At 70.8% G+C, this 102,480-nt stretch carries 93 protein-coding genes, 3 tRNA genes, 1 other RNA gene and 1 riboswitch (1 of these 98 running past the window's edge); of the genes, 36 read left to right on the top strand and 61 right to left on the bottom strand.

Annotation, left to right across the window (positions count from 1 at the left end; translation table 11 throughout):
- The 18 genes from H537_RS0108780 to glyA form a co-directional block, all read right to left on the bottom strand.
- A partial coding sequence (locus H537_RS0108780) for a methyl-accepting chemotaxis protein (RefSeq protein WP_028997623.1) occupies positions 1-1,254 on the bottom strand: 1,254 nt, incomplete at its 3' end.
- A 447-nt stretch (positions 1,255-1,701) separates the two neighbouring features.
- Positions 1,702-2,352, bottom strand: coding sequence for a response regulator (locus tag H537_RS41885; protein WP_051242187.1), 651 nt, complete (start codon positions 2,350-2,352; stop codon positions 1,702-1,704).
- Positions 2,353-2,480: 128 nt separating this feature from the next.
- A complete protein-coding gene (gene tolA, locus H537_RS0108770; protein WP_051242185.1) occupies positions 2,481-3,698 on the bottom strand; it encodes a cell envelope integrity protein TolA in 1,218 nt (405 codons plus the stop codon).
- Complete coding sequence (gene tolR / locus H537_RS0108765) at positions 3,698-4,129, bottom strand: protein TolR (RefSeq protein ID WP_028997621.1); 432 nt, start codon at positions 4,127-4,129, stop codon at positions 3,698-3,700. The genes tolA and tolR overlap by 1 nt, the downstream gene beginning before the upstream one ends.
- Position 4,130: 1 nt before the next feature.
- Positions 4,131-4,838, bottom strand: coding sequence for a protein TolQ (gene tolQ / locus H537_RS0108760; RefSeq protein WP_028997620.1), 708 nt, complete (start codon positions 4,836-4,838; stop codon positions 4,131-4,133).
- A complete protein-coding gene (locus H537_RS0108755; protein WP_375136316.1) occupies positions 4,835-5,182 on the bottom strand; it encodes a YbgC/FadM family acyl-CoA thioesterase in 348 nt (115 codons plus the stop codon). The genes tolQ and H537_RS0108755 overlap by 4 nt, the downstream gene beginning before the upstream one ends.
- Before the next feature lie 97 nt (positions 5,183-5,279).
- Positions 5,280-6,464, bottom strand: coding sequence for a pyridoxal phosphate-dependent aminotransferase (locus H537_RS0108750; protein ID WP_028997618.1), 1,185 nt, complete (start codon positions 6,462-6,464; stop codon positions 5,280-5,282).
- Positions 6,465-6,502: 38 nt separating this feature from the next.
- Positions 6,503-6,982: a transcription antitermination factor NusB gene (gene nusB, locus H537_RS0108745; protein WP_028997617.1), complete on the bottom strand. Its 480-nt coding sequence runs from the start codon at positions 6,980-6,982 to the stop codon at positions 6,503-6,505.
- A complete protein-coding gene (gene ribH, locus H537_RS0108740; protein WP_028997616.1) occupies positions 6,979-7,446 on the bottom strand; it encodes a 6,7-dimethyl-8-ribityllumazine synthase in 468 nt (155 codons plus the stop codon). The genes nusB and ribH overlap by 4 nt, the downstream gene beginning before the upstream one ends.
- A gap of 2 nt (positions 7,447-7,448) precedes the next feature.
- Positions 7,449-8,564: a bifunctional 3,4-dihydroxy-2-butanone-4-phosphate synthase/GTP cyclohydrolase II gene (gene ribBA / locus H537_RS0108735; protein WP_028997615.1), complete on the bottom strand. Its 1,116-nt coding sequence runs from the start codon at positions 8,562-8,564 to the stop codon at positions 7,449-7,451.
- Positions 8,565-8,693: 129 nt separating this feature from the next.
- Positions 8,694-9,314: a riboflavin synthase gene (locus H537_RS0108730; protein WP_028997614.1), complete on the bottom strand. Its 621-nt coding sequence runs from the start codon at positions 9,312-9,314 to the stop codon at positions 8,694-8,696.
- Between the two features lie 36 nt (positions 9,315-9,350).
- The gene (ribD, locus tag H537_RS0108725; RefSeq protein ID WP_238446634.1) at positions 9,351-10,475 is read right to left on the bottom strand and encodes a bifunctional diaminohydroxyphosphoribosylaminopyrimidine deaminase/5-amino-6-(5-phosphoribosylamino)uracil reductase RibD; all 1,125 of its coding nucleotides are present in this window, start codon (positions 10,473-10,475) and stop codon (positions 9,351-9,353) included.
- 57 nt (positions 10,476-10,532) lie between these two features.
- Positions 10,533-11,006, bottom strand: coding sequence for a type IV pilus modification PilV family protein (locus H537_RS0108720; protein ID WP_028997612.1), 474 nt, complete (start codon positions 11,004-11,006; stop codon positions 10,533-10,535).
- A gap of 257 nt (positions 11,007-11,263) precedes the next feature.
- A complete protein-coding gene (locus tag H537_RS0108715) occupies positions 11,264-12,568 on the bottom strand; it encodes a hypothetical protein (protein WP_156901548.1) in 1,305 nt (434 codons plus the stop codon).
- A complete protein-coding gene (locus H537_RS0108710; RefSeq protein ID WP_028997610.1) occupies positions 12,556-13,266 on the bottom strand; it encodes a prepilin-type N-terminal cleavage/methylation domain-containing protein in 711 nt (236 codons plus the stop codon). The genes H537_RS0108715 and H537_RS0108710 overlap by 13 nt, the downstream gene beginning before the upstream one ends.
- A 7-nt stretch (positions 13,267-13,273) precedes the next feature.
- Complete coding sequence (locus H537_RS41880) at positions 13,274-13,846, bottom strand: GspH/FimT family pseudopilin (RefSeq protein WP_051242183.1); 573 nt, start codon at positions 13,844-13,846, stop codon at positions 13,274-13,276.
- Between the two features lie 113 nt (positions 13,847-13,959).
- Positions 13,960-14,397 carry a transcriptional regulator NrdR gene (gene nrdR, locus H537_RS0108700; RefSeq protein WP_028997609.1) on the bottom strand — a complete coding sequence of 146 codons (438 nt, stop codon included), beginning with the start codon at positions 14,395-14,397 and terminating at the stop codon, positions 13,960-13,962.
- Between the two features lie 101 nt (positions 14,398-14,498).
- Entirely contained in the window at positions 14,499-15,749 is a 1,251-nt protein-coding gene (gene glyA / locus H537_RS0108695) for a serine hydroxymethyltransferase (protein WP_028997608.1), read from the bottom strand.
- A 76-nt stretch (positions 15,750-15,825) separates the two neighbouring features.
- Positions 15,826-15,964, bottom strand: a riboswitch (ZMP/ZTP riboswitch).
- 285 nt (positions 15,965-16,249) lie between these two features.
- Between glyA and H537_RS56490 the strand changes: the two genes are divergently transcribed.
- From H537_RS56490 to H537_RS0108650, 9 genes are all read left to right on the top strand, one after another.
- Entirely contained in the window at positions 16,250-18,208 is a 1,959-nt protein-coding gene (locus H537_RS56490) for a methyl-accepting chemotaxis protein (protein ID WP_028997607.1), read from the top strand.
- Positions 18,209-18,348: 140 nt separating this feature from the next.
- On the top strand, positions 18,349-19,644 hold the full coding sequence (gene tolB / locus H537_RS0108685; protein WP_028997606.1) for a Tol-Pal system beta propeller repeat protein TolB: 1,296 nt from the start codon (positions 18,349-18,351) through the stop codon (positions 19,642-19,644).
- 91 nt (positions 19,645-19,735) lie between these two features.
- On the top strand, positions 19,736-20,272 hold the full coding sequence (pal, locus tag H537_RS0108680; RefSeq protein ID WP_028997605.1) for a peptidoglycan-associated lipoprotein Pal: 537 nt from the start codon (positions 19,736-19,738) through the stop codon (positions 20,270-20,272).
- Position 20,273: 1 nt separating this feature from the next.
- The gene (gene ybgF, locus H537_RS0108675; RefSeq protein ID WP_028997604.1) at positions 20,274-21,038 is read left to right on the top strand and encodes a tol-pal system protein YbgF; all 765 of its coding nucleotides are present in this window, start codon (positions 20,274-20,276) and stop codon (positions 21,036-21,038) included.
- A gap of 5 nt (positions 21,039-21,043) precedes the next feature.
- On the top strand, positions 21,044-21,844 hold the full coding sequence (locus tag H537_RS0108670; protein ID WP_051242181.1) for a tRNA threonylcarbamoyladenosine dehydratase: 801 nt from the start codon (positions 21,044-21,046) through the stop codon (positions 21,842-21,844).
- A gap of 155 nt (positions 21,845-21,999) precedes the next feature.
- Positions 22,000-22,075: transfer RNA gene (locus H537_RS0108665), tRNA-Lys, on the top strand.
- Between the two features lie 20 nt (positions 22,076-22,095).
- Positions 22,096-22,171 (top strand) — tRNA-Lys (locus H537_RS0108660).
- 46 nt (positions 22,172-22,217) lie between these two features.
- Positions 22,218-22,293: transfer RNA gene (locus H537_RS0108655), tRNA-Lys, on the top strand.
- Positions 22,294-22,453: 160 nt separating this feature from the next.
- On the top strand, positions 22,454-22,840 hold the full coding sequence (locus H537_RS0108650; protein ID WP_028997602.1) for a VOC family protein: 387 nt from the start codon (positions 22,454-22,456) through the stop codon (positions 22,838-22,840).
- A gap of 335 nt (positions 22,841-23,175) precedes the next feature.
- Here H537_RS0108650 and H537_RS0108645 read toward each other — a convergent pair whose 3' ends face one another.
- Positions 23,176-23,985 carry a universal stress protein gene (locus H537_RS0108645; protein ID WP_028997601.1) on the bottom strand — a complete coding sequence of 270 codons (810 nt, stop codon included), beginning with the start codon at positions 23,983-23,985 and terminating at the stop codon, positions 23,176-23,178.
- Positions 23,986-24,274: 289 nt separating this feature from the next.
- Between H537_RS0108645 and H537_RS0108640 the strand changes: the two genes are divergently transcribed.
- The 10 genes from H537_RS0108640 (at position 24,275) to H537_RS0108595 (ending at position 35,101) form a co-directional block, all read left to right on the top strand.
- Complete coding sequence (locus tag H537_RS0108640) at positions 24,275-25,405, top strand: PQQ-dependent sugar dehydrogenase (RefSeq protein WP_084150526.1); 1,131 nt, start codon at positions 24,275-24,277, stop codon at positions 25,403-25,405.
- Between the two features lie 108 nt (positions 25,406-25,513).
- On the top strand, positions 25,514-27,907 hold the full coding sequence (locus tag H537_RS0108635; RefSeq protein WP_028997599.1) for a heavy metal translocating P-type ATPase: 2,394 nt from the start codon (positions 25,514-25,516) through the stop codon (positions 27,905-27,907).
- Positions 27,908-27,950: 43 nt separating this feature from the next.
- Positions 27,951-28,448, top strand: coding sequence for a hypothetical protein (locus tag H537_RS41875; RefSeq protein WP_043458426.1), 498 nt, complete (start codon positions 27,951-27,953; stop codon positions 28,446-28,448).
- Positions 28,445-28,798 carry a Spx/MgsR family RNA polymerase-binding regulatory protein gene (locus H537_RS0108625; RefSeq protein WP_043458425.1) on the top strand — a complete coding sequence of 118 codons (354 nt, stop codon included), beginning with the start codon at positions 28,445-28,447 and terminating at the stop codon, positions 28,796-28,798. Before H537_RS41875 ends, H537_RS0108625 begins: the two co-directional genes overlap by 4 nt.
- Positions 28,799-29,024: 226 nt before the next feature.
- The gene (locus tag H537_RS0108620) at positions 29,025-30,227 is read left to right on the top strand and encodes an ammonium transporter (protein ID WP_028997597.1); all 1,203 of its coding nucleotides are present in this window, start codon (positions 29,025-29,027) and stop codon (positions 30,225-30,227) included.
- Between the two features lie 395 nt (positions 30,228-30,622).
- Positions 30,623-32,395 (top strand): coiled-coil domain-containing protein, encoded by a 1,773-nt coding sequence (locus tag H537_RS0108615; protein ID WP_211234981.1) that lies wholly within the window; start codon positions 30,623-30,625, stop codon positions 32,393-32,395.
- A gap of 70 nt (positions 32,396-32,465) precedes the next feature.
- Positions 32,466-33,374, top strand: coding sequence for a coiled-coil domain-containing protein (locus tag H537_RS0108610; RefSeq protein WP_156901546.1), 909 nt, complete (start codon positions 32,466-32,468; stop codon positions 33,372-33,374).
- Positions 33,375-33,485: 111 nt separating this feature from the next.
- Positions 33,486-33,716: a hypothetical protein gene (locus tag H537_RS0108605; RefSeq protein ID WP_028997594.1), complete on the top strand. Its 231-nt coding sequence runs from the start codon at positions 33,486-33,488 to the stop codon at positions 33,714-33,716.
- Positions 33,717-33,896: 180 nt separating this feature from the next.
- Positions 33,897-34,547, top strand: coding sequence for a leucine efflux protein LeuE (gene leuE, locus H537_RS0108600; RefSeq protein WP_028997593.1), 651 nt, complete (start codon positions 33,897-33,899; stop codon positions 34,545-34,547).
- Positions 34,548-34,669: 122 nt separating this feature from the next.
- On the top strand, positions 34,670-35,101 hold the full coding sequence (locus H537_RS0108595) for a PaaI family thioesterase (RefSeq protein WP_028997592.1): 432 nt from the start codon (positions 34,670-34,672) through the stop codon (positions 35,099-35,101).
- A gap of 36 nt (positions 35,102-35,137) precedes the next feature.
- Here H537_RS0108595 and H537_RS41870 read toward each other — a convergent pair whose 3' ends face one another.
- Together H537_RS41870 and acnA are read right to left on the bottom strand one after the other, a co-directional pair.
- On the bottom strand, positions 35,138-37,060 hold the full coding sequence (locus H537_RS41870; RefSeq protein WP_051242179.1) for a bifunctional metallophosphatase/5'-nucleotidase: 1,923 nt from the start codon (positions 37,058-37,060) through the stop codon (positions 35,138-35,140).
- Between the two features lie 132 nt (positions 37,061-37,192).
- On the bottom strand, positions 37,193-39,916 hold the full coding sequence (gene acnA, locus H537_RS0108585; RefSeq protein WP_028997591.1) for an aconitate hydratase AcnA: 2,724 nt from the start codon (positions 39,914-39,916) through the stop codon (positions 37,193-37,195).
- A 652-nt stretch (positions 39,917-40,568) separates the two neighbouring features.
- Between acnA and H537_RS0108580 the strand changes: the two genes are divergently transcribed.
- The gene (locus H537_RS0108580) at positions 40,569-43,769 is read left to right on the top strand and encodes a hypothetical protein (protein WP_156901544.1); all 3,201 of its coding nucleotides are present in this window, start codon (positions 40,569-40,571) and stop codon (positions 43,767-43,769) included.
- A 42-nt stretch (positions 43,770-43,811) separates the two neighbouring features.
- On the opposite strand, the gene mutL is transcribed toward H537_RS0108580, so the two are convergent.
- Entirely contained in the window at positions 43,812-45,803 is a 1,992-nt protein-coding gene (gene mutL / locus H537_RS0108575; protein WP_028997589.1) for a DNA mismatch repair endonuclease MutL, read from the bottom strand.
- A 49-nt stretch (positions 45,804-45,852) separates the two neighbouring features.
- Between mutL and H537_RS0108570 the strand changes: the two genes are divergently transcribed.
- On the top strand, positions 45,853-46,497 hold the full coding sequence (locus tag H537_RS0108570) for a DedA family protein (protein WP_028997588.1): 645 nt from the start codon (positions 45,853-45,855) through the stop codon (positions 46,495-46,497).
- Between the two features lie 65 nt (positions 46,498-46,562).
- Here the strand turns inward: H537_RS0108570 and H537_RS0108565 are convergent, their stop codons facing one another.
- Both H537_RS0108565 and tsaE read right to left on the bottom strand, forming a co-directional pair.
- On the bottom strand, positions 46,563-47,951 hold the full coding sequence (locus tag H537_RS0108565; protein ID WP_043458424.1) for an N-acetylmuramoyl-L-alanine amidase: 1,389 nt from the start codon (positions 47,949-47,951) through the stop codon (positions 46,563-46,565).
- On the bottom strand, positions 47,948-48,439 hold the full coding sequence (tsaE, locus tag H537_RS0108560) for a tRNA (adenosine(37)-N6)-threonylcarbamoyltransferase complex ATPase subunit type 1 TsaE (protein ID WP_028997586.1): 492 nt from the start codon (positions 48,437-48,439) through the stop codon (positions 47,948-47,950). The genes H537_RS0108565 and tsaE overlap by 4 nt, the downstream gene beginning before the upstream one ends.
- Between tsaE and queG the strand changes: the two genes are divergently transcribed.
- A complete protein-coding gene (gene queG, locus H537_RS0108555) occupies positions 48,422-49,537 on the top strand; it encodes a tRNA epoxyqueuosine(34) reductase QueG (protein ID WP_043458423.1) in 1,116 nt (371 codons plus the stop codon). The two genes, tsaE and queG, sit on opposite strands and share 18 nt — an antisense overlap.
- Here queG and H537_RS0108550 read toward each other — a convergent pair.
- Complete coding sequence (locus tag H537_RS0108550; protein ID WP_028997584.1) at positions 49,534-50,439, bottom strand: AEC family transporter; 906 nt, start codon at positions 50,437-50,439, stop codon at positions 49,534-49,536. The genes queG and H537_RS0108550 overlap by 4 nt on opposite strands.
- A gap of 166 nt (positions 50,440-50,605) precedes the next feature.
- On the opposite strand from H537_RS0108550, the gene H537_RS0108545 reads away from it, so the two are divergent.
- Positions 50,606-51,580 (top strand): tripartite tricarboxylate transporter substrate binding protein BugE, encoded by a 975-nt coding sequence (locus tag H537_RS0108545; RefSeq protein ID WP_043458422.1) that lies wholly within the window; start codon positions 50,606-50,608, stop codon positions 51,578-51,580.
- Positions 51,581-51,674: 94 nt separating this feature from the next.
- On the top strand, positions 51,675-52,553 hold the full coding sequence (xerD, locus tag H537_RS0108540; protein ID WP_028997582.1) for a site-specific tyrosine recombinase XerD: 879 nt from the start codon (positions 51,675-51,677) through the stop codon (positions 52,551-52,553).
- A gap of 115 nt (positions 52,554-52,668) precedes the next feature.
- On the opposite strand, the gene H537_RS0108535 is transcribed toward xerD, so the two are convergent.
- The 4 genes from H537_RS0108535 to H537_RS0108520 all read right to left on the bottom strand — a co-directional run bounded on the left by H537_RS0108535 (position 52,669) and on the right by H537_RS0108520 (position 56,370).
- Positions 52,669-53,688, bottom strand: a complete 1,020-nt coding sequence (locus H537_RS0108535) for a porin (protein ID WP_028997581.1) — start codon at positions 53,686-53,688, stop codon at positions 52,669-52,671.
- A gap of 170 nt (positions 53,689-53,858) precedes the next feature.
- Complete coding sequence (locus H537_RS0108530) at positions 53,859-54,611, bottom strand: amino acid ABC transporter permease (protein WP_028997580.1); 753 nt, start codon at positions 54,609-54,611, stop codon at positions 53,859-53,861.
- A 12-nt stretch (positions 54,612-54,623) separates the two neighbouring features.
- The gene (locus tag H537_RS0108525) at positions 54,624-55,499 is read right to left on the bottom strand and encodes a basic amino acid ABC transporter substrate-binding protein (RefSeq protein ID WP_028997579.1); all 876 of its coding nucleotides are present in this window, start codon (positions 55,497-55,499) and stop codon (positions 54,624-54,626) included.
- A 67-nt stretch (positions 55,500-55,566) separates the two neighbouring features.
- Positions 55,567-56,370: a ferritin-like domain-containing protein gene (locus H537_RS0108520; protein WP_043458420.1), complete on the bottom strand. Its 804-nt coding sequence runs from the start codon at positions 56,368-56,370 to the stop codon at positions 55,567-55,569.
- 262 nt (positions 56,371-56,632) lie between these two features.
- On the opposite strand from H537_RS0108520, the gene hslO reads away from it, so the two are divergent.
- The gene (gene hslO / locus H537_RS0108515) at positions 56,633-57,598 is read left to right on the top strand and encodes an Hsp33 family molecular chaperone HslO (RefSeq protein WP_028997577.1); all 966 of its coding nucleotides are present in this window, start codon (positions 56,633-56,635) and stop codon (positions 57,596-57,598) included.
- A 9-nt stretch (positions 57,599-57,607) separates the two neighbouring features.
- On the opposite strand, the gene H537_RS0108510 is transcribed toward hslO, so the two are convergent.
- From H537_RS0108510 to H537_RS0108460, 11 genes are all read right to left on the bottom strand, one after another.
- Complete coding sequence (locus H537_RS0108510; protein ID WP_051242177.1) at positions 57,608-58,312, bottom strand: AAA family ATPase; 705 nt, start codon at positions 58,310-58,312, stop codon at positions 57,608-57,610.
- A gap of 40 nt (positions 58,313-58,352) precedes the next feature.
- Positions 58,353-58,976, bottom strand: a complete 624-nt coding sequence (gene pnuC / locus H537_RS0108505; RefSeq protein WP_028997575.1) for a nicotinamide riboside transporter PnuC — start codon at positions 58,974-58,976, stop codon at positions 58,353-58,355.
- 6 nt (positions 58,977-58,982) lie between these two features.
- A complete protein-coding gene (gene ftsB / locus H537_RS0108500) occupies positions 58,983-59,261 on the bottom strand; it encodes a cell division protein FtsB (protein WP_028997574.1) in 279 nt (92 codons plus the stop codon).
- A 141-nt stretch (positions 59,262-59,402) separates the two neighbouring features.
- The gene (gene eno / locus H537_RS0108495; RefSeq protein ID WP_028997573.1) at positions 59,403-60,689 is read right to left on the bottom strand and encodes a phosphopyruvate hydratase; all 1,287 of its coding nucleotides are present in this window, start codon (positions 60,687-60,689) and stop codon (positions 59,403-59,405) included.
- A gap of 103 nt (positions 60,690-60,792) precedes the next feature.
- Entirely contained in the window at positions 60,793-61,083 is a 291-nt protein-coding gene (locus tag H537_RS0108490; RefSeq protein WP_028997572.1) for a DUF1330 domain-containing protein, read from the bottom strand.
- Positions 61,084-61,097: 14 nt separating this feature from the next.
- A complete protein-coding gene (kdsA, locus tag H537_RS0108485; protein ID WP_028997571.1) occupies positions 61,098-61,955 on the bottom strand; it encodes a 3-deoxy-8-phosphooctulonate synthase in 858 nt (285 codons plus the stop codon).
- A gap of 11 nt (positions 61,956-61,966) precedes the next feature.
- The gene (gene pyrG / locus H537_RS0108480; RefSeq protein ID WP_028997570.1) at positions 61,967-63,625 is read right to left on the bottom strand and encodes a CTP synthase; all 1,659 of its coding nucleotides are present in this window, start codon (positions 63,623-63,625) and stop codon (positions 61,967-61,969) included.
- Between the two features lie 111 nt (positions 63,626-63,736).
- Positions 63,737-64,546 carry an alpha/beta fold hydrolase gene (locus tag H537_RS0108475; RefSeq protein ID WP_028997569.1) on the bottom strand — a complete coding sequence of 270 codons (810 nt, stop codon included), beginning with the start codon at positions 64,544-64,546 and terminating at the stop codon, positions 63,737-63,739.
- Positions 64,543-65,376, bottom strand: coding sequence for a proteasome-type protease (locus H537_RS0108470; RefSeq protein WP_028997568.1), 834 nt, complete (start codon positions 65,374-65,376; stop codon positions 64,543-64,545). Before H537_RS0108470 ends, H537_RS0108475 begins: the two co-directional genes overlap by 4 nt.
- Positions 65,373-67,976, bottom strand: coding sequence for a DNA mismatch repair protein MutS (mutS, locus tag H537_RS0108465; RefSeq protein ID WP_028997567.1), 2,604 nt, complete (start codon positions 67,974-67,976; stop codon positions 65,373-65,375). Before mutS ends, H537_RS0108470 begins: the two co-directional genes overlap by 4 nt.
- A gap of 27 nt (positions 67,977-68,003) precedes the next feature.
- Entirely contained in the window at positions 68,004-69,008 is a 1,005-nt protein-coding gene (locus H537_RS0108460; RefSeq protein WP_028997566.1) for an inositol monophosphatase family protein, read from the bottom strand.
- Between the two features lie 215 nt (positions 69,009-69,223).
- Here H537_RS0108460 and H537_RS0108455 point away from each other — a divergent pair, with 215 nt between their 5' ends.
- Positions 69,224-69,994, top strand: a complete 771-nt coding sequence (locus H537_RS0108455; RefSeq protein WP_051242194.1) for an RNA methyltransferase — start codon at positions 69,224-69,226, stop codon at positions 69,992-69,994.
- 83 nt (positions 69,995-70,077) lie between these two features.
- Complete coding sequence (gene cysE, locus H537_RS0108450) at positions 70,078-70,854, top strand: serine O-acetyltransferase (protein ID WP_028997564.1); 777 nt, start codon at positions 70,078-70,080, stop codon at positions 70,852-70,854.
- Between the two features lie 93 nt (positions 70,855-70,947).
- Here the strand turns inward: cysE and mog are convergent, their stop codons facing one another.
- Together mog and yjgA are read right to left on the bottom strand one after the other, a co-directional pair.
- A complete protein-coding gene (gene mog, locus H537_RS0108445) occupies positions 70,948-71,556 on the bottom strand; it encodes a molybdopterin adenylyltransferase (RefSeq protein ID WP_028997563.1) in 609 nt (202 codons plus the stop codon).
- Positions 71,549-72,076 carry a ribosome biogenesis factor YjgA gene (yjgA, locus tag H537_RS0108440; protein WP_028997562.1) on the bottom strand — a complete coding sequence of 176 codons (528 nt, stop codon included), beginning with the start codon at positions 72,074-72,076 and terminating at the stop codon, positions 71,549-71,551. The genes mog and yjgA overlap by 8 nt, the downstream gene beginning before the upstream one ends.
- 65 nt (positions 72,077-72,141) lie before the next feature.
- Between yjgA and pmbA the strand changes: the two genes are divergently transcribed.
- The 6 genes from pmbA to H537_RS0108410 all read left to right on the top strand — a co-directional run bounded on the left by pmbA (position 72,142) and on the right by H537_RS0108410 (position 78,184).
- Positions 72,142-73,512 carry a metalloprotease PmbA gene (pmbA, locus tag H537_RS0108435; RefSeq protein ID WP_028997561.1) on the top strand — a complete coding sequence of 457 codons (1,371 nt, stop codon included), beginning with the start codon at positions 72,142-72,144 and terminating at the stop codon, positions 73,510-73,512.
- Positions 73,513-73,673: 161 nt separating this feature from the next.
- Positions 73,674-74,813: an ABC transporter substrate-binding protein gene (locus H537_RS0108430; protein WP_028997560.1), complete on the top strand. Its 1,140-nt coding sequence runs from the start codon at positions 73,674-73,676 to the stop codon at positions 74,811-74,813.
- A gap of 83 nt (positions 74,814-74,896) precedes the next feature.
- Positions 74,897-75,778, top strand: coding sequence for a branched-chain amino acid ABC transporter permease (locus tag H537_RS0108425; RefSeq protein WP_028997559.1), 882 nt, complete (start codon positions 74,897-74,899; stop codon positions 75,776-75,778).
- Between the two features lie 6 nt (positions 75,779-75,784).
- Positions 75,785-76,639, top strand: a complete 855-nt coding sequence (locus H537_RS0108420; protein ID WP_028997558.1) for a branched-chain amino acid ABC transporter permease — start codon at positions 75,785-75,787, stop codon at positions 76,637-76,639.
- Between the two features lie 4 nt (positions 76,640-76,643).
- Positions 76,644-77,453, top strand: a complete 810-nt coding sequence (locus H537_RS0108415; RefSeq protein ID WP_028997557.1) for an ABC transporter ATP-binding protein — start codon at positions 76,644-76,646, stop codon at positions 77,451-77,453.
- The gene (locus tag H537_RS0108410; protein WP_028997556.1) at positions 77,450-78,184 is read left to right on the top strand and encodes an ABC transporter ATP-binding protein; all 735 of its coding nucleotides are present in this window, start codon (positions 77,450-77,452) and stop codon (positions 78,182-78,184) included. Before H537_RS0108415 ends, H537_RS0108410 begins: the two co-directional genes overlap by 4 nt.
- A gap of 110 nt (positions 78,185-78,294) precedes the next feature.
- Here H537_RS0108410 and H537_RS0108405 read toward each other — a convergent pair whose 3' ends face one another.
- From H537_RS0108405 to nirB, 11 genes are all read right to left on the bottom strand, one after another.
- A complete protein-coding gene (locus H537_RS0108405) occupies positions 78,295-81,582 on the bottom strand; it encodes a bifunctional diguanylate cyclase/phosphodiesterase (RefSeq protein WP_028997555.1) in 3,288 nt (1,095 codons plus the stop codon).
- A gap of 299 nt (positions 81,583-81,881) precedes the next feature.
- A complete protein-coding gene (locus H537_RS0108400) occupies positions 81,882-82,244 on the bottom strand; it encodes a protein tyrosine phosphatase family protein (protein WP_028997554.1) in 363 nt (120 codons plus the stop codon).
- A 9-nt stretch (positions 82,245-82,253) separates the two neighbouring features.
- Positions 82,254-82,700, bottom strand: coding sequence for a GatB/YqeY domain-containing protein (locus H537_RS0108395; RefSeq protein ID WP_028997553.1), 447 nt, complete (start codon positions 82,698-82,700; stop codon positions 82,254-82,256).
- A gap of 106 nt (positions 82,701-82,806) precedes the next feature.
- Complete coding sequence (gene rpsU, locus H537_RS0108390; protein WP_012346814.1) at positions 82,807-83,019, bottom strand: 30S ribosomal protein S21; 213 nt, start codon at positions 83,017-83,019, stop codon at positions 82,807-82,809.
- Positions 83,020-83,034: 15 nt separating this feature from the next.
- The gene (locus H537_RS56245; RefSeq protein WP_259375224.1) at positions 83,035-83,163 is read right to left on the bottom strand and encodes a hypothetical protein; all 129 of its coding nucleotides are present in this window, start codon (positions 83,161-83,163) and stop codon (positions 83,035-83,037) included.
- 98 nt (positions 83,164-83,261) lie between these two features.
- A complete protein-coding gene (locus tag H537_RS0108385; protein WP_028997552.1) occupies positions 83,262-84,476 on the bottom strand; it encodes a BaiN/RdsA family NAD(P)/FAD-dependent oxidoreductase in 1,215 nt (404 codons plus the stop codon).
- A 28-nt stretch (positions 84,477-84,504) separates the two neighbouring features.
- Complete coding sequence (gene cobA, locus H537_RS41865) at positions 84,505-85,410, bottom strand: uroporphyrinogen-III C-methyltransferase (protein WP_064735929.1); 906 nt, start codon at positions 85,408-85,410, stop codon at positions 84,505-84,507.
- Between the two features lie 13 nt (positions 85,411-85,423).
- Positions 85,424-86,374 (bottom strand): DNA-binding protein YbiB, encoded by a 951-nt coding sequence (ybiB, locus tag H537_RS0108375; protein WP_028997551.1) that lies wholly within the window; start codon positions 86,372-86,374, stop codon positions 85,424-85,426.
- A 140-nt stretch (positions 86,375-86,514) separates the two neighbouring features.
- Positions 86,515-89,325: a nitrate reductase gene (locus tag H537_RS0108370; protein WP_028997550.1), complete on the bottom strand. Its 2,811-nt coding sequence runs from the start codon at positions 89,323-89,325 to the stop codon at positions 86,515-86,517.
- A 34-nt stretch (positions 89,326-89,359) separates the two neighbouring features.
- Positions 89,360-89,767 carry a nitrite reductase small subunit NirD gene (gene nirD / locus H537_RS0108365; protein ID WP_028997549.1) on the bottom strand — a complete coding sequence of 136 codons (408 nt, stop codon included), beginning with the start codon at positions 89,765-89,767 and terminating at the stop codon, positions 89,360-89,362.
- 44 nt (positions 89,768-89,811) lie between these two features.
- Entirely contained in the window at positions 89,812-92,292 is a 2,481-nt protein-coding gene (gene nirB / locus H537_RS0108360) for a nitrite reductase large subunit NirB (protein WP_028997548.1), read from the bottom strand.
- A 57-nt stretch (positions 92,293-92,349) separates the two neighbouring features.
- Between nirB and H537_RS0108355 the strand changes: the two genes are divergently transcribed.
- Positions 92,350-94,074 (top strand): bifunctional protein-serine/threonine kinase/phosphatase, encoded by a 1,725-nt coding sequence (locus tag H537_RS0108355; RefSeq protein WP_028997547.1) that lies wholly within the window; start codon positions 92,350-92,352, stop codon positions 94,072-94,074.
- 151 nt (positions 94,075-94,225) lie between these two features.
- On the opposite strand, the gene H537_RS41860 is transcribed toward H537_RS0108355, so the two are convergent.
- Entirely contained in the window at positions 94,226-95,503 is a 1,278-nt protein-coding gene (locus tag H537_RS41860) for an MFS transporter (RefSeq protein WP_084150524.1), read from the bottom strand.
- Between the two features lie 341 nt (positions 95,504-95,844).
- Between H537_RS41860 and H537_RS0108345 the strand changes: the two genes are divergently transcribed.
- Positions 95,845-97,122: a type IV pili methyl-accepting chemotaxis transducer N-terminal domain-containing protein gene (locus H537_RS0108345; RefSeq protein ID WP_028997546.1), complete on the top strand. Its 1,278-nt coding sequence runs from the start codon at positions 95,845-95,847 to the stop codon at positions 97,120-97,122.
- 64 nt (positions 97,123-97,186) lie between these two features.
- Complete coding sequence (locus H537_RS0108340) at positions 97,187-98,209, top strand: GGDEF domain-containing protein (protein WP_051242175.1); 1,023 nt, start codon at positions 97,187-97,189, stop codon at positions 98,207-98,209.
- 138 nt (positions 98,210-98,347) lie between these two features.
- Here the strand turns inward: H537_RS0108340 and H537_RS0108335 are convergent, their stop codons facing one another.
- The 7 genes from H537_RS0108335 to H537_RS41855 form a co-directional block, all read right to left on the bottom strand.
- Positions 98,348-99,157: a sulfite exporter TauE/SafE family protein gene (locus tag H537_RS0108335; RefSeq protein ID WP_028997544.1), complete on the bottom strand. Its 810-nt coding sequence runs from the start codon at positions 99,155-99,157 to the stop codon at positions 98,348-98,350.
- 106 nt (positions 99,158-99,263) lie between these two features.
- Positions 99,264-99,448, bottom strand: a non-coding RNA gene (gene ssrS / locus H537_RS50310) — 6S RNA.
- Positions 99,449-99,501: 53 nt separating this feature from the next.
- On the bottom strand, positions 99,502-99,831 hold the full coding sequence (locus H537_RS0108330) for a cell division protein ZapA (protein ID WP_028997543.1): 330 nt from the start codon (positions 99,829-99,831) through the stop codon (positions 99,502-99,504).
- Positions 99,832-99,855: 24 nt separating this feature from the next.
- Entirely contained in the window at positions 99,856-100,062 is a 207-nt protein-coding gene (locus H537_RS0108325) for a cell division protein ZapB (protein WP_028997542.1), read from the bottom strand.
- A gap of 45 nt (positions 100,063-100,107) precedes the next feature.
- On the bottom strand, positions 100,108-100,743 hold the full coding sequence (nth, locus tag H537_RS0108320; protein WP_028997541.1) for an endonuclease III: 636 nt from the start codon (positions 100,741-100,743) through the stop codon (positions 100,108-100,110).
- Positions 100,744-100,748: 5 nt separating this feature from the next.
- Entirely contained in the window at positions 100,749-101,405 is a 657-nt protein-coding gene (gene rsxB, locus H537_RS0108315; protein WP_028997540.1) for an electron transport complex subunit RsxB, read from the bottom strand.
- Positions 101,406-101,454: 49 nt separating this feature from the next.
- On the bottom strand, positions 101,455-102,480 hold the 3' portion of the coding sequence (locus H537_RS41855; protein WP_051242173.1) for a polyhydroxyalkanoate depolymerase. Its footprint extends 321 nt past the window's final position; only the last 1,026 of its 1,347 coding nucleotides appear in the window; its start codon lies beyond the right edge, outside the window; its stop codon occupies positions 101,455-101,457.

Here is a 102,480-nt window from a genome sequence, read left to right as displayed (position 1 = left end):
GGTGGCGTCGCCGATGAGGTTCTTGATCTCGCGCGCCGCGTCGGTGGTCTTGCCCGCCAGGGCGCGCACCTCGCCGGCCACGACCGCGAAGCCGCGCCCGGCCTCGCCGGCGCGGGCCGCCTCCACCGCGGCGTTGAGCGCCAGGATGTTGGTCTGGAACGAGATGCTGTCGATGACCTGGATGATCTCGCCGATGCGCTGCGAGGCCTCGCGGATCTCGCCCATGCGCTGGACCATCTCCTGCATCGACTGCCCGCCCTGGCGTGCCGCGTCGGCGGCTTCCTGCGCCAGGCCGCGCGCGGCCTCGGCATGCTCGGCGCTGTTGCGCAGCGTCACGGCGATCTGCTCCACCGACGAGGCCGTGTGCTGCAGGCTGCCGGCCTGGGTCTCGGTGCGCGTGCCCAGGTCGCCGTTGCCGGTGGCGATCTCGCTGGCGGCGGTGCGGATGCCTTCCACCTCGCGCCGCACGTCGCCCACGATGGCCTGCAGGCTCACGTCGAGCTGCGCCAGCGCGCGCATGAGCTGGCTGACCTCGTCCGCGCCGGTCGAGGGCACGGCGCTGCCGAGCTGGCCGGCGGCCATGCGGTTGGCCGTGGCGATGGCGTCGCGCAGCGGCGTCACGGCCAGGTGGCGCAGCCACAGCGCCATGCCGATGCCCAGCCCCAGGCCCGCGCCCACGCTCAGCGACCAGTGCAGACCGCTGGCGGCCAGCGCCGCGTTGCCCACCGAGGTGCCGAGGCTCATCGCCACGATGCGCCCGCCCAAGCCCCAGCTCAGCGCCGTGCTCAGTCGCCCGCGCAGCGATCGCTCGTGCACCTCGCCGTGGTGCAGCCGGTAGTGCTGCGGGTTGCGGCGCATCTCGGCATACAGCGCCTCGGCCGCCGCGACCTGCTCGCGCGTGGGCTTCACGCGCACGGACATGTAGCCCACCGTGCGCCCGTGCTCCACCACCGGCGTCACGTTGGCGCGCACCCAGTAGTGGTCGCCGTTCTTGCGCCGGTTCTTCACCAGGCCCGTCCAGGGCAGGCCTTCCTGGAGCGTGGCCCAGAGGTCGCGGAACGCCTCGGCCGGCACGTCGGGGTGCCGGATCATGTTGTGAGGCTGGCCCAGCAGCTCGTCACGGGTGTAGCCGCTGACCTGGATGAAAGCCGGGTTGCAGTAGGTGATGTAGCTCTTGAGGTCGGTGGTGGAGACCAGCGTCACGCCGTCTTCGAGCACGTACTCGCAGCCGGTCACGGGGCCGGTATTGCGCATGGCAGGGACTTTCGCAATTCGGAAGGGGCGTCGCGGTCGTGATGGCGGCGCTTCGATCTGGTGCCCGGAAGCCGCGCGGCACGGGCTCCGCATGCAGCGAAGCCGTCGTTTTCCAGCGCAGAAGGGCAGCTGTCACGCGATGCCGCGCTGATCAGCGCAGCAGAAAATTGTGACACCGCAAAGTTTCGGCATTTGCCGCGCGATGTGTATGGGCGCGAGGTGAAAAATTCACGCAATTCACCACGCCAGTGCGCTGAAAGTGGTTTTACCTACTTTGGTGCAGCGGGGACTTGATGGGCAAATTGCTGGAATTGCGCATTCCGTTGCTTCCCAGCGGCGGAGGCGCGGTGTACGGAGTGCGGCAGGCCGTGTCGGCTTGGCCGTTGCGGCCGCATCGGGTCACACGCCGCGGCGTGTGACGAAGCCGATGCGGGGCCGGGCGTCGGCTCAGCGTGCCAGTGCCGGCGGCACGTTCGTCGCGCGGGCCAGGCGCTCGCTCAGCAGCGGCGGCAGCTCGGCCACGAGGCGGGGCTTGTGCACCACCGGCACGCCGGCCAGGGCGAAGGCGTAGGGCGCGCGCTGCACCTCGTCCAGCGAGGTCAGCACGATGAGCTGGCTGCGGGAGAACTGCGGGTGCGTGCGCAAGCTGGTCAGCAGCGTGGCGCCGTCGATGCCGGGCAGCAGGATGTCCACGATCAGCACCGCCGGCTGCAGCTCGCCGGCCATCGCCAGCCCGGCGATGCCGTCGTCGGCCACGTGCAGCTCGACGTCGGGAAACTGCTCGCGCACCAGCAGCGACACCAGGTGCTGGCAGTGCGCCGAGTCCTCGATCAGCAGCACCGTGCGCGTGGGCGTGGGCGTCGAAGGGGTTGGCACCGTCGTGCCGCTGTGGTGCGAGGCCAGCCAGCGCTCGACCGAGCTGCGCGAGATGCGGCGGTGGCCGCCGGGCGTCTTCCAGGCCTGCAGCTCGCCGCGGTCCACCATCAGCTGCACCGAGCGCACCGCCATGCCCAGCCATCGCGCCACCTCCAGCGTGGTGCAGTGGTCTGCCGCGTTTTCCACGGCGGGATGTTCGACGACATTGGGGCGCGCGGTCATAGCCCCATTTTTGCCGAATTGGCGATTTTTTGATGGCCCGTGTTTACAGGAATAGCAGTTTCACCGATTGCCGGCGGTGCCCGGCCAGGCGGCGCGCCAGGACGGCTTGACAGCCGCCCCGGCCCAGCTCAGTCGCGCGGACGGAAGCCGATGACGATGGCCGAGGGCACGCGCCCGTCGGTGTCGCGCGGCAGCACGCCGGTGCGGTCCACGGCGCGCAGCACGGCCTGGTCCCAGTCCGAATTGCCGCTGCTGCGCACGAGCTTGCGGCCGACGATGCTGCCGTCGGGCGCGGTGCGCACCTCGACCTCGGCCATCGGGTTGCCGTTGATGTCGTCGCCGAAGACGATGTTGGGCTTCACGCGGGCCACGATGCGCCCGGCGTAGCCGGCGGACGGACCGGCGTCGCGCGCGCCCTTGCCGCTGGAGCCCGGCGAGCCGCTGCCGCCGGGGCTGTCGGGCGAGCCGTTGACCTGGCCCATCATGCGGGCGAGCTGCTGCTGGCGCAGCTTGTCCGCCAGCTCCGCCTGGCGCTTGTCCTCAGCGGCCTTGGCGCGCTTGTCCTCGGCGTCGGCCTTGGCCTTCGCCTCGGCCTTGGCGCGCTTCTCGGCTTCCTCCGCCTTGGCCCGCTTTTCAGCCTCGGCCGCCTTGGCCCGTTTCTCCGCTTCGGCGGCCTTGGCGCGCTTCTCGGCCTCTTCCGCCTTGGCGCGCTTCTCCGCCTCGGCGGCCTTGGCGCGTTTCTCGGCCTTCTCGGCTTCCTCGGCCTTGGCGCGCTTCTCGCGCTCGGCCTGTTCCTTGAGCTTGGCCTGGCGCTCCTGCTCGGCCTTTTCGGCCTTGTCCGCCTTCTCCTTGGCCAGCTTCTCGGCGCGCGCCTTCTCGGCTGCGAGCTGCTCCTGGCGCTCGCGCTCCTTCTCGCGGCGCTCGCGCTCCAGCGCGATCTGGGCGTCGCGGGGCGAGGGCGCCGGCGCCGCCGTGGCCTTGGGCGGCGGAGGCGGCGGCGGCGGTGCGGGCACCGGGGCGGCGGCGCGCGGCGTCGGCGCAGGGGGAGGAGGAGGTGGCGGAGGCGGCGGCGGTGCCGGTGCGGGTTGGGGCGCCGGGGACGGTGCTGCCTCGGGCTCGCCCTGGGCCGGCGGGGCGGCCACCTCGGGCACCGCGGCCCACAGTTCCGCGCTCACCGGCGTGGGCTCCTGCGCATGCCAGCTCACGCCCACCGCCAGCGCGACGATCAGCCCCGCGTGCACGACCGCTGACACGGCCGCGCCCGTGCCCATGCGGTCGGCGTTGCGCGGGCGCAGCGCGTCGCGCTGGGGCGCCGGCGGGGTAGGGCGCTGGGACTGCTGCGCCATCAGCCGCCCTGCTTGACCGACAGGCCCACCCGCTGCACGCCCGCGCGCTGCAGCCGGTCCATGACCTGCACGACGTTCTCGTACTTCACCTGGCGGTCGGCGGAGATCACCACCGGCACGTTGGCGTCGCCGCCCTGCGCCTGCAGCACGCGCTCGCGCAGGTCACCCAGGGCCAGCGCGCGCTCCTCGGTGTCGCCGTTGACCTTGAGCTTGAGCTTCTCGTCCTTGCCCACGATGACCTCGATCACCTTGTCCGGCCGCTGGCTGGACTTGCCCACGCTGGGCAGGTCCACGGTGCCGGTGGTGATCAGCGGCGCGCTGACCATGAAGATGATCAGCAGCACCAGCATCACGTCGATGAACGGGACCATGTTGATCTCGTTCATCGTGCGGCGGCGACGGCCGCCGCCCCGAGCAGCAACCCCGGGCATCTCAGCGCCCCTGCGCCGCGCTCACCGGCGTGACGGTGGCCGGCGCGCCGACGTTGCGCTGCAGGATGTTGGAGAACTCCTCGATGAAGGTCTCCAGCTGGATCGCCAGGCGGTCGATGTCGCGCGCGAAGCGGTTGTAGGCCATCACCGCGGGAATGGCGGCGAAGAGGCCGATGGCCGTGGCCACCAGCGCCTCGGCGATGCCCGGGGCGACGGTCGCCAGCGTCACCTGCGTCAGGTTCGACAGGCCCACGAAGGCATGCATGATCCCCCACACCGTGCCGAACAGGCCCACGTACGGGCTGATCGAGCCCACGGTGGCCAGGAAGCTCAGGTGGCTCTCGATCACGTCGAGCTCGCGCTGGAAGCTCGCGCGCATGGCGCGGCGCGCGCCGTCGAGCTGCGCGCCGGCGTCCAGGCGGCGCTCGCGCAGCTTCAGGAACTCGCGCATGCCGCTGGCGAAGATGCGCTCCATCGGCGCGGCCTCGGCCTTGGTGCCGGCGTTCTCGTGCAGCTCCTGCAGGCTGCGGCCGGACCAGAACTCGCGCTCGAAGTCGTCGTTGCGCCCGCGCACGCGCTTGAGCCCGAAGAGCTTGGCGAAGATTACCGTCCAGCTCGACAGCGACATGAACATCAGGCACGCGATCACGATCTGGACGATGGGGCTGGCGTGCAGCACCAGGTTGACGATGGAAAGGTCCTGATTCATGCGGCGTGGGTCTGTAAGGTGTTGATGAGCTCGTCGGGCATGCGCCGCGGGCGGAAAGTGTCGGCATCGACGCAGCCGATGCGGATGGAGCCCTCGGTCAGCAGCACGTCGCCGCGCCAGGCCTGCTGGTGCACCACCAGGCTGGCGCGGCCGGCCGCCTGGGGCCGCACCGTGACGTGCAGCAGGTCGTCCAGCCGGGCCGGGGCGAGGTAGCGCAGCTCGGTGTGCGTGACCACGAACATCATCCGCTGCTCGTTCTTCAGCGCTTCCTGGCCGAAGCCCAGGTGGCGCAGCCACTCGGTGCGCGCCCGTTCGAAGAACTTCAGGTAGTTGGCGTAGAACACCACGCCGCCCGCGTCCGTGTCTTCCCAATAGATGCGCACCGGAAACCGGAACGCGCTCACGTCCAAAGCCGTTGACGTGGACATGGCGGCGGCCCCCTCAGCGCGCCAGCAGCTGGCGCAGGCGGGACACCGCCTCCTGCAGCTGCGGCATGGCGCTGGCGAAGCTGAAGCGCACGAAGCGCTCGGTGCCGGCGTGTCCGAAGTCGCGCCCGGGCGTCACGCACACCTGGGCCTTGTGCATCAGCTCGAAGGCGAAGTCCCAGCTGCTGGAGCAGAAGGCGCTGGCGTCGGCCCAGACGTAGAAGGCGCCGTCGGGCAGCACCGGCACCTTGAAGCCGATCTCCTCCAGCGCCGGCACCAGCCAGTCGCGCCGACGGCGGAACTCCGCGCGCCGCGCCTCGTACTCGGCGATGGAGTCCGGCTCGAAGCAGGCCAGCGCCGCGCGCTGCGCCACGGTGGAGGCGCAGATGAACAAGTGCTGCGCCAGCATCTCCACCGGCGCCACCAGGGCCTCGGGCAGCACCAGCCAGCCCAGGCGCCAGCCGGTCATGCTGAAGTACTTGGAGAAGCTGTTGACGCTGACGATGTCCTCGCCCCAGCGCAGCGCGCTGCCGCCGAAGCGCTCGTCGAAGCTCAGGCCCAGGTAGATCTCGTCCACGATCGTCACGCCGCCGCGCGCGCGCACGGCCTCGACGATGCGGCGCATCTCCTCGGGGTCGATGGAGGTGCCGGTCGGGTTGGAGGGCGAGGCCAGCAGCACGCCGCGCGTGGCCGGCGTCCAGGCCGCTTCCACGGCCGCGGCGTCGAGCTGGAAGCGGTGTTCCGGCCCGGCCGCCAGCAGCCGCGGCGTGGCGCCGGCGGCGCTCACGAAATGGCGGTTGCAGGGGTAGCCGGGGTCGGAGAGCAGCACCTCGTCGCCGGGCTCGAACAGCACCTGCGTCAGCAGCTGCAGCGCCGCCGAGGCGCCGGCCGTGACCAGGATGCGCGAGGCCGGCACGGCCAGGCCGAAGCGCTCGCCATACCAGCGCGAGATCGCCTCGCGCAGCTGCGGCAACCCGGCTGCAGGCGTGTACTGCGTGCGGCCGGCGTCCAGGCAGGCCTGGGCGGCGGCGAGCACGGGCGGCGGCGCGGTGAAGTCCGGCTCGCCGATGTTGAGGTAGAGCATGGGCCGCCCGCCCTGTGCCGGGTCGCACAGGGGGCCGCGCGCGATCTCCGCCGCGGCCTTGGCGCACTCCATGACGTAGAAGGGCTCGATGCGCTCGAGCCGGCGCGCGAGTTTCATGTCACCGGGGAAAAGAAGGTCGGGAGCGGGGCGCGCCTTCAGCGCCCGGCGCGGGCGCGCGCGGCGGCCACTTCCTGCGGGCGCAGCTCCGCCGCGGCCTTGTCGAGCACGCCGTTGACGTAGCGGTGCCCGTCGGTGCCGCCAAAGCTCTTGGCCAGCTCCACGGCCTCGTTGATCGCGACCTTGTAGGGCACGTCCAGGCAGTGGCGCAGCTCGTAGGCGCCGATCATCAGCACGGCATGCTCCACCGGCGAGAGCTCGGTGGTCTTGCGGTCCACGTGCTTGGCCAGCACGGCGTCCAGCGCCGCGGCCTCGTTGATGCCGCCGTGCAGCAGGGCGTCGAAGTGGGCGCGGTCGCACTTGTCGAACTCGCCCTCGTTCTGCTCGCGCACGTGCGCCTCGATGGCGCCGGCGTCGGCGCCGCCGATGAGCCATTCATAGAGGCCCTGCAGCGCGTACTCGCGGGAGCGGCGGCGCGCCGACTTGGGCGGCGCGGGTTTCTTCTGGGGGGGATTCACAACAACTCGTCCAGCAGGTTGGCCATCTCCACCGCCACGCGGGCGGCGTCGCGGCCCTTGGGTTCGGCGCGAACCCAGGCCTGATCCTCGTTCTCGACCGTGAGGATGGCGTTGGCAATGGGGATCTGGTGGTCCAGCCCGACGCGGGTCACGCCCGCGCCGCTCTCGTTGGACACCAGCTCGAAGTGGTAGGTCTCGCCGCGGATGATGCAGCCCAGCGCGACGAGGGCGTCGAAGTGGTCGTCGCCGGCGGCCATGGCCTTGAGCGCCAGCGGCACTTCCAGCGCGCCGGGGACGGTGACGAGGCGGATGTCCTCTTCCGCCACGCCCAGCGCGCGCAGCTCGTCCAGGCAGGCCTTTTCCAGGGTGCTCGTGATCGCGTCGTTGAAGCGCGCGCGCACGATGCCGATGGTGAGCCCTTTGCCGTCCAGCCCCAGGGGCTGGCCTTGATCCGCGTCCAGCATGTTTATTGCGCGTCCTTGTCGTTGGGAGCGGCGACGAAGCCCGTCACCTCCAGGCCGTAGCCGGTCATGCTGGGCATGCGGCGCGGGTTGCCCAGCAGCTTCATGCGCTGGATGCCCAGGTGGCGCAGGATCTGCGCGCCCACGCCGTAGGTGCGCAGGTCGATCTGGCCGGCGCGCGGCGCCGGGGTGGTGCCCGAGGGCGGCAGCACGCCGGGCAACAGCGCCGCGGCGTCCTCGCCGCAGTTGAGCAGCACCGCCGCGCCGGCTTGTGCCGCCTGCAGCCGCGCCAGCGCCGCGGGCAGCGGCCAGGAGTGGTGGCTGGGGCCCACGTCGAGCAGGTCCAGCACCGACAGCGGCTCGTGCACGCGCACCAGCACCTCGTCGCCGGGCTTCCACTGGCCCTTGGTCAGCGCCAGGTGCAGGCCGCCGGAGCGGTCGCGGAAGGCGTGGCAGTCGAAGCTGCCCTGCGCCGTCTGCAGCTCGCGCTTGCCCAGGCGCTCGATCAGCGTCTCGTTGTGGCTGCGGAACTGGATCAGGTCGGCGATGGTGCCGATCTTCAGGCCGTGTTCCTTGGCGAAGACTTCGAGGTCGGGCAGCCGGGCCATGGTGCCGTCGTCGTTCATCACCTCGCAGATGACGGCCGCGGGCGAGCAGCCGGCCATGGCGGCGAGGTCGCAGCCGGCCTCGGTGTGGCCGGCGCGCATGAGCACGCCGCCGTCCTGGGCCTGCAGCGGGAAGATGTGGCCGGGCTGCACCAGGTCCGCGGGCACCGCGTCGCGCGCGACGGCGGCCTGCACGGTGCGGGCGCGGTCGGCGGCGGAGATGCCGGTGGTCACGCCGGTGGCGGCCTCGATGGAGACGGTGAAGGCGGTGCCGTGGGGCGTGCCGTTGCGCGCGGCCATGGGCGGCAGCTGCAGCTCCTGGCAGCGCTCGCGCGTGAGCGTCAGGCAGATCAGGCCGCGCGCGTGCTTGGCCATGAAGTTGATGGCTTCCGGCGTGACGTGGTCGGCCGCGATGACGAGATCGCCTTCGTTTTCGCGGTCTTCCTCGTCCACGAGAATGACCATGCGGCCGGCCGCCAGTTCAGCGACCAGCTCGGGAACGGGTGAGATGGGCATCCCGCGATTGTAGGCGGCCCCCCGGGATGGGCTGGAGGCAAGCCCTACAAGTTCGCCCGTGCGCACGGCTCAGGCAGCGCGGTTCGCCCAGCGCGATTGCCGGAGCGCCACGCCCTGCGGCCCCTTCGTTCAGCCCTTGCTGGACAGCATCCTCTCCACGTACCGCGCGATGAGGTCGATCTCCAGGTTCACCCCGCTGCCCGGCTTCAAGTCGCCCAGGGTCGTTTCCTGGATCGTGTGCGGGATGAGGTTGATGCTGAACTCGCAGCCCGCGTCCGAATCCGCCACGCGGTTGACCGTCAGGCTCACGCCGTTGACGGTGATGGAGCCCTTGTAGGCCAGGAAGCGGCCCAGCTCCTTGGGCGCCTGGATGCGCAGCTCCCAGGATTCGCCCACCGGCGCGAAGTGCGTCACCGTGCCCAGCCCGTCCACGTGGCCGCTGACCAGGTGGCCGCCCAGGCGGTCGTTGGCGCGCAGCGCCTTCTCCAGGTTGACGCGCCCCGGCTGGTCCAGCCCGGCCGTCAGGCGCAGGCTCTCCGCGGAGATGTCGATGGTGAAGCAGGGCGTGGCGCGGTCGAAGCTCGTGACGGTCATGCACGCGCCATTGAGCGCGATGCTGTCGCCCAGCTCCACGTCGTCCAGGTAGCCCGCGGGCGGCTCGATGCGCAGCCGCTTGCCGTGGCTGCCGTCCGGGCCCAGGGACTGCACGTCGGTGATGCGGCCCAGGCCGCTGATGATGCCGGTGAACATGGATGAGTCGTTTCTGAGGGGAGGGAAGGGAATCGGTCAGAACTCGCCGCGCCCGGGCGGGCGGGCCAGGATGCGCAGGTCGCGGCCCACGGCCTCGACCTCGCGGAATTCAAGCTCCATCGCGTCGGCCAGCGTCTCCAGCGGGCCGAAAGCCGCCATCTCGCGGCCCAGGCCGATGAGCTTGGGCGCCAGGTACACCAGCAGCTCGTCGACCAGACCGGCCTTGAGCAGCGAGGCGTTCAGCTTGTGCCCCGCCTCGACGTGCAGCTCGTTGATGCCGCGCGCCGCCAGGTCCGCGAGCATCGCCGCCAGGTCGACCTTGCTGCGCTCGCACTCCGGGAAGAAGGCGACCTCGGCGCCGGCGGCGCGCAGCGCCGCCTCGCGCTCGGCGTTGGGCACGGCGCCGTAGACCAGCACCTCGCCGGGCGGGGCCAGCAGCTTCGCGGCGGGCGGGGTTTCCAGGCGCGAATCGACCACCACGCGCAGCGGCTGCTTCGCCGTCTGCACCAGGCGCACGTCCAGGCGCGGGTCGTCCTCCAGCAGCGTGCCGATGCCGGTGAGCACGGCGCCGGCGCGCTTGCGCCAGGCATGGCCGTCGGTGCGCGCGGCCTCGGCCGTGATCCACTGGCTCACGCCGTTGTCCAGCGCCGTGCGCCCGTCCAGCGAGGCGGCGATCTTCATGCGCACCCACGGCCGCCCGCGCACCTGGCGCGAGAAGAAGCCGATGTTCAGCTCGCGTGCCTCGGCAGCCATCAGCCCTTCGTCGACGCGGATGCCCGCCGCGCGCAGCCGCGCGATGCCTTGTCCGGCCACCAGCGGGTTCGGGTCGCCCACGGCCACCACCACGCGCGCCAGGCCCGCGGCCACCAGCGCGTCGCAGCAGGGCGGCGTGCGGCCGTGGTGCGCGCAGGGCTCCAGCGTGACGTAGGCGGTGGCGCCGCGCGGGTCGTGGCCGGCCTCCTGCGCCGCGCGCAGCGCCATCACCTCGGCATGGGCCTCGCCGGCCCGCTGCGTGAAACCCTGCACCTGCCAGCCCTCGCCGGCGATGACGCAACCCACGCGCGGGTTGGGGTCCGACAGCCCGATGGCCTCATGGGCCAGGCGCAGCGCCTGCGCCATGGCGAGCTCGTCGAAAGCGGAAAAGTCTGTGGAGCTGTGCATCCGCGGGATTGTGCCCAGCGCCGGCACGGCTCCCGCCGTTGGCAGGGTCGAACGAGGTCAAGGCGCGTCGGCATCGCCGCTGCGGCGCACAGGTGCGCGCAGCGTGACGGCCGGCGCAGCCAGCGCCAGCGCGCCGGAAAAGCCCCTGTCCGGCGCCGCCACCAGGGCGTGCAGGGCCAGCGCGTGGGCCTGGCCGACGCGGTCGCTCCAGGCCACATCCAGCCGCACCTCCTGCAGCCCGCCCTCCAGGTCGCGCACCCGGCGCTGCAGGGTGAAGACACCGTCGGTGGACTCGGCTTCCCGCGCCGGCTCGCCGGCTCCGCGCAGCGCTTCCAGCTCGCGCTGCGCCAGCTGCAGCGCCTGCGCGCGCTGGCGCGCCTCCTCGGGCGGGGCGTGGAAGCGCAGGTGCGCCTGCAACAGTGCCAGCAGCCCGGCGCCCATCACCACGCTGGCGATCAGCGCTTCGACGAGGGTGATGCCGCGCTGGCGGTGGCGGTTCGCTCCAGTGCTGTCCGGGGAAAGTCGAGGCATTTCTGCAGGACGAAGTACGGGTGACCGCTCCACTGTTTCGTCATTCCCGCGCAGGCGGGAATCCAGGCGGCTCCACGTCAGCGCGGAGCCTGGGTGCTGCGAACCACGACCCAAGCCCCGGTGTTCAAACCGATCGGCTTGCGGCAGCTGGGGGACCGCCTGGACTCCCGCCTGCGCGGGAGTGACGAGGCTGGGGGCGAAGCCGCTCGGCTCACGAGACGCCACGGCCTGGACATTTCCCCGGACAGCAGTGCGGATCACTCGTAATCCCTCCAGCTCCCCGGCACCGGCACGTAGCGCCCGGCCTGCCACGCCAGGCGGCGCAGCAGCGCGGCGTCGCGCTCGATGGCCGGCGCGCCGCTGCCCTCGCAGCAGTCGCCGTCCACCAGCACCGCGCCCCGGATGAAATCGCCGCCCGAGCGCGCCTGCCAGTGCAGCGAAGACGCCGCCAGCAGCCCGTGCAGCGCGACGCCCGCGCCCAGCCGCGCCTGGCCCTGCACGGCCAGGAGCACGGGCGTGTCCGGGCTGCCCAGCGCCAAGCCCGAGGGCAGGAGCAGGTCGCCTTCGACCCACAGCAGGCGCGCGCCGGCGGCCACGGCGGCGCGCAGGCCGGCGGCGCAGTCGCCGTCGCAACGCAGCGTGCGCACGGCAGGCGCGTGGGACAGGTCCGCGGGTTCCAGGCCCAGGTAGCGGTGCAGGAAACGGCCGGGCGGCAGCGCCAGCAGGATGGCGTCCTGGTCCGCCACTTGGCTGGCGGGCAGCGCCGTGTCCGGCGAAGCGTGCGATCCGGTCTGGCCGCCGTTGGCCGGGGCGGCGGGGTCGTCGCGCTGCGGCCCCTGCAGGGCCGGCGCATCCACCAGGCCGCCGGCATGCAGCAGCAGCCCTTGGGCGTCGCGCTCGCGGCTGGAAAGGCGGGGCGCCATCGGGTCCAGCCGCAGCGCGCCGCGCGCGGTCAGCGGCGCGGCGGGCAGGCCGGTGAGTGCCGGCACCAGCGCCAGCAGCTGCTGCACCTGCGCCTGCGCGTCCAGGTCGCCGTCGCCGCAGCCCAGGCAGCCGCGCGAGACCAGGCGCAGCAGACCGGTGGACGGGCCGGCTTCCACGCGCACGTCGAAGGCGATCCGCTCCCCGTCCGTGGCCGTGGCCGCGGCCGGCGCGCCTTCGCCGCTGCAGCGGCAACGCCAGCCGCCATCGGCCTCCAGCGCGCAGCCGGCCCGCAGCGGGGCGCCGCCGGCGTCCAGCCGTGGCGCGAGGCGGCCGGTGGGGGAGACGTCCACCAGGCGGTCGCGCAGCGCTTCGTCGGCCGCGGCGCTGCCGGGGCGGCAGGCCGCATCGGCGCGGCCGGCGTTGAGCTGCGCCAGCGCCCACGACAGCCCGGATTCCGCCGCCGCCAGCGCCTGCGCGCTGCGGCGCTGCACCTCCACGCCGCGCGTCTCGGCCAGCAGCGCGCGGTGGGCGTAGAGGCTGGCGAGCAGGGCCAGGCCGCTCAGCAGCAGGACGGTGAGCAGGGCGACGGCGCCGCGCTGGCGCCCGCGCGGTGCCGGTGCCGCGCTCACTGCGGGCACACCCCCTCCACCACGTCGTTGCGCAGCGCCGCCTCGCCTTGCAGCCCATGCCGGATCGTCGGCTCCCGCGCCGCCTGCGCCTCCAGCCGCAGCGCCACGCGGCGCTGCAGCAGCCGCGGCGGGCAGGTGCCGCTGCCCGGACACCGGCCCAGCGGGCGTGGCCGCGCGCAATGGCGCTCCAGGTCCAGCGCGCGCTGGCGCAGCGTCAGCTCGAAGGCGGTGACGGTCATCAGCGCCGGGTCCGTCAGCGGCTGCCAGCGGTTGCCCAGCCGCGCGTCCACGATGCCCTCGCGCAGCCTGAAACCCGCCTGCGCCGAGGGCTCCGCGCCGGGTGCGGTGTCCTCGGGGAGGGGACCGTCGGCGTAGCTGAAGCGCAGCGTGTCCACCGCGGCTTCCGGCGCCGCGCCCTGCAGCGCGGCATAGGGATTCATGGGCGCTGCGGCCCCGTCGCGGGCAATGCCGTCCTCGGCCTGCCGCCAGACGCCGGCGCGGCGCAGGTCGCTCAGCACCACGTCGGCCAGCGCCTGCGCCTGCTGCTCCAGCCGCATGCGCAGCAGCAGCTGGCGGTTCTCGCCCAGGAACTGGCTCAGCAGCGTGGTGGCGCCGGCGGCGACGAACAGGCCCAGGGACAGGCCGACCAGCAGCTCCAGCAGCGTCAGCCCGCGCGTGCTGGATCTCGGCGTGGCGTGGGGATGCATGCGGGCCTCAGCAGCTTCTGAAGCCCGACACCGCGCCGTCGGGCGAGCAGCCGCGCACGCGGCCCATGACGCTCACGATCTCCCGCACGCTGCGGCCGCTGCGCGTGCTCAGCGTGAGCGTGGCGGCCGGGGTGACGGTGTGGCGCGTGGCGCTGAAGCGCAGCGAGGCCGCGTTGCTCTGCAGGCGCAGCGGCAGCGTCGCGGGCAGCACGCTGGCGCGCAGCAGCTGCGCCGGGGCCTCGCAGGCGGCCGTGCCGGTGGCGGCCTCGCAGCGGCAGTCCTCGGGCTCGCCGGTGTGGATCAGCCAGCAGCGCGGCGCTTCGGGGCTGTCGTAGAAGCTCAGCCGCACCGAGCGCGAGCGCAGCGTGGCGCTGGCGTGGGCCAGCTGCACGTCGGCCTCGAACTGCGCCGCCGTGCCCTGCAGGTGCCGGCCCTCGGTCATGGCGGTGAAGGCGGGCAGCGCGGCGCCGGCGGCGATGGCCAGCACCGCCAGCACGGCCAGGCTCTCGACCAGGCTCAGGCCGCGATGGCGGCGGCCTGCCGGATTGGTGCGGGAACTACCTGCGGGGATGGTGCGCATGGGCCTCCCGGGAGGTGGATGCCGCGCAGGGTAGGCATCCGCGCCGCGGGGCGCCATGGGAGGAATGAACTGGTCGGCGGGAGGAGGCGCAGGCGCGCCCGGCCCGGCTCAGCTCAGATGTCCTTGATGATCTGCCGGAACTCGTCCACGTCCTCGAAGCTGCGGTAGACCGAGGCGAAGCGCACGTAGGCGACCTTGTCCAGGGCCTGCAGCTCGCGCATGACCAGCTCGCCCAGCCGCGCGGTGGAAACCTCGCGCTGGGCGTCCTGCAGCAGCCGCTCCTGGATGCGCTCCAGCGCGGCTTCCACCTGCTCGGTGCTCACCGGGCGCTTGCGCAGCGCCAGCGACATCGACGCGCGCAGCTTGGCGCGGTCGAACTCCACGCGCGCGCCGTCCTTCTTCACGACCGTGGGCAGCGTGATCTCGGCGCGCTCGTAGGTGGTGAAGCGGCGCTCGCACTTCTGGCAGCGCCGGCGCCGGCGCACGGCCTCGTCGGTCTCGCGGGTCTCGACCACCTGCGTCTCGCCGTGGCCGCAGTAGACGCAACGCATGGATTCACTTTCTCCGTTCGTTCCGAGCTTGCCGAAGGACCTGCGCCATGGTTGGGCGGCAGGGCTTCGACAGGCTCAGCCCGAACGGCAATCCCGAAGGATCAGCCGTAGACAGGGAAGCGGCTCGTCAGCGCCTTGACCTGCTCGCGCACGCGCTCGATGGTCGCCTCGTCGTGCGGGTTGTCCAGCACGTCGGCGATCAGGTTCGCGGTCAGGCGGGCTTCCTCTTCCTTGAAGCCGCGCGTGGTCATGGCCGGCGAGCCCAGGCGGATGCCGCTGGTGACCATCGGCTTCTGCGGGTCGTTGGGGATGCCGTTCTTGTTGCAGGTGATGTGGGCCGCGCCCAGGATCGCCTCGGCTTCCTTGCCCGTGAGGTTCTTCGGACGCAGGTCCACCAGCATCACGTGGCTTTCGGTGCGGCCGCTGACGATGCGCAGGCCGCGCTCGGTCAGCGTCTCGGCCAGCACGCGCGCGTTCTTGACCACCTGCTCCTGGTAGGCCTTGAACTCGGGCGACAGCGCCTCCTTGAAGGCCACGGCCTTGCCGGCGATCACGTGCATCAGCGGGCCGCCCTGGATGCCGGGGAAGATCGCGCTGTTGATCTTCTTGGCGATGGCCTCGTCATTGCACAGGATGATCCCGCCGCGCGGGCCGCGCAGGCTCTTGTGCGTGGTGGAGGTCACCACGTCGGCATGCGGCACGGGGTTCGGGTAGACGCCCGCGGCCACCAGGCCGGCGTAGTGGGCCATGTCCACCATGAAGTACGCGCCCACGGCCTTGGCCACCTTGGCGAAGCGCTCGAAGTCGATGCGCAGCGCGAAGGCCGAGGCGCCGGCGATGATCAGCTTGGGCTTGTGCTCGTGCGCCAGGCGCTCCATCGCGTCGTAGTCGATGTCTTCCTGGGCGTTGAGGCCGTAGCTCACCACCTTGAACCACTTGCCGCTCATGTTGAGCTGCATGCCGTGCGTCAGGTGCCCGCCCTCGGCCAGGCTCATGCCCATGATCGTGTCGCCGGGCTGCAGCAGCGCGAAGAAGGCGCCCTGGTTGGCCTGCGAGCCGGAGTTGGGCTGCACGTTGGCGTACTCGGCGCCGAAGAGCTGCTTGAGGCGGTCGATGGCCAGCTGCTCCACCACGTCCACGTGCTCGCAGCCGCCGTAGTAGCGCTTGCCGGGATAGCCCTCGGCGTACTTGTTGGTGAGCTGCGAGCCCTGGGCTTCCATCACCGCCGGCGAGGTGTAGTTCTCGCTGGCGATGAGCTCGATGTGCTCTTCCTGGCGGCGGTTCTCGGCCTGAACGGCGGCAAACAGCTCGGGATCGACGTTGGCAAGGGTGGATTGGGTGCGGTCGAACATGGCAGTCCTCGGCTAAGCGTGTGGAGGTCCCGGCGTCCGCCGCGTGCCGATGCTTTTTTCCGGCGGCGCGGACGAGAAGGGCTGCCCAGGCGAACGGCTTGATACGGCCGCGGACACATGAATGCATGCCCTTCAACCGCCCGCGCTCCACGGTGGTCCTCCACCTCGGGGCTTGCTTTTGGAGAAGCCCCTTATCGCCAGTCGCGCGGACCGCCAGTGTAGCGGAGGCGCCGTGGCTCTTGGCCCGACGCCCGGCGCGGGACTTTAGTCACGGCCCGGGTTTGAGCCGCATCAACCGCCGCTCAACCGGTGCGCCGAATGAATTGCCAGTCCGGACATTGGTAACTAGATTTTGCTCAATCCGTGATTTCCCGGCCCTGGCCGGTAGCGCGGAGCGCGACGCCCAAGGGGCCCGGCGCGCCTGAAGGCCGCCGGACGCCGCGGGCAGCGGCACCGCAAGCCGTACCGAACTCGAAGAACCCCCCAGCGGAGAGCGCCTCATGCGTCAGTTCCTCGCCAACCTGAAGTTGGCCCACAAGTTCATGCTCATCGGCGCCGTGGCGGCGCTGATGGCGCTGCTGCCGTGCGTGCTGGCGGTCAACACCTTCCTGGAGCAGCTGGGCCTGGCGAAGTCGGAGCTCGCGGGCATCGACCCCGCGCGCGACGTGCTGCGCCTGGTCCAGCTCACGCAGCAGCACCGCGGCCAGTCGGCGGCCGTGCTCGGCGGCGACGCCTCGGTGGCCCCGGCGCGACAGGAGAAGCAGGCGCTGGTGGAGGGCGTGCTGGGCCAGGCCAAGGCCTCGGTGGCGGCGCTGGGCGATGCTAGGCTCGCCGGCTCGGTGGGCGAGATCGAGCGCGACTGGCAGGCGCTGGCGGCCGACGTGGGCGGCCAGCGCGTGGACGGCCCGCAGAGCTTCGCGCGCCACACCGCGCTGGTGGGCCGCGAGCTGGCGCTGCTGGAGGACGTGGCCAACGCCAGCGGCATCGTGCTGCACCCGGATGCACCGGGCTACTTCCTGCAGCTCGGCGTGCTCACGCAGCTGCCGCGCCTGACGGAGGCGCTGGGCCAGGCCCGCGCCCAGGGCGTGCGGCTGCTGGTCAAGGGCGAGGCCACGCCGGAACAGAAGGCGCGCGTGGACATGCTGATGGTCACGGCGCGCCGCTACGCCGACGACGCCGCCAAGGCCCTGGCGCTGGCCGGGCAGCACGACGCCGCGCTGGGCCAGGCCATCGCCGCGCCGCTGGCCGCGGCGCGTGCCGCCGCCGAGGAAGGGGTCAAGCTGGTGGACGAGCGCATCGTGCGCGCCGAGGCGCTGACCCAGCCCGCGGCGGAGTTCAGCGCCGGCATCACGCGCGTGATCGACCAGCAGTTCACGCTTATCGACGCCTCGCTCAAGCAGCTCGAAGCGCAGCTGCAGCACAGCGTCTCGCACGCGCGCCAGGCGCTGGCGGTGCTGCTGGGCGCCACCGCCGGGCTGCTGCTGCTGGGGCTGTGGATCATGTGGGCCGTCACGCACAGCATCAGCGAGTCCATCGCCCACGCGCTGGGCCTGGCCGAGGCCGTGGCCGCGGGCGACCTCAACAACCGCATCGAGGGCGGTGGGCGCGACGAGGTCGGCCGGCTGCTGCAGGCGCTGGGCATCATGAACGGCAGCCTGGCGCGCGTGGTGTCCTCGGTGCGCAGCTGCACCGACCTCATCGCCACCGGCTCGCGCCAGATCGCCGGCGGCAACGCCGACCTGTCGCAGCGCACCGAGGCGCAGGCCAGCAGCCTGCAGGAGACGGCCGCCTCCATGGAGCAGATGTCGGCCACCGTGCACACCAGCGCCGACACGGCGCAGCAGGCCACGCAGCTCGCCGGCGACGCCAGCCGCGCCGCCTCCAAGGGCGGCGAGGTCGTGGGCCAGGTGGTGGGCACGATGCGCGAGATCAACGCCGCCTCGCACAAGATCGCCCAGATCACCGGGCTGATCGACGGCATCGCGTTCCAGACCAACATCCTGGCGCTCAACGCCGCGGTGGAAGCCGCGCGCGCCGGTGACGCCGGGCGCGGCTTCGCGGTGGTGGCGGGCGAGGTGCGCACGCTGGCGCAGCGCTCGGCCGGCGCCGCGCGGGAGATCAAGGGTCTGATCGAGGAGAGCCTGACCAAGGCCCAGGCCGGCAGCGCGCTGGCCGACCAGGCCGGCCAGGCCATGGGCGAGATCGTGGGCCAGGTGGAGCGCGTGCGGCAGCTCATCGCCGACATCAACAGCGCCACCAACCAGCAGGCCGACGGCATCGGCCAGATCAACGAGGCCGTGACGCAGCTCGACCGCGCCACGCAGCAGAACGCCGCGCTGGTGGAGGAGTCCGCCGCCGCGGCCAGCAGCCTGCAGCAGCAGGCCGAGCAGCTGGTGCAGGCGGTGGCGGCGTTCCGGCTGCCGGAAGGGGTGAGCAGCCGCGCGGCAGCACTGGCCTGAACACAGCGCGGCCCGGGCCCGCGAAAGCGGGAGGCTCCTGGCAGGACCGGATTGTCTTGTCTCGGAAGTCGATGACGCGCCGCCGGGCCCGGCGCTTCGCTTGCCTAGAATCGGCGGCTTTTGGCTGCCTGCCTCCCTACATGACCACTCCTGATGCTTTGAGCCGCCCCAGCTGGCGGCGGCGTGCCGTGCTGGCCGCGCTCGGCGCGGCGGCGGGTGCGCCGGCGCTGGCGCAGTTCCGTGTCGAGATCAGCGGCGTCGGCGCGACGCAGATCCCGATCGCCATCGGGCGCTTCCGCGACGAAAAACTCGGCGGCCAGCCCATCAGCGAGATCGTGCGCGCCGACCTGGAGCGCAGCGGCCTGTTCCGCGCCATCGAGGCGCCGGGCGTGCTCGACGAGGGCGCGCTGCCGGTGATGAGCGAGTGGAAGGGCCGCAACGTGGACGCGCTGGCGGTGGGCTCGGTGAGCCGCCTGGCCGACGGCCGCTTCGACGTGCGCCACAAGCTGTGGGACGTGGTCAAGGGCGAGGACCTGGGCGGCCAGGCCTACGCGGTGCCCAGCGCCGACCTGCGCCTGGCCGCGCACCGCGTGGCCGACGCCATCTACGAGAAGCTCACGGGCGAGAAGGGCGTGTTCTCCACCCGCATCGCCTACGTCACGCGCGCCGCCGGCCGCTACACGCTGCGCGTCACGGACGCCGACGGCGAGGGCGGGCAGGTCGCGCTGGCGAGCCCCGAGCCGATCATCTCGCCGGCCTGGTCGCCCAACGGGCGCGAGCTGGCCTACGTCAGCTTCGAGACGCAGAAGGCCGTGGTCTGGGTGCAGGACATCTCCAGCGGCGCGCGGCGCAAGGTGGCCGACTTCCGCGGCAGCAACAGCGCCCCGGCCTGGTCTCCCGACGGCGGCCAGATCGCGCTCACGCTCTCGCGCGAGGGCGGCTCGCAGCTGCACCTGATGGACCGCAGCGGCGGCAACGTGCGGCGCCTGACCAGCAGCTCCGCCATCGACACCGAGCCGGTGTTCAGCCCCGACGGGCGCCAGATCTACTTCGTGAGCGACCGCGGCGGCAGCCCGCAGGTCTACCGCATGGGCACGGGCGGCGGCAGCCCGGAGCGCGTGACCTTCAACGGCGGCTACAACATCAGCCCCGCCATCAGCCCCGACGGGCGCTCCATGGCCTACATCACGCGCCAGGGCGGTGCCTTCAAGCTGATGGTGATGGACCTCGGCAACGGCGACGTGCGCGCGCTCACCGACACCTCGGACGACGAGAGCCCCAGCTTCGCCCCCAACGGCCGGCTGATCATCTACGCCACCCGCAGCGGCGGGCGCGACGTGCTCATGACCACCACGCTGGACGGCCGCATCAAGACGCGGCTGCTGTCCTCGGGCCTGGACGTGCGCGAGCCCGTGTGGGGCCCCTTCGGTCGTTGAGACGGCAACCGCGGCAGCCCCGGTTCTTGGCGGGGCGCCACGGGCTTTGAGTCAGAATCCCTTTTTATTTTTTCGTCAAGGAGTGGAAACGATGAATGCAATGCGTGGCAGCCTGGGTGCGCTGGCAGTGGCGGCCCTGCTGGCCGGTTGCGCCTCGGGCGTGAAGCTCAACGAGACCCCGGTGGAGACGCGCACGCCCGTGGCGGCCGACGCCAACGCGGGTGCCGGCGCCGGTGCGGGCGGTGCGCCGCAGTCGCAGGTCACGACGGTGAGCGTGGACCCGAACGCCGCGGCAGCCAATGCGCCGCGCGTCGTGTACTTCGACTTCGACAGCTTCGTGGTCAAGGACGAGTACCGCTCGGTGGTGGAGACGCAGGCCAAGCGCCTGAACGCCGACAAGGGCAAGCGCGTGAGCATCGAGGGCCACACCGACGAGCGCGGTGGCCGCGAGTACAACCTGGCGCTGGGCCAGAAGCGCGCCGAGGCCGTGGCGCGCTCCATGACCCTGCTGGGCGTCAACGCCGCCCAGATGGAGCCGGTGAGCTTCGGCGAGGAGCGTCCGGCGGTGCAGGGCAGCGACGAAGGCGCCTGGGCCAAGAACCGTCGCGCCGAGATCAAGGACCGCTGACATGCACGCCCCGCGCTTCCTGGCCCTGGCGGCGGCGTTGGCGTTGGCGCTGCCCGCGGCCCGCGCCGAGATGTTTCCGGACAACGAAGCGCGGCGCGCCATCCTGGAGCTGCGCAAGCAGGTCGAGGACGCCGCCAAGGCGCAGAAGGCGCTGGACGCGCAGATGCAGGAGCAGCTCACGCAGCTGCGCCGCAGCCTGGTGGACCTCAACAACCAGCTCGAAACCCAGCGCGCCGAGATGGCCACGCTGCGCGGCACCAACGAGCAGCTCGCGCGCGACGTGGCCGAGCTGCAGCGCCGGCAGAAGGACATCGCGCAGGGCGTGGACGAGCGCATGCGCAAGTTCGAGCCGCAGAAGGTCACGCTCGACGGCAAGGAGTTCAGCGCCGATCCGGACGAGAAGCGCCAGTACGACGAGGCCGTGGCGCTGATGCGCAACGCCGACTTCGCCGGCGCCGCCAACGCCTTCGGTGCCTTCCTCAAGCGCTGGCCGCAGAGCGGCTATGCCGACGCCGCGCGCTTCTGGCTGGGCAACGCCCAGTACGGCAAGCGCGATTACAAGGAGGCGATCGCCACCTTCCGCGCCTTCGTCGCGGCGGCGCCGCAGCACCCGCGCGCTGCCGAGGCGCTGCTGGCCGCGGCCAACGCGCAGGCCGAGGCCAAGGACACCAAGGGCGCCCGCGCCACGCTCAACGAGCTGGTCACCAAGTACCCGCAGTCCGAGGCGGCGGTGGCCGGCCGTGAGCGGCTGGCTGCGCTGAAGTGACGCCCATGGCGGCGGCCCAAGGCGACGTGCAGCACTTGCCGCCCGGGGCCGGTCCGCTGGACGAGGCCGACGACGAGCGCCGCTTCGGCGGCCTGCGCCGCCTGCACGGCGAGCAGGCCTACGCGCGGCTGCGCGGCGCGCGGCTGGCGGTGGTGGGCGTGGGCGGCGTGGGCTCCTGGGCGGTGGAGGCGCTGGCACGCTGCGGCGTGGCCTCGCTCACGCTCATCGACCTGGACCACGTGGCCGAGTCCAACATCAACCGCCAGGTGCAGGCGCTGGGCGCCACGGTGGGCATGGCCAAGGTGGAAGCGCTGCGTGCGCGCATCGCCGACATCCACCCGGGCTGCGTGGTGCACGGCGTGGAGGATTTCGTCGAGCCCGGCAACTGGCCGGCGTTGCTGCCGCATCCGGTGGACGGGCTCATCGACGCCTGCGACCAGTCGCGCGCCAAGCTGGCGCTGGCGGACTGGGCGCTGCGCGAGCGCGTGCCCTTCGTCAGCGTGGGCGCGGCCGGCGGCAAGCTGCAGCCGCAGCTGGTGGAGGTGGAGGACCTGGCGGAGACCACGCACGACCCGCTGCTGGCGGGCCTGCGCCAGCGCCTGCGCAAGCTGGGCGCGCCGCGCCAGGGCGCCATCGGCGTGCGCTGCGTGTTCTCGCGCGAGAGCGTGCGCCCGCCTGCGGACGCCGCCTGCTCGGTGGACGGCAGCCTCAACTGCCACGGCTACGGCTCCAGCGTCACCGTCACCGCCACCTTCGGCCTGGTGGCCGCTGCGGAACTCACGCGGCTGGTGCTGGCGCGGCGCTGAAGGTGCCGCGGACGTTGCGCGGGCATCCACCTGCGCAGGGGCACACAAAAAAGTGCTCGGGGCTTTGCAAAGCCAAAAAACATTGCTAGAATGCGAGGCTTCGCAGACGACGATTCGTTGATCAAGCAGTTGGTCGAACGGAGCGTTGAGCTGATGGGTTGTTAGCTCAGTTGGTAGAGCAGCGGACTTTTAATCCGTAGGTCGCAGGTTCGAATCCTGCACAACCCACCAGTTTCGCGAGGTTTGATCGGGGGCTCTTAGCTCAGTTGGTAGAGCAGCGGACTCTTAATCCGTAGGTCGAGTGTTCGAGTCACTCAGGGCCCACCAAACAAACCCCGATGAAATTGCGTTATAATGAATTCCTGAATTTTCAGGGCTCTTAGCTCAGTTGGTAGAGCAGCGGACTCTTAATCCGTAGGTCGAGTGTTCGAGTCACTCAGGGCCCACCAAAATAAGATCGCAAACAGCCTGCAGTAGAAATACTGCGGGCTGTTTCGCTTTGGGCGTCGATTTTCCGAAGGACTCGTCCAAGCGACTCCTGGCGCCAGGGCTTCCGGCGCGCACCTAGCATGGCCGGCATGCAAATCCTTGCCGTGCGGGAGACGCGCCATGGCGATCCAGCTGAACCACACCATCGTCCACGCCCGCGACGCCGCCGCGTCGGCGCGCTTCCTGGCGGAGCTGCTGGGGCTGGGCGAGCCGGTGCGCTTCGGGCCCTTCCACGGCGTGGAGCTGGCCAACGGCGTGACGCTGGATTTCCTCGACAGCGACGACGTGCCGCTGGTCGAGCACTACGCCTTCCTGCTCAGCGAAGCCGAGTTCGACCAGGTTTTCGAGCGCATCCGCGCGCGCGGGCTGCCGTACTGGGCCGACCCGGGCCACCGGCGCCTGAACCAGATCAACCACGGCGACGGTGGCCGCGGCCTGTATTGGAGCGACCCGGACGGGCACAACCTCGAGATATTGACCCGGCCTTATGGCAGTGGCGGCGGCTGAAGTAAAACCGTCGCTTGATACTGCCAGACTGCAAATGCCGCCTCAGGGTTTCCCCATCCTCTGTGGACAACTCTGTGGGCGCACTGCCTAAACCGCCGCTAAGTGCTTGAAATATCAAGCGGCGAATTGCCGTGCTGAAAAAAGCGGCAATTCGCCGGATATCGCGCTGCGGCTCCGGCTTCTTTGCTGACCTGTAACAGGGCGCGCTGCGCCGGCGCCTGTCCCCACCTTCTGTGGACAAGTCTGTGAGCCGGCTGCCCACAGCGCGCGCAAGTGCTTGATTCCTCAACGGTTGGCTGGGGCTGCCTCATAAAGAGGCAGCCTCGGGCATCACATCAATGCGCCAGCAGCACCGGCACCGTCATGGACTGCAGCACGGTGCGGCTGGCGCCGCCGAGCATCAGCTCGCGGGCGCGGCTGTGGCCGTAGCAGCCCATCACCAGCAGGTCGGCGCCGACGTCGGCCGCCAGCGACAGCAGCGCGTCGCCGATCTCGTGCGGCGCCGGGCCCTCGCGGTGGTACTCGGCCTCGATGCCGTGGCGGCGCAGCAGCGGCTCCAGCTCGTGCGGGTCGCCGCCCCAGCTCGCCACGTGCACCTCGGCGCCTTGCTGCAGCAGCGGCAGCGCCGCGGCCACGGCGCGCGCGGACTCGCGCGTGGGCTTCCAGGCGATCAGCACCCGCTGCCCCACGTCGGTGAAGCGGCCGGCATAGGGCACCGACAGCACCGGGCGGCCGCTGTCCAGCGCCACCGTCTCCACGAAGTCCGCCGGCACGCCCGGGCCGGCCGCGTCCTCGCGGTCGAACTGGCCCATCACCACCAGGTCGTGCACCAGCGCCTGGCGCACGAAGGAGGGCACCAGCGGCTGGTCGGCACCGGTCTCGGCCCAGCGCACCAGCGCGCCGGCATCGGCGCTGTCGAACAGCGCGCGCGCCTGGGCGCGGCGCTCGGCATCCAGCGCCGGTGCCAGCACCAGGCCCTGGCCTTCGGAGAGCATCCGGCGGGCGCCGGGCAGCAGCGGCGCGGCGGTGTAGAGCGCGGTCACGGTGGCATCCAGCCGCTTGGCCAGCGCCGAGGCCACGCCGATGCGCGCGGCGCAGCGCGGCGAGGGATCGACGTGCAGCAGGATGGAAGCAATGGGGCTCATGTAAGGGTTTCCCTCTTCAGCGGTTGCATGGCGGGCCGGTGCGCCGTGGAGCGCGGGGCGATCAGGTGGTTCGTGTCATGACGACCGCCCCACCGGCCCGGGGCCAATTTAGGAAGCCGCCGCCCCGCCGCGCTTGCGCTGGATCAAGCGCCCCCGGCGCGGCGTGACGGCGCCGCCACGGCGGCGTGCGCTCCTGCCGCCGCGCGGTGCCCCGCATGCCCCCGCCGTCCACGGCCCCGCAGGCCCCGGGGCACCATCGCCCGCTTCTGAGCTTGCCGGAGCACCGCCGATGAAGACCGACATTCCTTGCCATCCCACCCGCCGTGCGCTGCTGGGCGCCACGCTGCTCGGCGGCCTGGGCGCCGTGCCCTCGCTGCGCGCGCAGGGTGAAGAACCCGAAGTGGTGACCGTCGCGCGCGGCCTGGAGCGGCCGTGGAGCCTGGCCTTCCTGCCCGATGGGCGGATGCTCGTGACCGAGAAGGCCGGCCGGCTGCGCGTGGTGGCCGACGGGCGCCCGGGCGCGCCGCTGCAGGGCGTGCCGGCCGTGGACGCGGACGGGCAGGGCGGCCTGCTGGACGTGGTGCCCGCGCCCGATTTCGCCTCCAGCCGCGCCCTGTACTTCAGCTTCAGCGAGCCCGCGCCCAACGGCCGCGGCAACGGCACGGCCGTGGCGCGCGCCGTGCTCGACGGCGAGCGGCTGCGCGAGGTGCAGGTGGTGTTCCGCCAGGAGCCCAAGGTCGCCAGCAGCGCGCACTTCGGCGGCCGGCTGGTGTTCGGCCGCGACGGCAACCTCTTCATCACCCTGGGCGACCGCTTCTCGCGCCGCGACGACGCGCAGGACCTCTCGAACCACCTCGGCAAGATCGTGCGCATCGCCCCCGACGGCTCGGTGCCGCGCGACAACCCGCTGCTCGACCGGCGCGGCGCGCGGCCCGAGATCTGGAGCTGGGGCCACCGCAACGTGCAGGGCGCGGCGCTGCATCCCGTGACCGGCGCGCTGTGGACGCACGAGCACGGGCCGCAGGGCGGCGACGAGCTCAACGTCGTCACCGGCGGCAAGAACCACGGCTGGCCGGTGGTCACGGCCGGGCGCGAGTACGGCAGCGGCGCCGCCATCGGCCAGGGCGAGACCCGCGCCGACGTCGCGCCCGCGCTGCGCACCTGGGTGCCCTCGGTGGCGCCCAGCGGCATGGCCTTCGTCACCAGCGACCGCTACCCGGGCTGGAAGGGCAGCCTGCTCATCGGCACGCTCAAGGCGCAGCGGCTGCTGCGGCTCACCCTCGACGGCGATCGCGTCACGGGCGAGCAGCGGCTGCTGGCGGGCCTGGGCGAGCGCATCCGCGACGTGCGCCAGGGGCCGGACGGGCGCATCTGGCTGCTCACCGACAGCGGGGACGGGCGGCTGCTGCGGCTGGGGTGACAAACGGTTGCCGATGCACCTGCCGTCTTCTTGCCGCATGTCAAACCGTCCGGGAGCGCCAAAAGCCTGACGGCTCCTTGAAAGCACCTGCGCGACACAATCCCCGGCATGAGTGCTTCCAACGCCACGGCCGTGTGTTCGCTGCCCATTGAAGGGATGAGCTGCGCCTCCTGCGTCACGCGGGTGGAGAAGGCGCTGGCGGCGGTGCCGGGGGTGCGGCAGGCCAGCGTCAACCTTGCCACCGAGGCCGCCAGCGTGCAGGCCGAGGCGCCGGTGCCGCTGCAGGCGCTGCGCGCGGCGGTGCAGCGCGCGGGCTACCGCGTCAGCGAGCAGGTGGTGCGGCTGCGCGTGGAGGGCATGACCTGCGCCTCCTGCAGCGCGCGCGTGGAGCGCGTGCTCTCGCGCCAGCCAGGCGTCATCTCCGCCAGCGTCAACCTCGCCACCGAGCAGGCGGAGGTGGTGCTGGCCGCGCGCGAGCCGGATGTGGCCGCCTTGGTGGCGGTGGTGGAGCGCGCCGGCTACAAGGCCTTCCCCGTGCAGGAGGACGACGCTGGCGCCGCCGCGCGCCGCCCTGCCGCGGGCGCCGACGCCCGGCCCGTGATCGCCGCGCTGGCGCTCGCCCTGCCGCTGGCGCTGCCCATGGTGGGGCTGCTGTGGGGCGCGCACTGGATGCTGCCGGGCTGGCTGCAGTGGCTGCTGGCCACGCCGGTGCAGTTCGTGCTGGGCGCGCGCTTCTACCGGGCGGGCTGGAAGGCGCTGCGCGCGGGCAGCGGCAACATGGATTTGCTGGTGGCGCTGGGCACCTCCGCCGCCTACGGCCTGAGCGTGTACCTGCTGCTCACCGGCGGCATGCACCTGTACTTCGAGGCCTCGGCGGTGGTGATCGCGCTGGTGCTGCTGGGCAAGTGGCTGGAGGCGCGCTCCAAGCGCCAAACCACTGCGGCCATCCGCGCGCTGCAGGCGCTGCGCCCCGAGTCCGCCCGCGTGCGCCGCGAGGACGGCAGCGAGCAGGAGCTGCCCCTGGCGCAGGTGCGCAGCGGCGACCTGGTGGTGGTGCGCCCGGGCGAGCGCATCGCCGTGGACGGCGAGATCGTCGAGGGCGCCAGCCAGGTGGACGAGTCGCTGATCACCGGCGAGAGCCTGCCGGTGGCGAAGCAGCCCGGCGACCGCGTCACCGGCGGCGCCGTCAACGCCGAAGGCCGGCTGCTGGTGCGCGCCACCACGGTGGGGGCGGAGTCCACGCTGGCGCGCATCGTGCGGCTCGTGGAGTCGGCACAGGCGGCCAAGGCGCCGATCCAGCGCCTGGTGGACCGTGTCAGTGCCGTGTTCGTGCCGGTGGTGCTCGGGCTGTCGCTGCTGACGCTGCTGGGCTGGGGTTTGGTCACGCAGGACTGGGAGCGGGCCATCCTCAACGCCGTGGCGGTGCTGGTAATCGCCTGCCCGTGCGCGCTGGGCCTGGCCACGCCCGCGGCGCTGATGGCCGGCACGGGCGTGGCGGCGCGGCACGGCATCCTGATCAAGGATGCCGAGGCGCTGGAGGTGGCGCACGCGCTGGCGGTGGTGGCCTTCGACAAGACCGGCACGCTCACGCAGGGCCGGCCCGACCTGCTGGCCTGCGAGCCCGTGCCCGGCGGGGATGCCGACGCGCTGCTGGCCCTGGCCGCCGCGCTGCAGGCGCACAGCGAGCACCCGCTGGCGCACGCGGTGCAGGTGGCGGCGGCGCAGCGCGGCCTGCGGCCGGCCGAGGCCGCCGGGCTGCGCGCCGTGGCCGGGCGCGGCATGGAGGCCCGCGTGGACGGGCGCGAGCTGCGCCTGGGCAGCGCGCGCTGGATGTCGGAGCTGGGCGTGGACCTGGCGCCGCTGGCGGCGCGGCAGCAGCAGCTGCAGGACGAGGGGCGCACGGTGTCGTGGCTGGCCGAGGTGCGCGACGGCCGGGCGCGGCTGCTGGGCCTGCTGGCTTTCGGGGACGCGCTGAAACCCTCGGCCGGCCGGGCGGTGGAGCGGCTGCGCGCCATGGGCGTGTGGACCGTGCTGGTCAGCGGCGACAACGCCGGCAGCGCCGGCGCCGTGGGCCGCGCGCTGTCGCTGGACGACGTGCGCGCCGAGGTGCTGCCGCAGGACAAGGCGTCCATCGTGGCGGGGCTGCGCGCGCGCGGGCGGGTGGGCATGGTGGGCGACGGCATCAACGACGCGCCGGCGCTGGCCGCCGCGGACGTGGGCATCGCCATGGGCACCGGCACCGACGTGGCGATGCATGCCGCGGGCGTCACGCTCATGCGCGGCGATCCGGCGCTGGTGGCCGACGCGGTGGACATCTCGCGCCGCACCTACTCGAAGATCCGCCAGAACCTGTTCTGGGCCTTCGTCTACAACCTGGTGGGCCTGCCGCTGGCGGCCTTCGGATTGCTGGACCCGGTGATCGCGGGCGCCGCCATGGCCTTCAGCAGCGTCAGCGTCGTCGCCAATGCCCTGACGCTGCGGCGCTGGCGGCCGGGACGCTGAGCGGGCGGGGGCGGCAACGCATGCCCGCATGGAGGCTGAAACGATGAACCGATTCCTGATTTCCCTGGCGCCCTTGGCCGCGCTGCTCCTGAGCGCCTGCGCCACCTACGCCCCCACCAAGGTCCAGCCCGGCATGGGTGCGGCCGAGGTGGAGAAGCTCATGGGCGGCGCGCCCACCGGGCGCTATGCCAACCCCGACGGCGGCACGCGGCTGGAATACGCGCGCGGGCCGATGGGGCTGCACACCTACATGATCGACCTCGACCGCGAAGGCCGCGTGCTGGCCTGGAAGCAGGTGATGGAGGAGAAGGAATTCAACGCCATCACGCCCGAGATGCCGGTGCAGGAGATGCTGCGCCGCATCGGCCGCCCGGCGCAGATCCGCGGCGGGGGCTGGCAGCCGGGGCAGGTGTGGAGCTACCGCTTCGAAGGGCCCTTCTGCCTGTGGTGGCAGGTGTCGGTGGTGGGGGACACCGTGAAGGACGCCGCCTACGGCCCCGATCCCCGCTGTGAACGCAATGAAAGGTTTGGTGGTTTGTGATTCGAGTGCACGGCATTCCCAACTGCGACACCGTCAAGCGCGCCCGCACCTGGCTCAACGGCCAGGACCGGCCGCATGAATTCATCGATTTCAAGAAGAGCCCGCCCGAAGAGGCATTGCTGCGGCGCTGGAGCGAAGCGCTGGGCAGCGTGGACGTGCTGGTGAACCGGCGCGGCACCACCTGGCGCCAGCTCGACGACGCCCAGCGCGCCGGCGCCGACGCCGCCGAGGGCGCGCTGGCGCTGCTGCAGCTCAAGCCCAGCCTGATCAAGCGTCCGGTGGTGGAGTGGCCCGACGGGCGCGTGACCGCGGGCTTCGACCCGGCGGCCTGGCAAGAGCGCCTGGGCTGAGTACCGGCGCCTGATGCCGTCACGCCCTGGTGCGTGCGCGCCGTGATGGTGCGTGTGTGCACCACGGTGCGCACCAAGTCCGTTCTCCTCGTCGCCCCGTGCCGCGCCGCGGTGCATCCGTCCGTTAATTGTTTGCACCAAAGCGGGCACCGAACTTGCGTAAACGGTGCATCGCCGCCTGTGAGTGGTGCGGGATCGACGGTTTAACGCTGGTTGGGGGAGACGGATGGATCAGGTCAAGCAGGGCACGGATGCCCTGTTCATTTTGTTGGGCGCCATCATGGTGCTGGCGATGCATGCGGGCTTTGCGTTCCTGGAACTGGGCACGGTGCGCAAGAAGAACCAGGTCAATGCGCTGGTGAAAATCCTGGTGGATTTCGCGGTGTCCACCATCGCCTATTTCTTCGTGGGTTACACGCTGGCTTATGGCGTGAATTTCTTCAGCGGCGCGGAAGTGCTGGCGGCGAAGAATGGCTACGAGCTGGTGAAATTCTTTTTCCTGCTGACCTTTGCGGCGGCGATTCCGGCCATCGTGTCCGGCGGCATTGCGGAGCGGGCGAAGTTTCATCCCCAATTGCTGGCCACGGCGGTGCTGGTGGGTTTTTTCTACCCGATGTTCGAAGGCGCGGTGTGGGCCAACAAGTTTGGTTTCCAGGACTTGATGAAGAGCATCGGCGGCGCCGAATTCCATGATTTCGCCGGCAGCGTGGTGGTGCACGCCGTGGGCGGCTGGATCGGCTTGGCGGCGGTGCTGTGGCTGGGCCCGCGCAACAACCGCTACAAGAAGGACGGCGCGATGAGCGCGCACCCGCCGTCGAGCATTCCCTTCCTGGCGCTGGGCGCGTGGGTGCTGGCCGTGGGCTGGTTCGGCTTCAACGTGATGAGCGCGCAGACCATCGACAAGGTGTCCGGCCTGGTGGCGGTGAACTCGCTGATGGCGATGGTGGGCGGCACGCTGGTGGCGGTGCTGATGGGCCGCAACGACCCGGGCTTCGCCTACAACGGCCCGCTGGCCGGGCTGGTCGCGGTGTGCGCGGGCTCGGACCTGATGCACCCGGCCGGCGCGCTGGTGGTGGGCGGCGTGGCCGGCGCCATCTTCGTGCTCATGTTCACCCTGACACAGAACCGCTGGAAGGTGGACGATGTGCTGGGCGTGTGGCCGCTGCACGGGCTGTGCGGTGCCTGGGGCGGCATCGCGGCGGGCATCTTCGGCTCGACGGCGCTGGGCGGGCTGGGCGGCGTGAGCTTCCTGACGCAGCTGCTGGGCACCCTGGCCGGCGTGGCGTGGGCCTTCGGGGCCGGTGCGCTGGTGTATGGCCTGCTGCGCATGGCGGTGGGGCTGCGGCTGTCGCAGGAGGAGGAGTACGACGGCGCGGACCTCTCCATCCACCGCATCGGCGCCACGCCGGAGCGCGAGCCGAGCTGGTGAGCTGGTCGTTGCAGCGCGCCGCCGGGGGCCCACCGCAGCGGCCGCAACGCTTGGAAAAACCGCCCGCAGGGCGGTTTTTTTATGGGCCGCTCGCGCGTATTGACGGTCCGTATTGAACTGTGCTTACAATGAGTTACGGTGTTGTCGTGAATATAGGCGCGACCCGTGATTGCCAGGCTTCGCGCTGGATGTCGAATGCCCCAAGTACCGAAGCTGCGGTAGTGCATCGTATTGTCTGGCTCTGAGACCAACTACAGAAAAGCCCGGCATGCTGTTTGTTGCCAGCGCTGCTCCTGATCGGACAATGCTGCCGACTGCAGTTTGGAACCCATGGTCACTTTAGGAACGGAACGGAAATGTCAGATATCACTGTCAGCCAGGACCAGGATACCCTGGTGATCAATGGCAAACCTTACAGCCTGAGCGCCGCGCCTCAATATGAGGATCAGTTGGTGCAGCAGGAGGTTCAAAGCATTCTGCGCCAGTTGAGCCTCAAGGATGTCACGGAGAACCTCTACCTGTCAGTGGAGTTGTTTTATGTGGCGTACAACGGCGTGGCCGGCGCCAAGGGCGGCACTATTCAGGCGGAAATCGCCACACTGCAAAGCCGCCTGGCCCTGCTGTGCAATGAATGCCTCAAGACGATGTCCACTTTCCAGGTGGAAACGCACAGCATCATCGAGCAGCTCATCCAGACTTACAAATGGCTCACGCGCGGCAACGAAAAACTGGCTGTGATGAAGCTGGCGCATTGCTCGGAATCGTCGGCCAGCATGTCCAAGGCTGCTGGTGGACTGGCAGAGCAATTCAAGCAATTGCAGGTCGAATCGACCAAGGCACGCTCCAACACCATTGAGGCGGAAGCCAGCCAGCGCGACAAGCAACTCGCCGCCGAGAAGGCCGAGAAGGAAATGGTGGCCAAGCAGAAAGCCGAACAGGCCAACCAGACGGAACTGGTAGGACAGATCTCGGACATGCAGACGCTGTACAACGAGGCCAAGGCCCGGGAGGAAAAGGAATCGGCCAAGGCACTGGCCATGAGCCTGGTGTCGGCCATTACCAGCACCATCGGGGCAGGCCTGGGGGCGTATGCGGCGGCGAGGAATCCGCTAGGCACGCTGCTGTCTGGCGGGGCCTCGTCCTCTTCCTCGGACGACGCGGCGGCGACCCAGGCCAAGAAGGATGCGGACGACAAGAAGAAGCACTCCGACGACGCGCAGCAGAAACTGCTGGAAATGAAGGACCAGCAGACGGAAAAGCAGAGCAAGGTCAACAAGCTCAAGAATGAGCTGGAAAGGCTGAACAAGAAGATTGCCGACAAGGAGCAGGACGCGTCTGTCAAGGAAGACGAGCTCCAGGCCTTGAAAGACCAGCGCGAGGCCAAACAGGATGAGCTGGCCACGGCCCATACCGAGCTGGCTGGCGTGAGCGACAAGGTTCAGATGCTGGAGAAAACCGCCAAGGACGCCACGGCGGCGTATGCCGCCGCAGGAGTGGCCTTGCAGAACCTGGCCAAGAGCACCGGCCAGATGGCGGCAGCGGCGGCCTCCGCGGAGGAGTCCATCCACCAGGAGAAGATGAAGTATCTGAACCAAAAACTGGAACTGGAAAAGGAAAAGCGCAAGTCGCTGGTGGCCCTGGCGGAATATGCCGAGAGCATCAAGAACCTGAAGGCCGAGGAGGGGGATGCCGCGCTGTCGGTCAATTCCCTGCATGCTGCTGTGGAGGCCTTGGGCAAGATCATCGGTACCCTGACCAATGCCAGCCTGTTTTGGGACCAGATGTCGGCCTACTGCGACCGCATGTCCAGCAAGGGTTTCCAGCAGGAAATCAAGGATCTCACCGACCCTGACGCCGGGCTCAGCTCCGAGGAACGGATTCGTGAATATCGCGACCCTCGTTTTATGAGGATGTTCTTCAGCTATCTCTGCCAGTGGGTGGCCGTGAACGGGCTCTCGGATGAGTATGTGCTGGCTGCGGACCAAGCGCAGAAAAAGGCTGTTCACTACCTGCAGCAGTCGCCCACCATCGACGAGGCGATCCGCAAGGCGCCGGAGCTGGCCAGGAACCTGGAAGTCATCGTCGGCAAGAGCCTGCAGGCTTCGCGCCAAGTCACTGTCGAGCTGGAGCAGCAGCGGGCGGTGATTGAGCACGCCGAGGCCACCTGAGCACTGCCATCCCGGTGTCTGCAAACACCGGGACGCCTGATGAGCTTCTTGACGAGGTGATATGGGATCAGTGCAACAAGCAAGTTTCGCAACCGTATGGCTGGCGCTGAAGCAGTCGGCCGGGCTCCTGAAGGATCAGCAAAGGGAGGCTGCCGAGGCGAATATCCAGTCCATCACGGATCAGATCCAATTTCTGAGTGCCTGCGCGGAAAGCAAGGAGAAGGAAAGCCAGGTGCTGCAGCAGCGCATCGCCGCTGACGTGGCCGGCATCATTCAGCGCGAAGGCGAGATCAGGGACAGTGCGCTTGCGCTTCAAAAGAACATTGATGCGCTCACCGTGGAGATTTCCAAGGATCAAGCCGATATGGCTGCCTTGCACGAGCACGTCAATGCGCTGATGGAGCAAATCGACAGGGCACAGATCGAGCTGCAGCATCACCAAGCCAAGCTCCGGGAGCTCAACGATGACTCGGCGGGCAGCATCATCCGTTCGATTTTTTGCCTCGGACTCGATCGGGCCGTCATGGGCATCGCCGCCCTGGTGGAAGATGATGCTGGGCGCATTCGCTCATTGAGCGAGGAGCTTTCCAGGTTCAACGAGGCCATGCGGCATGACCATGAGGGGCTGCGCAATGCCGGGCAGCTCCTGGATCAGCTATCCGCAAAGAAGGCATCGTCCCTGGCGCTGCTGGATGAGTTGCAGCACCGGGAGGCCGAACTCCACGAGCAGCAGGGAATCTCTCGGCAAAAACTCGCTTACTTCACGGACGTGGCCTTGTTCTATGGCCGGCTGCTGATCATGGCGCAGCAGGTAGGGCGTCGCATCGAAGACGTTCTCGATGTCGTCCAGCAACTCGATAACGAGAGGCCGACCATCATCGATTTCGACGGCACGGGGGCAGACCTGATTTCGCTCCGGCGTTCCCTGGAGAAATTCGACGAGTTGGTTGTCCAAGCCCCCGAGCTCGAAGCCGCCTGACCGGCACACCCCGCAACGACCCCGGCATGGTGCAGCCGTACCGGCAACGCAGATCCGTGCCGGGGGCGAAGCAAAGCCATCACCTGAAAACCTGTCCAATACGGAGAAATCATGGCCCTCTACATGACCCAGTCAATGACCTCTGCGAATACCGAGAGAATCACCTACTACCGCAAGCAATCGCAGCCTCACGTCAGCCATGCGGAGTCCGGCGCCTTCACCCAGGCCGCGATTGCCAATTACGCGCAGTTCAACCATATCCAGCCGACGGCGGTCGTCGTGGGCAGCGATTATCGAAGCGGCCAGGGTGTGCCGACGGGCGGCAAGGTTTATGAGATCTGAGCGGTCCAGGGGCTGAGGCCTTGTCCGGCAGCGGCCCCGGTGGCCGCTGCTTGCCGTACCTCGGGGCCGTGGCTGCGGCCATCGGTCTGCACCGGTGCAGGCCCAGGATCGCCCACAGGAAGGCGCGAAGTGCTGCCGCAGTCGCGGCGGGTACTTCAGGAGTGCTGAGAGAATGAGCCGATGACCTACGGCATCACCGACCTCAGCACTTTCATCCTCGGCACCATCTTCATCGTGCTCCTGCCAGGGCCCAATTCCGTCTACGTGATGACGGTGGCCTCGCGCCGCGGCGTGGCGCAGGGCTACCGGGGCGCCTGCGGCATTTTCCTGGGCGACGCCATTCTCATGATCCTCTCGGCCACCGGCGTGGCCGGGCTGCTGCACAGCAATCCGCTGCTGTTCTACGCGCTGAAATACGCCGGTGCCGCGTATCTGGCCTGGCTGGGATTCAAGCTGCTCAAGGCCGGCTGGCAGGGCTGGCGCACCAAGGAGGCGGACACGGCCAGCGATATTTCGGAAGAGAAGGGCAGCCGGCCTTTCCGCACCGCGCTGGTCATCAGCCTGATGAACCCGAAGGCGATCCTGTTCTTCGTGTCCTTCTTCATCCAGTTCGTGGCGCCGGGTTATGAGCACCCGGCGCTGTCGTTCCTGATCCTGGGGCTGATCGTGCAGCTCTGCAGCGCGGTCTATCTCACGGTGCTGATATTCGCCGGCGCGAAGCTGGCGGCGCAGTTCCGGCGCCATCGCAAGCTCTCGGCCGCGGGCACGGGCGGCGTGGGCGCGGCCTTCATCGGCTTCGGGGTGAAGCTGGCGGGAGCGACGTTGAGATAAGGGCGGCGAGATTCGCAGGGTTCGCGAAATGATCCATCACCCGTTCGTCCTGAGCTTGTCGAAGGACAGGCGCTGAAACGCCGCCGGGCGTTGCCTGTCGAGAAACTGCATGTGAGGAAACCATGTCCAAACTCCGACCCGACGTTTCCATCGAGCTGCTGAACGAGCGCGGCCAGGAATACCTGCCCGGCTACCTCGGCATCGAGATGCTGGAGCTCAGCCAAGGCAGCATGCGCAGCCGCATGCCGGTGAAGCAGCTCCACTTCGCGCCCAACAATTTCCTGCACGCGGCCAGCGTCGTCGCCCTGGCCGACACCACCTGCGGCTACGCCACCATTGCGCATTTGCCCGAAGGCGCCGCCTCCTTCACCACCATCGAGCTGAAAAGCAACCACCTCGGGACGGTGAGGGAGGGGAGTATTGCCTGCGTCGCGACCGCCCAGCACCTTGGAAAAACGACGCAGGTCTGGGATGCGGTGGTCACCGACGAAGCTACCGGGAAGACGATTGCGTTGTTTCGGTGTACGCAGATGGTGTTGGCGTCGCAGCGCTGAGGATGCCAAACATGAGCTGTTGCAGCCTTTCTGCTCTCAAGGCACCAACGTAATCCTCGGAATATTGAATTCCACCTCCGCCGGCTCATACGCCCCCCGCGGCGCCTTGAATTTCCCGAGATAACCCACCAGCGCATCAATATCCTGCCCCCCGCCCAGCACGTTCGTACCGCCGGCCAGCACCGTGAACCCATCCCCGCCGGACTGGATGAAGTTATTCACGGTGATGCGATAGAGCTTTGAGGGAGCCAGCACCAAGCCATTGGCGACGATCACTTCCTCGGCCGCCAGCGCCACCGGCGGCGTGGCGTTCAGGTCCATGCGCGTCAGGCGCACGTCGGTCACCTTGGCGCAGGCCGGCGCGCTCGCCTTCCAGGTGAACTTGAAGCCGTTGGACACCTGCAGGAGGCGCGTCGTGGCCTGGCCCTGGCAGCCGGCGAACTGCTGCTCCAGCAGGTTCTTGAGCTGCTGCGCCGTCAGGTTCAGCGTCATTAGCGTGTTGCCGAAGGGCTGCACGGTGAAGGCGTCGCCGTAGCTCACCGCGTAGGGATAGGCGGCACCCGAAATGTCGAAGCCCGGGCTGCGCACGCCGCCCGGGTTCATGAAGGCGATCTCCGCGCCGCCCTGCGCCGCGGGCTGCGTCGCGGCGAGCTGCGCATCGGCTATCAGGTCGCCTGCCGGCATCTCGCCCGCCGCGTTCGCCGTCGCCGGCATCGCCCGCGCGACGTGGCCCACCACCTGCGCCGACACGGGTGCCACCAGCGCCGCGTAGCCGTCCACCACCCGCTTGAGCAGCGCGCTGGCGGTGATGGCGGGGTCGGTCCGGTCCACCAGCACGTTGCGCGGCGACACGGCCACGATGTCGCGCCGGTTCGGGTCGATGGTGATGTCGATGTCCGTCAGCACCCGGCCCAGGGCGCCGGCGCTGGTCGCGGGCACCAGGCGCCCGGCGGCGTTGGGCAGGCCCGTCGCGCGCGGCGTGCTCACCGGGGCGGCGGCCGTGCCGATCACGTCCACCGTGTTGGCCGAGCAGTTGTAGGCCGCGTGGGTATGGCCGCTGACCACCAGGTCCACCGCGTCGTCCAGCCGCCGGACGATCTTCCCCAGTTCGGAGTCACTGCCGTCGGCGTTCCGCAGGTCGCCTACGCAGCCGTTGATGTCGCCCAGGCCGCCGCCCTGCATGCCGCCCTGGTGCACCAGCACCACGATCGCCTCGATGCCCTGCGCGCGAAGGCCCGGCACCAGCGCGTTGACGGTGTCGGCCTCGTCCCTGAACTCCAGCCCCGCCACGCCGGCCGGCGAGACGATGCCGGGCGTGCCCTTGAGCGTCATGCCGATGAAGGCGACCTGGACGCCGTTGAACGTCTTGATGCCGTAGGCCGGCAGCAGCGTCCGGCCGCTGGCCGTGTCCACCACGTTGGCCGAGAGCCACTGGAACTTCGCGCCGTCGAAGCCGCCCGGCCGGGCCGAGCCCAGGCCGCGGCAGCTGTTGGGGTCGGCGGCGCCGTTCACCAGCTTGCAGCCGCCGTTTTGCAGTCGCAGCAGCTCGGCGCGGCCCTTGTCGAACTCGTGGTTGCCCACGGCGTTGAATTCCACGCCGATGTGGTTGAGCGTCTCCACCGCCGGCTCGTCGTGGAACAGCGCCGACACCAGCGGCGACGCGCCGATGAAATCGCCCGCGCCCACCACGACGTTGAGCGGTTGGGACGCCTTCAGCTTCTCGACGTAGGCGGCCAAGTAGTCCGCCCCACCCACGGCCGGCCGGCTCGCCGCCGGCACGGCGGCATTCACCCCGAAGCTGCCCGGCGACTGCAGGTGGCCGTGGTAGTCGTTGAAGCCGATCACCTTGACGGTGAAGCTCGGGGCGGGCGGGCCGGAAGCGTCGGTGCTGGAGCAGCCGGGGAGGCCCGCCGCGGCGAGCGCGGCCAGCAGGGCGAAGGGCAGGGGCTGGAGTCGCATGGGCGGCCTTGGGCGGAGGGTTCCGCACCCACTGTGGCGAGGGCGCGTGACGGCGGCGTGAAGCGCCCGGCGCCTGCTGCGCATGAAAAAGCCGCCCTCCGGGCGGCTTTCGCGTTCAGCGCGGGACAGCCCTCAAGCCGCCTGCAGCAGCTGCCTCAGCACGAACGGCAATATCCCGCCGTGCTTGTAGTAGTCCACCTCGATGGGCGTGTCGATGCGCAGCGTCAGCGTCACGCGCTGGGTGGAGGAGTCGCCGCGGCGGATCACCAGCGTCGCCTCGCTCAGCGGCCGGGGCTCGCCCGGCGGTAGCTCGATGTCGATCACCTCGTCGCCGCGCAGCCCCAGCGTCTGCCAGGAGTCCTCGCCGCGGAACTGCAGCGGCAGCACCCCCATGCCGATCAGGTTGCTGCGGTGGATGCGCTCGAAGCTGCGCGCCACCACGGCCTTGATGCCCAGCAGCTGCGTGCCCTTGGCCGCCCAGTCGCGGCTGGAGCCGGTGCCGTACTCCTCGCCGGCGAAGATCACCGTCGGCACGCCCGCGGCCTGGTACTTCATGGCCGCGTCGTAGATGAACATCTTTTCGCCCTGGTCCGGTCCGTCGAGCTGGAACAGGGTGAGGCCGCCTTCCTCGATGGCGCCGTCCGGTTTGGGCGGCAGCATCAGGTTCTTGATGCGCACGTTGGCGAAGGTGCCGCGCATCATCACCTCGTGGTTGCCGCGGCGCGAGCCGTAGCTGTTGAAGTCGGGTTTCAGCACGTGGCGCTCGATCAGCCATTGCCCGGTCGGCGAGGCCTCCTTGATCGAGCCGGCCGGCGAGATGTGGTCGGTGGTGATGGAGTCGCCGAACAGCGCCATGACGCGCGCGCCCTTCACGCCGCTCACCAGCGCCTGCGGCTGCATCGTGAAACCCTCGAAGAAGGGCGGGCGCGCGATGTAGGTGCTGGCGGGCCAGTCGTACACCTGCCCGCTCACGCCCTTGATCGCCTGCCACAGCGGGCCCGGGGCGCTCTCCACCTTGGCGTAGTTGGCCTTGAAGGCCTCCGGGTCCATGGCGTACTTCATCAGCGCGTGCACCTCGTCGCTGCTGGGCCAGATGTCGCCCAGGTACACCGGCTTACCGCCGTGGCCCGTGCCCACCGGCTCCGTCATCAGGTCCCGGAGCACGGTGCCGGCGATGGCGTAGGCCACCACCAGCGGCGGCGAGGCCAGGAAGTTGGCCTTGAGGTTGGGGTGAATGCGCGCCTCGAAGTTGCGGTTGCCCGAGAGCACGGCGGCGCACACGAGGTCATTGCGCCAGATGACCTCGTTGAGTTCCTGCGTCAGGTCCCCCGCGTTGCCGATGCAGGTGGTGCAGCCGTAGGCCGCCACCGCGAAGCCCAGCTTCTCCAGGTAGGGCAACAGCCCGGCGCGGGTGAGGTACTCCGTCACCACGCGCGAGCCGGGCGCCAATGAGGTCTTGATGTGCGGCTGCACGCTCAGCCCGGCCTCGACGGCCTTCTTGGCCAGCAGCCCCGCGGCCAGCAGCACGCCGGGGTTGGAAGTGTTGGTGCAGGAGGTGATGGCGGCGATGAGCACGTCGCCGTTGTGGATCTCCAGCCCGTTGCTGGTGGTGAAGGCCTGCCCCAGCTTCTCCGGCGGCTGGTTGAAGCCGTTCTGCGGCACGGGCTTGCTGAACAGCTCGGTGAAGGTGCTGGAGAGCTTGCCCAGCTCGATGCGGTCCTGCGGGCGCTTGGGGCCCGCCACGCTGGGCTGCACGCTGGAGAGGTCCAGCGACACTACCTGCGAGTAGTCGATCTCGCCCGCGCGCGAGACGCCGAACAGTCCCTGCGCCTTCCAGTAGGCCTCGAACAGTTCCAGGTCGGCCTCGGGGCGCCCGGTGCCGCGCAGGTACTCCACCGTGCGCTCGTCCACCGGGAAGAAGCCCATGGTGGCGCCGTACTCCGGTGCCATGTTGCCGATGGTGGCGCGGTCGGGCAGGGCCAGCGAGCGCGTGCCCTCGCCGAAGAACTCCACGAACTTGCCCACCACGCGGTGCTTGCGCAGGATTTCCGTGACCGTGAGCACCAGGTCCGTCGCCGTCACGCCCTCGCGCAGCGCGCCGGTGAGCTCGAAGCCCACCACGTCGGGCGTAAGCAGGTACACCGGCTGGCCCAGCATCGCCGCCTCGGCCTCGATGCCGCCCACGCCCCAGGCCACCACGCCCAGGCCGTTGATCATCGTGGTGTGGCTGTCGGTGCCCACGAGCGTGTCGGGGTAGCTCACGCCGTCGGCGTCGCGGTGCAGTCCGCGCGCCAGGTATTCCAGGTTCACTTGGTGCACGATGCCGAAGCCCGGCGGCACCACGCGGAAGGTCTCGAAGGCCTGCATGCCCCACTTCATGAACTCGTAGCGCTCGCGGTTGCGCTCGAACTCCAGCTTCATGTTGAGGTCCAGCGCGGCGGGCGTGCCGTAGTGGTCGACCATCACCGAGTGGTCCACCACCAGGTCCACGGGCACCAGCGGCTCGATCAGCTTGGGGTTGCGGCCCTGGTCGGCGGCCACGTTGCGCATGGCGGCCAGGTCGGCCAGCAGCGGCACGCCGGTGAAGTCCTGCAGCACCACGCGTGCGACGACGAACGGGATCTCCTCCTCGCGCTGCGCCGCCGGCTGCCAGCCCGCCAGCTGCTCCACATGGGCCGGCGTCACCTTCTTGCCGTCGCAGTTGCGCAGCACGCTCTCCAGCACGATGCGCAGTGACACGGGCAGCCGCCGCACCGCGGGCCAGCGCTCGGCCAGCTTCGGCAGTGAAAAGAAGCGCCCCGTGCGCCCCGAGGGCGTGGAGAACTCCGTGAGCGTGTTGGCGAAGGCGTGCGCCATGGTGGGGACTCCCGTTGTTGAAGAACCGGGAATCCGGGCAATAGCCGCGCCTGCTGCCTGGCAAGGCGCCCCGGCACGCGTCCCGGTACTTGGGCAGAGCGGCGCGGCCCCGGCAACCGGGCCTGAGCCCAGGCGTCGTGCAGCCACTGCTGGCCCGCGGGACGGCGGGTTGCCGTGCCGGGGTGCCGCGGGGAGGCCAAGCGCGGCGGGCGTGCCGTGGTGGTCGACCACCACCGGATCCACGGGTACCAGCGGCTCGATCAGCTCGGGTTGCGGCCCGTGTCGGCGGTCACGTTGCGCATGGCGGCCAGAGGCGCGCGCCATGGTCCTCAGGACCGTCTTTGAGCAACCTCAAGCTGGAGCAAGTAGCGCTCCCACGCATCCCGGGCACTTCCCGGGGCGCCCGGTGCGTGCGAGCTTCGCTGCTGCGCTTCAGGGGATCCGCTTGCGCCTCGGTGACACGCCGTTGGTGATGACGAATAGAGAGGGTGTGTGCTGTCAAGGAAATAGTTGCGCGTATGGCCCCTGAATGCGTCTATGTCACCCAAGAAGACAGCAATTACTTTTTTGTAACTCAGCCACTTCACCTTTTTGTCCTCTGCGTGTCGATTCGTGAATGCCACGACACGATGCGATAACCCAGGAGCGTTTCATGAGGCCCCGTCTTCCGGTTCCCTGGGCTGGACTGGTGTCCTGCCTATTCAGCGCCGTGCTGTTGACCGCTTGTGGCGGCGGCAACGGCAGCGGCGGTTCTTCCCCCCCTGGCGAGGGCAGCAAGGAACGCGCATTGGCCGTTGACCCTGCTGCAGCGCTGTTCCAACTGCGACTCTCCAGCGCGGTCGGCGGCTCGCAGCTGCCCTTCACCGTAGGGCAGCCGCTGCGCCAGGGCGACGTGCCACAGGGCTCGACGCTGGTGGCCGACGGCGTGTCCGAGTTCCAGGCCGTGGTCACGAACCGCTGGCCCGACGGTAGTGCCAAGTTCGCCATCCTCTCCGGCCGCGCGGACCTGAGCACGGGCACCTGGCGCAGCATCGGGCTGCGGGCGGCCGCGACGCCGGAAGCGGCCACGCCGCTGACCACGGAAGACCTCAAGGCCACGGGCATCACCGCGAGCGTGGCCTTCGGCGCCTTCGGCACCGCGGGCTGGTCCGCCAGCGACTGGGACACCCCGGCGCGCACCGTGGTGAGAGGGCCGCAGATGAGCTCCTGGACCTACCGCAAGCCCATCGGCAGCGACGCGCACCTGGTGGCGTGGCTGGAAGTCCGCGCCTACAAAGGCGGGCGCGTGGAAGTGCTGCCCTGGATCGAGAACGGCTACCTCAAGGTGGCTGGCGGCACCGAGAAGAGCGCATCGGCCACGTTCACGCTGGGCGGCCAGACGCGCTTCTCGCAGCCGCTGACGCTGCTCAACCACCAGCGCGCCGTGCTGGCCAGTGGCACCGCGCTCACGCACTGGCTGGATGCTGACCCGATGGTCACGCCGCGGCATGCCACCACCTATTTCATGGACAGCCGTCTGGTGCCCCGGTACAGCGGGCAGACGGCCAGCACCAGCCCGCTGCTGGCGCAGCTGGTGGGCGAATACACGCCGCTGATGCAGGCCGCCTTTCCGAGCACGATGGGGCATACGGGATACGACGCCTCTATCGGGCTGCTGCCGATGTGGGACGCGGCTTACCTGAGTTCCCAGGGTGATCCGCGCGCCTGGCGCAGCACGATCATCAACGGCTACGCGGCCGGCCGCTACGGCATCCATTACCGCGACGAGACGACACAGCGCCCGCTGTCCTTTTCCTCGTATCCGAACCTGGTGATGAGCTACGGCTCCGGCGTGTCCGGCATTGGCACCTCGTCCAAGAACCAGTACACGCCGGCCGTCTCGGGTACGGCGCCGCCGGCGTTCACCACCTCGCACCATCCCTCGATGGGCTACATGGCGTACCTGGTCACCGGCTGGGGCTACTTCCGGGAGGAGATCCAGTTCGTCGCCACGGCCAATTACCTCAAGCAGGCCGACACCGTGCGCCAGGGCGGCCTGGGCATCCTGGAATCGAGCACGGGACCGCTGACGCCCCGCGGCGCCGCCTGGGCGATCCGCTCGCTGTCGCAGGCCGCGATCGCCACGCCCGATGACGACCCGCTGAGCGGCGAGTTCAAGGCCAGCATCAACGCCAACATCGGCTATTACCACGGCCGCTACGTCGCCAAACCCAATAATCCGCTGGGCCTGGTGCAGCCCTATGGCAATGGCTATACGAACACCGATCCCTTGGTCGGCGCGAACTGGATGGACGACTTCTTCACCGGATCGTTCGCCTACATGAAGGGGCTCAAGCTGCACGACCAGACGCTGCAGTCCAAGCTCGACAGCTTCCTGGCCTGGAAATTCCGGGCCATCGTGGGGCGCCTGGGTGGCAGCGGCGCCGACCAGTTCGCCTACCCCTATGCCGGCCAGTACACCGTGCCTTTCGCGCCCAGCCTCCGCAGCGACTGGATCAATGGCACGGGGCCCTGGTACGCGAGTTGGGGCGAGGTGGCGCGCGTCATGGGCCTGCCGACCAACGGCGAGCCGGGCCTCATCCTGGACAGTGGCTATCGCGGCGATGCCAACAGTTACTGGGGCAACCTGATGCCGGCGCTGGCGTACGCGGTGGACGAGGGCGCCGAGGGCGCCGAGGCCGCCTGGGCGCGCATGACCTCCTCGCCTGACTATGCGGTGGCGTTCAAGAAGTTCAACGACTTCCCGGTGTGGAGCGTGTACCCACGCACAAAGGAGTTGGCCCCGCCGCCGTCGACGAACACTCCCCCGCCAAGCTCCAACTTGCCGCTGGTTTCGCTCGCCGACCTCAATCCCGGCGAATGGATGGAGCTGCCCAACACCAAGATCGCCTCTGTGGTGCCGGCATCTGCGCCCAGGGGCTGGCCGTCAGCGGTGATCTGGGGCATCAACGGCGCCACGGTGGACACCCGGCGCAGCCGGCTGCTGGTCTGGGGCGGCGGCAACAGCAGCTATTGGGGCAATGAGATGTACGCCCTGGAGTTGGACACGCTGTCGATCCACCGCATCGTCGAGCCCAGCCCGTACACGCTCACAGGCCAGGACACGAACTGTGCTACTGCGCTGCCGGACGGGTCGCCGCGTTCGCGCACGACCGGCGGCAGCATGGCCTACATCCCCTCCTTGGACAGCTTCTTCGCCGTGGCCGGCAGCGTGTCCTACTGTCTGGACGGTAGCCGGCCCGTCAACGGCGGTGTTTGGCTGCGCGACTTCACCAGCGACCAGTGGGTGAAGAGGCGCGATACCGCGCCCACGAGCGCTCCGTTTGGCGTGATGGCGGTGTACGACGAGCTGGGAGGGCAGGTCCTGATCAAGGACATGGCCAAGTTCCAGTCCTACTCGCCGGCGACCGACACCTTCACGGTGCTCAACGCGAACATGCCCGTGGACTACCACATGACGGCCGCGCTGGACACCAAGCGCCGCAAGTTCGTGATGCTGGGCAACGGCGTGCAGATCATCGACTTGGTCACCAACACGATGAGCACCGTGAGCACCGTCAACCCTCCCGAGCTGGTTACCAGCAAGCAGTCGCCCGGCGTGGCCTACGACCCGGTGGCCGACCGCATCGTGGCCTGGCACGGCGGCAGCGAGGTGTGGGCGCTGGACATGGACACGCTGGAGTGGACTCAGGTGGCCGTCAACGCCGGCCCCACGGCGGCGGCGCCCGTCCAGGGCACCCACGGGCGCTGGGCCTACATCCCCAAGCACGGCGTGTTCGCGCTGATCAACGACATCAACCAGAACGCGTGGGTATTCAAGCTCGGCTCCGAGGCCGGGCAGCCGGCACCCTGACGCCGTTGCCGCGCCGGTGCAACGCCGGCGCGGCGCGGGCCACTAGCGCCCGCGCAGGAACAGCCCGTCCAGCTCCTTCATCGTCACCTGGCGCCAGGTGGGCCGGCCGTGGTTGCACTGGTCGGCGCGCTCGGTGGCTTCCATCTCGCGCAGCAGGGCGTTCATCTCCTCCAGCGTGAGGCGCCGGTTGGCGCGCACCGCGCCGTGGCAGGCCATGGTGGCCAGCATCTCGTCGCGGGCGCGCTGCACCACGCGGCTCGATCCCACCTGCGCCAGCTCCGCCAGCACCGAGCGCACCACGTCGGGCAGGTCGGCGTCCGGCAGCGCCGCCGGGCGGCTGCGCAGCGACAGCGAGGTGGCGGACAGCGGCGCCACGTCCAGGCCCAGCTCCAGCAGCGTTTCGCGCTCGGCCTCGGCCGTGGCCAGCTCGGTGGGCGTGGCGGCCATGGCCTCGGGAATCAGCAGCGGCTGCGAGGGCAGCCGCCCCTGCGCCGCCTGCGAGCGCTTCAGCCGCTCGTACACGATGCGCTCGTGCGCGGCATGCATGTCCACGATCACCAGCCCGTGGGCGTTCTCCGCCAACACGTACACGCCGCCCACCTGCGCCAGCGCCCGGCCCAGCAGCCAGGACGACTGCCCGTCGGCGCCCGCCGCCACGCGCGGGGGCTCGCGCAGGGTTTCGGTTGCGACGCTGGTGCTGCTCGCCGCCGCCGCGGCGGGGACGCCGGCGGCCATCGCGCCGGCAGCCGCCGGCACCCGGGCCGGCGCCGCCGTCTCGCCGCGCAGCGTGCCCCAGGCGGCGAGCCCGCCGCTGCCGGACGGGGTGCGCCACGGGCCGTCGTCCCAGCGCCGCGGGGCAGGCGCGTCGGCCAGGGCCAGGCCGGCCTGGTGGCGCAGCGGCGGCGTGGGCAGCTCCACCCGCTGCGCCACCGTGGAGGAGGGCGCCGCGGCGGACGCCACGGGTGCCGGCCAGGGGGCGTCCTGCGGCGCCTCGTGGGCCGCGCGCGTGAGCGCCAGCGCCTGCACCAGCGCCTGGCGCACCGCCTGGTGCACGGCGCGGCTGTCGCGGAAGCGCACCTCGATCTTGGTCGGGTGCACGTTCACGTCCACCAGCTCCGGCGCGATGTCCAGGAACAGCACGTAGGCGGGCTGGCGGCTGCCGTGGAGCTGGTCCTCGTAGGCCGAGCGCACGGCATGGGCAACGAGGCGGTCGCGCACGAAGCGGCCGTTGACGTAGAGGTACTGCACGTCGGCGCGGCTGCGCGCGGCCTCGGGGTTGCCGGCGCGGCCCTCGATGCGCAGCGGCCCGGCGGCGGCCTGCACCGCGCGGCTGGCGGCGATGAAGTCGATGCCCAGCACCTCGCGCATGCGCTGCGTCAGCGCGTTGTCCTCGGGCAGCAAGCCGGCGCCGGCGGCGCGCCACTGCGCCGAGAGCTTGCCGTCATGCCAGACGCTGAAGCTCACGTCCGGGCGCGCCAGCGCGTGGCGGCGCACGGCGTCCAGCGCGTGCGCGAACTCGGTGCTCTCGCTCTTGAGGAACTTGCGCCGCGCCGGGGTGTTGAAGAACAGCTCGCGCACCTCGACGGTGGTGCCCACGCCGCGCGCCGCGGGCGTGAGCTCGCCGGTGCGGGCATCGAGCCGGTGCGCGTGCGTGGCCTCCGCGGCGCGGCTGGCGATGCACAGCTCGGCCACCGAGGCGATGGCCGCCAGCGCCTCGCCGCGGAAGCCCATGCTGCGCACGTGTTCCAGCTCCGAGAGCGAGGCGATCTTGCTGGTGGCGTGGCGCTTGACGGCCAGGGCCAGCTGCGGGGCGGGGATGCCGCCGCCGTCGTCCTCGACCAGGATGGCGCGCATGCCGCCGCCCGTGAGGCGCACCGTGACCTGCGTGGCGCCGGCGTCCAGCGCGTTGTCCACCAGCTCGCGCACCACCGAGGCCGGGCGCTCCACCACCTCGCCCGCGGCGATCTGGCTCACCAGCGCATCGGGCAGTTCACGGATGGGTCGGCGCGGCGCGGCCGTGAGGGGAGCATTCATCAACGGGATTGTAGGAAGGCCGCCACAGGGCTTCCGGATAATGGGCTCCATGGAAATGCTCGCCCAGTTGGTTGATTTCATCCTGCACGTCGACGCGCACCTGATGGCGTTCGTGCAGGCCTATGGCGCGTGGGTGTACGCGCTGCTGTTCCTCATCGTCTTCGTCGAGACCGGCGTGGTGGTGATGCCCTTCCTGCCCGGCGACTCGCTGCTGTTCGTGGTGGGCGCGCTGTGCGGGCTGGACCTGATGAGCCTGCCGCTGGCCATGGCGCTGCTGGTCACGGCGGCGGTGCTGGGCGACCAGGTGAACTACAGCATCGGGCGCTGGCTGGGCCCGCAGGTGTTCCGCTGGGAGAGCTCGCGCTTCTTCAACAAGCGCGCCTTCGACCAGGCGCACGCCTTCTACGAGAAGCACGGCGGCATCACGATCGTGCTGGCGCGCTTCATGCCGTTCATTCGCACCTTCGTGCCCTTCGTGGCCGGCGTGGCGGCCATGACGCGGGGCAAGTTCAGCTTCTTCAACATCACCGGCGCGCTGCTGTGGGTGGTGTCGCTGACGCTGGCGGGCTACCTGTTCGGCAACATTCCCTGGGTCAAGGCCAACCTGAACCTGATCATCTACGCACTGATCCTGGTGCCCACGGCCATCGCGGTGCTGGGCGCGTGGAAGGCGCGCCGCGCCGAGGCGGCGTGAGGCTGTCCGAACCCTGAAACGGAAAGCGGCCCCGAGGGGCCGCTTTCCGTTGGGTGGAGCGCGGATTACAGCGTCCGGTTGCGCGCCAGCGGCGGATTCCGGGCGAAGTAGCGGCGGATCCCGGTGGCCACCGCCTTCACCAGCTCGCCGCGGTACTCGGTGCTGGCGAGCTTGCGCTCCTCCTCCGGGTTGGAGATGAAGGCCGTCTCCACCAGGATGCTCGGGATGTCGGGCGCCTTGAGCACCGCGAAGCCCGCCTGCTCGACGCTGCGCTTGTGCAGCTTGCCCACCTTGCCGATCTGATCCAGCACCTCGTCGCCGAGCTTGAGGCTGTCCTTGATCTGCGCCGTGGTGCTCATGTCCAGCAGCGCGCGCATCACGTGCGCGTCGCCGCTCTTGATGTTGGCGCCGCCAACCAGGTCCGAGGCGTTCTCGCGCTGCGCCATCCAGCGCGCCGCGGCGCTGGAGGCGCCCTTGTCGCTGAGCGCGAACACGCTGGCGCCGCGGGCTTCGGGGTTCATGAACGCGTCGGCGTGGATGGAGACGAACAGGTCCGCCTGCACCCGCCGCGCCTTGTTCACGCGCTCGTGCAGCGGCACGAAGAAGTCGTCGTCGCGCGTGAGCATCGCGCGCATGCCGGGAATGGCGTTGAGCCGGTCGCGCAGCTGCAGCGCCACGGCCAGCACCACGTCCTTCTCCTTCAGCCCGCTGGGGCCGATGGCGCCCGGGTCCTCGCCGCCGTGGCCCGGGTCCAGCGCGACCACGATCAGCCGGTCGATCTTGCGCAGCTGCTCGGCCGTGGGCGGCGGGGGCGGAGCGGGGGTCATGGGCGGCGCCGCGGGCGGCAGCGCCGGCTTCGGCGCGGCGGCCACCGGCGGCGGCGTGGGCAGCCCGGGGCGGTCCATGCGGTCGATGAACTCGCCCAGCGCGTCCTGCACCGAGCGCGCGGCCTGCTGCTCGGCCTGCGTCTTCTCGCGCAGCAGCGCCAGCAGCGGGTCCGGCGCCTGGGTGGGGTAGAGATCGAACACCAGCCGGTGCTGGTACGCCGCCACGGGCGACAGGCGGAACACCTGCGGCGCGGTGGCCTGCTTGAGGTCCACCACCAGCCGCACGGTGCGCGGCTGGTTCTGGCCCACGCGCACGCCTTCGATGAAGGGGTCGTCCGCGCGCACCTTGCCCACCAGCTCGCGCATCGCGGGACTGAGCTCCAGGTTGTCGATGTCGATCACCAGCCGGTCGGGCGACTCCATGAGCTGGTGCCGGGCCGTCAGCGCCTGGTCGCTCTCGATGGTCACGCGCGTGTATTCCTCCGCGGGCCACACGCGCACGGCCACGATGCCCGCGCCCCAGGCCAGCTCGCCCGCGCCCAGCAGCAGCGCCAGCGCGCCGCCGCGTTTCAGCAGGCCGCGGCGCTCGGGGCAGGGATCGGGAAAACAGCGCGGCAAGCGGCTCATGCCAGCATCTCCAACAGTTGCAGTCCGCGTGCACTGTGCGCCCGGGCCTGCAGTTCGCGCGAGTCGTCGTCGCGGATGTGCAACGTCAGCACCAGGTCCGCCGGGGGCAATACACCCGTCGCCTTGTCGGGCCATTCGGCGATCTTGAGCCCCGGCGCGGCGAAGACGTCGCGAAAGCCGGCGTCCTCCCACTCGCGCGGGTCCTCGAAGCGGTAGAAGTCGAAGTGCGAGATGGCCAGGCCGTCCGCCTCGTGCGGCTCCAGCACGGCGTAGCTGGGGCTCTTGATGCGGCCGGTGACGCCCAGCGCGCGCAGCAGGTGGCGCACGAAGGTGGTCTTGCCCGCACCCAGCGGGCCGTGCAGCTCGATGAAGGCGTCGCGCAGCGACGGCGACGCGGCCAGCCGCGCCGCGCAGGCCTCGGCATCGGCCTCCGTCGGCCAGTGGAAAGTCCGGCTACCTAGAATCTGGGGATGGGATTGAAGGGTCATGAGGCGCTCGCATTGCTGGAGCCACTGCGCGGCTGGGCGCGCGAATTGGGATTTTCCCAGATTGGCATCAGCGGCGTGGACCTGAGCGCCGCCGAGCCGGGCCTGCGCGCCTGGCTGGAGGCCGGATTCCACGGTTCCATGCAGTACATGGCCGCGCATGGCATGAAGCGCGCCCGGCCCGCGGAGCTGGTACCCGGCACCGTCAGCGTCATCGCCGCGCGCATGGACTACCTGCCGCCCGGCACGCCTGATGGTTGGCAGCGCATCGAGTTCGAGCGGCTGGGGCAGCCGCTGCAGGCCGGGGTGTCGATGTACGCCCGCGGGCGGGACTACCACAAGGTGCTGCGCGCGCGGCTGCAGAAGCTTGCCGACCGGCTCGCCGCGGCCGTCGGCCCCTTCGGCCACCGCGTGTTCACCGACTCGGCCCCGGTACTGGAGGTGGAGCTCGCCACGCGTGCCGGCCTGGGTTGGCGCGGGCGCCACACGCTCACGCTCGCGCGCGATGCGGGCTCGACCTTCTTCCTGGGCGAGATCTACGTGGACCTGGCGCTGCCGCACGGCGAGCCCGCGCAGGCGCACTGCGGCGGCTGCTCGGCCTGCCTGGACGCCTGCCCGACGCAGGCCATCGTGGCGCCGTACCGGCTGGACGCGCGGCGCTGCATCTCCTACCTGACCATCGAGCACGACGGGCCGATCCCCGTCGAGCTGCGTCCGCTGATGGGCAACCGCATCTACGGCTGCGACGACTGCCAGCTCGCGTGCCCGTGGAACAAGTTCGCGCAGCGCTCGCCGCTGCCCGACTTCGAGGTCCGGGCGCACTTCGAGGCGCCCACGCTGCTGCAGCTCTGGGGCTGGAGCGAGGCGGAGTTCCTGTCCCGCACCGAGGGCAGCCCGATCCGGCGCATCGGCCACGAGCGCTGGCAGCGCAACCTGGCGGTGGCGCTGGGCAACGCGCTGCGCGCCGGGCTGCAGGAGGCGGACGAAGCGGCGGTGCGGCAGGCGCTGGCGGCTCGACGCGAGGCGGCGGGCGAGCTGGTGCGGGAGCACATCGACTGGGCGCTGGCGCAGGCCGGCCAGGCACTTCCCGCGCTGACCTAGCCCTGCAGCTGCGCCAGCGACCACAGCGCCACCGGCACGCTGACCATGCCCAGCAGCGTCGAGACCGTCACCAGCCCGGCCACGAAGCCCGGGTGCCCGCCCAGCCGCGCGGCCAGCACGTAGCAGGTGGAGGCGGTGGGCAGCGCGGCGAAGGCCACCACCACCAGCTGCTGCACCGGCGGCAGCCCCAGCGCGTGCACCAGCACCAGCGCCACCAGCGGCAGCACCGCGTGGCGGATGGACAGGAAGGCCGTCGCCAGCCGCGGCGCCTCGCGCAGCGCGCCCAGCTGCAGCCCGGCGCCCACCGCCATCAGGCCCAGCGGCAGCGCGGCGGTGCCCACGCGGTGCAGGCTCACGGCCACCGGCTCGGGGAAGGTCAGGCCGAGCAGGTTGCCCAGCAGCCCGGCCACGGTGCTCAGGATCAGCGGGTTGCGCATCAGCTCGCGCCCGAAATGCTGCCCGCCGTGGCGCGCCAGCGGCCACACCGCCGCCACGTTGCACAGCGGCACGCAGAAGGCGATCACCAGCGCGATGGCGGCCACCGCCGGCGCGCCGCCCAGCCGCTCGGCCAGCGCCAGGCCGATGTAGGAGTTGAAGCGGAAGGCCGTCTGCGCGCCCGAGGCATGGGCCACGCGGTCCACTCCGCGCAGCAGGCCCAGCGAGTAGGCCAGCACGATGCCGCAGCCCACCACCGCCATGCCGCTGAACACCAGCGCCAGCATCGCGCCGGGCTGCAGCGGGTTGCGCACGATGGCGTTGAAGAGCAGCACCGGGAACAGCAGGTAGTACACCAGCCGCTCCGTCGCTTCCCACACCGGGCGGTTGAGCGCCGTGTAGCGGCAGATCAGGAAGCCCGCCGCGATGAGCAGGAAATCGGGCAGCAGCAACAGGGCCTCGTTCATCGGAAAAGTGTGCCAGCGAGCCTTTCCTGGGCCCGCTGCGGGGACAGGCCGCGGCGCCGGGGCGGCCCGCGATGCGGGACGCCGCCCGCGCCGGGCCGGGCCCTGTAACCATCGGCCACAATGGGTCCGGTGCCGGATGGTCCGGCCTCTGGATGGAGACAAGCGGATGAAAAGACAACGTCTGCGGATGCTGGCCGCGCTGCTGGGCCTGGCCGCCGCAAGCCCGCTGCTGATGGCGCAGGGCTATCCCGTGAAGCCCGTGCGGCTGGTGGTTCCGTTCGCACCCGGCGGCACCACCGACATCGTGGCGCGCACCGTGTCTGACAAGCTCGGCGCGGCGCTGGGTCAGACCGTGGTGGTGGAGAACAAGGCCGGCGGCGGCGGCATCGTGGGCGCGCAGGAGCTGGCCCGCTCCGCGCCCGACGGCTACACCCTGGGCATCGCCACCGTCTCCACGACAGCGGCCAACCCGGCCATCAACCCGCGCACGGGCTACAACCCGCTCACGGACTTCACGCCCATCATCAACCTCGCGGCCACCCCCAACATCATCGCGGTGCACCCGAGCTTCCCGGCCAAGAACTACGCCGACTTCCTGGCGCTGCTCAAGAGCAGCCCGGGCCGCTACAGCTATTCGAGCTCCGGCACCGGCGGCATCGGCCACCTGCAGACCGAGCTGTTCAAGAGCCTCACCGGCGTGTTCATCACGCACATTCCTTACCGCGGCGCGGGCCCGGCGCTCAACGACACGGTGGCGGGGCAGGTGCCCATCATGTTCGACAACATGCCCTCGGCGCTGCCCTTCGTGAAGGAAGGCAAGCTCGTGCCGATCGTGGTGGCGGCGCCGCAGCGCCTGGCCATCCTGCCCAACGTGCCGACCTTCAAGGAAGTCGGCCTGGAGCCGGTCAACCGCATGGCCTACTACGGCATCGTCGGTCCGAAGAACTTGCCCAAGGAGATCGTGGACAAGGTCCACAACGCGGCGAAGCAGGCGCTGGCCGATCCGGCGGTGCGCAAGCGCATCGAGGACACCGGCTCGCTGGTCGTGGCCAACACGCCCGAGCAGTTCGCCGAGCAGATCCGCGCCGAGTTCGATGTCTACAAGGGCGTGGTCGCACGCCAGAACCTGCGCCTGGAGTGAAGTGAAAGCAGCAGTACCCGAGTCGGCCGCGCCTGTCGATCCATCCGCGCCTGTCGTCGAGGCTGCGGAGTCTGCCGCGCGCGCGGCCAGCCGCGTGGCCATCGAGCGCTTCGTGCAGGCGTTGTGGATCGAGGACGGCCTCTCGGCCAACACCCTGGAGGCCTACCGGCGCGACCTCTCGCTCTACGCCGACTGGCTCGATGCCGAGGCCGGGCACGGCCTCGACGCCACCACCGAGGCCGACCTGCGCGGCTACATCGCCGCGCGCCACGGCGAGACGCGCGCCACCACCGCCAACCGGCGGCTGACGGTGTTCAAGCGCTACTTCCGCTGGGCCTTGCGCGAGCACCGGCTGCAGCAGGATCCGACCCTGAAGCTGCTGTCGGCGCGCCAGCCGCTGCGCGTGCCCAAGTCGCTGTCGGAGGCGCAGGTGGAGGCGCTGCTGGCCGCGCCGCCGGTGGAGGAGCCGCTGGGCCTGCGCGACCGCGCGATGCTGGAGCTGATGTACGCCAGCGGGCTGCGCGTGAGCGAACTCGTCGGCCTGGGGATGCTCTCGGTGGGGCTGGCCGAGGGCGTGCTGCGCGTCACCGGCAAGGGTGCGAAGGAGCGGCTGGTGCCCTTCGGCGAGGAGGCGCACGGCTGGCTGCGCCGCTACCTGGCCGAGGCGCGGACGGCGATCCTGGGCCCGCGCCAGAGCGATGCGCTGTTCGTCACCGTGCGCGGCGAGGCCATGACGCGGCAGATGTTCTGGCAGCTGGTGAAGAAGCACGCGCGCGCCGCGGGCATCGAGGTGCCGCTGTCGCCGCACACGCTGCGCCATGCCTTCGCCACGCACCTGCTCAACCACGGCGCGGACCTGCGCGCGGTGCAGCTGCTGCTCGGGCACGCCGACATCTCCACCACCACCATCTACACCCACGTCGCGCGCGAGCGGCTGCGCGCGCTGCACGCGGCGCACCATCCGCGGGCCTGAGCCGCAGCCGGCGTCGTCCGGGCAGGGGGGCGGCGGTTGCCGCGGCAAACAAACGAAAAAAGGCCGGTCTCGCGACCGGCCTTCTTCATGCTGATGTGACCCTTGCGGGCTGAAATCAGAAGGCGTGGCGCACGCCGATGGCGAAGGACGAGGGGTCCACGTTCGGGGTCACGGTGCCGAAGGCGGTGTAGGCGGCGAGGGCCTTGTTGTCCACCTTCGTGTAGAAGGCGTACAGCTTGGTGCGCTTGCTCAGGTTGTAGTTGTAGGCAACCGTGTATTGCAGCGCCTGGGTGTCGTCGAGCTTGGTGCCGTTGACCTTGACCTTGTCGGCATAGCCCACGTTGGCGTGGAACTCGCTGCCGCCCAGGGTGTACATGGCCGACACGCGGTAAGCCATGCGCTTGGACTCGTTGCCCAGGCTGTCCTCGCCCTTGTCATAGATGGCGTAGGCGCCCACGGTGACGGGGCCCAGCTCGTACAGGGCGCGCGCGCCGAGTTCCTTGGCTTCCTTCGGTGCGGCGGCGGCCAGACCGATCATGCCGCCCAGGGGGCCGTCGGTGTAAGCCAGGCCCAGGTGCAGCGGGCCGCGGTCGTAGTTGGCAGCCACCACGGCGGAATTCTTGCCGCCGACGACCGTCTCCTTCAGGCCGTACTGGGCCTCGATCACGAGGCCGCCGAAGCTGGGCGTGTTGTAGGAGATGTTGTTCTGCTTGACGCCCGGCAGCAGGATCAGCGCATCCGACGACGTGCCCGTGTCGTGGTTGTGCATGCTGATGTAGTCAGCGGTCGTGTAGTAGGCAGCCGTCTGGCCCATGTTGCCCAGGCGCACGCGACCGAAGTTGCCTTCCACGCCCACCCACGACTCACGGCCGAAGAGGCCGCGGGCGTCGCCGACACCGGTGTCGGAAGCGAAGCCGCTTTCCAGCACGAACAGGCCCTTCAGGCCATTGCCCAGATCTTCGGAACCACGCAGGCCCCAGCGCGAGTTGCTGTCTTGCACCACGGTCTTGGTGCCGACGGCGTCCTTCTGGCGCTCGACGGACGTGTTGATGCGGCCATACAGGCTGACCGAGCTTTGGGCGAAAGCGGTGCCCGCGGCCAGCACGGCGGCCGCAGCAATGAGAGTGCGCTTCATCGAAGAATCCTTTATTTGAACATCGGGGCTATGACTGCCCGATAGCCAGGATTCTAAGAAGAGGCCGGGGAAAAACCCGTGATGTGGAGCCACCTTGTCCCGTTTTGTGACTCCGACGCAACAGTGTGTGAAGTGCGGGCAATCGATGCCCGCACAACCTTTGCGGTGCCTCAACGGCCCCGCAGATGCGCCGGCGCCTCCAGCCGCTTGGCCAGCGTGGACAGCAGCAGCGTGAGCACCAGGTACAGCGCCGAGATGGCGAGGTAGGGCTCCCAGTAGCGCGAGTAAGCGCCCGCCACGGTGCGCGCGGCCAGTGCCAGCTCGGCCAGGCCGATGGCCGAGACCAGGGACGAGTCCTTGATCAGCGTCACGCCCTCGTTGACCAGCGCCGGCACCATGCGGCGAAACGCCTGCGGCAGGATCACGTCGCGCATGGCCTGCGCGTGCGTCAGCCCCAGGCTGTAGGCGGCCTGGGTCTGGCCGCGGTGGATGCTCTGGATGCCCGCGCGGAAGATCTCGCTGATGTAGGCCCCGGCGTTGAGCGTGAGCGCCAGTGCGCCGGAGAAGAAGGCCCCGTGCTCCTGGCGGAACTCGCGCGCCGCCTCACCCGTGAGCAGCCAGCCCGTCTCCGGGTGGATCAGCGTGGGCATGAGCGCGAAGTGCACCAGCAGGATCTGCACGAACAGCGGCGTGCCGCGGAAGAAGGTGACGTAGCCCAGCGTCACGGCGCGCGCGAGCTTCATCAGCACGCGCAGCAGCGGCGCCTTGGGCTCGGGCGCGTCGGCCGAGCTGCTGACCAGCCCCAGCAACGCGCCCAGCACCAGGCCCGCGCCGACGGCCACCAGCGCAAGCTGCACCGTCATCCACAGCCCGGAGAGGAAAAGCGGGCCGTAGCCCGCCAGGATTTCCCAACGCAGATTCACTTCAGCACGGCCTTACTTCGACGCGGCCGAGGCCGGGGTGCCGGCGGCCGCCGGGGCGCTGCCGAAATACTTGGCGTAGATCTTGTCGTAGGTGCCGTCGGCGCGGATGCCGGCCAGGCCCTGGTTGAGCATCTCCAGCACCGCGGTGTTGCCCTTGCGCACGGCGATGCCGTACTGCTCGGGCGTGAAGCTGGGGTCGCTCACGGTCTTGAAGCCCGTACCGCTGTTGTTGGTCACGTAGTGGGCGACCACGCCGTTGTCGGCCACCACCGCGTCCACGCCGCCGGATTCCAGCTCCTTGAGCGCCAGCGGGGTGGACTCGAAGCGCTTGATGGCCGCGCTGTTCTTGCCCAGCAGCTTGGTGACCACCTCGTCGCCCGTGGTGCCGGTCTGCACGCCGACCTTCAGCGGCTTGAGATCGGCGAACTTCGTGACCTTGGAGCCCTGCTTGACGGCGATGAGCTGCACGGCGTCGAAGTAGGGCGCCGTGAAGTCCATGGTCTGCTTGCGCTCGTCGGTGATCGTGATGGCCGACACCAGCAGGTCGCGGTCGCCCTGCGCCACGGCGTTGAAGATGCCTTCCCAGGGCGTGTTGACGAACTTCACCTGCACGCCGGCCTTGGAGGCGATGGCGCTGACGACGTCGATGTCGAAGCCAACGATCTCGCCCTTCTCGTTCTGCGACTCGAAGGGGGCGTAGGCGGCGTCGGTGCCGACCACGTAGACCTTGGCCGGCGCCGCCGAGGCGGCGGCGGTGGGTTCGGACGCCGCGGGCGCGGTGGCCGGGGCGGCGGCCTCTTCCTTCTTGCCGCAGGCGCCCAGCAGCGTCGCGGTGCCGAGCAAGCCGGCTTGCAGGAAGACGCGGCGTGAGGTGGTGTTGTTGGCCATGGAGGTCCAGAAAATTGTGAAGTGCGTCCAGTTTATGCCGTGGCCGGCGCGCGACTCCTAACCGGAATCAAGCCTGCTGCTCCAGCGCCAGCAGCTCGGCTTGCGTGAACTCCGCGGCCAGCCGCGCGGCGTGATTGAACGGTGGGCGCGGGCGCGGCGCCTGGTAACGCTCGGTGAGTTCGGGGTAGTGCGCAATGGGGTCGAGCCCGCGTTGCGCGCACAGCCAGCGGTACCAGCGGTTGCCGACCGCGACGTGGCCCACCTCGTCGCGCAGGATCACGTCCAGGATCGCCACGGCGCGGTCGTCGCCGGCGCGGCGGAACTTCTCCTGCATCGGCGGCGTGGCATCGAGCCCGCGCGCCTCGAGCGTGCGCGGCACCAGGGCCATGCGCGCCAGTGCGTCGCCGGCGGTGCGCTGCGTCATCAGCCACAGGCCGTCGTGGGCCTCGAAGTCGCCGTAGTCGTGGCCGAGGCTCTGCAGGTGCGCGCGCACCAGGCCGAAGTGCAGCGCCTCCTCGGCCGCCACGCGGGTCCAGTCGCGGTAGAAGGCCGGCGGCATGCCGGCGAAGCGCCACACCGCGTCCAGCGCCAGGTTGATGGCATTGAACTCGATGTGCGCCACCGCGTGCAGCAGCGCGGCGCGGCCGGCCAGGGTGAAGGGCGAGCGCGTGGGCACCTGGCGCGGCTCCACCAGGCGCGGCAGCGCCGGGCGCCCGGGCACGTCCGCGGGCTCCTCCAGCGCCAGCGCCGGATCGAGCGCGAAGCGCTCGAAACCCTCGTGCAGCGCGGTGGCCTGGGCCGACTTGGCGGCGGGGTCGCGCTCGCACAGGGCGCGCAACGCGGCGCGGCGCAGGCAAGGCAGGTCGTTCATGGTCGGTGCAGCGGCGGATGGGAGCGGAAGGGCGGGCGAGGCAGCGGCAAAGGCCCGGCGGCAGGTCCGGGCGCACGCCTTGCCCCCGGGCGGGAGTGAAGGCGGCTCCTAGAATTATCGGCTTGCGGCGCGCCGGACCCCGGCCGGCTGCACTTCCTGCCGCGCGGCGCCCGGGTGATTGCCCGCGCCATCCCCTTCCATCGCCCTGCCTGGCACGGTTCCCGGCGCAGGGCCGCAGCACATCAGACACATCAACAACACCATGAGCGATCTGCACAAATTCCTGTTCGAAGGCCTGCCCGTGCGCGGCATGCTGGTGCGGCTCACCGACAGCTGGCGCGAGGTGCTGCAGCGCCGCGAGGCCAGCAGCGGCTACCCCGGGCCGGTGCGCGAGCTGCTGGGCGAGATGACGGCCGCGGCAGTGCTGATGCAGTCCAACATCAAGTTCAACGGCGCGCTGGTGATGCAAATCTTCGGCGACGGCCCCGTGAAGATGGCCGTGGTGGAGGTGCAGCCGGAGCTGCATTTCCGCGCCACGGCCAAGGTCGTGGGCGAGGTGCCCGAAGGGGCGCGGCTGGAAGCTATGCTCAACGTGCACAACCGCGGGCGCTGCGCCATCACGCTGGACCCACGCGACCGCCAGCCCGGCCAGCAGCCCTACCAGGGCGTGGTGCCGCTGTCGGCCATGGGCGAGGAGTTCCACGCGCTGCAGAGCATCTCCGAGGTGCTGGAGCAGTACATGCGCCAGTCCGAGCAGCTGGAGACGCGCCTGGTGCTGGCGGCCAACGACGAGGTCGCCGCCGGGCTGCTGATCCAGCGCCTGCCCGTCGAGGGGCTGGGCAACCTGGAGAGCAAGGAAAAGCAGGCCGAGGCCGAAGTGCTGGCCGAGGGTTTCAACCGCATCGCGCACCTGGCCTCCTCGCTCAAGGCCGAGGAGCTGCTGACGCTGGACGCCGAGACCATCCTGCACCGCCTCTTCTGGGAGGAGGACGTGCGCCGCTTCGAGCCGCAGCAGCCGCGCTTCGCCTGCACCTGCTCGCGCGAGCGCGTGGGCTCCATGCTCAAGGGCCTGGGCCGCGAGGAGATCGACTCCATCGTGGCCGAGCGCGGCGAGGTGGAGATCGGCTGCGACTTCTGCGGCCGCCAGTACCACTTCGACGTCGTGGACGTGGGCGAGCTCTTCACGCCGGAGCGCGACCAGCCGCCGTCGTCCACCGCGGTGCAGTGAGTCTCCGGGTCAGGGCGCGCCGCGCCCGGCCGATGCCCGCAGCGCGTGCTCGCACTGCGGGTCGTCGCAGTCCTCGCACGCCCAGCGCCAGGCCGGCTGTGCCGCCTCGCGCTCGCGCAGCCGCGTGAACAGGCCGGCGCGCGGCGTGGGCAGCGTGCGCAGCCAGGGCGACAGGGCGTCCACCGCGCAGTCCACGCGCGCCTCGCCCTCGCCGCGCACCACCGACCACGACAGCCCGTGCGCCAGCAGCAGGCCGCGCACCAGGCGGTCCACCGGCGCGCGCACCTGCGGGCCGTCGCGCTGGTGGCCGTCGGCCACCCAGGGCAGGTCCAGCGCGGTGAGCAGCGTCGCGGCGCAGCGGCGCTGGAAGTCCAGCGCCATGGCGTGCAGCGAGCGGTCGTCGAACAGCAGCTCGCTGTAGACCGCCGTCATCAGCGGCGTGGTGTCGGCCACCACCAGGTCGTGCTCGGCCGCGGCCCGTTCCAGGCGGCGCTGCTGCGCTTGCGCGATGCCGAGCTGTTCCTCGGCGCGCGGCGTGCGGCCCTCGCGCTCGCACCACTCGCGCAGCACCTCCGGCACCCAGGCCACGGACAGGCCCGTCTCGCGCGCCAGCCGCTCGGCCAGGGCTTGCGCCAGCACGGTCTTGCCCGTGCTCTCGGCACCGATCAGGGCGATGACGTTCAGGGAAGCGGGGGAAGCAGGGAAGGCGGGCATGTCAGGCGGCGGGAGGCACACGCCGGCGGCGTGGCAAGGCTCAGGCCGAGGCCAGCGTCCGCTGCCGCGCCAGCCGCGCCCAGCGCCGCCAGCCCACGGCCGACAGCACGGCGAAGAGGGCGTAGAGCAGCACCGTCAGCCACAGGCCCTTGTAGGCGAAGAGGGCGACGCTGGCGACGTTGACCGCCAGCCAGGTCGGCCAGTTCTGCACGTACTTGCGCCCAAGCAGCCACTGGCCGGCGAGGCTGGCCACGGTGGTGAAGGCGTCGGCGTAGGGCACGTCGGAGTCGGTGGCGCTGTCCAGCAGCCAGCCCACCAGCGGCCAAGCCGCCAGCGTCGCCAGGCTCAGCCGCAGCAGGCCGCGGCGGCCGAGGTCGCGCACCTGCAGCGCGTGGCCGTCGTTCTGCGTGCCGCGCAGCCACTGCCACCAGCCCCACAGGGCTGCGGCAATGAAGACGAGCTGCAGCAGCGCCTCGCCGTAGAGGCGGCTGCCGGCGAAGAGCAGGGCGTAGAGGGCGCTGCTGGCGATGGCCAGCGGCCAGCCCAGCGGGTTCACGCGCAGGTTGCAGTGGACCATCCACAGCGCCAGCACGAAGGCCAGCAGCTCGGCGCGGCTGACCGCCACGCCCCAGGCCGTGAACACGACGGCTTGCAGCCACTGCATGGCGCGTCAGTGCCGCGCCGGCGGGATCTGCACCAGGATCTCGTCGGGCTTGACCATGCCCAGCTCGGTGCGGGCACGTTCCTCGACCATCTCCAGGCCGTCGCGCAGGTCGGCCACCTCGTTGGCCATGCGCTCGTTGACCTCGCGCGCCTGCGCGTTGGCCTGCTGCTGGGTCTGCAGCTGCGCGCGCAGCACTTGCACGTTGCGCACGCCGCCCTTGCTCCACCACAGCTCGTAATGCACCAGCGCCAGCAGCGCCAGCAGCACCAGGGTCACCAGTCGCATGGCCTTGAACCTTCAGGTGTTCCGGTTGCAATGCACCCCGTTCGCCCCGGGCCTGCCCAAGGGCAGGCGCAGAGGCAGGGGCTTCGACAAGCTCAGCCCGAACGGGGTGGTGGTATGCGGAATACCTAAAGCCTTTCCGGATCAGCGCAGGTTGTAGAACGCGGCGCGGCCGGGGTAGACGGCGATGTCGCCCAGGTCTTCCTCGATGCGCAGCAGCTGGTTGTACTTGGCCATGCGGTCGCTGCGGCTCATGGAGCCGGTCTTGATCTGGCCGGCGTTGGTGGCCACGGCGATGTCGGCGATGGTCGAGTCCTCGGTCTCGCCCGAGCGGTGGCTGATCACGGCGGTGTAGCCCGCGCGCTTGGCCATCTCGATGGCGGCGAAGGTCTCGGTCAGCGTGCCGATCTGGTTGATCTTGATGAGGATCGAGTTGGCGATGCCCTTGTCGATGCCTTCCTTCAGGATCTTGGTGTTGGTCACGAACAGGTCGTCGCCCACCAGCTGCACGTTCTTGCCCAGGCGCTCGGTGAGGTGCTTCCAGCCGTCCCAGTCGCCTTCGGCCATGCCGTCCTCGATCGAGATGATCGGGTACTTGTCGCACCAGGTGGCCAGCATGTCGGTCCACTGCTCGGCGGTGAGCTTGAGGCCGCCTTCGCCTTCCAGCACGTACAGGCCGTCCTTGTAGAACTCGCTGGCGGCGCAGTCCAGGCCGATGGCGATCTGCTCGCCGGCGGTGTAGCCGGCCTTGTCGATGGCTTCCAGGATCAGCTGGATCGCCGCCTCGTGGCTCTCCACGCTGGGGGCGAAGCCGCCCTCGTCGCCCACGGCGGTGCTCATGCCCTTGGCGTCGATGATCTTCTTCAGGGCGTGGAACACCTCGGCGCCGTAGCGCACGGCCTCGCGGAAGCTCGGCGCGCCCACGGGGATGATCATCATCTCCTGCAGGTCCAGGTTGTTGTTGGCGTGGGCGCCGCCGTTGATGACGTTCATCATCGGCACGGGCATCTGCACCGCGCCCATGCCGCCGAAGTAGCGGTACAGCGGCAGGCCGGACTCTTCCGCGGCGGCGCGCGCCACGGCCATGGAGACGGCCAGCATCGCGTTGGCGCCCAGGCGGCCCTTGTTGTCGGTGCCGTCGAGGTCGATCAGCGTCTTGTCCAGGAAGGCCTGCTCGGAGGCGTCCAGGCCCAGCACGGCCTCGGAGATCTCGGTGTTGACGTGCTGCACGGCCTTGAGCACGCCCTTACCCAGGTAGCGCGACTTGTCGCCGTCGCGCAGCTCGATGGCCTCGCGCGAGCCCGTGGAAGCGCCCGACGGGACGGCGGCACGGCCCATGGTGCCGGACTCCAGCAGCACATCACATTCCACGGTGGGGTTGCCGCGGCTGTCCAGGACTTCGCGGCCGACGATGTCGACGATGGCACTCATGGGTCAATCTCTCCGGTAGGGTTGGATTCGAGTCTGCACACGCCCGGCAGGCGTGCGGCCGTTGCGTTGACGGCGCTCTGGGAACAGGCCGGGGACGCCGCCTTCAGGCGACGCCTTCGACCAGGATCATGCGCATCACGCCCGCGCCTTCACGCAGGCTGCGCGCATGGGTGTAGGTCTCGCTGTCGTAGTAGGCCCGCGCCTTCTCGGCGTTCTCGAAGCGCAGCACCACGATGCGCTCGGGCGACCACGGCCCTTCGAGCACCTCGATGGCGCCGCCGCGCACCAGCACCTCCACGCCGTGCTCCTGCATGGCGCGGGTGCTCCACTCGCGGTAGTTGGCCATCTTCTGCGCGTCGGTGATCTGCACGTCGGCAATGATGTAGGCGCTCATCGGGGTCGGGTCCTTCAGCAGCTGAAGTCGTTTTCGAGCAGGGGCTGCGTCTTGATGACGCGGTCCAGCGCCAGCAGCTGCTCCAGCAGCGCGCGCATGTGCTTGAGCGGCACGGCGTTGGGGCCGTCCGACAGCGCCTTGGCCGGGTCGGGGTGCGTCTCCATGAACAGCCCCGAGATGCCCACCGCCACCGCCGCGCGCGCCAGCACCGGCACGAACTCGCGCTGGCCGCCGCTGCTGGTGCCCTGGCCGCCGGGCAGCTGCACCGAGTGCGTGGCGTCGAAGACGACCGGCGCGCCCGTCTCGCGCATGATCGCCAGCGAGCGCATGTCCGAGACCAGGTTGTTGTAGCCGAAGCTCACGCCGCGCTCGCAGGCCATGAAGGCGTCATCGTCCAGGCCCTTCTCGCGCGCGGCGGCGCGGGCCTTGTCGATCACGTTCTTCATGTCGTGGGGCGCGAGGAACTGCCCCTTCTTGATGTTCACCGGCTTGCCCGACTGCGCCACGGCGCGGATGAAGTCGGTCTGGCGGCACAGAAAGGCCGGCGTCTGCAGCACGTCCACCACGGCGGCCACGCGCTCGACCTCGGCCTCGCTGTGCACGTCGGTGAGCACGGGCACCTGCAGTTGCGAGCGCACCTTGGCCAGGATCTCCAGGCCCGTGTCCATGCCGGGGCCGCGGAAGCTCGTGCCGCTGGAGCGGTTGGCCTTGTCGTAGCTGCTCTTGAAGATGAAGGGGATGCCCAGCTCGCTGGTGATCTCCTTCAGCCGCCCGGCCACCTCGGCCTGCAGCGTCTCGCTCTCGACCACGCAGGGTCCGGCGATGAGAAAGAACGGCTTGTCGAGGCCGACCTCGAATCCGCACAGCTTCATGCGGGTCTCCTTCAGCGCTGGGGCTGCTTGTGCGCGTGGTGGTCCAGCGCGGCCTTGACGTAGCTGATGAACAGCGGGTGGCCGTCCCAGGGCGTGCTCTTGAACTCGGGGTGGAACTGCACGCCGACGAACCACGGGTGCACTTCCAGCGGCAGCTCGACCATCTCGGTGAGCTTCTCGCGCTGCGTGATGGCCGAGATGATCAGCCCGGCCTGCTGCAGCTTGTCGAGGTAGTGCTCGTTGGCCTCGTAGCGGTGGCGGTGGCGCTCCGTGACCACGTCGCCGTAGATGCGGTGCGCAATGGTGCCGGGCTTGACGTCCGAGCTTTGCGCGCCCAGCCGCATGGTGCCGCCCAGGTCGGAGGCCGCGGTGCGCTTCTGGATCGTGCCGTCGGCGTCCTGCCACTCGTCGATGAGCGCGATCACCGGGTGCGGCGTGTTGGGCTCGAACTCGGTGCTGTTGGCACCGGCCAGGCCGGCCAGGTGGCGCGCGACCTCGATGGTAGCCACCTGCATGCCCAGGCAGATGCCCAGGTACGGGATCTTGTGCTCGCGGGCGTACTGGGCCGCGAGGATCTTGCCTTCCACGCCGCGCTTGCCGAAGCCGCCGGGCACCAGGATGGCATCGAACTGCGCCAGGCTGTCGATGTTCTGCGGCGACAGCTGCTCGGAGTCCACGTACTCGATGTTCACGCGCGCGTGGTTGTGGATGCCCGCGTGGCGCAGCGCCTCGTTGAGCGACTTGTACGAGTCCGACAGGTCGGTGTACTTGCCGCACATGGCGATGGTGACCTGGGTCTTCGGGTTGGTCACCTCGTACACCAGCTTGTCCCACTGGCGCAGGTCGGCCGGGCGCGTGAGCAGCTGCAGCTTCATGCAGATCAGCTCGTCGAGCTGCTGCTCGTGCAGCATGCGCGGCACCTTGTAGATGGTGTCCACGTCCCACATCGAGATCACGCCGGCTTCCTGCACGTTCGTGAACAGCGAGATCTTGTCGCGCTCGTCGTCGGGGATGCGGCGGTCGGCGCGGCACAGCAGCGCGTCGGGCTGGATGCCGATCTCGCGCAGCTTCTGCACCGTGTGCTGCGTGGGCTTGGTCTTGAGCTCGCCCGCGGCGCCGATCCACGGCACGTAGGTCAGGTGCACGAAGGCGGTGTTGGCCGGGCCCATGCGCAGGCTCATCTGGCGCGTGGCTTCCAGGAAGGGCAGGGACTCGATGTCGCCCACCGTGCCGCCGATCTCCACGATCGCCACATCCACCGCGTCGGCGGTGCCGAAGCCCGCGCCGCGCTTGATGAAGTCCTGGATCTCGTTGGTGATGTGCGGGATCACCTGCACCGTCTTGCCCAGATAGTCGCCGCGGCGCTCTTTTTCGAGCACGGACTTGTAGATCTGGCCGGTGGTGAAGTTGTTGCTGCGCTTCATCCGCGTGGTGATGAAGCGCTCGTAGTGACCCAGGTCCAGGTCGGTTTCGGCACCATCTTCGGTGACGAACACTTCGCCATGCTGGAAGGGCGACATCGTGCCGGGATCGACGTTGATGTAGGGGTCCAGCTTGATGAGGGTGACCTTGAGGCCGCGCGATTCGAGGATCGCGGCCAGGGACGCCGACGCGATGCCCTTGCCCAGCGAGGACACCACACCGCCGGTGACGAAGACGAACTTGGTCATGGAGCGCGCATCCGCTTTGCAGGGCCCGAGGGTCGGGCGCACGGATGCCTTGGTGGTAAAGCGCGATTATACGTGCCGCCTCCGGCGCCCCCCTGACGCCCCGGGCAGTTCCTAGGGCATGTCGGCCAGCAGCTCCAGCACCAGCGCGGCCGTGGGCGCGGGGCTTTCCATGGGGTAAAGGTGCGTGCCTTCGATCCATCGGAAGCGCGCGCCGGCCAGGCGCTGCGCCAGCGCGGTGCCGCCCTGGCGCATCTCCTCGGAGCGCGTGCCGGCGACGAAACCCACCGGGCACGGCACGGGATGGCGGCGCAGCGTGCGCGCCAGGTCGTGCGGCAGCGTGTCGTAGATGCGCGTCTCGACCTCGGGCTCGAAGGCCAGCCGCACGCGGCCCTCGCGCTCCTCGAAGCCGGCGTGCAGGTAGTCGTCGAGCACGCGCGGGTCCCAGCCGGCGAACACCGACTTGCCGCTGAAATGCTGGCGCACCGCCTCGTGCGAAGGCCATTCGCGCCGGCGCCGGCGCGAGATGCGCCCGGGCGAGACGCGCCGCATCAGCCCGGTGACCTTGGCCAGGTGCACGACCTGCGCGCGCCAGCCGGCGAAGATGGGCGAGTCCAGCACCACCACGCCGCGCACGAGCTGCGGGCGGCGCGAGGCGGTCTTGAGGCACAGCAGCCCGCCCAGCGAGTGCCCCACCAGGAACACCGGCGCCGTGGCGTGGCGCTCGATGAAATGCGCCAGCTCGTCGCGCAGCTGCCCCCAGCCGTCGCCCACAGGGAAGCGCGGGTCGTGGCCGAAGCGCCGCGGCGCCAGCACCTCGTAGCCTGCGGCGCGCCAGGCCTCGAACAGCCGCGCGTAGGTGCCGGCCGGAAAGCCGTTGCCGTGGGCGAAGACGATGCAGCGCGGCGCCGCCGCCGCGCTCATCCCGCGGCCAGGCGCGTCTCGGGACCGATGATCTTGGTCAGCGGCTCGTAGCGCTCGGAACTCGCCAGCAGCGGGTGGGCGCTGTCGCCGCCGTCCCAGCGCGGGTCGTCCATGGTGTCGAACACCTCGCGCAGCCGCTGTCCCCAGGCGCCGCGCACCATCTGGAAGTACGGGTTGAACTCGTCGATGCAGATCAGGCGGTCGGCGTGCAGCTCGCCCGCGCGGTAGACCAGCAGGTCCAGCGGCAGCCCCACCGAGAGGTTGGACTTGAGCGTGGAGTCCATGGACACCAGCGCGCACTTGGCGGCCTGGTCCAGCGAGGTGCGCGGGTTGATGAGGCGGTCCAGCACCGGCTTGCCGTACTTGCTCTCGCCGATCTGGAAGTAAGGCGTCTCGCGCGTGGCCTCGATGAAGTTGCCCTCGGAGTACACCAGGAACATGCGCATGGGCTCGCGCCCGATCTGGCCGCCGAAGATCAGCGAGGTGTTGAAGTCGATGCCGTGGCGCTTGAGCGAATGCCCGTCCTGCTCGTAGACGCGGCGCACCGCGGCGCTGAGCACGCGCACCGCGTCGAACATGCTGCGCGCGTTCCAGATCGTGATCGGCGGCTCGCCGTGGCCGCCGTCGATGCGCTCCACCTGCAGCAGCTCCCGCACCGACTGCGAGATGCTCAGGTTGCCCGCCGACAGCAGCGTCATGAAGCGGTCGCCCGGGCGCTCGTACACCATCATCTTGCGGAAGGTGCTGATCTGGTCCATGCCCGCGTTGGTGCGCGAGTCGGAGAGGAAGACGAGGCCGGCGTCGAGCCGGATGCCAAGGCAGTAGGTCATGTGGCCTCCGCAAGGAGAGTTTTGAGGCGGTAGAGCGCGTCCAGCGCTTCGCGCGGGGTGAGCATGTCGGGATTGATGCCCGCCAGCGCCTCCTCCAGCGCCGAGGGCTCGCGCACCAGGTCGGGCTCGGGGTCAGGCAGCGCGGGCGGCGCGGCAAACAGGTCCACCTGCGTCTGGCCGCTGCGCTGCTGCGCTTCCAGCGCCTCCAGCGTGGCGCGTGCCTGGCGGATCAGCGAGGCCGGCATGCCCGCCAGCCGCGCCACCTGCACGCCGTAGCTGCGACTCGCCGGGCCGCTCTGGATCTCGTGCAGGAACACGATGTCGTGCCCGCTGCCCTCCACGGCGCTGACGTGCACGTTGATCGCCTGCGGGTGCTTCTCCGGGAAGGCGGTCAGCTCGAAGTAGTGCGTGGCGAACAGCGTGAAGGCGCGGTTGCGGTCGTGCAGGTGGCTGGCGATGGCGCCGGCCAGCGCCAGGCCGTCGAAGGTGGAGGTGCCGCGCCCGATCTCGTCCATCAGCACCAGGCTGTGCTCGGTGGCGCTGTGCACGATGGCCGCGGCCTCCGTCATCTCCAGCATGAAGGTGGACTGCGCGTTGGCCAGGTCGTCCGCGGCGCCGATGCGGGTGTGGATGGCATCCATCGGCCCCAGGCGGCAGCTCTTGGCCGGCACGTAGGAGCCCATGGCCGCCAGCAGCGCGATCAGCGCCACCTGGCGCATGTAGGTGCTCTTGCCGCCCATGTTCGGGCCGGTGATCACGAGCATGCGCGTGCGCGCTTCGAGCCGGCAGTTGTTGGCGATGAAGCTGCCGCCGCCGCTCTCGGCCAGCCGCGCCTCCACCACCGGGTGGCGCCCGGCCTCGATGTCGATGCAGGGCTGCGGCACGAACTGCGGCCGGCACCAGTTGAGCGTCGCGGCGCGCTCGGCCAGCGTGGAGAGCACGTCCAGCGCCGCCAGCGCGCGCGCCAGCTCCAGCAGCACCGGCAGGTGGGGCTGCAGCTGGTCCAGCAGCTGCTCGTACAGCCACTTCTCGCGCGCCAGCGACCGCTCCTGCGCGGACAAGGCCTTGTCTTCGAAAGCCTTCAGCTCCGGCGTGATGAAGCGCTCGGCGTTCTTGAGCGTCTGGCGGCGGCGGTAGTCGTCGGGCACGCGGCCGAGCTGGCCGGTGGTGACCTCGATGTAGAAGCCGTGCACCTTGTTGTACTGGACGCGCAGGTTGGAGATGCCGGTGCGCTCGCGCTCCCGGGTCTCCAGCGCCAGCAGGAAGGCGTCGCAGTGCTCGTTGATGCCACGCAGCTCGTCCAGGTCGGCGTCCAGCCCCGGGGCGATCACGCCGCCGTCGCGCAGCAGCGCCGCGGGCTCGGCCAGCAGCGTGCGCTGCAGCAGCGCGGCGATCTCCGGCGAGGGCTGCAGCGAGGCCTTGAGCATCAGCAGCAGCGGCGCGCCCTCGGGCACCGTGGCCTCCAGCGTGGGCAGCGACAGCAGCGTCTCGCGCAGGCCCGCCAGCTCGCGCGGGCGCACCTGGCGCAGCGCGATGCGCGAGGCGATGCGCTCCACGTCGCTGATGTGGCGCAGCCGCTCGCGCAGCGGCTCGTGGCCCTGCGTGTGCAGCTGGGCGATGGCCTCGTGCCGCGCCTTGGCCGCGTCGCGGGCGCGCGCGGGCTGCGTCAGCCACTGGCGCAGCAGCCGGCTGCCCATGCCGCTGCGGCAGCCGTCGAGCAGCGACAGCAGGGTGGGGCCGTCCTCGCCGCGCAGGGTCTGCACCAGCTCCAGGTTGCGCTGCGTCGCGGGCGGCAGGTCCAGCAGCTCGTCGGCGCGCTCCACGCGCAGCGTGGCCACGTGCGACAGCGCCTGCCCCTGCGTGTGCTCGGCGTAGGCCAGCAGCGCCGAGGACGCGGCATGGGCGACGGCCAGCTCCTGGGCGTCGAAGGCCTGCAGGCTCTGCACCTGCAGCTGCGTGCACAGCTTGCGCAACCCGCCGGCGGCGTCGAACTGCCAGGCCGGGCGCCGGGTGAGCGCCGCGCCGCTGGCGGCCAGCGCCGGCGCGGGATCGCCCGCGTCGGCGTGCAGCACTTCGGCCGGTGCCAGCCGCGCCAGCCAGCCCGGCAGCTCGCGCTCGCTGCACTCGGTCAGGCCCAGCTGCGCGCTGGACAGGCCCAGCCACGCCAGGCCCCAGAGGTTGCCCTTGCGGTGCGCCGCCAGCAGCAGCGTGTCCTGGCGCTCGTTGAGCAGCTCGGTGTCGGTGACGGTGCCGGGCGTGACCACCCGCACCACCTTGCGCTCCACCGGGCCCTTGGCGTTGACGTCGCCCACCTGCTCGGCGATGGCCACGGCCTCGCCCAGGCGGATGAGCTTGCCGAGGTAGGTCTCCAGCGCGTGCACGGGCACGCCGGCCATGAGCACGGGCTCGCCGTTGCTCTGGCCGCGGCTGGTGAGCGTGACGTCCAGCAGCCGGTTGGCGCGGCGGGCGTCCTCGTAGAACAGCTCGTAGAAGTCCCCCATGCGGAAGAGCACGAGGGCGTCCGGGAACTCCGCCTTGATGCGGAGGTATTGCTGCATCACCGGCGTGTGGCCGGCCAGCGCCTTTTCATCCAACGCCATGGGCGGCGGCCCTTTCCTGGAAAAGCGTCAGAACGGGGCGTCTTCGGCCGGCGGCGTGGCCGGGGCGGCCGGCGCGGCGTCGCCGCCCTTGCGGATGCGCACCGGGCCCTTCTTGGGCGCGGGCTCGGCCGCCGGTTCGGCCTTCAGGCTGTCGGCCAGCGCCTGTTCGGGCGTGGGCTGGCCGTCGGCGGCCGGCGCGGCGCCTTCCTCGGCCTCGTCGGCCTTGATGACGCGGGTGTAGGGCGCCAGGATCTGCACCAGCTGGCCGTAGATGCGCGGCGTGGCGGCCACCACCTCGCGCTGGTACAGGTAGTCGCTCTCGCCGGTGAAGTTGCCGATGAGGCCGCCGGCCTCGGTGATGATCAGCGAGCCCGCGGCCACGTCCCAGGGGTTCAGGCCGGTCTCGAAGAAGGCGTCGTAGTAGCCGGCCGCGACGTAGCACAGGTCCAGCGCGGCGGCGCCGGGGCGGCGCAGGCCGGCGCACTGCTGCATCACCTCCTCGAAGATCTTGAGGTAGCGCTTGAAGTTGTCGCCGCGGCGGAAGGGGAAGCCCGTGCCGATGAGCGCGTCCTGCATGCGCGTGCGCTTGGACACGCGCAGCCGGCGGTCGTTGAGGTAGGCGCCGCGGCCCTTGGTGGCGTAGAAGAGGTCGTTGCGGCTGGGGTCGTAGACGACGGCCTGCTGCACCACGCCGCGGTGCGCCAGCGCGATGGACACGGCGTACACCGGGAAGCCGTGGATGAAGTTGGTGGTGCCGTCCAGCGGATCGATGATCCAGACGTACTCGCTGTCGCGCGCGCCGTGCTCGCGGCCGGACTCCTCGGCCAGGATGCCGTGGCCCGGATAGGCCTGCAGCAGCGTCTCGATGATCACCTGCTCGGCGGCCTGGTCCACTTCGCTGACGAAGTCGTTGGGGCCTTTGGTGTTGATGCGCAGCAGGTCCAGGTCCATCGAGGCCCGGTTGATGATCGCCCCCGCCGCGCGAGCCGCCTTGATGGCGATGTTGAGCATGGGATGAAGCGCTTGGGACATGGATCGGCCTTTGTTGAATCTGGAGGGTCGAACGCTCGTGGGGGAAGCGAACGGGCGCGGGAGACGGCTGCGGGAAAGAAAGAGCGGGCAGCGACAATGCTGCGGGAGAACCCTAGATTGTAAGTCCGATGCCCGATCCCGACGCGCGAGCAAGCACCACACCCGGCAAGGCCGCCACCGAAGTCCCGCCCGGCGTGACGCCCACCACGCCCGACATGGCCGGCGGCGCCGCGCCTGCCACGCCGTCCGGCCCGCCGCGCGACGGCACCCGCTTCGTGCTGCTGCACACCAGCCATCCCGGCAACGTGGGCGCGGCCGCGCGCGCCATGAAGGTCATGGGCTTCGCCGACCTGGTGCTGGTGCAGCCGCGCTTCGCCGACGTGCTGTGCCGCGAGGAGACGGTGGCCCTGGCCAGCGGCGCGGCCGACATCCTGGCGCGCGCGCGCATCGTCGGTTCGCTGGCCGAGGCGCTGGAAGGCGTCTCCTTCGCCTGCGCCACGGCCATGACGCCGCGCGACTTCGGCCCGCCCACGCACGCCCCGCGCGAGCTGCTGCCCAGCCTGGCCGCCGGGCCGCACCGCGTGGCCTTCGTCTTCGGCAGCGAGCGCTACGGCATGAGCAACGAGGACGTCTACCGCTGCCACGCCTGCCTGTCCGTCCCCACGCATCCGGACTACGGCTCGCTCAACCTCTCGCAGGCGGTGCAGCTCGTCGCCTACGACTGGCGCCAGGCGCTGGGCGGCTTCGGCGTGGTGCCGCGCGTGCCGGACCCGCGGCTGGCCGACGGCGTGGCGGTGCAGGGCGCGCTGGAGCACTGGCGCGAGGTGCTGGTGGAGATCGGCTTTCTGGACCCGGCCGCGCCCAAGAAACTGCTGCCGCGGCTGCAGCAGCTCATCAACCGGGCGCAGCCCACGGCGGAGGAGGTGCACATCCTGCGGGGCATCGCGCGCGCGGTGCAGCGCGCCGCGCGCAAGGGCGGCGGCTGATCTGCAGCTTTCGTGCCGCTGTTCGCGCAACAGGGTTCGCCCGGCTTGCCTACACTTCGGAACCCCCCAGGGAAGTCATAACCATGTTCAGCCGCCTGCGTGAAACCATCTCCTGCATCCGGGAGCGCGACCCTGCCGCGCGCTCCAACTGGGAGGTGCTCACCTGTTACCCGGGTGTGCACGCGCTGATCTTTCACCACCTCTCGCACTGGTGCTGGCAGCACGGCCTGCGCTGGCTGGGGCGCTTCGTCTCGCACCTGGGGCGCTTCTTCACCGGCATCGAGATCCATCCGGGCGCCACGATCGGCCGGCGCGTGTTCATCGACCACGGCATGGGCGTGGTCATCGGCGAGACGGCCGAGATCGGCGACGGCTGCACCATCTACCAGGGCGTGACGCTGGGCGGCACCTCGCTCACGCGCGGCTCCAAGCGGCACCCGACGCTGGAAGCGGGCGTGATCGTGGGCGCCAACGCGCAGGTGCTGGGCGGCTTCACGGTGGGGGCGGGCGCGCGCATCGGCTCCGGCGCCGTGGTGGTCAAGCCGGTGCCCCCGGGCGCCACGGCCGTGGGCAACCCGGCGCGCGTGATCCAGGCCGAGGCCGAGGCCGCGCGCGAAGCCGCCGCGGCCAAGATGGGCTTCTCGGCCTACGGCGTGACGCAGGGCGACGACCCGGTGGCGCAGGCGATGAAGGGCCTGATCGACAACGCCTCCAGCCACGAGCACCAGATCGCGATGCTGTGGCAGGCGATCGAGAAGCTCTCGGGCCGCACCCGCGAGCTGCCGGCGGATGAACTGCCTTCCGATGCCCATACCACCGAGCAGTTCGACGCGGAGCGGCTGAACCGGCTGGTGAAGTAATCAGGCTCAGGCTTTGACGCGGCCCGCGGTGGCGGCGCGAACCAAACGACAACGGCGCCCGAGGGCGCCGTTGTCACGTCAGGGACGGGCGATTCAGGCCTTGGGCGGCCGGATCGCCGACTTCGGCCGGAACGCCTTGCACACCGCCGGGTCGGTCTCGATGTACGGGCCGCCAATGAGGTCGATGCAGTAGGGCACCGCGGCGAAGATGCCCGGGGCCGGCGGCGTGGCGCTGGGCAGGCCCTCCAGCGTCTCAGCGATGGCCTTGGGCTGCCCCGGCAGGTTGATGATCAGCGCCTTGCCGCGGATCACCGCCACCTGGCGCGAGAGGATGGCCGTGGGCACGAAGCGCAGGCTGATCTGGCGCATCTGCTCGCCGAAGCCCGGCATCTCCTTGTGCGCCACCGCCAGCGTGGCCTCGGGCGTGACGTCGCGCGGCGCGGGGCCGGTGCCGCCGGTGGTCAGCACCAGGTCGCAGCCCTCGTCGTCCACCAGCGCGCGCAGCGCGGCGCTGATGCCTTCCTGCTCGTCGGGGATCAGCCGCTCCACCCACTGCACCGGGTTGCGCACGGCGCGCGTGAGCCACTCGCGCAGCGCGGGCAGGCCCTGGTCCTGGTAGACGCCGGCGCTGGCGCGGTCGCTGATGGACACCAGCCCGATGCGCACGGCATCGAACCCGTCGTTGGTGGCTTGGTCACTCATCGTCGCGCAGCTCCGCTTTGATGAACTGGAACAGCTCGCGCCAGGCGCGGCCGTGGCGCTGCTCGGGGGCGGCGTCGGCGTCCTTCTGCGCGGCGCGGATGAGGCTGCGCAGCCGCTGCACGTCGCTGTCCGGATGCGCGTGCATCCAGCGCGTGACGGCCTCGGAGTCGGCGGCCAGCTCCTCGCGCCAGCGCTCGGCGCGGTGCAGCTTCACCGCGTCCTGCGCGTGGCCGAGCTTGAAGGCGGCCACCGCCTCGCGCAGCGGCTCCACGTCGGCCGAGCGCATGAGCTTGCCCACGTACTGGAGCTGGCGCCGGCGGCCCTCGTGGGACTTGGTTTTCTTGAGCGCCTTGAGCGCGATGAGCAGGCCTTCCTCCATCGGGACGGCGGCCAGCCGGGCATCGGGCAGCTCTATGAGCTCCTGTCCCAGCTTCTGCAGTTCATGGGCCTCACGCTTGAGGGCGGATTTGCTGGGGCGTTCGCCGTCGTCGGGCGAGAAATCGGATTCAGGGATGGACATGGCGATTCAAATGCGCTGGGTATGATAGCCCTGGCCCCTTGACATACCCCCCAAGCACCTCCCTCATGACCCGATCCAACGCACCGGTTTTCGCCTACACCCGCGAGCAGTTCGAGCAGATCGTTGACGACGCCCTCGCGCTTGCCAAGAAGCTCGGGGCCAGCGATGCCGGCGTGGAAGTCTCCGAGGGCGTGGGCCTGTCGGTGTCGGTGCGCAAGGGCGAGCTGGAGAACGTCGAGCGCAACCGCGACAAGTCGGTGGGCATCAGCGTCTACATCGGCCAGCGCCGCGGCAACGCCAGCACCTCCGACTTCTCGCCCGCCGCGCTGGAACAGACCGTGCGCGCGGCCTACGACATCGCCCGCTTCACCGCGGAAGACCCGGCCGCCGGGCTGCCCGACGAGCAGGACCTGGTCTCGCCGGAAGACGCCCGGCGCGACCTGGACCTCTTCCACCCCTGGGACATCGACGCCGACGCCGCTGCCGAGCTCGCGCGCCGCTGCGAGCAGGCCGCCTTCGACACCGACCGCCGCATCACCAATTCCGAAGGCGCCGGCGTGTCGGCGCAGCAGGCGCATTTCCTGGCCGCTAACAGCCGCGGCTTCAAGGGCGGCTACGCCAGCTCGCGGCACTCGCTGTCCGTCGCGCCCATCGCCGGCCGGGGCGCGAACATGCAGCGCGACCACTGGTACACCTCCATGCGCAACGCCTCGGAGATGGCCAGCCCGGAGGCCGTGGGCCGCTACGCCGCCGAGCGCGCGCTCTCGCGCCTGAAGGCCCGCAAGATCGCCACCTGCGAGGTGCCGGTGCTGTTCGAGTCCACGCTGGCCTCGGGCCTGATCGGCGGCTACGTGCAGGCCACCAGCGGCGGCGCGCTCTACCGCAAGGCCACCTTCCTGCACGACTGCCTGGGCCAGCAGACCCTGGCCGAGCACCTGGACCTCGTGGAGGACCCGCACATCCTGCGCGGCAAGGGCAGCGCGCCCTTCGACGACGAGGGCGTGGCCACGCGCAAGCGCACCGTGGTCGAGGCCGGCGTGACGCAGGGCTACTTCCTCTCCAGCTACTCGGCGCGCAAGCTGGGCCTGCGCACCACCGGCCACGCCGGCGGCTCGCAGAACCTGCGCCTGTCCAGCCGCCTCACGCAGCCCGGCGACAACCTCGAAGAGATGCTGCGCAAGCTCGGCCGCGGCCTGTTCGTGATCGAGCTGATGGGGCAGGGCGTCAACTTCGTCACCGGCGACTACTCGCGCGGCGCCACCGGCTTCTGGGTCGAGGATGGGCGCATCGTGCACCCGGTGCAGGAGATCACCATCGCCGGCAACCTGGGCCAGATGTTCAAGCAGATCGTGGCCGTGGGCTCCGACGAGTACACGATGGGCAGCAAGACCAACGGCTCGGTGCTGATCGAGCGCATGAAGGTCGCCGGCCTCTGATGCCTCATCCCTGATCCCAGCCTCTGGGCGATGCCCCGTGCGCTCCGTGCGCGGGGCCGCCCTGGCGGCGGCGGAAGCATTTCGTTGCCGTCGTACACTCGTCGGTTGTCTGACAGCGGCCTTGCAGCCAGCCGTCGCTCACTCCTACCGGTAGGACCCCCATGAAGAAACTGCTCACCATCCTGAGTGCGGCCGTGGCCGCGACCGTGGCCCAGGCGGCCGACATCAAGGTCGGCGTGGCCGAGGCCCTGTCCGGCGGCGCGGCGCAGTACGGCGTGGCCATCCGCAACGGCTTCCAGCTCGCGGCCGACGAGATCAACGCCGCCGGCGGCGTCAACGGCAACAAGATCGCGCTGGTGATCGAGGATGAGCAGGGCAAGAAGGAAGAGGCGATCAACGTCTTCAAGAAGCTCATCTTCCAGGACCAGGTCCTGATGATCTTCGGCCCCACGCTCTCCAACTCCGCGCAGGCCGCCGACCCCATCGCCCAGGGCGCCAAGACCGTGGTGTTCGGCACCTCCAACACCGCCGACGGCATCACCTCCATCGGCGACTTCGTGTTCCGCAACTCCGTCACCGAGGCGGACGTGCTGCCCGAGACGCTGAAGATGGCCGCCAAGAAGGCCGGCGTGAAGAAGGTGGCGGTGCTCTACGGCAACGACGACGTCTTCACCAAGAGCGGCTACGACAACTTCAAGAAGGCGCTGGAAGACCTGAAGATCCCCGTGACCACCACGGAGACCTTCGCCAAGGGCGACGTGGACTTCAAGGCCCAGCTCACCAAGATCAAGGCCACCAACCCCGACGCCATCGTGCTGTCGGCGCTGCTGGCCGAGGGCGCGCCGATCATGGTGCAGGCCCGCCAGCTGGGCCTGAACGTGCCCATCATCGGCGGCAACGGCATGAACTCCGTGAAGGTGTTCGACCTGGCCAAGGACAAGGCCGAGGGCCTGTGGGTCGGCAGCCCCTGGTCGATCGAGAACCAGTCCGAGGCCAACCGCAAGTTCGTGGTGGCCTACACCTCCAAGTTCAAGACCGCGCCGGACCAGTTCGCCGCCCAGGCCTACGACGGCCTCTACATCGCCGCGCAGGCGATGAAGAAGATCAAGCTCAGCGGCAACCTGCCCGCCGACCGCCTGGCGCTGCGCAACGCGCTGCCCGAGGTCAAGCACAGCGGCGCCACGGGCGACTTCCAGTTCCGCCGCGCCAACGACAAGGCCGGCCGCCCGGCGGGCTACGACGCGCAGCAGACGGCCATCGTCAGCGTCACGCGCGGCGGCAAGTTCTCGATCGAGAAGTAAGCCCGCGCCCGTTCCCGATTCACCACCCTGAAGGCCGCGGCGCGCTGCAAGGCGCGCCGCGGTCGCTTTTCGTTGGGGACCTCATGCTTGAACAGCAACTCATCAACGCGCTCTCGCTGGGCTGCGTGTACGCCCTGTTCGCGCTGGGCTTCACGCTGGTCTTCGGCGTGCTCGGCGTGATCAACCTTGCCCACGGCGCGATGTTCACCGTCGGCGCCTACGCCGCGCTGGTGTTCGTGGAGCAGTGGAGCCTGCCGCTGTGGCTGTCGGCGCTGCTGGCCGCGCTGCTCAGCGGCCTGTTCGGGCTGCTGATCGACCGCCTGGTGCTGCGCCGGCTGCGCGAGAACAACGCGCCGCACCTGATCCCGATGATCACCACCATCGGCATCGGCATCGCCGTCACCAGCACCATGCAGGGCCTGTTCGGCGCCGAGAACCGGCGCTTCCCGCAGGAGGTGGTGCCCGACGCCGCGCTGGACCTGGGCGGGCTGCACCTGACGGTGCTGGAGCTGGGGATCATCCTGCTGTCCTTCGCGCTGATGGCCGTGCTGCTGCTGGGCATCCAGCGCACGCAGCTCGGCCGCGCGCTGCGCGCCATCGCCGAGTCGCCCAAGTCGGCTTGGCTGCTGGGCATCAACGTCGAAGGCCTGTTCATGCTGACCTCCTTCGTGGCGGCGGGGCTGGGCGGGCTGGCTGGGGTGCTGATCGGGCTCTCGTCCAACGCCGTGTTCCCGCTCATGGGCCAGCCGATGCTGCACAAGGGCATCGCCGTGATCATCCTGGGCGGCATGGGCGACATCCGCGGCGCGCTGCTCGGGGGGCTGTTCCTGGGCTTCGCGGAAGTGATGTCGGTGGCCTACATCGGCTCGACCATGCGCGACGCCGTGGCCTTCGGCCTCCTGTATCTCATCCTGCTGGTGCGGCCCACGGGCCTGTTCGGCAAGCTGCAGCAGCGCAAGGCCTGAGCACCCATGGACGCTTTCGACAATTTCTGGGCCATCTACAGCAACCTGGTGCTCACGCTGGGCACCAACGCGCTGCTGGCGTTGTCCATCTACCTCACGCTGTCCTGCGGGCTGCTGGCCATGGCCAACGGCGCCTTCATGGGCATCGGCGCCTACACCGCGTCGCTGCTGAGCATGAACACCGCCACGCCGTTCCCGCTGGCGCTGCTGGCCGGCATGGCGGCGCCCGCGGTGGTGGCCTTCCTCATCGGCAAGCCCACGCTGCGGCTGTCGGGCGTGTACCTCGCCATGGCCACGCTGGGCTTCGGCGAGGTGGTGCGCATCCTCATCCTCAACACCGAGGACTGGACCGGCGGCGCGCTGGGCCTCAACGGCATCCCGCAGCTGACGCAGTGGTGGCACGTGCTGTTCGCCGTGGTCGCCGCGCTGTTCGTGCTGTGGCAGCTGCGGCGCACGCGCATCGGGCGCGCCTTCGAGGCGATCAAGGAAGACGAGACCGCCGCCGCGCTGATGGGCATCGACATCGCCGCGCACAAGATGCTGGCCTTCGTGCTGGGCGCGGCGCTGGCCGGCCTCGCCGGCGCGCTCAACGCGCACTTGACCTTCTTCATCGGCCCCAACGAGTACGGCTTCGACCGCGGCGTGGAGATCCTGACCATGGCGATCCTGGGCGGCATCAACGGCCTGACCGGGCCGGTGCTGGGCGCGGTGATCCTGACGCTGCTGCCCGAGGTGCTGCGCGGGCTGCGGGACTTCCGCCTGGTGGTCAACGGCCTGATCCTGGTCGTGATCACGCTGTTCCTGCCGCGCGGGCTGTGGGACCCGATGCGCTTCCGCCGCCTGCTGGGCCGCAAGGACTGACGCCATGCTCAAGCTCGCCAACGTTTCCATGCGCTTCGGCGGCCTGCACGTGCTGCAGGACGTCAACATCGAGCTGCCCCCGGAGGGCAGCATCTTCGGCCTGATCGGCCCCAACGGCGCCGGCAAGACCACCGTCTTCAACCTCATCACCGGGCTGTTCCGGCCCACGGGCGGCGCCATCGAGTTCGGCGGCAAGAGCCTCGTGGGGCTGGCGCCGCACGAGGTCACGCGCCGCGGCATCGCGCGCACCTTCCAGAACATCCGCGTGTTCAAGGAGATGAGCCTGCTGGACAACGTGGTGGTGGGCATGCACCGCCACCTGGGCTACGGCGCCCTGGGCACGCTGTTCTCCAGCCCCGGCGTGCGCGCCGCGGAGAAGCGCGCGCGCGAGCGCGCGCTGGAGCTGCTGAGCTGGGTGCGGCTGGACCACAAGGCCGGCGCGACCGCCGACAGCCTCTCCTACGGCGAGCAGCGCCGCCTGGAGCTGGCGCGGGCCCTGGCCACCGAGCCCAAGCTGCTGCTGCTCGACGAGCCCGTGGCGGGCATGAACGCCAGCGAGAAGACGGAGCTGATGCACGAGATCCGCAACATCCGCGGCCGCGGCTACGGCATCTTCATGATCGAGCACGACATGCGCTTCGTGATGGGGCTGTGCGAGCGCGTGGCGGTGCTGAACTTCGGCCGCATCATCTGCGACGCCACCCCCGACGTGGTGCAGCGTGACCCGCAGGTGATCGAGGCCTATCTGGGCCGCGACGAGGACCCGCTGCAGGACGCCGCGGCCAACGGAGCACAGGGGGGGGCACAGGCATGAGCACGACGACGACCACCACCGCCCCGCTGCTGCGTGTGGAGGGGCTGCAGGTGGCCTACGGCCACATCGAGGCCGTCAAGGGCGTGGATTTCGAATTGCGCGAGGGCGAGATCACCGCGCTCGTGGGCGCCAACGGCGCGGGCAAGTCCACCACGCTGATGGCGCTGTCGGGCCTGGTGAAGCCGCGCGCCGGCCGCTTCCTGTTCGAGGGGCAGGACCTGTCCGCCCTGAAGCCGCACCTGCGCGTGGCGCGCGGCATCGTGCAGGTGGCCGAGGGGCGGGCGATGCTGACCCAGCTCACCGTGCGCGAGAACCTGGAGCTGGGCGCCTACAGCCGCCCGGGCCGCAAGGCCAAGGCCGGCGACCTGGAGCGCATCTTCGAGCTGTTCCCGCGCCTGAAGGAGCGGCTGGAGGGCTACGCCGGCAACCTCTCCGGCGGCGAGCAGCAGATGCTGGCCATCGGCCGCGCGCTCATGGCCAATCCGCGCGTGCTGCTGCTGGACGAGCCCTCCATGGGGCTGGCGCCCATCGTGGTGCAGGAGATCTTCCGCACGCTGGTGAGCATCAACCGCACCGGGCTGACGATCCTGCTGGTGGAGCAGAACGTGCGTCAGGCGCTGCGCATCGCCAGCCAGGCCTACGTGCTGGAAACCGGCCGCATCGTGCTGCAGGGCAGTGGCCGCGCGCTGCTGGACGACCCGAAGGTGCAGGCGGCCTACCTGGGCGGCTGAGGCTCTCCACTCGGTTTGTCTTCGCAGGCGGCACAAATCCTGTTCGCCCTGAGCTTGTCGAAGGGCTCAGCCCGAATGGGTTTTCTTTCGGTACCGGCAGAGAACCGGCCTCAGATCGCCGCCGCCTCCACCGGCGCCGTGGCGTGGCGCCACGCCTCTGCCCATGCCGGCAGCTCGCGTGCCGCCATCGGCAGGCCGTACCTGAAGCCCTGCGCCTGGTCGCAGCCGGCCGCGCGCAGGAAGGCCGCCTGCGCATCCGTCTCCACGCCCTCGGCCACCACCTCCAGGCGCAGCTGGTGCGCCAGCGCGATCACGCCGCTGGTGATGGCCGCGTCATCGCGGTCGCCGGGCAGGTCGCTCACGAAGGAGCGGTCCAGCTTCACCGCGTCCAGCGGCAGCCGCTTGAGATAGGCCAGCGAGGAGTGGCCGGTGCCGAAGTCGTCGATGGACACGCGCACCCCCAGCGCCCGCAGCGCGCCCAGCAGCCGCACCGCCTCCTCGGGCTCGCGCATCACCATGCTCTCGGTGAGCTCCAGCTCCAGCAGTCCGGGCGCCGCGCCGCTGTCCCGCAGCGCCTGGCGCACCTGCGCCAGCAGCAGCTCGCCGTCGGCGAACTGGCTGGCCGACAGGTTCACCGCCACCGGCAGCGCCCGGCCCAGGCGCGCGCTCCAGGCCGCCGCGTCCGCCAGCGCCTGCGACAGCACCCAGCGGCCCAGCTCGCCGATGAGCCCCGCCTCCTCGGCCAGCGGGATGAACTCCGCCGGGCTGACCACGCCCCACTCGGGATGGCTCCAGCGCGCCAGCGCCTCCGCGCCGGTGACGTGGCCGTCGACCAGCGCCACCTTGGGCTGGTAGGCCAGCGTGAGCTCGCGCCGCTCCAGCGCGCGGCGCAGCGCTGCCTGCAGCCCCAGGCGGCGCCGGGCCTGCTCGTCCATCTGCGAGGCGAAGAAGGCGTAGCGGTTCTTGCCCGCCTCCTTGGCGCGGTACATCGCGATGTCGGCATGGCGCAGCAGCGTGGCGGCGTCCTGGCCGTCCTCGGGGAAGACGGCCAGGCCCATGCTGGCGGTAATGGGGCATTCGTGCCCCTGCACCAGGTAGGGCGTGCCCAGCGCGTCCACGAGCCGGCGCGCCAGCGTCGCCAGCGCATCCGGGCCGGCGCCGTCCTCGGCCAGCACCACGAACTCGTCGCCGCCATGGCGGGCCACGAGGTCGGCCTGCCGCAGCGTCTCGCGCAGCCGCGCGGCCACTTGGCGCAGCAGCTCGTCCCCGGCGCCGTGGCCCAGCGTGTCGTTGACGGCCTTGAAGCGGTCCAGGTCGATGAAGCACACCGCCAGCCGCGAGCGGGTGCGGCGGCCGCGCTCGATGGCGTGCTCCAGCTGCGTCATGAGCACGCCGCGGTTGAGCATGCCGGTGAGCGCGTCGTGGTGCGCCGCATGCACCAGCTCCTGCTCGGCGCGGCGGCGCTGCAGGAACTGTCCGAACTGCGTGCCCACCGTGCGCGCCAGCGCCACCAGCCCGCCATCGGGCGCGCGCGCGTTGCCGCGCCGGAACTCCAGCACCCCGGCCACTGCGCCGCCCAGGACCACCGGCACGGCCAGCGCGCCCGGCAGCGGCCCCGCCGCGGGCGGCAGGCACAGGTCCGAGGCGTCGGTGGCGTCGCAGGCCAGGGCGGTCCAGGCCGGCTCGCGCCGTTCCCCGGCCAGCCGCACCCACTCGCCCGGCAAGGGCTCCCCGGCCTCGGCCGAGCCCGGCGCGCTCCAGTGCTGGGTGCGGCACGGCGTGCCGTGCCGCCACTGCCAGTGCGCGGCGGCCTGCCAGTCCAACGTCTTGCACCAGGTCTGGAACAGCAGCTGCAGCGCCTGGGCCTCGTCCTCGCTCTCGGCCAGCAGCCGCGTGGTGGCGTGCTCCACGGCCAGGCGCAGCTCACCGTGCTTGCGCGCGCTCACGTCCATGAGCGTGCCGCGCAGCTGGTGCACGTGGCCGTGGCCGTCGGGCTCGGCATGCACGACGGCATGCAGCCAGCGCTGCTCGGCGGCCTCGCGCTCGGCCGGGTCCGCGGCATCGGCCGCCACCGGCGCGGGCTGCAGCCGCAGCTCCAGCTCGAAGCCGTTGCCGTCGGCGGCGGCCTCGCGCAGGCGCTGGTTGAAGTCGGCGCGGTCGGCCGGGTGCAGCCGCTCCAGGCTGAGCCCGCCCAGCAGCCGTTGCGCCTGCTCCGAGGCGTGGAAGCGCTCCGCATCCACGTCGAAGCGCCAGCTGCCCAGGCGGGCCACGCGCTGGGCCTCGGCCAAGTCGGCCTCGCGGCGGCCGAGCTCGCGCGTCTTGTCCTGGGCCAGGGCGATGGCGCGGGCCTGCGCGCCCGCCAGCGAGTGCACCAGGGCGAACAGCAGCAGCGACATGGCCCCGCCGGCGGCCAGCACGGTCCAGGGCAGCAGGGTCTCGAAGCGGGCGCCTTGCAGGAACACCGGCGTCGGCATCATCCGCAGCGTCCAGCGCCGGCCGCCCAGCTCCAGCGTGTGCACCGCCTGCAGCGCCGTGGCGCTGTCGTCGGCCGGGACGAGGCTGTCGTAGAGGACGGTGTCGGGCGCGGGCGGCAGCACGGCGCCGTCGACGGGGCCGCTGTCGTGGATGCGCAGCCGCAGGTCGCGCCACATGCCGGGCGTCAGCGTGCCGGCCATGAAGCGGCGGATGCTCAGCCCCGCGCCCACCACGCCCAGGAAGGCCTGGCGGCGCTGCTCCACGCTGTCGGTGGGCAGGCCGGGCTGGTAGAGGGGAAGGCGCAGCTGGAAGTCGGCCGCGTCCAGCACCTCGCCGGTGGGGTGCAGCCGGGCCGAGGCGGCGAGCCGGCCGCTGTCCCGCGCGCGCTCCAGCGCCACGCGGCGGCCCCAGTCGCTGGCCAGGTCGAAGCCGAAGCCATCCTCCATGCCCGCCGCGGGCTCGATGTACCGGACGACGTAATAGGCCTCGCGGCGAATCTCGGGATGGATCCGGAAGTCCGGATGGCCCTGGGCCTGCAGGCTGGTGTCGGTGCGCGCCGCCTGCTCGAACGCGGCGCGCCGCTCGTGGCGCACGAGCTCGACGAAGCTCAGCCGCTGCAGGCCGGGGTAGCGGCTCTCCAGGTCCAGGCTGCGGGCGTAGCGCTGGAAGTCCGCGCGCGAGACGCTGTCGGAGCCGTGGAAGAAGGCCGAGAGGCCCTGCAGCACGTCGGCGTAGGAGCGCAGCCGCGCCTCGATGGCGTCGCGCGCCTCGCGCGACTGCGCCTGCAGCCGCTGCTCCAGCGCCTGCCGCGCCTGCCCGCGCAGCCAGTTGAAGGCCAGCAGCGACAGTGCCAGGCCCAGCACCAGCACGGTCCAGGCCAGCCGGCCCGGGACGGAGGCGAAGGGGGCAAAGCGGCGGGGCATGGAGACGCGAGAGCGGCCGGCGTGAACCAGGGAAGGAAAGAAACTGCTGCGACGAAGGCGCCGGCGGCACGGCAGCGCGGCCCGGGATTCCGGCACGGACGCGACACGCGCGCGAAGTGTCGCCCATGGGCACTGCCGCTACCGCGGCCCCACCGTGCGGCGGCTGCGCAATATTGCCGGGGAGCGCGGCCCGTCCACGGACGGTGGCGGCCGGGCGGCGGGGAGGGTGGTCGTCGGCACCCGCAAACGGCCGGGCCCGCACGCGGCGGGCCCGGGAATGGCGTTTCAGCTCGGGAGCGTCAGGCTTGCGGCGCCTGTTGCGCCATCACGAAGAGCTTGGTGCTGCGCATGCCGGTGCGGCAGAAGGCCAGCAGGGGCTTGGGAAGCTCCTGCAGCAGCCGGGCGAAGGCCGCGGCCTCTTCCGGCGACTGGTAGCCCGGCGCCACCGGCAGGTGGCGGTACTCCAGGCCGGCGGCGTGGGCGGCAGCCTCGATGGCGCTGCTGGTGGGCTGGTCGGGGCCGCCTTCGAAGTCGGGGCGGTTGTTGATCACGCTGCGGAAGCCCGCGCGCGCGACCTCGGCCATCGCCTCGGGCGGCAGCTGGGGTGCCACGTACACGTCGTCGGTGAGCGGGCGCAGCTGGATTTCGGTGGGGGTGCTCATGGCGCCAGCTTAGCGGCTGAGCGCGGCCTTCACGGCGGCGGACACCAGCGCCATCTCGGCCTTGCCGGCGAGCTTGGCCTTGGCCGCGCCCATCACCTTGCCCATGTCGCCGGGGCCGGCGGCGCCCAGCTCGGCCACCAGCGCGTCGACCTCGGCCTGCACCTCTTCCTGCGACAGGCGCTGCGGCAGGTAGCCCTGCAGCACCTGCATCTCCGCGGCCTCGATGTCGGCCAGGTCCTGGCGGGCGGCCTGGGTGTAGGCCGCGATGGAGTCCTTGCGCTGCTTGACCAGCTTGTCCACCACCGACACCACCTGCGCATCGTCCAGCGTGATGCGCTCGTCCACTTCCTTCTGCTTGATCGCCGCCAGCAGCAGCCGGACGGTGGACAGCCGCGCCGTGTCCTTGGCGCGCATGGCGGACTTCATGTCCTCGGTGATCTGGTCCTTCAGGCCCATCGTCAGTTCTCCAATTCCAGTTCCAGAAATGCAAAAGCCCGCGACGGCGTCCCGCGCGGGCTTGACTGTCAGAAGCAGTTCGAGCGCGAGGCTCGCGCCGAATCGATCAGTACAGCTTCTTGGGCAGCTGCATGCTGCGCACGCGCTTGTAGTGGCGCTTGACGGCGGCAGCCTTCTTGCGCTTGCGCTCGGCAGTGGGCTTCTCGTAGAACTCGCGTGCGCGCAGCTCGGTCAACAGGCCCAGCTTCTCAATGGTGCGCTTGAAGCGGCGCAGGGCCACATCGAAAGGCTCGTTCTCTTTGACGCGAATCGTGGTCATGAAAGGGGATGTCCTTCAGTAGTTGCGCTCGGTGTCCGGCGCCGGAATTTTCCGGATGTCCGTGGGCCAGATCGACACGCGGGGTTTGCCAGCAAAACGCGGAGTATAACCCACGCAAATCGGTGCTTCCAGGCTGTCGTGCATCAAGACCTGCAGAAACTGCCGTCCGCGCAAGTATCCGGACCGGTGATGACGCCCGGGCGGCGTTGTGGACCAGGCGCCGCCGGGCCGCGTCGGAAGCTTCAAACCTCGCGCGACGCCGCCATCGCCTGCGCGCAGGCCGCGGCGCTGGCCCAGGCCCACTGGAAGTTGTAGCCGCCCAGCCAGCCCGTGACGTCCACCACCTCGCCGATGAAGTGCAGCCCCGGCTGGCGCTTGCTTTCCATCGACTGCTGGTTGAGCTCGCGCGTATCCACGCCGCCGGCCGTGACCTCCGCCTTGCGGTAGCCCTCGCTGCCGTCGGGCGTGAGCTCCCAGCGCGACAGCGCCGTGCCCAGCGCCGCCAGCTCCTTGTCGCGCGTCTGCGGCATGGGCGTGGAGCCGTCGACGCCCGCGCGCGCCAGCCAGGCCTCGGCCAGGCGCTGCGGCAGCAGCGCGGCCAGCTCGTTGCCCAGCTGCCGCTTGGACTTGGCCTTGGCCTCGCGCAGCAGCGCGCCCAGGTCGCGCCCCGGCGCCAGGTCGATGCGCAGCGGCTGCCCCGGCTGCCAGAAGCTGCTGATCTGCAGCACTGCCGGGCCGCTCAAGCCGCGGTGCGTGAACAGCAGGTCCTCCAGGAAGCGCGTGGCCTTCTTGCCGCTGCCGGTCTCGATGCCCACTTCCAGCGCGATGCCCGACAGCGGCGCGAAGGCCGCCCAGGTCGGTGCGTCGAAGGTCAGCGGCACCAGAGCCGGGCGCGTCTCCACCAGGCGGTGGCCGAACTGCTTGGCCAGCCGGAAGCCGAAGTCCGTCGCGCCGATCTTCGGGATCGACAGCCCGCCCGTGGCCACCACCAGCCGCGCGCTGCGCTGCGTGCCGCGGTCGGTGTCGACCTCGTAGCCCTCGGCCGTGTGCCGCACCTCCAGCACCTTGCACGGCTGCCAGCGCGTGACGCGCCCGGCCTCGCACTCGGCCAGCAGCATCTCGATCACGTCCTCGGCGGAGCGGTCGCAGAAGAGCTGGCCCTTGTGCTTCTCGTGGAAGGGGATGCGGTACTTCTTGATCAGCTCGATGAAGTCCGCCGCCGTGTAGCGCGCCAGCGCCGAGCGGCAGAAGTGCGGGTTCTCGCCCAGGTAGTTGGCGGGGCCGGCGTCGCGGTTGGTGAAGTTGCAGCGCCCGCCGCCGGAGATGCGGATCTTCTCGGCCACCTTCGGCGCGTGGTCGATGAGCAGCACCTTGAGGCCCAGCTGCCCGGCGATGCCGGCGCAGAAAAGGCCGGCTGCGCCGGCGCCGACGATGACGCAATCCCATGGTTCAGACATGGGGCGCCATTGTCCGGGTTTCCCCGAATCAGGCGCTGCGCCGGGTGTTCTCGGTGGCGGCGGGCGTGACGGCCTGCGCAGCCTGCACCTGGTTGTCGGCCTGCAGCGCCAGCGTGCGGGCGTGGACCACCTCGCCGATGACCATCACCGCCGGGCTGCCCAGCCCGGACTCGCGCAGCGCCTGCGGCAGCCGCTCCAGCGTCGTGACCAGCTCGCGCTGCTGCGGCAGGCTGGCGTGCTGGATCACGGCCACCGGCGTGCCGCCCGGCAGGCCCTGCACCAGCCCGGCGTGGATGCGCTCGGCCTGCGCCACGCCCATGTAGATCACCAGCGTCAGCCCCTGCGCGGCGGCCATCGCCAGCACCGACCAGTCCGGCGTGCTGCCGCCCGGCTTGGCGTGGCCGGTGACGAAGATCACGCCCTGCGCATGCGCGCGGTGCGTCAGCGGCACGCCGATGCCCGTGGCCGCCGCCAGCCCGGAGGTGATGCCGTTGACCACGCGCACCGGGATGCCCTGTGCCTGCAGCGTTTGCGCCTCCTCGCCGCCGCGGCCGAAGATGAACGGGTCGCCGCCCTTGAGCCGCACCACGCGCTGGCCGGCCAGCGCCTCGGCCGCCATCAGCCGCTCGATGAAAGCCTGCGGCGTGCTCTCGCAGCCGCCGCGCTTGCCCACCGGCACGATGCGCGGCCGGCGTTTCAGGTTGCGCAGCGCGAACTCCACCAGCGCCGTCGGCACCAGGTCATCGACCAGCAGCACGGTGGCGCGCCGGATGGCGCGCAGCGCCGCCAGCGTCAGCAGCTGCGGGTCGCCCGGGCCGGCGCCCACCAGCGTGCAGTCGCCCAGGGCGCGGCGGCTGGCGCGTTGGCCGGACAGGGCCTGCAGGCGGGCGGCGGGCGCGGCGGAAGGGGCGGCGGGTTCTGTCCGCTTTGTCATGTTCGAAACCTTTTCAAGCGCTTTGGGCCAGCGCCTCGTCCTGCATCGCCGCCAGGGCGCCCATCAGCAGCTCCACCTGGCGCTCCAGCGGCGCGGGCACCGGCTTCTCGCCGCTGAGCACGGCCTGGATGTAGACGGCGGTGGTGGCGGCGTCGTTCTCGCGCGGCAGCACCGGCAGCTGCGCCAATGCACCTTCCTGGGGCGCGCAGGACAGCTCGGCGTGCAGCGTGCCCTGCAGCGTCAGGTCCATGCGCGGCAGCCGGCGCGGGTCGGCCACGGGCTCGCCCTCGGTGCCGCGCAGCAGCAGCATGTCGGCGCTCGTGTTCTTCGCGTACTGCGCCAGCAGCTGGCCGAACTCGGGATGGGTGTAGTTCGTCACGCGCAACCCGCGCGCGCCGCGCACGGGGTTGAGCATCTTGGCGATGGTGTGCCCGGAGTTGCGCAGGCCGAGGATCCAGCGCACGTCCAGCAGCCGCGCCAGCGGCGGGCACAGCGCGTCGATGCGCATGTAGGCCGGCTCGTGCCGCGCCCAGGCCCGCTCCACCTCCTGCACGCTGCTCACCGCGGGCAGGCCCAGGTCGCGCAGCACCTCGGCGCTGGTCACGCGCGAGGGGTCCTGCAGCGGGCCGTGCACCAGCACGCGCGCACCTTCCTGCGCCAGGCGCAGCGCCAGCAGCGGCGTGAGGTTGGGCAGCCGGCGCGAGCCGTTGTAGCTGGGCAGCAGCACCACCGGCCGGTCGGAGGGGATGGCCAGGCAGCGCTCGTGCGCCGCGGCCAGGAAGCCCGCGAGCTCGTCGGCGGTCTCGCCCTTCATGCGCATCGCGATGGCGAAGGCGCCGATTTCCAGGTCGCTGGCGGCCCCGTCGAGCACTTGGCCCATGAGGTCCTGCGCCTGCTCCACCGTGAGCGAACGCGCGCCGTTGGCGCCGCGGCCGATTTCCTTGAGGTAGGTCGAAATGCTCATGTCGAATTGTCTCCCGGCCCCGTTTCGCAAGAAGCGGGCCGGCACGTCGGCGCCGGGGCGATGCGGGCGTTCCGCACGCTTGTCCGCCGCCCGCAGGCCCGTGACCGGGGAGCGCCTGTGCAGGGTTTTATGAACCGGTCTCAGGCCGCCACCGCCGGCACGGCACCGGCCGGCGTGGCTTCCACCAGCGTCTTGAGCGCGGGCACGCAGGAGCCGCAGTTGGTGCCGCAACGCAGCCGGCCCTGCAGCTGCGCCAGGCGGTCCGAAGGGTTGCCCTGGCAACTGCCCAGCGCCTCGCGGATCTGCGGCTCGCTGACGTTGAAGCAGGCGCACACCTGCTTGCCGCGCGGCGCCAGCGCCACGGGCGCCTTGGCGCCGGGGGCCAGCAGCATGCGGCCGTAGGACTGCGCCGGCAGCTCCTCCTGCAGCAGGGCCTTGATCCACCCTTCGGCGCTGACGTCGCCGGCCAGCAGCACGGCCTCCAGCCGGCTGTCGCCGCCGGCGCTGCTCAGCCGCACGGTGCGGCGCTGGCCGCGCTTGCGGTCCTCGTAGCGCAGCGCGCGCGCGCCGTCGGCGTCCAGCCCCAGCAGCCGCTCGATCTCGTCGACCAGCTCCCGCGGCGGCGGCGCGTCGGCCGCGGCGCGGAACAGCACGCCGCTGCGCTCGTGGCCGAAGGGCACGCAGCTGGCGTAGTCGAAGCGCTCCATCAGCGCCCGCAATTCCGTGCGCGCCGCGTGCGCGCGCTCCTGCGGCAGCCACGCCAGCGCCAGCAGCTTCCACGGCAGCTCGGCCTTGAGCAGCTTCACCGCCGCATGCTTGAGCTCGGGCTGCTTGGAGATGGGGCAGAACGCCGGCGAGGTGAGGGCGTTCACGCCCGCCAGCGGCTCGCCGCGGCTGCTGCGGCCGGAGACGAACTCCGAGCCCCAGTGCATCGGCACGTAGGCCTGCGTCAGCGGGATGGCCTCGCTCGCGACGGCCGGCAGCACGATGGCGCCGCGGCGCGAGGTCACGTACACCAGATCGCCCTCGACCAGCTTCAGCCGCGCCATCTCCTGCGGGTTCAGCTCCACCGCCGGCTCGGGCACGTGCCCGAAGAGCCGGCCCAGCACGCCGGTGCGGCTCATGCCGTGCCACTGGTCGCGCAGCCGCCCGGTGTTGAGGCTGAAGGGGAAGCGGCCGTCGCGCGGCTCGGCCACGCCCTCGTAGGGCAGGTCGGCGAACTTCGCCTTGCCGTCCGCGGTGGGGAACACGCCGTCCTCGTACAGGCGCGCGCGCCCCTGCGTGGCGCCTTCGGGCAGCGGCCACTGCTGCGGGCCCTGGGCTTCGAGCATCGCCCAGCTCAGGCCGGTGATGTCCAGGTCGCGCCCGCGCGTGCTCTCGCGGTGCTCGTTCCACGCCGCCTCGGGGCCGGCGTAGGCGAACAGCGACGGCTTGTTGGGGCGCAGCCGGCCTTCCAGCCGCTGCGCGAACTCGGTGGCGATGGAGAAGTCGGTGCGGGCCTCGCCCGGCGCCGCCACCGCCGGGCGCACGCGGCTGATGCGGCGCTCGCTGTTGGTGACGGTGCCTTCCTTCTCGCCCCAGGTGGCCGCCGGCAGCAGCAGGTCGGCAAAGGCCGCGGTGGCGGTGTCCCTGAAGGCTTCCTGCACCACCACGAACTCCGCCTGCTGCAGCGCGCGGCGCACGGTGGCCTGGTCGGGCAGCGACTGCGCCGGATTGGTGCATGCGATCCACAGCGCCTTGATCTCGCCGTCCGCCGCCGCCTCGAACATCTCGACGGCCGTCTTGCCCGGGCGCGAGGGCACGTCGTCCAGGCCCCACAGCCGCGCCACCTCGGCGCGGTGCGCGGGGTTGGCCAGGTCGCGGTGCGCCGACAGCAGGTTGGACAGGCCGCCCACCTCGCGCCCGCCCATGGCGTTGGGCTGGCCGGTGAGCGAGAAGGGGCCCGCGCCGGGCTTGCCGATCTGGCCGGTGGCCAGGTGCAGGTTGATGAGCGCGGCGTTCTTCGCGGTGCCGTTGCGGCTCTGGTTCAGGCCCTGGCAGTACAGCGACAGCGTCGGGGCGCGCGGGCCGCTGGGGCCGTCCAGCCCGGCGAACCAGCGCGCGGCGGTGAGGATGTCCTGCTCGCGCAGGCCCGTGATGCGCGCCGTCTCGCGCGGCGTGTACTCGCGCACCCGGTGGCGCAGCGCGTCGAAGCCGCCGGTGTGGGCGGCGATCCAGGCGTTGTCGGTCAGGCCGTCCCACAGCATCAGGTGCAGCAGGCCGTGGAACAGCGCCACGTCGGTGCCCGGCAGCAGCGGCAGGTGCAGGTCGGCCAGCTGCGCCGTCTCGGTGCGGCGCGGATCGACCACGATCAGCCGCAGCGCCGGGTTGGCGCGCTTGGCGTCCTCGATGCGGCGCATGAGGATCGGGTGCGCCCAGGCCGTGTTGGAGCCGGCGATGAACAGGGTGCGGGCCCGAGCCAGGTCGTCGTAGCAGGCGGGCGGCGCGTCGGCGCCCAGCGTCGCCTTGTAGCCGGCCACCGCGGAGCTCATGCACAGCCGCGAGTTGGTGTCGACGTTGTTGGTGCCGATCAGCCCCTTGGCCAGCTTGTTGAAGACGTAGTAGTCCTCGGTCAGCAGCTGCCCGGAGAGGTAGAAGCCCACCGCGTCCGGGCCGTGGCGGCGGATCACGTCCTCGAAGCGGTCCGTGGCCAGCGACAGGGCCTCGTTCCAGCCCATGCGCTGCGGCGCCTCGCCGCGCTGCGCGCGGTGCATCGGGGCCAGCAGGCGCTGCTGCAGCGTCACGGGCGCAGCGGCGGTGAGGTGCAGCGTGCTGCCCTTGCTGCACAGCCGGCCGAAGTTGGCCGGGTGCTCGGGGTCGCCGCGCACGCCGGTGATCTGCGCGCCATCGCTCTCGATGATCACGCCGCAGCCGACGCCGCAGTAGGGGCAGGTGGAACGGGTTTCAGCCATGTCAAAACCGTGGTGGGACGCTGGGGGCGGGCGCTCAGGTCGGTTGCGGGGTGGGCTTGAGCTCGGGGCGCGAGCCGCGGCAGGGGCCGGCCTGGGGCAGCGGCAAGTCGATGCCCAGGGTGGCGACCTGGTCGCGGTCCAGGTGCACCACGTTGCCTTCCACCTTGACGGCGAAGGCCGGGGTGCAGCCCTCGTCGGGCGCGGCCACCTGGCCGCTGTCCAGGCCGATGCTCCAGTTGTGCAGCGGGCAGGCGACGCTGCGGCCGCTCACGATGCCCTGCGACAGCGGGCCGCCCTTGTGCGGGCAGCGGTCCAGCAGCGCGAACACCTCGTTGTCGGCGTTGCGGAACACCGCCACCGGCGCGCCCTTGGGGCGCTCCAGGCGGCGAGCCCCCAGCAGGGGCAGGTCGTCGAGGGTGCAGACGGGAATCCAGGCGCTCATGGTTTTTTTCAGCTTCCAGAGGGGGAGTTCGGGGACGGAAGTGCTCAGGCCTTGGCCGGCTCGCCGGACAGCGCTTCGGCGCTCAGGCGCAGCGGCTCGAACTGACGCGTGTCCATGCCGGCCTTGACGGCTTCCTGCCAGGGGTCGGGCTGGCCATCGAGCGCGAACTGCAGCCGCGCCCACAGCGCCTTGCGGTTCTCGGCGTCCTCCAGCACGCGCTTCTTGACGTGATCCAAGCCCACGCGCTCCACGTAGTGCACCGTGCGCTCCAGGTACCAGCCTTCCTCGCGGTAGAGCTGCAGGAAGGCGCCGGCGTATTCCAGTACCTCCTCGGCCGTCCTCACCTTCACGAAGAACTGCGCCACCTCGGTCTTGATGCCGCCGTTGCCCGCGATGTGGATCTCCCAGCCGGAGTCCACGCCGATGACGCCCACGTCCTTGGTGCCGGACTCGGCGCAGTTGCGCGGGCAGCCGCTGACGGCCATCTTGACCTTGTGCGGCGAGTACATCGCCCACAGCGCGTGCTCCAGGTCCTTGCCCAGCTGCGTGCTGTCCTGGGTGCCGAAGCGACACCACTCGGCGCCCACGCAGGTCTTCACCGTGCGCAGCGACTTGGCGTAGGCCAAGCCGCTGGGCATGCCCAGGTCGCGCCAGACGGACTGCAGGTCCTCCTTCTTCACGCCCAGCAGGTCGATGCGCTGCCCACCCGTGACCTTGACGGTGGGGATGGCGTACTTGTCCACCACGTCGGCGATGCGGCGCAGGTCGGCGGCGCTGGTCTCGCCGCCCCACATGCGCGGAATCACGGAGTAGCTGCCGTCCTTCTGGATGTTGGCGTGGCCGCGCTCGTTGATGAAGCGGCTCTGCGGATCGTCCCGCGCCTCCTTGGGCCAGGTGCTCAGCAGGTAGTAGTTGATCGCCGGGCGGCAGCTGGAGCAGCCGTTGGCATTGCGCCAGCCCAGCGTCTGGTACACCGCGTCCACGCTCAGCAGCTTCTCGGCGCGGATGGCGTCGCGCACGTCCTGGTGGCTGTGCTCGGTGCAGCCGCACATCGCCTTCTTCTTGGGCGTGGCGGAGTAGTCGCCGCCGGCGGTGAACATCAGGATCTGCTCCACCAGCCCGGTGCAGGAGCCGCAGGAGGCGCTGGCCTTGGTGTGCTTGCGCACCTCCTCCAGCGTGAACAGGCCCTTGTCCTTGATGGCCTTGCAGATCGCGCCCTTGGTCACGCCGTTGCAGCCGCAGACCTCGTCCTCGTCGGCCATGCTCGCGGCCTTGCTGTGGCCCTGGTGGCCGGCGTCGCCCAGGTGGTTCTCGCCGAACATCAGCTTGTCGCGCAGGTCCGCGACGCTGCGGCCCTCGCGCAGCAGCTTGAAGTACCAGGCGCCGTCGGCCGTGTCGCCGTAGAGGCAGGCGCCCACGAGCTTGTCGTCCTTGAGCACCAGCTTCTTGTAGACGCCGCCGAAGGGATCGCTGAGCACGATCTCCTCGCAGTCCTCGCCGCCGTTGAAGTCGCCCGCGGAGAACAGGTCGATGCCCGTGACCTTGAGCTTGGTGCTGGTCTGGCTGCCCTGGTAGCGGCCGATGCCGAACTGCGCCAGGTGCGTCGCGCACACCTTGCCCTGCTCGAACAGCGGCGCCACCAGCCCGTAGGCGATGCCGCGGTGCGCGGCGCACTCGCCCACGGCGTAGACGCGCGGGTCGGTGACGGTCTGCAGCGTGTCGGTGACGACGATGCCGCGGTTGCAGTGCAGGCCGATCTTCTCGGCCAGCGCGGTGTTGGGGCGGATGCCCGCGGCCATCACCACCAGGTCGGCCGGGATCTCGCTGCCGTCCTTGAACTGCACTGCCATCACCCGCCCGTCCTTGTCGCCGATGAGCGCCTGCGTCTGCGCGCCCATCGCGAAGCGCAGCCCGCGCTCCTGCAGCGACTGCTGCAGCATCTTGCCGGCCACGTCGTCGAGCTGGCGCTCCATCAGCGTGTTGGAGATGTGCACCACCGTGACCTGCATGCCGCGCAGCATCAGCCCGTTGGCCGCCTCCAGGCCCAGCAGGCCGCCGCCGATGACGACAGCGTGCTTGTGCGTCTTGGCCGTCTCGATCATGTACTCGGTGTCGGCGATGTCGCGGTAGGCGATCACGCCCTGCAGGTCCTTGCCCGGCACCGGGAGGATGAAGGGGTTGGAGCCGGTGGCGATCAGCAGCCGGTCATAGGGCGCCTCGATGGCGCTGCCGTCCTTGCAGCGGCCGTGCACGACGCGCTTGGCGCGGTTGACCGCCGTGACCTCGCAGCCCAGGTGCAGCGTGATGCCGTTCTCCTCGTACCACGCCAGCGGGTTGAGGATGATCTCGTCGATGGTCTGCTCGCCGGCCAGCACGGGCGACAGCAGGATGCGGTTGTAGTTCGGGTGCGGCTCGGCACCGAAGACGGTGATGTCGTAGAGATCGGGCGCGATCTTGAGCAGCTCTTCGAGCGTGCGCACGCCGGCCATGCCGTTGCCGATCAGAACCAGTTTCATCTTCTTCATGGCTGCGTTCCTTCAGGAGGAGCAAGAGATCGAATTCGTCGCGCGGACAATCGCCGCATGAGCTTTGAGGTCGACATCGGGCACGCGAGCCGGCGCGGTCCCAGGGAGGTCAACGAGGATTTCGCCGGCGCGCTGCGCGAGAAGCGCGGCCTGGTGGCGGCCATCGCCGACGGCGTGTCCACCGGCGGCGGCGGGCGCGAGGCGGCGCAGACCAGCGTGATGGGGCTGCTGTCGGACTTCTTCGCCGCGCCGCCCACCTGGGACACCACCGTGGTGCTGGACCGCCTCATCGCAGCGCAGAACAGCTGGCTCGTGGCCGTGAACCGCCAGCGCCAGCTCGGCGGCGGCTGGCACCGGCGCGAGGCCGGCCGCGTGGACGAGCCCGCCACGGCGCTGACCACGCTCACCGCGCTGGCGCTGGAGGGCCGCGGCTACACCGTGGCGCACGTGGGCGACACGCGCGCCTGGCTGCTCAGCGGCGGCGAATTCGCGCCGCTGACGCAGGACCACGCCTTCGAGCATCCCGACCAGCGCAGCCGCCTCACCCGCGCCGTGGGCTTGGACGAGGCGCTGAGCGTGGACTACGCCCAGGGCCTGCTGCGCGTGGGCGACGTGTTCGTGCTCACCACCGACGGTGTGCACGGCGTGCTCAAGCGCGCGCGGCTGGCGCAGCTGGCCGCCCAGGGCACGGCCCAGGAGGCCAGCGAGGCCATCGTCGAGGCGGCCATCGACGCCGGCGGCCGCGACAACGCCAGCGCGCTGGTGGTGCGGGTGCTGGGACTGGACGCCGGCCGGCTGGAGGACGAGCTCGCCCGCAGCCGCCAGCTGCCCGCGCCCGGCAAGCTCAAGGTGGGCGACCGCCTCGACGGCTTCGCCATCACGGCGCTGGTGGCCGACACCGGCGTGCACCGCCTCTACCAGGCGCGCGGCCCACAGGGCGCGCTGGTGGCGATCAAGACGCTGCACGAGGCCCGCGCCAGCGATCCCGAGGAGCGCGCCATGCTCGCCCACGAGGCCTGGCTGGGTCTGCGCCTGGCCGAGGCCGGGGCGCCGGGCTTCATCCGCGTGCACGAGGTGACGGATGCCACGGCGCTCTACACCGTGTTCGACTGGCATGGCGGGCGCACCCTGGAGCAGCTGCTGCATGCCGGGCAGCGCTTCGGCGTGGACGAGGTGGTGCGCGGCGCCATCGCCGTCACCCGCGCCGTGGGCCGGCTGCACCGGCTGGGCGTGGTGCACCGCGACCTCAAGCCGGGCAACCTGCACCTGGGCGAGGACGGGCAGTGGCGGCTGCTGGACCTGGGCACCGCCGTGAGCGCGCACGCCTCGGCGGCGCAGCGCGAGCTGCACGCCGGCACGCCCAGCTTCATGAACCCCGAGCAGTGGGAGGGCGCGGCGGCCGACAGCGGCAGCGACCTCTTCGCGCTGGGCGCGACGCTGTACCAGTGGCTGACGGGCCAGCTGCCCTACGGCGAGGTCGAGCCTTACCAGACCGCGCGCTTCAGGCGCGATCCCCGGCCGCTGACGCGGCTGCGTCCGGACGTGCCGATCTGGCTGGACCACCTGGTGCTCAAGGCCGTGGCGCGCGACCCGCGCCAGCGCTTCGAGACCGCCGAGGAGCTGCTGCTGGCGCTGCAGCGCGGCGCCTCGCGCAGCATCGGCGCGCCCCTGGCCACGCCGCTGGCCGTGCGCGACCCGCTGGCGCTGTGGAAGGCGGCGCTGGTGGTGTCGCTGCTCTTCAACCTGCTGCTGGTCGTGTGGCTGCTGTTCCTGCCGCGCTGATTCCATGTTCGCTTGCTGAGCGACAGCTTCCGTTCGGGCTGAGCCTGTCGAAGCCCTAGGGCCCGACTGGCTCGCGGGCCCTTCGACAAGCTCAGGGCGAACGGGGAAGAGAGGCAGAGCAGCCATGGTGCTTGCAGGCGGGCGCGTGCCCTCAGGCGCCGCGGCGGCGCGGCGCGACGCGGGTGACGCGCGGCGCGGCCGGCGCCTGCTCCTCGGCGGCGGCCACGCGGGCGCGGCCACCCTTCTCGGCCCAGGTGCGGGTCCAGCGGATCTGCACGACGCGCAGCATCACCAGCATCACCAGCGCCAGCACCGTGAAGGCCAGGAAGCCGCCGAGGTAGCTGCCCATGTACTGCTTGGACAGGCCCATGGCGTTGGGCAGGAAGCCGCCGCCCAGGGCGCCGACCTCGCCGATCATCGAGCCCGCCACCGCGGTGGTCAGCGGCCAGCGCAGCGGCACGAGCTGGAACAGCGCGCCGTTGCCCGCGCCCAGGGCGGCGAAGCACAGCATGAACAGCAACGTGGTGCCGGCCAGCGAGGTGCCCGCGAAGCCGCAGGCCGTGAGCGTGGCGGCCACCAGCAGCAGCACGCCGGAGAGGGTGTTGACGCCGCCGATGCGGTCGGAGATCCAGCCCCCGACCACGCGCACCGCCGAGCCCATGAGCGTGGCGAGCATGGTCAGCTGGCCGGCCTCGACCTTGGTGACCTTGAACTGGTCGTAGAAGTAGGTGGGCAGGAAGCTGGCCAGGCCGATGAAGCCGCCGAAGGTGACGACGTAGATCAGGCTGAAGGCCCAGCCGTCCTTCTCGAACAGGCAGCTGATGTGCTCGCGCAAGGTCTGGTGCTCGCGATCGGGCGGTTCCTTGGCGGCGAACCACATCACCGCCAGCGGCAGCAGCATGGTGGCCGCGGCCAGGCCGTACACCGTCTGCCAGCCGAACTTCATGGCCAGCGGCGGCGCGAACAGCACGGCCAGCACGGTGCCGGAGTTGCCCGCGCCGGCGATGCCCATGGCCAGGCCCTTGTACTTGGCCGGGAACCAGCCGCTGCCCAGGCTCAGCGCCACGCCGAAGCTCGCGCCCGCAATGCCCAGCAGCACGCCCATGGCCAGCACGCCGTCATAGCTGTCCACGAACAGGAAGCCGAACAGCAGCGCCGCGATGATCAGCGACATCTCCACCATCGCCGCGTTCTTGCGCCCGATGTACTGCGCCAGCACGCCCAGCGGGAAGCGCATCAGCGCCCCGGCCAGGATCGGCACCGACACCATGAAGCCCTTCTGCGCCGCCGACAGTCCGTAGGCCTCGCTGATGAACGGGCCCATGGCGCCGTTGAGCACCCAGACGGCAAAGCAGAAATCGAAGTAGAGGAAGGAAGCGGCCAGCGTGGGCCAGTGCCCGGCACGGGCGAAGGTCTTGAAGCTCGACATCGTGGCGGGGCGCTCAGGCGCGCAGGAAGGAGGGGGAAAGGAGGGCGGGCGTCGACAGCGTTCTTCTCATGTGGCTTCTCCGGCGGTACGGCAAAGCGCCCGCGGCGGGTTGCGGGCTGTGGAGCACATGCTTGGTCACGACGCTGTGGCCAGGACCGGGCGTGCGATGCCGGCGGTCCGGGTGCTGCGGTGCACCCGCATGCAGCACTGCACCATCCGTGCCAACCCGTAGGTCCGGGCTGGCGCAGGCCCTGCTCTATGCTTGCGGCCCGAACGCCGCCCCCTATGGCGGCGCTTGCATTTCCCTCTCTGTATGGCCGGCCGCGGTGCCGGTTCGCTGCATGACTTCAGCCCTCGTCATCTCCGCTCCCGGCACGGGCGCACCTCCGCTGGCCGATGAGCTCCAGGCCGCCGGCATTCACGTCATTGGTGCCTGCGAGTGCGACAAGCTGGTGCAGCAGGCCCTGAGGCACGCACCGGACGTGGTCGTGTGCTGGGAGCCCGCGCCGGCCGAGGCCGGGCTGTTCGACGCGCTGGAGCTGCTGTCGCGCACGCAACCGATGCCGGTGCTGGTGTTCACCGCCGATGCCAGCGTCGAAGGGGCGCAGCGCGCGCTGGCGCTGGGCGTGGCGGGCTGGGTGGTGCACGGCTACGCGCCCACGCGGCTGCGCTCGCTGCTGCAGCTCGCGCGCGTGCGCTTCGAGCACGAGCAGCGCCTGCGCGGCGAGCGCGACGAGGCGAACCAGCGGCTGGAGGAGCGCAAGCTGGTGGACCGCGCCAAGGGCATCCTGATGCGCTCGCACGGGCTGTCGGAGGACGAGGCCTTCCGCCGCCTGCGCGGCGCGGCCATGCAGGGCAAGCTGCGCGTGGGGCGGCTGTCGCAGCAGCTCATCGACGCCGCGCGCGACGCCGAGGCGCTCAACCGCAGCGGGCAGCTGCGCATGCTCTCGCAGCGCCTGGTGGCGCTGCAGGCGCTGCGCCTGGCGCCGGCGCCGGACGTGGACGCCGCGGCACTGCAGTCCGCCGCGCGCAGGCAGACCCAGCGCAACCTAGAGCAGCTGGGCCGCACGCTGTCGGCGCCGACCCTGGGTGACCTGCTGCAGCCGCTGCAGTCGGCCTGGGCCGCGCTGGAGCGCGCGCTGGACGCCGCGCCGCAGCTCGACGGGCTGCCGGCGCTGGACGCCGCCGCGGAGGCGCTGCTGGCGGCGGCCGAGACGCTCACGCGCGCGCTGGAGGGCGGCAGCGCGCTGCAGACGCTCTCCGCCGTGAACCTGGCCGGGCGCCAGCGCATGCTGGGCCAGCGCCTGCTCAAGCAGGTGCTGATGGGCGCGCTGCTGGCGACGCCGGCGGGCGCGCAGGCGCTGTCGCTGGCGGCGGCCACGGCGCGCGAGTTCGACCAGGCGCTGCAGCGGCTGCAGCAGTCGCCGCTGAGCTCGCCGGCGATCCGCATCGCGCTGGATGCCGCGGCGCGCGAGTGGCAGCGCATGCAGCAGGGCGTGCGCGAGGCCGGGCACGAGAGCGGGCGCCGGCAGCTCGCGCAGGCCGCCGAGGCGCTGCTGGCGCGCTTCGAGGAACTCACCGGCGACTACGAGCGCAGCGCGCAGCTGCTGTTCGACTGAAACCTTCCTCGCGCCGCCCGCGGCGGCTTATCCTGCTCAGGCCCCAGTCTCCGCCCTGCTCAGCATGTCTACCGTTCCTCCTCCCCAAGCCGAGACGACCGCTGCCGACGCGCTGTCCGAAGACGCGCTGGCGGCCTTGCTGGGCCGGCTGCTGCCGGCCTGGATGACGCGCCAGGGCATGCTGCTGGCGCTCAAGGACGCCGACAGCGGCGCCTACCTGCACGTCAACGAGGCGATGGCGCAGTGGCTGCGTTGCGACCCGGCCGCGCTGCGCGCGCAGGGCGACGCGGCGCTGGAGCCGCCGCTGCCCGCACCGCTGCGCGCGGCCGAGCAGCACGCGCTGCAGCTGCCGCCGGACAAGCCGCTGCAAAGCGAGCACCGCTTCGAGTGGCACGGGGCGCAGCAGGAGTTCGGCGTCTGGCGCGAGATCCGGCTGCTGCCCGATGGGCGGCGGCTGCTGTGCAGCATCTGGACCGACCTGGGGCCGCAGCGCCGCGAGCAGCAGCGGCTGCGCGAGGTGCTGCAGCAGCTGGAACAGCAGCAGCGTCTGTACAACGAGCTGTACGGCGAGGGCGGCCCGCTGGGTGCGCAGGCCGGGCTGCAGTCGCGCGCGCTGTTCGACGAGCAGCTGGAGCGCGCGGTGGCTTCCGTGCACCAGGAGCACCGCGAGATCGCGCTGGTGTGGGTGGCGCTGGACGCGCCGCGCGCGGAAGTCGCCGCCTGGGACGACACGGCGCTGGAGAGCGTGCGCGCGACGCTGGCGCGGCTGCTGCGCGCCAACACCCGCGCCGCGGACTGGACCTGTCGTCTGGACGGCCAGCGCTTCGCGGTGCTGATGTCCAACGTGGGGCTGGCCGTGGCCTACGGGCGCATGGAGCAGCTGCGGCGCGAGTGCGCGGCGCAGATCGTGGTGAGCGCCGGGCGCGAGCTGCGCTTCAGCGTGTCCATGGGCGTGGCGAGCTGCCCGCACACCGCCGGCGAGGCGCCCGCGCTGGTGGCCGCCTGCCAGGCGGCGCTGGCCGAGGCGCAGCAGCGCGGGGGCGACCAGGTGGCGCTGGCGCGGGTGCCGTTCGCGGTGCAGGGCTGAGGCCGGCCCGCTGCGGCCGCTGAGAGCCGCTTCGGCATGCCCGCGCGCAGCGGGCTTACTTCACGGCGCGCCGTCGCGCTTTCCAGTGGGGCCGCTACGGGCCCGGCAAGCTGGTTGCGCCGGCACCAACCCGGCTGATCAGATGCTCAGGCCCTTGTAGAGCATGTAGGCCGCGAGCAGGTACAGCAGGACGGCGAAGGCGCGCTTGAGCTGGCGCACGTCCATCGCGTGCGCGGCGCGCGCACCCACGGGCGCCATGGTCACGCTGGCCAGGGCGACCACGGCCAGCGCCGGCAGGTACAGGTAGCCCAGCGCGCCGGGCAGGGCTGGCGGCAGGCCCAGGCCGCCGACGAGGTAGCCCGCGGTGTTGGCGACCGCGATGGGAAAGCCCAGCGCCGCGCTGGTGGCCACCGCATGGTGGATGGGCACGTTGCAGCGGGTCATGAAGGGCACCGACACGAAGCCCCCGCCCGCGCCCACCAGGCCCGAGAGGAAGCCGATGCCGCTGCCCGCGGCGGCCTGGCCCAGGCGGCCGGGCATGTCGCGGTCCGGATGCGGCGGTCGCCCGCGCAGCATCTGCGTGGCCGAGAAGGCGACGAAGGCGGCGAAGAACAGCGCCAGCGCCTGGCCCTTGACCATGGCGAAGGCACCCGCGCCGGCCACCAGTCCGCCCACCACGATGCCGGGCGCCATGTTGCGCACCAGCGGCCAGCGCACCGCGCCGCGCTTGTGGTGCGCGCGCACGCTGGACAGCGAGGTGAAGACGATGGTGGTCATGGACGTGGCGATGGCCATCTTCACCGCCATGCCCGAGGGCACGCCGCGCTGCGACAGAATGATGCTCAGGAACGGCACCAGCAGCATGCCGCCGCCGATGCCCAGCAGGCCCGCGAGAAAGCCGGTGCAGCAGCCCAGCAGCAGCAACTCGGCCGCGAGTGAAAGGTCCATGGTGCTAAAGGGCCGACGCGTCCGGCCGCTGCCGCGCAAGGGCACGCGCCGCGCCAGCAGGGACGCTGCCGGCTGCAACGGGTGCGAGACGCGGGTAAGGAAAGAGGGGGTGTCCGTCGCGAGCTGTAGGCCGCATTCCTGAACCCAGGGGATTCAGGTGGGTCCGGTCAGCAGGACTTCGGGTTCGTCTGACGCGAGACGATCGCGCCCGTCCAGCAATTTTCCAGGCCCTTGCTCGCGAGAGCATCGGTTCAAGGAAATATAGAACCCACACGAACGCGACGGACGAGGTGAATTTTACGCCCTCGTCCGCAACGACTGCGAAATGAGGCACATCAACCCTGTCAAGGCGTGCCCGAAGTCGCATCCGCGGCCAGCGCGCGGTCGATGCGCTCGATGAGCGCCAGCAACTGGGCCTCGCTCGGCGCGCTGGCCGCGGTGCCGGTTTCGGCGGGCGCGGGCGGCGGCGTGGCGGGGCGCTGCACGAGCTGGTAGGCCAGGTTGAGCGCGGCCAGCACGGCGATGCGTTCGCGCGCCTTGATGCGGCCGGCGTCGCGGATGGCCGTCATCTCGCGGTCCACCTGCGCGACGGCGGACTGCAGCGCCTGCTCGCCGCCGTCAGGGCAGCCCAGCAGGTAGCTCTGGCCGAGGATGGTGACTTCGAGCTGTTTCATGGCGAAAGGGGACGCGGCAGCGGATCAGCCCTGGCGGGCGTCGGTGGTGGAGAGCCGTTCGATGAGCACGTCGATGCGCGAGCGTGCGGCGTTCAGGCGCGAGCGCAACTGGTCGCGCTCGGCGCCGAGCTCGGCGTGCTGGCGCTGCAGCTCGGCATGGGCTTGCTGGAGCTGCTCATGGCGGCGCGCGAGCAACTCGATGCGCTCGGCAAGTTCTTCCAGGGTCGGCATGGTTCGGAGGGCGAGGCGAGGCCGGGGATTGTAGGCCCCGCGCCCTTACGGTCGGCTGCCCAGGAATTGGTCGCAGCAGTCGGCGACCGCGCAGCGCTCGCACAGTGGACGCCGGGCCTGGCAGACGTAGCGCCCGTGCAGGATCAGCCAGTGGTGCGCATCCACCCGGTAGGCCTCGGGCACGCGCCGCAGCAGTCCCTGCTCGACCTCCAGCGGCGTGCGCCCGGGCGCCAGCCCGGTGCGGTTGCTCACGCGGAAGATGTGAGTGTCCACTGCCATGGTCGGCTCGCCGAAGGCGACGTTGAGCACCACGTTGGCCGTCTTGCGGCCCACGCCGGGCAGCGCCTCCAGCGCCTCGCGGCTGCGCGGCACGCGCCCGCCGTGCTGCTCCAGCAGGATGCGGCTGGTGTTCCAGAGGTTCTTGGCCTTGGTGGGGTAGAGCCCCACGCTGCGGATGTAGCCCGCAATGCCCTCGATGCCCAGCGCGAACATCTTGCGCGGCGTGCCGGCCACCGGGAACAACCGCCGCGTGGCCTTGTTGACGCCCGCGTCGGTGGACTGCGCCGACAGCAGCACCGCCGCCAGCAACTCGAACACGTTGGTGAATTCCAGCTCGGTGGTGGGCTGCGGGTTGGCGGCGCGCAGCGTGGCGAAGAGCCGTTCGACAGCCTGATCGTTCATGGCGTTCACACCCGCGAGCCGCGCTGCGCGCGGGCGCGGGCCAGCGCGGCCTCGATCACGGAGCGTTTCTTGTCCAGCGTCTCGGGGTCCTGGTGGCGGCTGTGGGCGGGCAGGTCGGCCAGCTTCGCCTCGGCCTTGGCGATGAGGCGCACGCGCGTGTCCTCCTCGGCCTGCGCCAGCCGCGCGCGGTGCGCGGCGTAGCGCTGGTGGGCCTGCTCGGCCTGCGCCGGGCTCCACGCCTCCCAGCCGGTGGCGGCGGTGACGGGCTCCAGCACGATGCAGTCCACTGGGCAGGCGGGCACGCACAGCTCGCAGCCGGTGCACTCGCTCTCGATGACGGTGTGCATGCGCTTGGTGGCGCCGGCAATGCAGTCCACCGGGCAGGCCTTGATGCACAGCGTGCAGCCGATGCACCAGTCCTCGTCGATGAAGGCCACGCTGCGCGGTGCCTCGGTGCCGCAGGCCGCATCGAGCGGCCGCGGCGGCTGGCCGGTGAGCGCCGCCAGCCGGCGCACGCCCTCGGCGCCGCCGGGCGGGCAGCGGTCGATGCCCGCCTCGCCGGCGGCCACGGCCTGCGCGTAGCCACGGCAGTCCGGGTAGCCGCAGCGGGTGCACTGCGTCTGCGGCAGCGCGGCATCGACGGCGGCGGCCAGGCCCTGCAGCGGGGGCAGGGCGGCAGCCGGTTTCAGCGCAGGGGTTGGAACGGCTTCTTCAGGCACCGGCTTTGGTCGTGGAGCGCTTGGAGCGCGCGGGCACCGCCGGCACGGCCTCGGCCGAGGCGCTGGGCAGCGCCTCGGGCTTGGCCGGGGCCGCCACTTCCTTGTCGAAGCGGGCGATGAAGTCGCGCACTTGCGGATACACCTTCTCGCGCCAGCGGCGGCCGGAGAAGATGCCGTAGTGGCCGGCGCCTTCGACGTCGTAGTGGAACTGGCGCTCCTTGGGGATGCCGGTGCACAGGTCGTGGGCGGCCTTGGTCTGGCCGGCGCCGGAGATGTCGTCGAGCTCGCCCTCGACGGTCAGCAGCGCGCTGGTGGAGATGTCCTGCGGGCGCACGAACTCGCCCTTGACTTCCCAGGTGCCGTTGACCAGCGCGAAGTCCTGGAACACCGTCTTGATGGTCTCCAGGTAGTAATCGGCCGGCATGTCCAGCACGGCGTTGTACTCGTCGTAGAACTTGCGGTGCGCCTCGATGCTGTCCTCGTCGCCGCGGATCAGGTCGAGGAAGTAGTCGTAGTGCGAGCTCAGGTGGCGGTCCGGGTTCATGGCCACGAAGCCCGTGTGCTGCAGGAAGCCCGGGTACACGCGCCGCCCGGCGCCGGGGTAGTTCGGCGGCACGCGGTAGATCACGTTGTTCTCGAACCACTCGTGGCGCTTGTTCATCGCCAGGTTGTTCACGGCGGTGGGCGAGCGCCGCGCGTCGATGGGGCCGCCCATCATGGTCATGGTGCGCGGCGTGTCCTCGCCGCGGCTGGCCAGCAGCGACACCGCCGCGAGCACCGGCACCGTGGGCTGGCACACGGAGATCACGTGCACGTTCGGTCCGATGAAGCGGATGAACTCCTGCACGTACTCGACGTAGTCGTTGAGGTGGAAGGGGCCGTCCGAGGCGGGCACCATGCGCGCGTCGGTCCAGTCGGTGATGTAGACCTTGTGGTCGTGCAGCAGCGAGCGCACCGTGTCGCGCAGCAGCGTGGAGTGGTGGCCCGACAGCGGCGCCACCACCAGCACCGTGGGCTG

Origin of the sequence: Azohydromonas australica DSM 1124, assembly GCF_000430725.1 — a bacterium.
In the GTDB taxonomy this organism is placed as follows: Bacteria; Pseudomonadota; Gammaproteobacteria; order Burkholderiales; family Burkholderiaceae_C; genus Azohydromonas; species Azohydromonas australica.
This window is presented reverse-complemented; position numbering and strand designations above follow the sequence as displayed.

Coding starts and splice junctions, on each gene's coding strand:
- H537_RS41885 (WP_051242187.1), bottom strand. CDS start 2,352: ATGACCGCGCGCCCCAATGTCGTCGAACATCCCGCCGTGGAAAACGCG.
- tolA (WP_051242185.1), bottom strand. CDS start 3,698: ATGGCGCAGCAGTCCCAGCGCCCTACCCCGCCGGCGCCCCAGCGCGAC.
- tolR (WP_028997621.1), bottom strand. CDS start 4,129: ATGCCCGGGGTTGCTGCTCGGGGCGGCGGCCGTCGCCGCCGCACGATG.
- tolQ (WP_028997620.1), bottom strand. CDS start 4,838: ATGAATCAGGACCTTTCCATCGTCAACCTGGTGCTGCACGCCAGCCCC.
- H537_RS0108750 (WP_028997618.1), bottom strand. CDS start 6,464: ATGAAACTCGCGCGCCGGCTCGAGCGCATCGAGCCCTTCTACGTCATG.
- ribH (WP_028997616.1), bottom strand. CDS start 7,446: ATGCTGGACGCGGATCAAGGCCAGCCCCTGGGGCTGGACGGCAAAGGG.
- ribBA (WP_028997615.1), bottom strand. CDS start 8,564: ATGCCCATCTCACCCGTTCCCGAGCTGGTCGCTGAACTGGCGGCCGGC.
- H537_RS0108730 (WP_028997614.1), bottom strand. CDS start 9,314: ATGTTCACCGGCATCATCAGCGGCCTGGGCCGCATCACCGACGTGCAG.
- ribD (WP_238446634.1), bottom strand. CDS start 10,475: ATGCACAGCTCCACAGACTTTTCCGCTTTCGACGAGCTCGCCATGGCG.
- H537_RS0108720 (WP_028997612.1), bottom strand. CDS start 11,006: ATGCCTCGACTTTCCCCGGACAGCACTGGAGCGAACCGCCACCGCCAG.
- H537_RS0108710 (WP_028997610.1), bottom strand. CDS start 13,266: ATGCATCCCCACGCCACGCCGAGATCCAGCACGCGCGGGCTGACGCTG.
- H537_RS41880 (WP_051242183.1), bottom strand. CDS start 13,846: ATGCGCACCATCCCCGCAGGTAGTTCCCGCACCAATCCGGCAGGCCGC.
- nrdR (WP_028997609.1), bottom strand. CDS start 14,397: ATGCGTTGCGTCTACTGCGGCCACGGCGAGACGCAGGTGGTCGAGACC.
- glyA (WP_028997608.1), bottom strand. CDS start 15,749: ATGTTCGACCGCACCCAATCCACCCTTGCCAACGTCGATCCCGAGCTG.
- H537_RS56490 (WP_028997607.1), top strand. CDS start 16,250: ATGCGTCAGTTCCTCGCCAACCTGAAGTTGGCCCACAAGTTCATGCTC.
- tolB (WP_028997606.1), top strand. CDS start 18,349: ATGACCACTCCTGATGCTTTGAGCCGCCCCAGCTGGCGGCGGCGTGCC.
- pal (WP_028997605.1), top strand. CDS start 19,736: ATGAATGCAATGCGTGGCAGCCTGGGTGCGCTGGCAGTGGCGGCCCTG.
- ybgF (WP_028997604.1), top strand. CDS start 20,274: ATGCACGCCCCGCGCTTCCTGGCCCTGGCGGCGGCGTTGGCGTTGGCG.
- H537_RS0108670 (WP_051242181.1), top strand. CDS start 21,044: ATGGCGGCGGCCCAAGGCGACGTGCAGCACTTGCCGCCCGGGGCCGGT.
- H537_RS0108650 (WP_028997602.1), top strand. CDS start 22,454: ATGGCGATCCAGCTGAACCACACCATCGTCCACGCCCGCGACGCCGCC.
- H537_RS0108645 (WP_028997601.1), bottom strand. CDS start 23,985: ATGAGCCCCATTGCTTCCATCCTGCTGCACGTCGATCCCTCGCCGCGC.
- H537_RS0108640 (WP_084150526.1), top strand. CDS start 24,275: ATGAAGACCGACATTCCTTGCCATCCCACCCGCCGTGCGCTGCTGGGC.
- H537_RS0108635 (WP_028997599.1), top strand. CDS start 25,514: ATGAGTGCTTCCAACGCCACGGCCGTGTGTTCGCTGCCCATTGAAGGG.
- H537_RS41875 (WP_043458426.1), top strand. CDS start 27,951: ATGAACCGATTCCTGATTTCCCTGGCGCCCTTGGCCGCGCTGCTCCTG.
- H537_RS0108620 (WP_028997597.1), top strand. CDS start 29,025: ATGGATCAGGTCAAGCAGGGCACGGATGCCCTGTTCATTTTGTTGGGC.
- H537_RS0108605 (WP_028997594.1), top strand. CDS start 33,486: ATGGCCCTCTACATGACCCAGTCAATGACCTCTGCGAATACCGAGAGA.
- leuE (WP_028997593.1), top strand. CDS start 33,897: ATGACCTACGGCATCACCGACCTCAGCACTTTCATCCTCGGCACCATC.
- H537_RS0108595 (WP_028997592.1), top strand. CDS start 34,670: ATGTCCAAACTCCGACCCGACGTTTCCATCGAGCTGCTGAACGAGCGC.
- H537_RS41870 (WP_051242179.1), bottom strand. CDS start 37,060: ATGCGACTCCAGCCCCTGCCCTTCGCCCTGCTGGCCGCGCTCGCCGCG.
- acnA (WP_028997591.1), bottom strand. CDS start 39,916: ATGGCGCACGCCTTCGCCAACACGCTCACGGAGTTCTCCACGCCCTCG.
- H537_RS0108580 (WP_156901544.1), top strand. CDS start 40,569: ATGAGGCCCCGTCTTCCGGTTCCCTGGGCTGGACTGGTGTCCTGCCTA.
- mutL (WP_028997589.1), bottom strand. CDS start 45,803: ATGAATGCTCCCCTCACGGCCGCGCCGCGCCGACCCATCCGTGAACTG.
- H537_RS0108570 (WP_028997588.1), top strand. CDS start 45,853: ATGGAAATGCTCGCCCAGTTGGTTGATTTCATCCTGCACGTCGACGCG.
- H537_RS0108565 (WP_043458424.1), bottom strand. CDS start 47,951: ATGAGCCGCTTGCCGCGCTGTTTTCCCGATCCCTGCCCCGAGCGCCGC.
- queG (WP_043458423.1), top strand. CDS start 48,422: ATGGGATTGAAGGGTCATGAGGCGCTCGCATTGCTGGAGCCACTGCGC.
- tsaE (WP_028997586.1), bottom strand. CDS start 48,439: ATGACCCTTCAATCCCATCCCCAGATTCTAGGTAGCCGGACTTTCCAC.
- H537_RS0108550 (WP_028997584.1), bottom strand. CDS start 50,439: ATGAACGAGGCCCTGTTGCTGCTGCCCGATTTCCTGCTCATCGCGGCG.
- H537_RS0108545 (WP_043458422.1), top strand. CDS start 50,606: ATGAAAAGACAACGTCTGCGGATGCTGGCCGCGCTGCTGGGCCTGGCC.
- H537_RS0108535 (WP_028997581.1), bottom strand. CDS start 53,688: ATGAAGCGCACTCTCATTGCTGCGGCCGCCGTGCTGGCCGCGGGCACC.
- H537_RS0108525 (WP_028997579.1), bottom strand. CDS start 55,499: ATGGCCAACAACACCACCTCACGCCGCGTCTTCCTGCAAGCCGGCTTG.
- H537_RS0108520 (WP_043458420.1), bottom strand. CDS start 56,370: ATGAACGACCTGCCTTGCCTGCGCCGCGCCGCGTTGCGCGCCCTGTGC.
- hslO (WP_028997577.1), top strand. CDS start 56,633: ATGAGCGATCTGCACAAATTCCTGTTCGAAGGCCTGCCCGTGCGCGGC.
- H537_RS0108510 (WP_051242177.1), bottom strand. CDS start 58,312: ATGCCCGCCTTCCCTGCTTCCCCCGCTTCCCTGAACGTCATCGCCCTG.
- pnuC (WP_028997575.1), bottom strand. CDS start 58,976: ATGCAGTGGCTGCAAGCCGTCGTGTTCACGGCCTGGGGCGTGGCGGTC.
- ftsB (WP_028997574.1), bottom strand. CDS start 59,261: ATGCGACTGGTGACCCTGGTGCTGCTGGCGCTGCTGGCGCTGGTGCAT.
- eno (WP_028997573.1), bottom strand. CDS start 60,689: ATGAGTGCCATCGTCGACATCGTCGGCCGCGAAGTCCTGGACAGCCGC.
- H537_RS0108490 (WP_028997572.1), bottom strand. CDS start 61,083: ATGAGCGCCTACATCATTGCCGACGTGCAGATCACCGACGCGCAGAAG.
- kdsA (WP_028997571.1), bottom strand. CDS start 61,955: ATGAAGCTGTGCGGATTCGAGGTCGGCCTCGACAAGCCGTTCTTTCTC.
- pyrG (WP_028997570.1), bottom strand. CDS start 63,625: ATGACCAAGTTCGTCTTCGTCACCGGCGGTGTGGTGTCCTCGCTGGGC.
- H537_RS0108475 (WP_028997569.1), bottom strand. CDS start 64,546: ATGAGCGCGGCGGCGGCGCCGCGCTGCATCGTCTTCGCCCACGGCAAC.
- H537_RS0108470 (WP_028997568.1), bottom strand. CDS start 65,376: ATGACCTACTGCCTTGGCATCCGGCTCGACGCCGGCCTCGTCTTCCTC.
- mutS (WP_028997567.1), bottom strand. CDS start 67,976: ATGGCGTTGGATGAAAAGGCGCTGGCCGGCCACACGCCGGTGATGCAG.
- H537_RS0108460 (WP_028997566.1), bottom strand. CDS start 69,008: ATGTCCCAAGCGCTTCATCCCATGCTCAACATCGCCATCAAGGCGGCT.
- H537_RS0108455 (WP_051242194.1), top strand. CDS start 69,224: ATGGCCGGCGGCGCCGCGCCTGCCACGCCGTCCGGCCCGCCGCGCGAC.
- cysE (WP_028997564.1), top strand. CDS start 70,078: ATGTTCAGCCGCCTGCGTGAAACCATCTCCTGCATCCGGGAGCGCGAC.
- mog (WP_028997563.1), bottom strand. CDS start 71,556: ATGAGTGACCAAGCCACCAACGACGGGTTCGATGCCGTGCGCATCGGG.
- yjgA (WP_028997562.1), bottom strand. CDS start 72,076: ATGTCCATCCCTGAATCCGATTTCTCGCCCGACGACGGCGAACGCCCC.
- pmbA (WP_028997561.1), top strand. CDS start 72,142: ATGACCCGATCCAACGCACCGGTTTTCGCCTACACCCGCGAGCAGTTC.
- H537_RS0108430 (WP_028997560.1), top strand. CDS start 73,674: ATGAAGAAACTGCTCACCATCCTGAGTGCGGCCGTGGCCGCGACCGTG.
- H537_RS0108425 (WP_028997559.1), top strand. CDS start 74,897: ATGCTTGAACAGCAACTCATCAACGCGCTCTCGCTGGGCTGCGTGTAC.
- H537_RS0108420 (WP_028997558.1), top strand. CDS start 75,785: ATGGACGCTTTCGACAATTTCTGGGCCATCTACAGCAACCTGGTGCTC.
- H537_RS0108415 (WP_028997557.1), top strand. CDS start 76,644: ATGCTCAAGCTCGCCAACGTTTCCATGCGCTTCGGCGGCCTGCACGTG.
- H537_RS0108410 (WP_028997556.1), top strand. CDS start 77,450: ATGAGCACGACGACGACCACCACCGCCCCGCTGCTGCGTGTGGAGGGG.
- H537_RS0108405 (WP_028997555.1), bottom strand. CDS start 81,582: ATGCCCCGCCGCTTTGCCCCCTTCGCCTCCGTCCCGGGCCGGCTGGCC.
- H537_RS0108400 (WP_028997554.1), bottom strand. CDS start 82,244: ATGAGCACCCCCACCGAAATCCAGCTGCGCCCGCTCACCGACGACGTG.
- H537_RS0108395 (WP_028997553.1), bottom strand. CDS start 82,700: ATGGGCCTGAAGGACCAGATCACCGAGGACATGAAGTCCGCCATGCGC.
- rpsU (WP_012346814.1), bottom strand. CDS start 83,019: ATGACCACGATTCGCGTCAAAGAGAACGAGCCTTTCGATGTGGCCCTG.
- H537_RS56245 (WP_259375224.1), bottom strand. CDS start 83,163: ATGCACGACAGCCTGGAAGCACCGATTTGCGTGGGTTATACTCCGCGT.
- H537_RS0108385 (WP_028997552.1), bottom strand. CDS start 84,476: ATGTCTGAACCATGGGATTGCGTCATCGTCGGCGCCGGCGCAGCCGGC.
- cobA (WP_064735929.1), bottom strand. CDS start 85,410: ATGACAAAGCGGACAGAACCCGCCGCCCCTTCCGCCGCGCCCGCCGCC.
- ybiB (WP_028997551.1), bottom strand. CDS start 86,374: ATGAGCATTTCGACCTACCTCAAGGAAATCGGCCGCGGCGCCAACGGC.
- H537_RS0108370 (WP_028997550.1), bottom strand. CDS start 89,325: ATGGCTGAAACCCGTTCCACCTGCCCCTACTGCGGCGTCGGCTGCGGC.
- nirD (WP_028997549.1), bottom strand. CDS start 89,767: ATGAGCGCCTGGATTCCCGTCTGCACCCTCGACGACCTGCCCCTGCTG.
- nirB (WP_028997548.1), bottom strand. CDS start 92,292: ATGAAGAAGATGAAACTGGTTCTGATCGGCAACGGCATGGCCGGCGTG.
- H537_RS0108355 (WP_028997547.1), top strand. CDS start 92,350: ATGAGCTTTGAGGTCGACATCGGGCACGCGAGCCGGCGCGGTCCCAGG.
- H537_RS41860 (WP_084150524.1), bottom strand. CDS start 95,503: ATGTCGAGCTTCAAGACCTTCGCCCGTGCCGGGCACTGGCCCACGCTG.
- H537_RS0108345 (WP_028997546.1), top strand. CDS start 95,845: ATGACTTCAGCCCTCGTCATCTCCGCTCCCGGCACGGGCGCACCTCCG.
- H537_RS0108340 (WP_051242175.1), top strand. CDS start 97,187: ATGTCTACCGTTCCTCCTCCCCAAGCCGAGACGACCGCTGCCGACGCG.
- H537_RS0108335 (WP_028997544.1), bottom strand. CDS start 99,157: ATGGACCTTTCACTCGCGGCCGAGTTGCTGCTGCTGGGCTGCTGCACC.
- H537_RS0108330 (WP_028997543.1), bottom strand. CDS start 99,831: ATGAAACAGCTCGAAGTCACCATCCTCGGCCAGAGCTACCTGCTGGGC.
- H537_RS0108325 (WP_028997542.1), bottom strand. CDS start 100,062: ATGCCGACCCTGGAAGAACTTGCCGAGCGCATCGAGTTGCTCGCGCGC.
- nth (WP_028997541.1), bottom strand. CDS start 100,743: ATGAACGATCAGGCTGTCGAACGGCTCTTCGCCACGCTGCGCGCCGCC.